The organism is Alkalilimnicola ehrlichii, assembly GCF_003399765.1.
Lineage (GTDB): Bacteria > Pseudomonadota > Gammaproteobacteria > Nitrococcales > AK92 > AK92.
The window spans coordinates 55,619-170,101 of the sequence record NZ_NFZV01000006.1 but is presented as its reverse complement, the minus strand read 5'-3'; the positions used below and the strand labels follow the sequence as shown (position 1 = coordinate 170,101).

Below are 114,483 nucleotides of genomic sequence, written 5' to 3'. Positions count from 1 at the left end.
ACGGCGCGCTGGCCCTTGGAGGCGTTGACGGCTGCTTGATGCGTAGGAGGCCGCAGGCGGAGCGCGAAGGCTCCGTCTGCTTTAGGTTTGCAGAAGGTCGGCGGGTGGTTCGGTGTTTTCTTGGCTATTTTTTCTTGCCTATCTTACTTTCCTTACCGGCGATGAGGTTGCGAATGTTTTCCCGGTGTCGCCAATAAACCAGGGCGGTTACGATAGACATAGCGCTGGTTAAGGCCATATCGCCGGTGGTGCCAGCCAAATAAATCGGTGCAAGAAGAAAGGCGGTGAGTGCGGCCAGCGAGGAATAGCGGAAAACGGCCGCCACGATCAACCAGGTTGCAATGGTGAGTAAGCCGCCCAGCCAGGACCAAGCCAAAATAGCGCCCAAGCCGGTCGCCACGCCTTTGCCCCCTTCGAAACGGAAAAATACAGGGTAAAGGTGGCCGATAAATGCAGCCATTCCGACCAACGCCCATACCATTGGCTCGGCGCTAAGCATACGAGCGATTAGGACAGGGACCAGGCCTTTGAGCATGTCGCCGGCCAGCGTGATTATGGCGGCTTTTTTGCCCCCGATGCGGAGTACATTGGTGGTTCCCGGGTTGCGTGAACCCTCGCTGCGCGGGTCGGGTAACCGCATCAAGCGGCAGACGATGATGGCGCTGGAGACTGAGCCAAACAGATAACCTAGGACGGTTAATAGTGCGATGAAAAGCGATGGCGTGGTATCGAAGAGCATGGTTTTAACTGTCGTATGTGTTGCGTTGTCGCTGGTTTGTTACCGAAGCACCGGACCCTTTACGCTACCGTCTCTAGCCCGATTCCTGCCGGGCGAGCCGGGAAACGCGCCTAGGGGCACGGGAGCATCGGCGTTCCTCAGGGGGCGCGTTGAGGTTCTTAAATGGCTTGCGGTCTCTGCAGTGTACTCGAGTCGGGCGCCGCATAATCGACCTCGGTCGGCAGTGTAGCGAGGAAGCGGTGGCGTTGCTACGAAATAAGCCTCGGGAGCGTGACGAAGGTGGAACTTTTTCTGCTTTGGTTGCGTGTTAAGCGGTCTGACCGTGTAAGAATGTTGTCTCCCTTGGCGGTATGTCGGTAGGAGAATTCATGGATACGGTTTCAATCGAGGGTTTGCGTTTAGCTACTGTTATCGGTGTTTTCGAGTGGGAGCGCGAAGTACAGCAAACGCTTGGGCTGGATCTGGTTTTGCAGGTAGATATTGCCGCTGCCGCGTCCTCCGACCGGCTGGAGGATACGGTCGATTACGGGGCGCTAGCGGCCGACCTGGCTGGTTTTTACCAGGAAAGTCGCTATCAACTGGTAGAAGCATTGGCAGAAGCGACGGCGAAACGGGTACTTTCTCGCTATCCGGTTGTTAGTACGGTGACGGTGCGATTGGCTAAGCCTGTTAAAGTTCCGCCGGCGGGTAATTTCGACGCAGTCGTTACGATCGCGCGGGGGCGTGCTGCAAGCTAAGCCTAGCTTGTAGGGCATGCCAGGCTTATCCGGGGCGGTGTTGCAAGGGCTACACGGCCATTGTTTATCGTCAGTATACTGCGCAACTCTAAAGGGCGGGATCGACCCCATTTAAGGAGCGAAGGTTTATTCGATGCTTATAAAGGACTCCCTTCCTGCCGGTTATTTTTTGGGTGTCGGCAGTAATGCCAATCCGCGGGAGAATATTCCTCGCGCGCTTGCGGCACTTGTTCGCCGTTTCGGTTGTCTACACAGTAGCAGCATCTACTTGACCGAGCCGGTTGCGGTAGATGGCGATGAGTTGTTTCGCAATCTGGTGTTGTTTTTGCCGACCACCTTGGCCGAGGCTGAGTTAAAGGCTTTTTGTAACGACATCGAGACGCAGCTCGGTCGCGATCGCACTCATCCGCAGAGGAAATGGATCGCGCGTCCGGTAGATCTCGATATTCTGCGTTGTTTTGCCGGCGAAACCGAGATCTTGCAACCCGAAGCATTGGCCCAGGAGCCTTATTTTTGGTGGCCATACCGGAGCTGTTGCGATGCCTAGGCTTGGCTCCGGCTACGGTAACCGGCAGCCCTTGCCCGACAGAAGCGGTTGTCTTGGATGGCGTTATGATCGGTAAGCAGCCGTTTAGTTTACATTGCCCGAATGGGCAAGATGTCGAGGTTTGTCAGGGCATTAAGCCTCAAACGCTCAGCGATATTAAGGAACCGTCCAGTGTCTAAAGCTATGCCTTCCAGCCTCGATCAAGTGCCGGCGCCTGGGCCCGATGCGGCTGCGCTTAGTGCGCGTCTGCAGGCTCGTATCAGGGAGGCGATCGGCGAGGCCGGCGGCGTGCTGGAATTTGATCGCTTTATGGCTATGGCGTTATATGAGCCTGGGCTAGGTTACTATAGCGCGGGTTCTACCAAGTTCGGCGCAGCGGGAGATTTTACCACCGCACCTTTGATTTCCTCGCTGTTCTCGCGCACCTTAGCGCGCCAATGCGCGCAGATTATGACGGCAGTGGGTAATGACGCGATCTTGGAACTAGGTGCCGGTTCCGGGCGTATGGCGGTGGATATATTGAAGGAATTGGCGGCGCTGAATGCCTTGCCTGAGCGCTATATGATCCTGGAAGTAAGTGCCTCGTTACGGCAATGGCAGCGCGAATTATTGCAGGCCGAAGTACCGGAGTTATTAAACCGGGTAAGCTGGTTGGATGCACTGCCGGAAGCACCCTTCAAAGGTGTGATTATCGGAAATGAAGTCCTCGATGCCTTGCCGGTTAAGCGTTTCCGTAAAGCTGCCGTCGATGGCGTCGAAGAGCTAGGCGTTACGGTCGAGGGCGACAATTTAGTCGTTCGCGGTATGCCGGCAGCGCCGCAAACCGTTGCGACTGTTGCGGAAATCGAGCAGGCTTGCGGCCAGCCGCTTGACGTTGGCTATAGTTCCGAGTATTGCCCCGCTTTATCGGCCTGGATCGGGTCGTTGGCCGATAGCTTGGAGCAAGGTGCCGTTTTATTGATCGACTATGGTTACCCGCGGGTAGAGTATTACCACCCGCAACGGTCTATGGGGACGTTGGTATGTCATTATCGCCACCGTGCTCACGATGACCCATTGGTTTTAGTAGGATTGCAGGACATTACGGCTTTTGTTGATTTTACGGCGGTCGCCGATGCCGGTCGGAAGGCGGGGCTGGAGTTGCTTGGGTTTACCCCACAGGCGCAATTCTTGTTAGCGGGCGGCATGGCGGAAATTGTTTCCGAGGCGATGGCCGACGCCGACGATGCCGAGCGCTTGCGCTTATCGCAGCAAGTCAAAGCGCTGACGTTGCCGGGCGAGATGGGCGAGCGTTTTAAGGTTATGGGTTTGGGGCGCCACTGCGAAATCGATATGACCGGTTTTGCATTGGCTGACCATGTGGCCCGCCTCTAGCAGGCTGCGGAAAGGCCATTTCCAGCAACCTGCTACTGTCGGCTCGTGCGTTTTCGGAACTCTCGCCTACAGGTAGTGGCGCATGGGTTGGCAAGATGCAGGGATGGCGGGCGTATGTTGTATGTAAACGGGAGTTTGTCGCGAACGGATCGGCTTTTGCCTAGTTGTGGATTTAGCCCAAGGTAGAAAGCTGGAGCCTTAGCGGAAGAGCGGCCATGGAAAACACTCAGTGCCAACGCACCATCATGGTGGTCGATGATCATCGCTTCTCGCGGATGGTGCTGAGTCGCATTTTGCAAGCAGCCGATTACCAGGTGCTGATTGCCGATAGCAGCGAGCGTGCGCTGGAGATGCTTGAGGAGCATATTCCGGACGCCTTCATGATCGATGTCGAGATGCCTGGCATGGGCGGTATCGAGTTGTGCCAAAAGCTGCGTGAGCAGCCACGGTTTAGTATGACGCCGATTCTCATGGTGACCGCGCTGGAGGATCCTGCCGTGTTTCGGCGCGCGTTTGCGGTTGGCTGCGACGATTTCGTCGATAAGCCCCTATCGCCATTAGTGGTTACCGCGCGCCTGGGTGGGCTGCTGAAAAAATACGACTCGTTCCGAGAGCTTGAGCGTGTGCGGGTTAATCTCGCCCGTTATATCTCGCCGCGCGTGCGGCAGATTATAGAGCGCAGTGCGCAGATGGATGAGTTGCCGCCGCCGGAAGAGCGCGAAGTCTGCATCCTCTTCTCGGACATTCGTGGCTTTACCGCCTTATCGCAGAAGTTGCCGCCGAGCGTGTTGTTCTCCAACATCAGTCAGCAGTTGGGGGCGCAGGTCGATGCGGTGTACCGCAACCGGGGTTATGTCGATAAGTTCGGCGGCGACGGTATTATGGCCGTGTTCGACGGCGACTCGATGGCTTGGGATGCCTGCCGCTGCGCGCTTGAAATCATGCAAGTCGCCGCCGAAATGGCCAACGAGGACGTGCCCATGCCCTTGGGTATCGGTATTCACCAAGGGCGGGTTGTGGCTGGTAACATCGGTAGCGGTAAGCATCTGGACTATTCCGTTATCGGTAATAGCGTGAACTTGGCCGCCCGTCTATGCGGTTATGCTCATTCGCAGGATATCGTGGTTTCCGATATTGTTTGCCAAGCGGTGGGCGAAGACCGCCGCTTCCGCTTCGTCGACCCTTGCTATGCACGCATCCGCGGTTTGCCGGAGCGCATCAAGATTTACCGCCTGGAGCCGAACGAGGAAGCCTCTGCTGCCTTGCCTAGTTGATTGCGCTTGTCGTTCGGGTTTCCTTAATCGTTGCGATTTCTTTCACCCGCGCTTGCCGTACCGCTTCGCCAATCTGCGCTCCTCGTAGCCCTTGTTCGACGAAACGGCGCGCGTCGACGGTCGCGGCGGCGGCGTAAGCGGCTTCAAAGAAAGCCCGTTGCGGATAAGGCTGGCTCTCCAGGCCGGTTCGGCCTCGTGCATCGCACTCGCAGGCAAGGGTGAATTGCGCCACTCGCTCCGGCCGCCGAAAGGCATCTAACCCTTCGAGTACTTTCAATACCGTGCTGGGTTTTAGCTCGAACGCGCGGTGGCAATGCAAGTGGAACTTGGCGACTAAACGCCCTAAATCGCTCGGTGCACGCGGCACCCTTAGCCGCTCGCAGACCGCATCGACCAAAGGTACGCCACGGCCTTCGTGGCCGCGGTGACTAGGCAGTTCGGCAGTGGGCGTGACGCCCTTGCCGAGATCATGCACTAATACTGCAAAGCGTACGCTCAACTCAGCCCGTAGGTGAGCGCTCATGTCCAGGGCAAGCAGAGTATGAAGGCCGGTATCGATTTCCGGGTGATGCGCTTCAGGCTGTGGCACGCCGAATAAACAGTCGATTTCGGGTAACAGTCGAGCTAACGCGCCGCAATCGCGCAGTGTGCGTATAAACGCCGACGGGCGCGGCTCCATTAGCGCACGCGAAAGCTCTTGCCAGACGCGTTCGGGAACGAGCGCATCGACTTCGCCGGCGGCCACCATTTGGCGCGCAAGCGCGAGCGTTTCCTCTGCGACCTGGAACCCTAAAGGGGAGAAGCGCGCAGCAAATCGGGCGAGGCGGAGGATGCGTACCGGATCTTCGGCGAAAGCCGGCGAGACATGGCGCAATATCCTGGCATGTAGGTCGGCGACGCCGTTAAACGGGTCGATCAAGGAGCCGTCGGGTTTTCGCGCGATGGCGTTGATGGTCAGGTCGCGCCGGCGTAAGTCTTCATCTAACGTAACCTCGGGACTCGCGTGGAACTGAAAGCCTTGGTAGCCAGGCGCCGTCTTGCGCTCTGTGCGGGCCAAGGCGTACTCCTCTTTGGTTTCTGGGTGTAGAAAAACCGGAAAATCCTTGCCTACCGGCTGAAAACCTTGTGCTTCCAACGTTTGCGGAGTGGCTCCGACGACAACCCAATCGCGCTCCCGCGCCGGTAAACCGAGCAGCCGGTCGCGTACCGCACCGCCAACCAAATAAACATTCATACGTTTCACCGTTGATCCATCGTGGGATCGGCATCGGATTTGTTGCCGGTCGCACCGGCGCTGGTGCGACCGCGACGCATGCGCTCGGCACGTGTCAGGCGTAGGTATTGGGGGACGACGGTGTCGATGCCCGTCGGTTCGATACCTAACTCCGGCAGCGCGTTGTGCGTGCAGACATTGTCGACCGTCGCAGATAAATAATTATCGTAGCTATACGGCTGTCCGGGCAGGCGCCCGAGAATGCGCCCTTGCAGTCGCGATAAACCATCACCCAACCCCCAGATCCGGCGTGGGTGGCCGCTAACCTCGCCCGCATACTCTACCAGTTCTCGCAAGCGATAGGTTTTGGGGCCGCAGAGTTCGTACCGACGACCATAGCTGCGGGGCTCGAGCATGCAGCGGATAAAGGCGTCGCGACGTCGCCGACGTAAACCGGGCTGAAGCGCGCATCGGGTGTCGGCAACGGAAAGATGCCCGGCGAAATGCGCAATAATCCGGCAAAACGGTTAAAAAAACTGTCTTCGGGGCCGAAAATGACTGAAGGCTGGAAGCTGGTCACAGTGAAGACGTCATTGGCCGCTTCGTGTACGCGCCGCTCGCCTTCCGCTTTGCTGCGTTGGTAGGCGCTCGGGGCTTCGGCCGAGGCGCCCAGGGCGCTCATGTGCAGTAGCCGTTTAACGCCGGCCCTTTTACAGGCTCGGGCAATGCGTTCCGGTAATTGTGCGTGCACCCGCTCAAAATCGCCTTTGCGGGATTCGTTGAGAATGCCGATCAGGTTGATGACGATCTCGCAGCCTTTAAAGTAATACGCCAGCGAGTCTTCGTCTAAATGGTCGACTTCGTACAAATAAAGGTTCGGAATGACGAGTAGGTGCTTATTGCGCTCGCGGTGACGGGTTAGAACGCGCGTATGGCGTTTTTCTTGCGCCGTCGACAGGCGGTTGGCTAGGTGGCGACCGACAAACCCCGTGCCGCCGAGTATGCAGATGTTCCGTATACGCATAAGGCACTGCCTCCTGTCTGCTGCCGCGTGCTGTAGGCCGCCAGTATACCGTTACCGCGGCCCGGTCCGGTTCTCGGTAAAAAGGCTCTGAACAAAACGTTGCTTCCATCTCTGCGGACGAGTCGCATAAAGACGGGTGTCGCTTCCTTGATATCCGACGATTGTGGAAGCTAGGGATTCTAGGTTTCTCTATAATAGCCATTTCCCGGACCGCCTGTTGAGGGGCGGCCACGCGTCTATTAGAGGTAAGTACTAAGGAGGGCTTCTGGAAGGGGTGCTGCTTTATCTTGTCGCCGGTACCGCAGCCGGGCTTATTTCCGGCTTGTTCGGCGTCGGCGGCGGGACGGTGATCGTGCCGGTTTTGCTATTCGTCTTTGCGCTGAGCGGATTTCCCGACGCCAACCTTATGCATCTGGCGGTGGGGACATCGTTAGCGGCTATCGTATTAACGTCGATCAGCTCGGTGCGTGCGCATATGCGACTGGGCGGTGTCCTTTGGCCGATATTCTGGCGTTTATTGCCGGGTATTATCGTCGGCTCCTTGTTGGGGGCCGTTATTGCCGACCTTTTGTCGAGCGAGGCGCTGCGAAACATTTTCGGCGTGTTTTTAATACTGGTGGGCGCGCAAATGTTGCTGGCCGGCATGCCTTCGGCCCATAGGCAATTGCCTGGGACGGTAGGTTTGGTCGTTGGTGGCACCGGCATTGGAACCCTATCCGCTATGTTGGGGATCGGCGGCGGTAGCCTAACGGTTCCTTGGTTAGCGTGGTGCGGCACTCAGATGCGTAAAGCCGTGGGTACCTCCGCTGCTTGCGGTTTACCGATAGCGGTGTTCGGCGCGCTTGGGTTTGTGCTAACAGGTTGGGGAAACCCTGCGCTGCCAAGCGGTGCCACCGGGTATGTGTATTGGCCGGCAGTGGCTGGTTTGGTTTTACCGAGTTTGTTGCTGGCTCCGGTAGGCGCGAGGTTGGCGCATCGTCTGCCGCCGCTTCTTCTTAAGCGTATTTTCGGTGCCTTCCTGATTTTGGTTGGCCTTAGGTTATTGTTCGGCTAACGAGCGTTGGCCGCCTTCGTCATCTGATGGTGGATCTTCTACGGCGCGTTGCGCGCTTGTTGTTTGCGGTAACGCGCATAGGCACGAGCGGCGTCGCGTTCGTGGGCTTGATAATGGGTTTCTAGTAACCGAGTCAGTTGCTCTTCTTGGTCGGTTTCGCTTAGTCCGGCGTTAAGGATAGCCGCTTTTTCTTGCGCAAAGGCTCGATAGCGCTCTTCCCAGGTGTCCTCGGTGCTGCGAGGCGGTTGGTTCTCTGTCCCCTGTTGTGCTGTATCCGCTTCGAGTCGCATGCGTTCCAGTTGATAACGGGCACGTGCTTGTTCCTCGGCAAAAAAGCATCGGCTACTCGCTCGCCCAGGTGGGTGCGCCGCAGCTGCGCTTGGCGGTCTATCAATTGTTCAAGGGCGCCAAGACTGTCTACGTTATCGATTTCCGCCATTAGCGCGTCGTTGGCCTGTTGATAACGATAGTAGTCGCCTAAGAGTGCGGCGAGTTGTTCGGCGACCGGGTCGGATAGTCGCTCGTTGTCGAGCACCATCTGCTGTAACCGTGTAAGGCCGGCCTCGTCGCCTTGACTCGGCAGTTGGGACAGTAATCTTTCGATGGCAAAGCGCGTTGTGGTCTCCAGCGCTAAATCGCCCATCGGGTCGAGTTTAAATTGTCGCCACAATGCATCGTCTTTCGCAAACAGTTCGCCAGGCGCGGGGGCTTCGGCGGGTTTTTCCCGCAGGCTTTGACCGGATGTGGCGGCAGCTGTCGCGGACAGCGAGGCAGCGTCCTTTGGTGGCTGTACCTCGCGGGTGGCGGTTGTTACCTCGGTAGATGGCCGATCCGCTTGCGAATCCCCTCCCTGGCGTAGCAGGACAAGCAGGACAGCGGTAATGGCAATGGCCAGCAGTACGCCGCAGGTGACGAGTAAACGCGCTTTTCCATGGCGGGCGAGAGTGCTCACGCAGTTTGGCTCCTTCTCCCTAATGCTACGACTTTCTCCGTAACGGCCGAGTAGGTCTTTGCGTCACCTCATAGTTATAGACAGTGACCTTCAATGCTGCAATTTACCGGTTCTTGGCTCTTGCGCCTTTGATATTGCGGGGGGGGAGTGGGCGGGGTATGTCTTGCGGCGGCATAGCGAGCCGGGTGCATGCGGCATAGTCTGTGGCGGCAATTAAAGCGCCGGCCGAAGCCGGCGCTTGAGTGCGGTGGCGATTAGCTGTTGCTCAGCTTCTTCTCAAGGTAATGAATGTTGGTTCCGCCTGCTTGGAAAGCGGCATCGTTCATGATGTCCTGATGCAGCGGAATGTTTGTTTTAATTCCGCCGACGACCACCTCGGATAAGGCTGTGCGCATCCGCGCGATCGACGACTCTCGGGTATCGCCATAAGCAATCAGCTTGCCGATCATGGAGTCGTAGTTCGGCGGTACGAAGTAGCCGTTATAGATATGCGAGTCGACCCGAATGCCCGGCCCGCCTGGGGCATGGTATTGGGTGATCGTGCCGGGCGAGGGGATGAAGCTCTTCGGATCCTCGGCATTGATGCGGCATTCGATGGCGTGCCCGATAATCCGGATATCTTCCTGGCGATAGCCAAGCTTCTCTCCGGCAGCAATCCGTAATTGTTCACGCACGATATCGACGCCCGTGACCATCTCGGTAACTGGGTGCTCGACCTGGACCCGAGTGTTCATTTCGATGAAATAGAAACTGCCGTCCTGGTAGAGAAATTCGAAGGTGCCGGCGCCGCGATAGCCAAGACGGCGGCAGGCTTCCGCACAGCGTTCGCCGATCTCTTCCCGCTGTTCCGGCGTAAGGCCGGGAGCCGGGCTTTCTTCGACCACTTTCTGGTGGCGACGCTGCATCGAGCAGTCGCGTTCGCCCAAGTGGATGGCGTTGCCGTGTTCGTCTGCCAGTACCTGGATCTCGATATGGCGCGGGTCGTCCAGGAATTTCTCCATGTAGACCGTGCTGTTGCCAAAGGCCGCACCCGCTTCGGCTTTGGTCAGCGAGATGGCATTTAGCAACGCTGCTTCGCTGTGCACAACTCGCATACCGCGCCCGCCGCCGCCGCCGGCAGCCTTGATAATGACCGGATAGCCGATCTCGCGCGCAAGACGCAGATTTTCCTCCGCGTCCTCGCCCAGTGGGCCATCGGAGCCGGGCACGCAGGGGATGCCGGCTTCCTTCATTGCCTTAATGGCCGAGACCTTATCGCCCATCAGGCGAATGGTTTCGGCTCTTGGGCCGATGAAGACGAAGCCGGAGCTTTCGACGCGTTCGGCGAAATCGGCGTTCTCGGAGAGAAATCCGTAACCGGGATGGATGCCGACTGCGTCGGTCACTTCCGCCGCGCTAATGATGGCAGGTGTGTTGAGGTAACTTTCGCTCGACGGAGCGCCGCCAATACATACCGACTCGTCCGCGAGTCGTACGTGCTTAAGGTCGCGATCCGCTGTGGAATGGACTGCGACCGTTTTGATGCCGAGTTCCCGGCAGGCGCGCAAGATCCGCAGCGCAATTTCGCCGCGGTTTGCTATGACTACTTTATCCAGCATCGGCCAATCTACCCAAGTAGGTGGTGAATAGCACGTTCCCGTGCCTTAGTCGATGATAAACAGCGGTTGGTCGAATTCGACCGGCTGACCGTTCTCCACCAGGATGGCCTTCACTTCCCCATCCTTGTCTGCTTCGATCTGGTTGAGCATTTTCATCGCTTCAATGATGCAAAGCGTATCGCCGACTTTGACCCGTTGCCCCTCTTCGACGAAGGCTTTCGCTCCCGGCGAGGGCGAGCGATAGAACGTGCCTACCATCGGCGAGCGAACCGGGTGACCTTCTGGGACGGCGGGGCCGCTATCGCTGCTTGCTGCCGCCGGAGCGCTTTCCGCCACGGGTGCCGGCGCTTGCGAAGGAGCCGGGCCGGTTACGTAAGTATGCTGTATCGGCGGGGCGATGCTACTGCCGCCGCGGCTAATGCGTACCGACTCTTCGCCTTCTTTGATCTCGATTTCGTTAACCCCGGACTCTTCCAGGAGCTCGATAAGACGTTTGATTTTGCGGATATCCATGAAGCCTTCCTTAGGTTGCCGTCAGGCGCCTTAAGGCAGCCTGTAGTGCGAGTTCGTAACTTTGCGGGCCGAGCCCGCTTATGACGCCCACGGCGACGTCCGACAGGTAAGACCGCTGTCGGAACTCCTCGCGGGCATGCGTATTCGAGAGGTGAACTTCGATGAACGGAATCCGCACACCCAATAATGCATCGCGCAAAGCGATGCTTGTATGAGTAAATGCGGCCGGATTGATGATGATGAAATCAACGCCTTCCGTACCGGCGGCATGAATCCGTTCAATCAGGGCATGTTCGGCGTTGCTTTGAAAGCTGTCGAACCTGACACCCGCCTCCCTGCACTTGGCTGCTAGCCGTGCATCGATGTCCGCAAGCGTGTCGCTGCCGTAGATTTCCGGTTCCCGGCTTCCCAATAAATTGAGATTAGGGCCGTTAAGAACCAGTATCGTTGGCATTTTTCCCCCTCGTATTGCGTAATTCTACCCGTTAATGGGTATGATCGAGGTCGATTCTGAACCATTAAAGCGTTGTTGTCTAGATCCCGGCTGTTTCTCAGGGGATCGCAGCAGATCATGGCTAAGTTTAGGGCGGGTGGGATAGGTGGGGTCGCTGAGCCGAGAAATGAGCTGCCCGCCGGATGGCGGGCAGCAATAGTAATTTATAATAATTTAAGCACAGCGTTTTCCATTGTTTCGTGATCTACTTCATATGGAAACACATCGGTAATTGTACCGTCGCGATCAATGACAACTGTGTAGGGTAATGTGCCGCTCATATTGCCGTAGGCTTCGCTAATTTCCATTGCTGCCTGAACGCCGTACAACATAGGATAGTTCACGCCGAGTTCCTCGGCGAACTCTTGCGCGGCCTCGCGTCGATCGATCGCAACGCCCACAAACTGCACGCCTTGCTCGCCGTATTTGTCTTGTAGCGCGACGAAATGCGGAATCTCGCGAACGCATGGCGGGCACCAGCTGGCCCAGAAGTTTAGGACTACGATGTCGCCGTCCCATTGGGCGATCGATTGTAGTTCGCCGTCGAAATCCGGCAGCTCGAATTCGGGGCGGAGATCGGCGGCGGTGCGTTCGCTGTAGTGTGTGTAGCCGAGAAAGCCGCCGACGCCGGCGCCGCGCCGAGAATGGCTGCGAGTACTATAAAAACCAGCGTTCTAATCGATTGTGCCGTCATTAAATCGCCTCTGCGAATAGCGCCTGTCGTGCATGGGGGGTAAAGCTTGCCGGAGGCATGAAGCCTGAGATGCGGAAGCCTTTCCGTTCGCTGCCATCGGCGCCATAGAAAATTACCGCCGGTGGCAGAAAGACGTTTAGGTGGGAGAGCAGAGCTCTGTCGTCGTCGTCCATGGCGGTGACATCGGCTTTGAGCAGTACAGCATCGGCTAGAGTGCGCTGTACTTCGGGGTCGGTGAATGTGCGCTGCTCAAGTTGTACGCAATACACGCACCAGTCAGCGTAAACGTCCAACATCACCGGTCGCCCGCTTTGCTGCGCAGCGCTTATTGCACGCCCTAAATCGTTCACGGTTTTAACCGGCTGAAAGCGTAGCTCCTGCTGCGCGCCTGCCGGCGCAAAGCCGACCCCGTGTAGCGCTGCCAGAAATCGCGATTGCCCGCGGCTGCTCCAATTAGGACCAAACTGCCCCACAGGAAGAGCAGTAGGCCGCCGAATTTCCGCAACCGTTGGGTGCCGTCGGCTTCGGCCGTCAACGAGTCGAAAGCGCCAAGATAAACCGCGCAGCCGAGTAGGAGAGCGCCCCAGAGCGCTAAACCGACTGATCCTGGAAGTATGCGTTCTATCATCCACAGGGCGACGGCGAGAAAGCCGACCCCGAAGATTTTCTTGACGGTGACCATCCATGGGCCGGAGCGGGGGAGCCATTTGCCGGCCGCCGTGCCGATAATTAATAAAGGGATGCCCATCCCGTTGGCCATGACGTAGAGCGCCAGCCCGCCGAGCCAAGCATCTCCGGTATTACTGATAAAGACCAACGCCGCAATTAAGGCCGGGCCGGAACAGGCGCCGACGATCAGGGCCGAGAGCATGCCCATGATGGCTACGCCTATCAGGTTGCCGCCGCGCTGCTTGTTGGACAATTGGTTGAGTCGGGTCTGCCAGCTCGCGGGAAGCTGGAGGTCGTAGAGCCCGAACATAGACAGTGCGAGCAGCACGAATACGGCGGCAAAGCTGCCCAAAATCCAGGGGCTTTGCATATCGGCTTGAATGGCCTGGCCGGACAGGCCCGCCAGGGCGCCGGCTATCGCGTAGGTGACGGCCGTTGCTTGTACGTAAACGAAAGACAATAAGAAGGCGCGTTTGCTTGATTTCTCGCCTCGATCGCCGGCTATAAGCCCCGACAGGATCGGGATCATAGGATAGAGGCAGGCGGTGAAGGCTAGTAATAGGCCGGCAACGAAAAACGCCCCCAGGATAAGGGCGAGATTGCCGCCTTCCAGCAAGCCGGCGAGTCGGTCTGTGTCATTTGGGGGCGGTATCGCGCCAGCGTCCGTCGGCGCCGGGTTCACGGTCGGTGTTGGCGCTTCAGGGGGAGCCGAGCCGAACGGGTAGTCAATGGATAGCGGCGGGTAGCATAGCCCGGCCTGTGCGCAGCCTTGATAATAGGCTGTCAATGTGAAATCGCCGCTTACCGGCTCGCTTAGTGTCAGCCGGGCTTCCGCGGTGCCGAACAGGACTTTCTGTTCGCCGAAGTAGGGGTCGTCCTTGAGTTCGCCGGGTGAGAGTTCGATCTCTACGATTTCGGCGTCGGTGCCTTTTAGGCTGAAGTCGAGCTTGTCCCGGTAAAGGTAATAGCCGTCTTTGGTGTCCCAGCGGGCAACGATCGTTTGCGCTCCGGCGCGCTCGGCGCTAAACGGAAACGCCTGTTCGGCGGGTAAGGGTTCGTTGCTATTCCCGCCGCTAAAGAAGCCGAAGATGCCGCCCGAGTTGGCCTGCGCTGGTGCGCTGACGAACGCGATGGCGAGCGCTAGCAAAAGCCCGGGCAGCCAGGCCCGCTGAAGAAAATTAATCATGAGCTTGCCGGTGTTTGCTCGTTTGAATGCTTATCCAGGTCAGATAGTCGTTGAGCCCCTTAACTAAAGGGACCGCGACGATCTCCGGAAGTTCATAAGGATGTAGTCGTTGGATAGTCTCTTCCACTTTGCGGTAGGCCTGTTTCGTCGTCTTCGCTAGCAGTTGTAGTTCCTCGCCGTGCTCGACTTGGCCTTGCCATTCGTAGACGGACACGATGCCGGGGATAATGTTAACGCAAGCGGCATGGCCGTATTCCACCAACGTGTTGGCAATTTCCTCGGCCGTCGCGCGATCGGGGCATGTGCAGAGTACGATTAAATGCTCGGAATCCATGGAACCCTCCTCTAAGCGCGTAGGTGGATGCGATTGGCCCTGGTTGCGCAGTTAAACCCTCCCTGCGCCTCGCCAATACTGTGTCGGTAATGTTTCGGCTCGGCGACAGGGGCGAAAAGACTAGTGATCGCCCGGGGCGGTTGAATTGTACCACTTGCGGCCACACCGAACTCACTCGGCTTCCGGATTGTCTTGCGCTTGATGCTTGACTCTGTCAACGTCATGACTATCATTAGCACTCACATGGGGCGAGTGCTAACAACAACCTTGTTGGCGAGACCCACAACAACCACTGCAACCTAATTCGTAGGGAGAACAGGTCTGATGAACATTCGTCCATTGCATGATCGCGTGATCATCAAGCGCATGGAAGAAGAGCGTACGACTCCCGGCGGTATCGTAATCCCCGATACCGCTACCGAAAAGCCGATCCGGGGTGAAGTGAAGGCTGTCGGTAACGGCAAGCTCCTGGACAACGGCGAGGTTCGGGCCCTGGATCTCAAAGTGGGCGACAAGGTGCTGTTCGGCAAATATGCCGGCACCGAAGTCAAGGTTGACGGTGAAGAACTCCTCGTTATGCGCGAGGACGACATCATGGCCGTCATCGAAGGTTAAGGCCTCGACCTGTCGTCAAGCTCAACGGATCCAAAACAGTTTGAGAGGAAAGAATAATGGCTGCTAAAGACGTACGTTTTAGCGATGACGCCCGGAGCCGCATGATTGCCGGCGTTAACACGCTCGCCAATGCCGTTAAAGTGACCCTTGGCCCGCGCGGCCGCAATGTGGTGCTGGAGAAGAGCTTCGGTTCCCCGACCGTGACTAAAGACGGCGTTTCCGTTGCTAAGGAAATCGAACTGTCCGATAAGTTCGAGAACATGGGCGCGCAGATGCTGAAGGAAGTCGCTTCCCAGACTTCCGATACCGCCGGCGACGGCACCACCACCGCAACCGTACTGGCGCAAGCGATCCTGCGCGAAGGCATGAAGGCCGTGGCTGCGGGTATGAACCCGATGGACCTCAAGCGCGGTATCGACAAAGCGGTTATTGCCTGCACCAACGCGCTGCGCGACTTGTCCAAGCCCTGCGATAACGACAAGGCAATCGCTCAGGTCGGCACCATCTCCGCTAACTCCGACAGCTCGGTTGGCGAAATCATCGCCGAAGCGATGAAGAAAGTCGGTAAAGAAGGCGTTATCACGGTTGAAGAAGGCTCGGGTCTGGAGAACGAGCTGGACGTAGTCGAAGGTATGCAGTTCGATCGCGGCTATCTCTCCCCGTACTTCATCAACAACCAGCAGAGCATGAGTGCCGAGCTGGAAGACCCGTACATCCTGCTGTTCGACAAAAAGATCTCCAACATTCGCGAGCTGCTGCCGCTGTTGGAAGCCGTTGCCAAGTCCAACCGTCCGCTGCTGATCGTGGCCGAGGACGTGGAAGGCGAAGCGCTGGCTACCTTGGTTGTTAACAGCATTCGCGGCATCGTGAAGGTTGCTGCCGTTAAGGCACCGGGCTTTGGCGACCGTCGCAAGGCTATGCTGCAGGACATCGCGGTCCTGACCGGCGGCACCGTTATTGCCGAGGAAGTGGGTCTGTCCTTGGAAAAAGCTACCCTGGACGATCTTGGTCAGGCCAAGAAAGTGCAGGTTACCAAGGAAAACACCACCATCGTCGATGGTTCCGGTCGCAAGGAAGACATCATGGGTCGGGTCGACCAGATCCGTGCGCAGATCGAAGAAGCGACCTCCGACTACGATAAAGAGAAACTGCAGGAACGGGTTGCCAAGCTGCCGGCGGTGTGGCTCTGATCAAAGTCGGTGCGGCCACCGAAATCGAGATGAAAGAGAAGAAAGCTCGCGTCGAAGACGCGCTGCATGCTACTCGCGCTGCCGTAGAAGAAGGCATCGTTCCGGGTGGTGGCACCGCGCTGCTGCGTTCGCAAGGTGCGCTCGATGGCCTCAAAGGCGACAACCACGATCAGGATATGGGTATCGCCCTGATTCGTCGCGCAATCGAAGAGCCGCTGCGCCAGATCGTCGCTAACGCGGGTGGCGAGCCCTCGGTGGTTGTTAATGCCGTGCGCGACGGCAAGGGCAACTACGGCTATAACGCGCAGACCGGCGAGTACGGCGACATGGTCGAAATGGGTATCCTGGACCCGACCAAAGTCACCCGCTCCGCTCTGCAGAACGCTGCTTCCGTCTCTGCGCTGATGATCACCACCGAGGCGATGGTGGCTGAGCAGCCGAAGGACGAGAAGGAAGGCATGCCGGATATGGGCGGCATGGGCGGTATGGGTGGCATGGGCGGTATGATGTAATCGCCGGCTAGCCGTATCGAACAAAAACCCCGCTTCGGCGGGGTTTTTTATGTCATTTTGACTGTGCTCTTAGCTTTCCCAGGCCTGTAGCCGTTGGGCAGCGTAGCGAGCCTGCTCGGTGTCGCCGGCGAGTTGTACGTAGCGTCGATAATGCTCGCTCGCTGCGCGGCGGTTTTGCATGTTCTCGTTGGCGACGCCCTTGAGAAACAGGGTGTTCGGATTGCCGGGCAGGTTTCGTTCGTAAGCCTCGAAGTCTGCTAACGCTGCCTCCGGCCGGTTCAGCGCTAAATGATTAACACCGCTTAAATGCAGAGCTTTTGCCTCGCCTGGATAGGCGGCTTTTGCCTCGGCAAGATACTTGTCGGCTTCTCTGTGCTTGCCTTGAGCGGTTTGGCATTGTGCCATCAACAGTAGGCCGCAATAGTCATCAGGAACCTGCTTTAACGCTTGGGCGAACTTGGTTTCGGCATCGCTATAGCGTTCGCGTGCCATGTCCGCTTCGCCGGCTTGCAAAGTTTTGATGGTGGGACGGATGCGCCGTAAGTTGGCGGTGTTGTCCATATAGCGCTCCCGCCCTTGGGTGCGGTCGTAGGACGGATGGTTGCGCGCCTGCCGCTTTGCCGTATTGAAACGCTCGCTGCTCATGGGGTGAGTCGAGAACATCAATTCCAACGCGTTTGGGTCGCGGCTCGATAGGTTTTGCAGCATGGCCATTAGGTCGACCATACCCTCCGGATCGTGGCCGGCTTCGACCATATAATCTAAGCCTAGCGCGTCGGCTTCACGCTCGTTCGAACGGCTGTAGCTAGCAAGTAAGGCACCGGCGCTCAATGCGCCGACGGCGTAAATGGCGCCGCTGTAGCCGGATAGCCGATCGGATTGGCCGGCGGCAATGGTCACGCCGCCGATGGCAATGGCGGTTAAGAGTTGCTGCGTCTGTCGGCGCGCCGTATGGCGGGCCGTTACATGCCCGGTTTCATGGCCGAGCAGAGCGGCAAGCTCCGCTTCGTCGTCCATGTCGACCAAAATGCCCCGCGTGCAGGCCATGGTGCCGCCGGGAAAGGTATAGGCATTCACATAGTTCGCGTTGACCGCTTGATAGGAATACGGCATGTGGGGTCGGTGGGAGACCGCCGCGATGCTTTGGCCGACCTCGGTCAAATAGGCGTTAAGCCGCGCGTCCTGAACAACTCCGTAGTCATTGGAGAACTGGTGGGGAGCGTGTTCGCGGTCGATTGCGACCTCTTCCTCCTCGGACATCAGCATCAGTCGCGGTTGTCCGGTGACAGGGTCCGTCGCGCAGCCAACCAGAGAGCCGCTAGCTGCAAGGCCGGCGGAACTCATGCCGGCTAACCAGAGAAAGTCGCGGCGTGTCATTCGCCGTTGCCAAATTCGATCCTTGGGACGGTGCACGATCGTATCCTCGTTATGGCATATGGCCCTTAGCCTTTTAGGATTAGGAAATCTGGAGCAACGCCTTAACCCTTCGTTAATCGGGTGAGAGGGGCGCTGCCAATGGCGATTTACTCCAGCAAGCGTTCGCGCTCGCTGTGGAGTGAGGCGATCGCTCTGTTTCCTTAGATGGTTTTACCAAAACAAGTTCAGCTTGTAACGGCTTTAGCTCGTTTTTCAAGTGCTTCAGGTTGTACCCGCTCCCGTAGCCTCTTAATCTGTTTCCTCCTAACTCAGGGGATTGTTATGCACGAATTCGACGCCGCCCTTACACGCCTTCCGGAACCGTTGCGCGAACAGACTCGGGGATGGTTGGGTCAGTATCTGGATAACAATGAGTTTCCTGCTTTGCCGGCAGTGCTGAACAGCGTGGTGCGCGTGTGGGCGTGCAGCGAGTTCATTGCGCGCAGTTGTTTGCGCGATAAGGGGGTGTTGACTGACCTGGCGGACAGCGGCGATCTAGCCGCCGCCTATACCCAGAGCGGTATGCGGGAGCGCTTACGGTTGCGTTTGGACGGCGTTGTCGACGCCGACGATCTTGGTGCACGCTTGCGGCGTTTTCGGCGGCGCGAAATGGTGCGTATCGGGTGGCGAGACATTGCCGGCTGGGCAGAGTTGAACGAAACCCTGCGGGATTTATCCGAGTTGGCCGAAGTTTGCATTGACGAGGCGCTGCGCTGTCTTTACCAATGGCAGTGCGATTTATGGGGCACGCCGCGCGATGCCGAGGGTGGCGCTCAGCACATGGCCGTGATCGGCATGGGCAAGCTGGGCGGTTGCGAGCTGAATTATTCTTCCGACATCGACTTAATCTTCGCCTACCCGGAGATCGGCGAGACTGACGGCGCCCGCAGCCGTAGCACCGATGAGTTTTTCACCGCACTTGGCCGTAAATTAATTAATGCTTTGGATGCGCATACGGCGGAAGGGCAAGTGTTTCGTGTCGATATGCGTTTGCGGCCGTATGGCGATAGCGGCCCCTTGGTGATGAGCTTCGATGCGTTCGAGAATTATTACCAAAATCAAGGGCGTGAGTGGGAGCGCTACGCAATGATCAAAGCCCGCATAGTCGGCGGCGACTATGACCGAGGGCGCGAGCTATTAGCACGCTTGCGCCCTTTCGTCTTTCGCCGTTACCTCGATTACGGGGCGCTTGACTCACTACGCGAGTTAAAAACGATGATCATGCGGGAAGTCAGCCGCCGTGGCATGGAGAACAACATCAAGCTTGGGCGTGGCGGGATCCGCGAGATCGAATTTATCGGACAGGCCTTTCAGTTAATTCGGGGCGGGCGCGATACCCGTTTACAGGAGCGACAAATTTTGCCGGTCCTGGCGCATCTACGCGAAGAGGGGCAGCTGCCCGATTACGCCGCGGATGAGTTGACCGAGGCTTATGTCTTTTTACGGCATGCGAGAACCGGCTGCAAGCCGCCCATGACCGTCAGACACACTCCCTGCCTGAAGAACAGGTGGAGCAGGAGCGCCTTGCACTGGCCATGAACTATCCGTGTTGGGATAGCTTTAGAGAAGGTCTGGAAGTCCATCGGCACCGTGTGCAGGGGCATTTCGATCAGGTGTTTGTGGCACCGCAAGCAGAGGCTGGCGATAGCGAGCCAGCGGAAGACGAGTTGGCGGCGGTTTGGGTGTCCGAACTGAGCGCTCCGGAGGCGGAAGAGCTCCTGACGGAGGCAGGCTTTAACGATACGGCCGGTGTTTATCGACGGATCGCCGCCTTGCGCGACGGTGTCAGCACTCGCAGCTTGAGCGCGACCGGCCGCCGCCGTTTGGACCGCTTGATGCCGTTACTCATCGCGGCAGCTGCCGGAACCGACGACCCTGACGAAACAATCAACCGCCTGTTGCTAGTGATTGACGCTATCGGCCGGCGGACCGCTTATCTTTCCCTCCTGGTCGAGCACCCAATGGCGTTGTCGCAGCTGGTGCGCTTGTGTGGCAGCAGTCCGTGGATTGCCCGCTATTTAGCAAAACACCCTTTGTTGCTCGATGAGCTATTGGACCCGCGTACCTTGTATGCCCCGTTGCGGCGCGAAGAGCTGGTGGCCGATGCGGAATCCCGGCTGGAGGGGCTTAGCGACGAAGACCTTGAACAGCAGATGGAAGTCTTGCGCCAGTTTAAGCAGACCAACTATCTGCGTGTCGCGGCGGCCGATATCAGTGGCGCCGTGCCGCTGATGGTGGTTAGCGATTACTTAACCGAAATCGCGGAAGTGACGCTGGAGGCGGTGCTTATTACCGCTTATCGCCAGATTACGGCGCGTTACGGCAAGCCCTGGTGCATTGAGAATGGCATCGGTCGCGAGCCCGGCTTTGCCGTTGTTGCCTACGGCAAGCTCGGCGGGATCGAACTCGGCTATGGGTCCGATCTTGACCTGGTGTTTTGCATGATAGCGCCGGCGAAGAGCAGGCGACTGACGGCGAGCGGCCGGTCGATAATCAAGTGTTCTTTGCTCGCCTGGCACAGCGCGTCATCCATATTCTCAACACGCCGACACCCGGCGGCGTGCTCTATGAAGTCGATACGCGCTTACGGCCCAGCGGTAAATCCGGTTTGTTAACGACATCGGTCGATGCGTTCGCCGATTATCAGCGTAACCAAGCTTGGACGTGGGAGCATCAGGCATTAACCCGAGCCCGTGTGGTGGCAGGGGACGTGAAGCTAAGAGATGCGTTTGATCGCGTGCGGCGGGAAATACTGACCCGAAGCCGGGACGAAGAGGCGCTTCGAGAAGACGTCCGACACATGCGAGAACGCATGCGAGAGCAATTGGGAGCCAAAAAATCCGATCAGTTTGACGTCAAGCAGGATAGAGGCGGTATCGCTGATATAGAATTTATGGTGCAATATGGCGTCCTGGCGAAGGCCGGACGTCATTCCGGTCTGCTCCAGTATACCGACAACATTCGTCTACTGGACGAATTGAGCCAGACCGGCTGGTTGAGTGCCGAAGAGGCCGAGTTGTTGGCGGATGCCTACCGAGCTTATCGCAGCTACGTGCATAAACTCACGTTGCAGGAGCAACGGGCGATGGCGGATACTTCCGCTTTTGCCGAGCTGCGGCAATCGGTCGCGGCTTTATGGCAGCGCCTGATGGAAGCCTAGCGGTAAGCGGTCTTTGCGAAACGACACGGCTACCGTGATTGTACGGTCGGTGCAGTAGAAATAGCGTCAATTTGATCGAGGAGAGCCCTCCATGAGTATGGCTGATCGCGACGGCGTCATTTGGATTGACGGCAAGTTCGTGCCCTGGCGCGAGGCCCAGGTTCATGTGCTCACGCACACATTGCATTATGGTATGGGCGTATTCGAGGGCATCCGCGCGTATCCGACCGCTAATGGACTGGCCGTGTTCCGTCTGCGTGAACACTCCAAGCGTTTGCTCGGGTCTGCAAAGATCCTCGATATGGACGCTCCCTACACCGCAGAGGAAATCGACCAAGCCATTCTCGATACCATCCGCGAGAATAAGTTGGAAAGCGCTTATATTCGGCCGATGTTCTTCTACGGCTCCGAAGGCATGGGTTTGCACGCGGATAACCTCAATGTGCACACCATGATTGCTGCGTGGCACTGGGGCGCTTATTTGGGCGCCGAGAGCATCGAACGCGGTATTCGGGTGAAAACCTCGTCGTTCGTACGGCACCACATTAACATCACCATGTGTCGCGCCAAAGCCAACGGCAATTACATGAATTCCATGATGGCTCTGAAAGAAGTCACCAAAGCCGGCTACGACGAAGCGTTACTGCTTGACGTGGACGGATTCGTCGCAGAGGGGTCGGGCGAGAACTTCTTTATGGTCCGGAATGGCGTATTGTACACGCCGGAGCTGACCTCCGCGCTGGAGGGCATTACCCGCGATACCGTAATTGAGCTGGCGCGGGAGATCGGTCTGGAAGTCCGGGAGAAACGCATCACGCGTGACGAAGTCTATGTCTGTGACGAGGCCTTCTTTACCGGCACTGCCGCAGAAGTTACGCCGATTCGCGAACTGGACGATCGCGCGATCGGCAGCGGTACCCGTGGCCCGATTACCGAGCGCTTGCAAAAGATGTACTTCGATCAAGTCGAAGGCCGTCGTGAAACGCATCCCGAATGGCTGACCTACGTCTAACCGTTAGAGGAAAGAGCCGTGCCCGATCCACAAACTCACGATCGTAACGACCTTATCCAGCCCAACGCCGAGAACCGCTATGAGGTAACGGCGGCCGACCTGCCGCTGTCCTGCCCCATGCCGGGTATGTACCAGTGGAATTCGCACCCTAAGGTGTACCTACCTATCCACGAAACGGGCGAAGAAAAATGCCCGTATTGTGGTGCGGTCTATGTGCTTAAAGACGCCAAGCCGGGCGATCTGGAAGTTGCCCGCCGTGGGCGGCGGCAGTCGGTGCGGTAAGGAAGAGATAATGACTTTTGCTATCTGTCACGTGATATCTAGCGTATGAAATATCATGAAGATACTCTGTCTTGAGCCGGAGGAAGGCCGTTCCTACCCGCACTGATATGGGTTCTACGTACGTAGAAGCTAAAATGGTGCCTCCCATCGCTGAGTTTCGTTTATGTATTTTGGCGATGGGAGGTGTGCGGTGCTTTTGTCTACCTCAGGTTTTCTCCGCAGCGCATACTGCGCGCCGTAGTTTTTCATAGGAATGGTAGTCGAGTGCCTTGGATATTCTTCGTTGCTCCCTTTTCGAGAACAATTCAGTAAACTGCGACGGAGCGATTTTTATGTCTCGGGTCACACCATCTTTCCACTGCTCATTGCTAGTTCGTATACCGGAAGTTTTTTCGTTGACACTCAACATAGCTGGTTCATATTCCACGCCGATCCAATGGCACAAGTTTTGTAATGCCTGCTTTGGTTCAGTGGCAAACTCCTCATAGAAAACCGCAATATCAGTTTGCATGCCTACTCGCTTGAGTGCGACCTGTACTGCGCGGTTCCATAATTTAACGGCGTAGCGCGGATTGCTCTGGTGGCCAAACTCGTCGGAAAATTTTCTAGCACGAGACTGTATCGACGCGACTACGGCTTTACCATCGCGGACTACATGGATGAAGGAAGAGCTCGGTATATATTTTTCTATTTGCTCAATATAGCGATAGTGTTTCGGGGTCTTCTCCAACCAAATCCGTTTTTCAGTTGTACTCGTTGCTTGTTCAAGCGTCTCTATAAAAGCCGCAACACATTCTTTAGTAGCAACAAAATGACGGTCCGTGCCGATATGCTGCGGGGTTCCGCCAGCGACGGTGCCAAGCTTTTCTAATGCGCGAGTTGCAGATCTACGACGTACCCACCCATGCGTTGCAACCCATCGCCACATAGCATTCCCCATCAAACGACCGAAAAAATCTGTTTCAGGGAGTGAGTAGATCAACGAGTGATTAGCTAAACGATGCTGAATCAGCGACGTGCCAGACCGAGAGCAGCCTAGCAGAAATAATCTCTGTCGCTGGTTATGCTCGTTTCTTACTTTAACTTTGCTAGCGATGTGCATGCCTTACTCGTCCTACCTCATGTGTCGATGGAGTAACGCGCTATAAGCAACGCGTTTGCTTCCATGGAATAGTCCTTTGCCGCCGATCGTAGCTCATCCGGGCTTGGCGGGCTGTCCAGAGTTTGGCCGATTGCATCGGCGAGTGCTTCGGCATCGTCAACGGGAACGAGAGGTGCTATTTTACCATCCTGCAGTATTTCGCTAGGACCGCTGCGGCAGTTTGTGGAGACTACTGGCGTGCCGAGCGCTAGTGCTTCTGTCAGTACGTTTGGAGATCCTTCCCAGCGTGAGGAAAGTACAAATACTCGTGCGTGGCGCATATACGGGTATGGGTTACTGGTAAAGCCGGGTAATGCGAAATCGTTGTCGATACCTAGCGCGCGTGCCTGCTCACTTAGCCTTCGTCTCTGATGGCCTTCTCCCAGAATCATAAGGCGGCACTCGCGCTTACTCTTCACAATGCCAAACGCTTGTATTAAAGTGTCAAAGCCCTTCTGCTGCCTTAGTCCGCCTGCCCCCAGTATGACGGGAGGTTGACCGTCAGCAAACCATGGATGAGGTTCAGGCTCGTCCGCGAGTTTATAAAACTCCGGAACTAAGACGGGATTCCTGACAAGCTCAAGAGCCCTCACAGGCAAATTAGTCGCCCTCGCTATATCCTGTCGCACACCTTCAGAGTTCGCGACGATCAGGTCGGCCTGTCCGTAAATCTTCCGGAGCTGCCTAAGCTTTCGCCACTTCTTCCACCACACGCGTCCCGCTAGCCGTTCTGTCACAGCCGTACCCGGCCGAAGTAATACCCGCGGCCAACCTCCAAGTAAGCGTTTTGTCTCCATTGCTACTCGCGCGTCATCGAGCTTAGCTGCAAGCAACCAATCTACCGGCGCACTCTGTAGAATATCCCGCAAACGATGTACCTGAGCTAGACGGCTAACTTTCGGGAAATGAATGGTTTTAACGTTTTTCGGCAACATATTGAGATGCGGGCCATCAAGCCTTCCTGTGAGGAATACAACCTCGACCTCCCGCGCCGCAAGTCCCCTCGCCATATTAACGAGCATCCGCTCGACGCCACCATCTCCATAACTTGGTATAAAAATAGCGAGCCGCATTTCGCCCCTTCTGTAAAATTGATTTTGCAGTAAAGCCAGTTCTCTGTCTGGCACGTCGCAAGGTAGTGACTTTGCTATACTAGGTATTTACGGAATGGTGTTCTATCCCGCTTCTTGATTGCTTACGTGTAAAAGTTATATCGCTTGAGGTGCGGATAAAGCTGTATCCTGTCTTCAATTTCTTGAGTCAGGATAGAAGGCCACTTGACTTTTTTTCGGCTAAGCCGGGCTTGTGGAAAGACTTTTTTAGCGCAGGCGTCTAGATACTCTTGCGTCACAGATACGCCGAGAGCTGAGATTAACCTACGCAACTCTGTTTGGGGGGACCCGATAAAGTCTTCATGGTAGCTGTTAATGACTTCGGCCGTACTCTGCTCTTGAATAGTTCCTGTAGCCCAGTTGACAAACCGGAAATAGCGTTCCGCCGCAACTTCTAATGAGACCCGACCTTTTCGAGCGATAGTAGAAATGTTGTCAAAAGGGTTGCGGATATGATGAATCACAGTAACGGGTAAGGCGACTCGTTTCTTAAGAACGCCAAGTAGCGCAGGATTCTCGCCAAGTAGTTTAGTAGAGGCGCGACCTCTTTTGTCACCTATCACTCGTAATCGGGTCCATTTTCCTTGGCTCTGTCCCTCAACGGTATAGCTATAACCACTCCATTCTCGGCCGAGCGCACCGAACTCTTGATCTCGTCTTATGAGTAGGCCAAATATCTGCTCCCTTGAAAAGCCATACCGTATATAGCGCAAGGCATTAAGTTCATGCGCTATGACAACTTCCGGGTGGGCATTCAGCAAGGAGCCGACTAAACTGTGGCCGCTTCTTGGGTACCCTACGAACATACAATACCGCTCAATATCATAAAAATATTTTCGGTACCTTAATGCTTCTTTCCATCCCAACAACCATGATCTAGGTATTTCAATCGCCTGCTTCTCTCTAACCCGGAATGCTCGTCTTTCCATCTCTCAATCCTGATCAGGTTCTGGTCGTGATGAATTTCTCCCCAAAAATTGGAAGGAAATTAAGTAGCCTATAAGCAGAATAAAGAACGTTCTTCCTGGGGTTTGGCCAACACGAAGCTCAAAAACATAACTAGTAGCGATAGTGCTAGAGTGGCGGAAAGTAATGCTGGAGTGAAATCTTCATAATTGGTTTTTTCTTTTTTCATAAAAGTGACTATCGTTTTACCGTATACCAAGATAAAAAGAATAAACCCTGGCAACCCGAGCCCGACAGCAATCTCTATGTATAAGTTATGAAAGTGTGGGTGGTTCTTAAGATTGCTTCCGTCCTGTTCAGCTACGAGGTGCTTGCCCCCTAGCCCCCAGCCTCTCAGAGGCCTATCAGCAATGGCTTTTATCCCTTCTTGCCACATCATGATTCGAGCGCCTGAAGAAGGATCGGCGGCGTTGATATCCTTTACATCAAACTCTGAAACACCCTTAGCAATTTTCCATGTGCTGTCTAAACGGTTTTCGAGAGAGCTACTGCTCGCATAGAGAATTGGGACTAATGCTGTCATCAGGAACACAGTTACTAAAGCGTAGCGCTTTGTGTGCCTGGGGTGGTGCTTATTGAGCCGAATAAAGAGAAGCGCTATATAACTCACTAGAACGATCGTTGCCGCAAGCCATGCGCCGCGAGTTCCGGAACCCAACAGTACAGTAAAAAAGAATAAAGTAGCAGTTAGCCCGATAATGAGTGCGAGCGTGCTTAGCCTTTTGCTGCCGAAGAGAATAACTTGGGTGATGCCGATAAAGCAGCCGACAAAGCCAACGGCGCTAAGGTAACCTACCTCGTTGGTAGGGGTGCCCCATGTGCCTCGATGTACCGCACTCCCGTTTAATAACGCAGATAAGTCGATACCTGCGAAAAGTCCAATGGCTAAACCTGCGAGGAGTGTCATCAATAAGTATGGGACATGCCGGCGGTGGTATGCTATCCACCACCCAATAAACAAACTAAGAATACCCGTTACCCGTGCGATGTGACTCCAGTGAGGATTGCTGCTCTCTGCAAGAGAAGGGTGATAATAAACTGAGATCAAAGAATGAGTAATGGTATACAGGGTTAATGCCAATGTTAGCCAAAAAAGGCTATTTCTCCTGAAATCGTACCACATCGATGGCCACGCCAAAACTGCAGAAAATACTATAGTAAATAATGCAATATTTACAGCTGCCGTTGAAAGAACAACCGTCAAGCTGAGTAAGTATAGAGAGAACAAAGATAAGCTAGATGCGATCCCTTTTGTCATGGTCTAAGCCTCGATATTATACGGCGAGCTATCGAGGTTGATTCCGGCCAATGAGTCGACCTTCTTGTAGCCTAAATTGTCGAAATCAGCGTCGTAAATCGTGTTTACGAGGTTGAGGCTGGAGTGACAGTACAAGTCCAGTAGCCTATCGTTAGCTCCTGTGCGGTGTTCTGCTCGGAGGATGAGATCCGGCTTTCGCTTGTTATTAATGGCCATTAAGACTGATTCTAGATCTTCGTTGATATTTTCCACTCGACCCAAAAAAGATAGGGTCTTCGTGCCGCAGGGTATGAACGTTGTCTGAGGGTACCAGTGGGCGTTATCATATAGTCCTCCTGCTGTCAAATATTGGAAAAAGGTCAAAAAACTAACTGGCTCTTCGCCGGGCAGTTTTAAGCGCTGCCTTATTAAATTTTGTGTTTTGGTGTTTCTCTTCACCTTGTCCAGGTAGGCAGATGCAGTTCTTGTATAAGGGTTTCTGACGAAAGAGAATAGGAAGAATCGACTGGCTAGGTGCTTTATCTCATCGGCTGTTAATGAGCGGCCACGCGCAAAATATCTTTTGGCAGTTCTCTTGTCTACGGAATTGCGGTTTGATTTCGGGTATAGGGTGGCGCATATGGTAGAGTTGGCGGCCTTTGGAATTCGAAAATATATAAAGCCTTGTTGTCTATCCACTGCAATTCGTTTGTCAACTTCATGTGCGACATTTGCTGAGGGAGATGGATACCGCCGGTGAAACGGAGTGCGCATAGTCAGGAAGGTTCTTATTGTATGCATTTGTTAATACCGAAATAGAATTGGCGATCAGGTTTGTGCTCGATTGCTTGCGGGCAGAAGAACCGCTGGCCTAGGGGAGGTGAACGCTTACTCCAGGCCTAACACCCGAAGATAGTGTTCGGCGCTATGTTCGGCGCTATAGCGGCTTGCTGCGGTATATAAAATTTCCGGATCAATAGGTTTGTCTAGAGCCGTGGTGAGACTTGTGGCTATACCCCCGACATCTGCTACGGGTGCCAGAAAGCCGGCTCGGCCATTTTGAAGAACTTCTCGTGGTCCACTCGGGCTGTCGGTCGAGACAACCTGAACGCCGAGTGCAAGGGCTTCCGCGAGGACTATTCCCATGCCCTCATGCTTAGACGTTAGCGCTAGCACATTGGCCTTCTTGATGAAGGGGTAGGGATTCGCCACAAAACCAGTAAACGCTACATCGTCGTTTACGCGTAGCTCAACTGCCAAACTCTTTAAGTAGGCGTGTTCTTCACCATCGCCCACGAGCAATAATCGGCAAGGGCGTTGCTGTCTAAGGAGAGCAAAGGATCGCATTAAGGTGGCAAAATCCTTGCGTGGTGATTGATCTCCGACGCCAATAATTACAGGGATCGTTTTATCGTCGTTATCCCAGGGCCAATGTATTGATTCCTGCGCCCGTTGAAAAAAGTCCGCCGTCAGAACAGGATTATGAATCACATGAATATTGTCTGGAGAAAGGGAGAAGTGCTCCACGAGGTCATGTTTAACGCCATGAGACGGGACAATAATGGCCTTCGCCCGCTTGTAAAAACGGCGTAAAGAGAAAGTCTGCATTCGTTGTTCCCATCGGCTTTTACGCGCAAGGTTTATAGACATCGTGGTGCCAAAACGGACCACGTGATGGGTGTTAACCTTAGCCAGACGACAGGCCCATAGGGCAGTTCGGTTGACTCGTTCTTTATCCGAAAGTAATGCGTTGGGGCGATGTTTGCGCAAGTACTTTATTAAAGGAATAAGGCTCGTGCCGGAGTGACGAGATCCAAGTTCAACAAGTCGTGCGCCATCGGGTAATTGGTCAAAGTGTGGCCCGTGCCCTTCCACTTTGAGTATATCTGTCAGAACGCCTCGTTTCGTAAATTCGGGCACAAGATTGCGAAGTATCCTATCGACGCCGCTGTGGCCAGATGTGGCTGCAAAGATTGCAAGTTTAGGAGATGCTTTTTCATGGGCCGGCTGAAGTAGGTCCAGTTGATGCGTCGGAAAAACCGCCGATGCTTTAGAAGGAATAGTTCAAGAGTTCGATGTCGCGCTGATAGTGTTCAGCCACCATGGCTGCCGTTGCTTCGGTGTAGTAATCACGGTATACCGAACGGTCCTTAGCTTTGCGCTCATGTGGCAGCGTCGGTGTTGGAATCCCTATCCGATCGCAGATGGTAGCGAAATCATCTTGCAGCCGCTCATAACGGCCAATGAAGTCAACAATGATATTGCCGTTTAGGTCGGCGAGATATTCCCACTGGCGTTCCGCCGAAATGTCGAGCATATAGTTGTAATCACGTTCTGGATCGAATTTCAGGCGCAGAAATTCTTCGAAGCTCTTAACTCCCTCGAGCACTTCCGGTTTTTCACGGCGGATGTGGTGATAGGAGCTAACCTGAAGATCCCAGGGGTTACGGACTATCGCGAACTTGAACATCTCGTTGAAGATTGGCGCAGGTAGCATTTCCTTCGCCGCAATTGCCTTAGCGTGCCGTGGAAACTTGACGCCAAGCTTGTGTCGTGGCCGCGTCATCTGGCTAAACATGCTAGTCAGGAACAAGGGGACGGCATAGCGTGGCGCGCCACGATATTTGCGGAGCGCTGCGCGAACGCTTGTCCCGCCCGTCTTTGCGATATGAATGAACAAGAAATTATGTGAGTAAGAGACCAGCATCTTTGAAATACTTCCAGGGAAAAGGTAGTTAGCCTGGCAGGCGCGACGGTAGTAGCAGGTTTAGGTACGCGTCGCTACTAGCCTTCATTGTATAGTCTGAAACCGCTGTAGGTAGAATGGATCGATCTATCGGATTCGAAAGACAGTCCTGTATGGCGGTTGCTAACGCTTGAGGGTCATTAATTGGAACCAGCGGGCCGAAGTGGCCGTTTTGAAGAATCTCTCTTGGCCCGCTAGGGCAATCGGTTGCCACGCAGGGGGTTCCAAGTGCTAAGGCTTCTTTTAGAACATTAGGGGAGCCTTCGAAGCGAGAGGCTAGTACGAATAAATCTGCGCGCGCCATGTACGCATAGGGATTCTTCGAGAATCCACCTAAACGAACCGAGTCCGTTAGGTTGAGGTCGTTGATCTGCTTTTCCAGCTGTGGGCGCGCCGGACCTTCGCCAAGAATAAGTAGCCGACAAGGCTTTGTGCTCCGCACTAATGCAAATGCTTCTAACAGTGTGTCGAAGCCTTTTTGCCTTGTTAGTCTTCCGACCGCGAGCAGTTTGTGGTGGTTAGCATTATTGAACCAGTTGTCTTCTACTGATTCTTTTGCGAGCGCGAGCATTTCAGGAGTAATGGTCGGGTTCGGGAGTACATGTACTCGTTCGCTGGGTAAGTGGGCAACTGTTTTTATGTCTTCCGCAACTCCTTGGGAGACGGCTATGATCGCTTCCGCCCTGGGGTATAGCTTACGGATAGGCCAGTAGCGCAATATTTTTTGCAGCCGACTTTTACCGACCATGGAGCCTGAAAGATCCATACCGAGTCGGATCGCTACGGGTGTATCGGTTCTCGCAATACGCTTTGCCAAGAGAGCTACCCGGCCCGCCCGGTCCTTGGCGGCTAACAATGCAGTCGGTCGTTCTTTCCTAAAGTAGCGAATGATACTGGGCAAGCTGGCCAACGATGTGGCAGCGTTAAGACGAATAACCCGCGCACCTGGTGGTATAGCGTCAACATGTGAGCCCTTAGCTTTAATTAATAGCATGTCGACCGCCACTCCCGCCTCGAGGAATCCCCTGGCAAGACTGCAGATCATTTTTTCAACTCCTCCATCGCCGGAGAAGGAAATGAGGATCGCAATCTTTGGGCGAGCAGTATCCATGATGGGCAGCCTATCGTTGGAGCTCAGGAGCGCTTTCCGCTGTTATAACCGGCGAGGAAAGCGTCTATATCGTTAGAGGAAAAATTCAGATACGAGAAGCTTGCAATCTTACGTAGTGACCTTTGTAGCCGTTTAACGTTTTTCCAGCGCCAAGCAGACGGAGACGAACGAAGGCGCCCGCGGTCCCAGTCAATGAGGTAAATTCGGTTGTAGTCATCGACGAGTATGTTGCGTGCGTTCAGATCTGCATGATATGCGCCAGCCAAATGAAATTTGCCGATTGTAGTCCCGATGCGCTGCCAGATCTCCGGTGCTAGGGGAGCCTGTATTAGGCGATCGGCGAGTGTTTCAGTGTTCGGTAACTCCAAGGTGATGATATTGGCGCGATAGGTCATGCCGAAACGGCGGATGTTAACAGCTGCCGGTTGAGGTACTGGAAAGCCTTCAGAGTGCAATTGGTTCAAGAGCGCCCATTCTTGCATGGGACGCGACTTGTTAATCCCTACCCAGAAGTAGCTGTCTCGAATGAGGCGCCCAATAGTGCCCCCCGCCAATAATGGCGTAATACAAAGCGTTTACCTGCGTAGCGGAAAACATGTGCGCTCCGTCGGCCGCTGGTTGCCCGAATCAGTAATTCGCGTTCTCTGAGCTCAACGGGGTCGAACAACCACTCACCGGCCTGCGGTAAAAGAGCGGAGTCGTATACAATGTAGTTTCGACCTTGTTGGATTGTCTTATGAGTCTGCATCGCAAATTATCGTTGGCGACGCTTCCAAAACGTCTCTGTATCCTACGTTTGTCCGCTATTGGGGACACTTGCCACGTTGTTCCGTTGGTTCGAACTCTGCAGGCACATTGGCCTGAGACGGCCATTACCTGGGTCATCGGCCGTGTTGAGGCGTCACTACTTAGTGATATACCAGGAGTAGAGTTTATCACTTTCGACAAGCGGAACGGATGGAAAGGGTACACAGAACTACGATCCAGACTTGCGGGCCGTCGCTTTGATGTTTTGCTTAACCTGCAAGCAGCGCTGCGCGCTAGTGTTCTCTCTCGCCTTATCTCGGCAGACATTCGTTTGGGCTACGATAAATCGCGTGCCAAGGATTTTCAGTGGTTGTTTACCAATGCTCGCATTGTATCAAACCCACGGGTCCATCAGCAGGAGACAATGTTTGCTTTCTTGGAAGCGTTAGGTTTACACGAGCGGGTGCTGAGTTGGAATATCCCCATACCGTCCGACGCCGAAGCCTTCGTGCGTGAGCGAATTGGCGGAGGGAGGGTGTTAGTGATCAGCCCCTGCAGCAGTGAAAGACGAAACAACTTCCGTAACTGGCCTGCCGAGTCTTATGCAACCATAGCCGACGAAGCTGCACGTCGTTATGGCATGCAGACGGTTTTGACTGGTGGGGGGAGCGAACTTGAGCAGTGGTACGGGGAAGAAATAAGCCGCTTGATGACCGCCAAGCCATTAAATTTGATTGGGGGCACTTCTTTAAAGCAGCTGCTTGCCGTGTTGCAGCGTGCTGACGTGTTGATCTCGCCTGATTCAGGGCCTGCTCATATGGCTAATACAGTCGGCACCCCCGTTATTGGCTTGTACGCGAGTTCGAACCCGTTCCGAACAGGGCCTTACCTAAGCTTGAAATGGACTGTTAATCGGTATCCTGATGCAGTGAGAGAGGCGTTCGGAAAAACGGTAGAGGAGATTGCATGGGGGAAGAGAGTGAGAGATCCGTCAGTTATGGAGCGCATAAAGGTTAACGACGTAATGCAAAACTTGGATGCGTTAGCAGAAGCCGGTTTTCCCAGATTACTGATTGGAAGGTGAAGTGCGTTTTATTTACAGTCTGCTAGCTTATATTAGCTTGCCGATAGTGCTGGCGTGGCTAGCTTACCGTGGATTGCGTGAGCCAGCTTACAGAACAGGGTGGGGCCAGCGTCTGGCGCTTGATTTCAGAACGGTACCTTCCGGTTGTATATGGTTGCATGCCGCCTCAGTTGGTGAGGTTCAGGCGGCGATTCCTCTAATTCATGCGTTACGGGAAGAGTATCCGGATAAACCTTTACATGTCACCACGATCACACCCACCGGTCGTGAAAGGTTAGGCCAACTATGTGGTGAGGAGGTTTCTCACAGCTACTTGCCGTTGGATGTTCCTGGTGCCGTGCGCCGCTTCCTAAACCGGATGCGGCCGGAGGTCGGGGTCATTTTGGAAGTCGAGTTATGGCCGAATCTTCTCTATCAGTTGCGTAGGCGACGGGTTCCTCTTTTTTGGTCAATGGACGCTTATCTGAACGTTCGCTGAAGCGTTATCAGCGCGTCCTCGGCTTTGCAAAGACGATGTTGGAGGCATTCACAGCGATTGCCGCGCAATCAGAGGGCGACGCGATGCGTTTGCGTCAGCTTGGAGGGGGCAAGGTGCGGGTCGATGCCGTTGGGAATCTAAAACACGACCAGCCCTATCCCGATGAGCAAGTTTTAGCAGGCCGTGCGCTTAGGCGCGTTATGGGAAATAGGCCCATTTGGATTGCTGCCAGTACGCGCGAAGGTGAGGAGGAGCCTATTTTTGAGGCTTTTGATCGGGTTCGAGAGCGGTTCCCGAATCTGCTTCTGCTCCTTGTTCCTCGTCATCCTGAGCGCTTTAATCAAGTCGCGAAATTATGCGCTGACCGCGGCTACCGCCTAGTGCGTCGAACTGAGGCTGTGTCAGAAGTTGCTGCCGACGTTGATGTTTTTCTTGGAGACACCTTAGGTGAGCTTTCCACTTTCTATGCTGCGGCAGATCTCGCTTTCATAGGCGGAAGCTTAGCGCCTTTAGGGGGGCATAATGCACTGGAAGCAGCGGTGTTGTCAGTTCCGGTAGTGATTGGGCCAAACTATTTTAATGCTACGGAAGTAACAGAGGCACTGATCGCGGCCAACGCTGCTTATTGCGTAGATAACGCGGAGAGTCTGGCGGAACGTGTCAACGCACTGCTCGATGACGCGTCCTTACGCGAGAAGATGGGTGCGAGCGGACGTGCCTTTGTGAAGGAGGGTAGGGGTGCCTTAGGTAGGGTTCTAGAACTGATTCGTTCCTCATTACGATGATGCTTTAGAACGACCGCTCAATAGTTATGTTTCGTAGTTCGGGGGGCAGACCGCGAAGCTGTAGGTTTCTGGATTGCTCTACTTCAGTATATTATTGAGGGCTTGCTCGCCCGCTTAGGTATTGATACTCAATGAAAATTTATTGGCACGAGAAAGCCGGGGATGCATTCAAAGAAGTAATCTCTAAAAATGCTGATGATCCGTTCCGCTTGGCTTCTGAGTTCTTTAAAACTCATGCACGATCAACCGTTGCCAAGGCAGAGGTCGCAGGCGAGCCGGTGATTATTAAACGTTTTAACGTTGTTGACTGGTCTTCGAGGCTCAAGAGGGTACTAGGGCCCAGCTTAGCTCTCCGTAGCTGGCGGAATGCAGAACTGATCCTCAATCTCGGCATTAAAACACCGTATCCTTTGGCGCGCATTGAGGCAAAAGAAGGTTGGTTAACACCATGCCCGATTCTTGTGTTTGAGTATGCAGAAGGGATCGCTGCTGATGAGTACTTTGCAGACCCAAGCATTGGTCGTGCTGCGAAAGAGAGGGTAGCTCTTCGCTTGGCCCAAAGTATCTCTTATTTACATTCGGCAGGATACGCTCACCGTGATCTCAAAGGCAAAAATGTACTTATATATAATGAAGAGCCTTGGATCATAGATCTGGACACATTACGCAGGCCTTTACTGAAAGCACAACTTATACGTGGTATACACCGAGATCATGCCATGCTTAAAAATATCTTCGAGGCTTATACGATTCGGTAGCGCCTTTATTAGTACCGGGCGCTAGTCGCCAGCAGGAAGAACAACGTACCTAGTGCTTTCGATTCTCGGCTTAGGTGATGTTGCGCCGTCAAAGCTGTATCCAAATAGCTCGATATCCCGGGCAAAGTGCTGCGCAACTAGCTCTGCAGTGGCATCGCTATAGTAACGACGATAATCGTTCTGCCTGTCTTTGGCTTGGCGTTTATGTGGTAGCGGTTCATCGTTAGCCAAGCCTATGCGCTGGCAGATCCATTGATAGTCCTCATTAAGGCTTTCGTACCGGCCGATGAAATCAACGATTACATTGCCATCAAGATCGACAATGTAATCAGATTGTCGTTCTATCGAGGTGTCGATGTGGTACTGATACGGTCGCTCGGGGTCCAGTTTCCAACGCAAAAAGCCTTCGAAGTCATCATGATAAGGCCCCATCAGCTGCGGCCGTTCACGACGGATATGGTGGAAAGAACTAACTTGAAGGTCCCACGGATTTCTAACAAAGACGAACTTGAATAGCTGTTCGTACACCTCGCGCGGCAGCATTTCTTTGGCGGCAATAGCTTTCGCGTGGCGCGGGAACTTCGCGCCAATGCGGTGACCGCTAAGCTGATCGAGTTTGTCGGCGGCGAACGCTAACATCCCATAGCGCCCGTTGTAGCGGTACCGGCTGAGTGCGGTTCGAACGCTAGTGCCGCCGGTTTTAGCAATATGTACGAAGAGAAATCGGTATCTCAGCGATAATAGCATTACAGCATCCCTGGTTCGTCTTACCCGTCTTAATACCACCCACCGGTAGTCACTCGCAAGCGCTCTCCTGACGGCATTAGACCTGCAATTTTTTACCAACTACTGGTAATGTGGATCTTTCTTGGGGGAGCCTCGACTTTGGGGCTGCGATGTTAAAGACGATTGAACAGGTAGATTATGAATAACACGACAGAACAAACAGTGGCGCGCGATGTCATCGAGCCGATTTACCGGGCGAAGTTTTGGATGCAACTGATTGGGGTCATGATGATCCTTTCGGGCGTGCTGACCGCGATCACTATTGTCGGCTTATTGGTTGCGTGGGTGCCGATCTGGGCGGGGGTTATGTTGATGCAGGCTGCCGGCGCGGTGGATCGGGCCTATAACCGAGACGATGCCCGCGAAGCGATGTTCGCTATGACGCGGTTGAAAACCTATTTCACCATTTTTGGCGTCTTGTTGCTGATTTACCTGGTTTTTTCGCGTTTATGATGCTTTTGGGCATTGGCGGTGGAATGATGGCGGCCGGATTTTAAATGAGCTTCCCGCAGGGCTTCGCTTGCGGAGCGAAGTCCTGCACCATTCCTGACCAACAATACTTGGCGCCTCCTCTTGAGGCGTTTACCGCAACGGCCCCTTTGATCTTTGCGAGATAGCTGGCGCCGATAGATAAGGCGGCTATTCGTCCCCACCTTCTTAGTCTCTTCTACCGCTTCATACGGAGCTGACAGCTTGCTGCCTAGCCGTGTGAGAGCAGCGGTAGCGAGTAACGGTAAGGAGGCCTGTGATGCGGACGAATGATTCCAAAGGAAAACGCGTACGCTTTGCCGATGAGGAAGTCGTTCGCGGCCAAGGTGGCGAGACTCATCAGGCGGCAAGCGGTAAAACCCCCACCCTCACGACGCAACAAGGCATTCCGGTTAGCGACGACCAAAACTCTCTTAAGGTCGGCGCCCGCGGTCCAACGGTATTGGAAGACTTCCACTTTCGAGAAAAGCTTTTTCACTTCGATCATGAGCGGATCCCCGAGCGAGTCGTTCATGCGCGCGGTTTCGGGGCTCATGGTTACTTCGAAAACTATGCCTCCTTAGCCGAATTCACCAAGGCGGACTTGTTTCAGCGCCCAGGCGAGAAAACGCCGGCATTCGTGCGTTTCTCAACGGTCGCAGGGAATAAAGGCTCCGCCGATTTGGCGCGAGACGTTCGCGGCTTTGCCGTCAAGCTGTACACCAAACAGGGCAATTGGGATCTGGTCGGCAATAACATCCCCGTCTTTTTCATTCAGGACGCTATCAAATTTCCCGATCTCATCCACGCTGCGAAGCAGGAACCGGACCGCGGTTTTCCTCAGGCGCAGACGGCGCACGACAATTTCTGGGACTTCATCTCTCTGATGCCGGAGAGCATCAACATGGCGTTGTGGATCATGTCGGATCGGACTATTCCGCGTTCTTTCCGGTTCATGGAAGGCTTTGCCGTCCACACCTTCCGCCTTGTTAATGCCGAAGGTAAGTCCACGTTCGTTAAGTTTCATTGGAAGCCCAAGTTAGGCATGCAGTCGGTGGTGTGGAACGAGGCGTTGAAAATCAACGGCGCCGATCCTGATTTCCACCGACGGGATTTGTGGGATGCCATTCAAGCAGGAGACTACCCCGAATGGGAGCTTGGTTTGCAGCTGTTTGATGAGGACTTTGCCGACACGTTCGATTTCGATGTTTTGGATGCCACGAAAATCATTCCCGAAGAGTTAGTCCCCATCCGGCGCGTCGGCCGGTTGGTGCTCGATCGTACGGTGGACAACTTCTTTGCCGAAACCGAGCAAGTCGCTTTTTGTACGCAAAACATCGTCCCCGGTGTGGATTTCACCGACGACCCTTTATTGCAGGGGCGCAATTTCTCCTATCTCGACACGCAACTGAAGCGATTGGGCAGCCCAAACTTTACCCATTTACCGATCAACGCGCCGAAATGCCCTTTCCATACCTTGCAGCAGGATGGCCATATGGCTTTCGTCAATCCTAAGGGGCGGGCGAACTACGAGCCGAACTCCTGGGGCGAAGGGCCGCGGGAGTCGCCGGATAAAGGCTTTTCCACCTATCCAAGCGACGTTCAGGGGCAAAAGCTACGCGTGCGATCGGAAACCTTTGCCGATCACTACAGCCAAGCGCGACAGTTCTACAAGAGCCAAACCGACATTGAGCAGCGCCATATTATCGCGGCCTTTACCTTCGAGCTGAGTAAGGTAGAGCGGGAGGCGATCCGCGCTCGTGTCGTCTCTCACCTGCTGAACGTCGACCAGGACTTAGCTAAAGCGGTGGCAAAGGGATTGCGCCTAACGCAGCTGCCGCCGCCAGCCGAGGCCGCCAAACCGACCCGCATGGATCTACCCGAGTCGCCTGCGCTTAGTATCATCAAAACGGGCCCGGCAGCTTTAAAGGGCGAAAAGTAGGCGTCTTGGTTACCGACGGCGCCGATGCCGACGTGTTGGCCGCCCTACAGCAACAACTTCAACGTGAAGGCGCCCAGATGATTTTAGTCGCCCCCCAGGTCGGCGGTGTGACGGCCAGCGATGGGGTATGGGTGGAGGCTGACGAGAAGCTTGACGGTGGGCCCTCCGTTGTCTTCGACGCCGTCGTCTTACTGCCATCAAGCGACGGCGCCAAGCTGCTTGCCAGCGAGGCTACTGCTCGCGACTTTGTGGCCGATGCCTTCGCCCATCTGAAGTTTATCGCCTACGACGAGGCGGCCCAGCCTTTGCTGGACAAGGCGGGAATAGCGAATGATCTGGATGAGGGCTGCGTTACGCTGAAAACTGCCGCAGATGTCGCCGGTTTCGTTCAAAAATGTCGCCAGCTACGTTGGTGGGAGCGTGAGCCCAAAGTGAAGCGGATATGATTTAGGAATACGCCCACTAATCGGTGGGCTTCTAAGTTTTAACGCCCTTATCATCGCGTTGGCAAACCATTGGCATTGTTGCATAGTGCCCGTTTCTAAATATCCCACAATATACAGGTGTTAAATAATTATAAATTATTGATAATAGTGCTTATGTCTTATTGTTTTTCTGCTCCCTCACGCTAAAAATAAATCAAAAGATTGAGGGGTTGGGATGCGCTTAGTCTCGTTGTCAGTTGCCTTGTCGATAGTGTTTTTGTCGGCGGCGGCCCATGCGGCCACTTGGCCGGCGGGGGCGGCGTTTCTTGGCTATGCTGAGGAGCGCTGGTCCTTATGGATAGTGCGTCCTGGCGAGCAGAAGCCGACCTTAATTAGCGACGTTTCAGAAGAGCCCACAGATTTCGCGTATTCTCAGGCGCAAGCAGAAGTTGTTTATCTCGATATACAGGGCCGTTTATGGCGGCTTTCGCTTGATTCGGGTACCAGCCAACTCCTTCTGGAATCGCAAGACGATGCCTTCGCTCAGCCGGCGTACAGCGAACAGGACAACCGTATTTTCCTCGTTAGGCTTAAAGGAGGCGCTAGCGAGGAAACATCTATCGTTGCTTTGAATTCCCACGGCAATCCTGGTTTTGCACCGGTAATTTCTCAGCGATCTAGCCAATTCGATCCAGCGCATCAGGGTGATCTGCTGTACTACGCTCAAGTCGCTTGCGTAAAGGACTGCGGCCGAATAATTCAGGATATCTGGAGGCGAAATCTCGCCTCTGGCCGATCGGAGCAGGTCACGCGGGTTAACGCGATAGCAAAAGAGCCGACACCGTCTCCAGACGGGCGGTGGATTTACTTTAGCTCCAACAAGGCAGGCCAGTACCACCTTTGGCGCGTTTCCGCTGATGGCGCGGAATACCAACAATTGACTGAGGGGAATGTCGCCGACACGAATCCCGCTGTCGATAAAGAGGGGAATGTTTACTTTATTCGTCGCTCGCCGCTAGGCACGGAGGTGAGACGCTGGTCGCCGAACGGCATAGATCAACAAATCGCATTGCCGCCGGGTGTGTCCGATATACGTTCGCTCAAGGTGGCGCGATGAAAAATAAAGGCGGGGTACTCGGCTGTGGGCGAATTATCTGTTTCGCACTGCTCTACGCTTTGATGCCGGCGTCCTACGCGGGTGCTTTAGGCTTTGGGCAACTTGAAAACCGCGAATTCTCGCCAGTTCGGGGTGAGTTATTGGCGATACCCTTTAAAGTAGCCGACGCTGCTAAGGTCGAGGTAGGTATTTACACTCCGGACGGCGAGCGTATTCGTACCTTGATCACGGAGGAGACAGTCGGCGCCGGTGAACACGCTCTGCACTGGGACGGCAAGGATAAGAACGGCGTCTTGGTGCCGGACGAGGCCTATGTGCTTACTTTGCAAGCCGAGTTTACCAACGGTGAACGCCAGCGAATTGACTCCCGAGAAACGAGTGGCGGCGTTGTATTGCGAAACCTTCAGAGCAACGTGACGCCTAGCGGCGATATCGAATACGTTCTGCCCACCCATGCCCGCGTGCTGATCCGTGCGGGTATTCGTGGTGGCGCAATGGTCGTCTCGCTGGCCGACTGGGAGCCTAAGCTCGCGGGAAGGAGTATTCAACGGTGGAGTGGCTTTGACAAAGATGGCGTTGCCCGTGTTCTAGACGACCCGCGCTTACACATTGTTGTCGGCGCTTTCTCCTTGCCTCGCGACGTCGTGATTACTTCCGGCAACGAGGAGCTCGATTACTTAACCTACCGCCGGAAAATGGAATGGCCCGAGCGGGATGTCGATTTTACCGAGCTAGAACTTGTGCGGGATGGCGAGGCTTTATCCCCGAATTATTTCATTCCAAGAGCTTATGACCGAAACCCGCATGTGGAGGCGTGGTTTATAGGCGATTTCGAACATGACGAATCAGGTGTCCCCGTGTTGACGGGGCCGACAGTAGTTCGTGTCGATGTGCCGAAGGAGGATCGCTGGCTCTTACAGCGAACCCTATTCGAAGTGGCTTTTTTCGTTAATTACGAGTTTGTGTCGGAAGAAGAAAACGGCTATGTGCCACTTAGCTGGCGCTTTCATCCAAGCGGCTTAGAGCCGGGGCACCATGTGATGACCGTTAACGTAGCCGGTTTTATGGGGCAAGCAGGGGTGAAAAACCTGCCATTTATCGTGCCTGAATAATCGCTATGGGGCGTAGCCGTTCCTGCAAAGCGCTGCACCTTCCGCGGCCCGTAGAAGCAGCCCCAGGCACATAATGCAAGGATAAAGCAAACAAGGGAGATGTTAGCATGGGTGACCGACACCGACACCGATGCGGGGCGGCGGGGCGGAGCGATAAACCTACGGCCAAGAAGGGCAGGTATCGTTACTTGCTATTGGTTCTAATAACGCTGTCCGTCAGCGCCGAAGCGACATTTGATCGAACCCCTCCCGAGATCTCTTTAATCGAGCCAGAAGCAAATAGTTTCGTTAGCGATCAGCGCGCTGAGGTGCGTTTTGCCGTTGAAGAAGTGGGCCGCACAGGGCTTAGTCGCAGCGGAATTGACCGCTCGTCGCGGCGACTGTTGGTGAATGGCGAAGATTACACCAGCGACACCTATTTCGTTTATACCAACCTCCGTCGCCCCTGGAATCATTTAGATGAGCTGCTGGTTGGTAGCGATCTCTATGAAGTTTTGCGCAATTTCCTGCCCTGGTTACGCAGGCCGGACAGCGGCCTTATTGTCCTGCGTCCCAGTCAAGATCGGCCGTTGCCTGAAGGTGAGCTCGAGTTGCGCGTGCAAGTCGCGGACCTTGCGGGTAACGTGGGCGCCCTCGACGTTGCCTTCTCAGTCGACACGCTGCCGCCTGTGATTCAAGCGGTTTCCCCTGCAGAGGGAACGACTCTCTCTGACCTTCGGGCTCCGTTGCGGTATTCCATTGTTGATGCCGGCATTGGTGTGAATCCTGAGCAAGTACAGGTTTATGTCAATGGTGTGGAGCGCGCTAACTGGATGAGCTATACGGAGGGCGATTTGCTCCTCCAGCCTCCGGAAGGCGACCAATGGCCGGAGGGAGAACTCACGTCAGCAATCGTTGCCGCGGACCTGCTCGGTAATCGTGCGCAAGCCGAGTTTCACTATGCCGTAGCATTAACGCCGCTACGAGCTCGCCCACGCGCGGTGCCGGAAGTGGGATACGCACCGCTACAAGTGCGTTTCTTCCCGGATGTCGACACGGATACCGCTATTGAGGAGTACGCCTGGGACTTCGAAGGCGATGGCACCTTCGACCGGACGGAAGTCATAGGACGGCATCAAGACTTCACCTATACAACACCTGGAACGTATCGGGCCGCCTTACGCGCTGAGGATAGCCGTGGCGACATGCACATCGGCTACGTAACCGTGGAGGTGAAGAATGCCCCGCCGGTCGTATCGGCTATCGCCCAGCCGTCTAACGGCGAAATCCCGCTTACCGTTCATTTCCGCGTCGAGGCAACCGACAACGAAGGCATCGCGCTATACGAGTGGGATTACACCGGCGATGGTGTTTACGACTACAGCGGGCCGTACACCGACTTTAGTTATGTTTATGATCAAGTGGGAAGTTATAGCCCGCGTTTGCGGGTAACCGACGTTTTGGGAGCCAGCACCGAGTATGGCGCGCCTATTATCGACGTTAGAGCGGCACCGGTGGGAGCGCCCAATGTCGTAGCTACGGCAACTCCCTCCGCCGGTGATGGCCCGCTTACGGTTAATTTCTCGGGCACCGCTTCGCATCCCGCCGATGAGCCGGTGACGGAGTGGGCCTGGGATTTCAACGGGGACGGCTCGTTCGAGGCAGTTGGCGAGTTAGCAACCGTTGAATACACCTACGAATCGCCCGGCATATTCTATCCCCGGCTACGTATTACAACAGCGGACGGGCAACAAGCGGAAGACGTATTGGCCATCACCGTCCGCATGGAAACCGCCCTCTCGGTTTCCGACGACACCATTGATCTGGCTCTGGAGGAAACCGCCACGGTTAGCACTACCCTTGGAGCGGCGGCGCGTGCCAGTTTGGTCATTGAAAATAGCCAAGGCCAAGTCGTACGTACCCTCGTGCCCTGGTCGCATCGAGCTGCCGGCGCGTACCAAGATGCTTGGGACGGCCGTGACGACCAAGGAGCGGCGGTGCCCGAAGGGCCCTACTATGCCATCTTGCTCTATGAAACCGGCGATCAAGTCCACCGTCATGACCTCGGCCAAACAACCGGCAACAGGGAGTTTAACCCGCCGCGCAGCTCGGTCCCGAGCAGCTTTCAGCCGTTTGGCGATAATCCGCTGGAGATTACGTTCACTCTCAACGAAGCCGCAGAAGTAACGGCCTTCATGGGCCGCTTCCGAGTCAATACCCGGCTCGTGACCTTCATGCAACGCCAGCCGCTAGGCAGAGGCTCCCACACGATTACTTGGTACGGCACGGACAGCGACGGCCGACTCATCCGCCCCCGGGAGGCGATCGATTCTTGTTCGGTATTTTCGCATTCACCTTGCCGGACAACGCGATTTACGTACGCAGCGGTGCGCATGTCAGCGGTTTGCGTACGGCTCAGCCTGTTTTCAGCCCTGGTGCAGAGCCGGAACTGCTCGTGGATTTCGATTTAACACAAGCGGCTAGCGTCGAGCTTACGGTAAGCGACGCGACTACGGGGGAAGTCGTTGCCCAGCGTATTTACGGTGGGTTCTCGGAGGGAACGAATACCCTGTACTGGAACTTGCAGGGAGAGGCGGGTGAGTTCGTGGCGCCAGGGGTCTATCGCATCGGTCTGACCGCAGTGGATGCCAACGGCTCGCGGTCTCTAACCGAGTATACCCTCCAACGGATTTACTACTGAGGGCTCCGGCAATGACTACAACAAAACGGATACTCCTTACGCTATTACTGCTGCTGTCTCCAGTACTGGGCTGGGGCAGCCTGACGCCGGAGACCTTCCTGCAGCTGGAGGTAGAGGTGCGCGAGCTCACCCTGGCCGGCATGGAGAGGCGGATAGAATTGCTGGCGAATCAGGCCACACGCGTTGAAGACACGAGCCTAGACAACCGGACCCGACGCACAATCGACGCCGTTTACGCAGAGTACGGGACCAGCGCCGGCGAGCACGCAGCTTATGGACGGCAGAACAGTCAAGCAATCGAAGCTTGGCTAGATGACAACCCAAGTTGGAAGTTTCGTCTGCTCTATCTCGATAACCAGTTCGAGACTCTGTCAGAGCGGATGCAGGCGATAAGGGGGGAGTAAATGATGACAAGGAAGTGGTCATATAATCCTAAGCAGTACAGCTTAGTTTATCTGTGGGTGCTATTAATTATCGCGGCACTCTCTCTACCTGCCCATGCTTACCATTTCCCCTGGGACCAAGCTCACGATCCGACGGATTGGCAAGAACCGGGGCCAGATAGCGACCCCGGCTCTTGCGAAGGCGGATACTGCGAAACAGGGCCGAGCGATTGTTCCAAACAAGGCTCTCCCGTTTACGTAGCGACTGGCCACTTCACTTGGCGCGAAACCGATGTTGTGCTCCCTGGCCGACCTCACATGGAGCTGACCCGTACCTATCAATCTCACGATCCCCGCAGCGGGCTGTTTGGAAATGGCTGGAGTGTGAGCTGCGATAAGGCGCTTTATGTCGTGCGTGAGTCCGGTGATAACGGCGACGCCGAAGCGCTTTTTTACATCCTGCGCCAAGCCAACGGCGAACGGCGTCGTTTCGAAACCAGCCGACCCATCGGCGAGGTAAGTTTTCAACATCAAGGGCAGGAATGGCGCATCGTTCCGCAGGACGGCGGCGCGCTGCGGCTTATATATCCCGACGGCGCCTACGAAACCTATAGCCTAGGGCGACTCATCGAAGAGGTGGACGCCTACGGCAACCGACTCGCCTACGATTACGCCGACGACGGCCGTTTGCTTACCATTAGCGATGAACATGGCCGCGCGTTGGAGCTTACCTATACAAGTCGTGGCCACGTTCGCACGGTTGAAGACCACACCGGCCGTACCTGGCAGTACGATTACGACCTTGACGGCAACTTAGTCGCTGTCACCAACCCCGAAGGCGGCACCCGCCGTTACAGCTACAGCCCGTTTAGTCCGCAGCACGACAGCATGGTGTATTACCAGCTTACGCGGGTAACGGACGAGGCAGGCGTAGTGCTGACATCCGTTAACTATAACAACAGTCGTGTTAGCGATTACACGGAAGGCGAAAACCGGTGGGATTACCGTTATGCCCCCAATGATCGCACCACCCGCAAAACCGATCGTCGAGGCGCCGAGTACGTTTTTCATTATAACGAGCATGGCGACATCATCGAGCGTATAGATCCTGCCGGTCGACGCCACCGCAGTGCGCGGGATGCAAACGGCAATGTTATTGCGGAAACCGACCCAAGCGGCGCAACTTGGGAGATGGTGCGCGATGCTTTAGGGCGTATCACCGAGATTGCGGACCCTCTAGACGCAGTTACGCGCTACGTTTATGACACGGAGTTACCCGACCCCAACCTCATCGTTAGCCCAACGGGCCGAGAGACCAAAGTTGACTACAATGCCGCCGGCAGCCCCATTCGGGTAGAGGACCCACAGGGTGCTGTGACACGTTTTGAATGGAGCGAGCAGGGCGATTTAATCCGCATCGTCGACGCAGACGGTGAGCAAACCGAATTTACGTATAACCCTATCGGCCTTCCCCTAACGGTCACGGACCCCTTAGGCCGTACGACCCAGCTCAGCTATGACGCCATTGGCAACCTGGTTGCAGTCGAAAACGCTGCCGGGGAAACCACGCGGTTTGAGTACGATGCCTTGGGTCGCGTAGTGCGAACCCGCGACCCGCTCGGGTCTACCACGCGCTATGCGTATGACCCGGCCGGTCGTTGGCTGGCGTTAACCGATGCCGGCGGCAATACAACCCGCTTCGTTTACGACGACTACGGGCGGCGTATAGCCCGCGTATGGCCCGATGAGAATCAAGAAACGTATGCCTACCGGAACGACAACCGCCTCGTTACCGTTACCCGGCTTAACGGAATTGCGGTCACCTATAGCTACGATGTGGCCGGGCGCTTAATACGAGAAGATGCCGGCGACGAATGGACCGACTATGCCTACGATGATCGCGGCCTGCTTATTCGAGCGGAGAATCCCACGGGTATCGTCAACCGCAGCTATGACGCCGCCGGCCGTTTGAGCGAAGAGCTCGTTAACGGCGAAACCGTCTCCATCGCCCGAAACGCCGAAGGCGAGCGGGTTCGGCTCAGCGCGCTCGATCAAACGGTCGAATATGCGCGCGACGCCCGGGGGCTGGTTACCCGCATCACCGACGCCTTGGGCGACTACCAGGTTAGCTACGATGCCCTCGGCCGGCGTACGCGACTAACCCAGCCCAACGGCGCGACGACCCACTACGACTACGATGCTGCCGGTCAGCTCACCCAACTGGCCCATAACGGCCCATTCACCGCCGATTATCGTTACAGCCACGACGCCGCCGGGCGACTGACCCGCTGGCGAGGCGATGACGCTCACGACTGGCAGTACGCCTACGATGCCGCCGGCCGGTTGGTTGAAGCGTTATACGGCGACACCGCCTACACATACGACTACGACGCGCTCGGTAATCGCCTAGAGCACGGCGGCGTGTACGACGCCAATAACCGCCTTCTGGAAGATGGCGAGTACAGCTATAGCTACGACGCCAACGGCAACCTAACCGAGCAACGGCATAAGGGGAGCGGCGTCGTCACCCGCTACACCTGGAATGCGCACGACCAGCTTATCGCGGTTGCGCGCGATGCGGACCCGGCCCCCGAAGGAGCGCCTTCAGCCACCCTAAGCTATACCTACGGCCCACTCGGCCGCCGCTGGAGCCGTACCGTCGACGGCGCCACCGAGCGCTTCGTCTACGACGGGCTCGACCGCGTCGGGGTGCTGGATGGCAACGGCAGCGTGCAGAGTCGCACCACCTTCGGCCCGCTTATCGACGAGCCATTGGCAACCGAGGATTTCCTGCGGGGTCCGCGCTACTACCACGCCAACCACCAGCGCTCGGTGATGGCGCTGACCGATGCCGGCGGTACGGTCACCGCGCGGTATGGTTACAGCCCCTACGGCGTGACTGAAGCCCGCGCCCCTGATCCAAGCGATGATCCGTTCCGTTACACCGGCCGCGAGTACGAGCTCGAGGGGCTGTACTACTATCGGGCGCGGTACTATCTGCCGAACCTGGGGCGCTTCGCGGCGGAGGATCCGATAGGGTTTAGCGGTGGGGATGTGAACCTGTATGGGTATGTTGAAGGTGATCCGGTCAACTACGTCGATCCCCACGGCCTCGCCGCTCAAGGTGTTGTGATAGGTGTAGGTATCCGTATCATCGGTGGTCGAGCTGCCGTCAATGGCATTGCTTCAGCGGCGCGGCGGCATGGTCCCGGTGCAATGGTTGCTGCATGCCTTCTTGCGGGCGTCTGTAGCTTCAACGAAGCCGATACGAACGGACAGGAAGGGGGTAGTTGTCCGTCAGGCGGTAGTGATACGCAATCCGACAGCCAGCGCGGCAACCCTTTTCATGGTCCGCCTGGTGGGTGGGTTGAACATCCCCATGGCAAGCAAGATCGATTGTATGGGCCGGACGGAACCCCTGCTGTCGATATTGACTATGGCCATGACCATGGGCAAGGCTCGCCCCACGCTCATAATTGGGATCGGGGGGTTAGAGGTCCCGGCGTGCCGGTATCACCCATTCCGAGGTAGTGACTGCGTAAGAGAGCAAGAAATGGATAAAAGTCAGTCCGTCATATTTCCCGATCTGCATGATTGGGAAATCGTTAGCGTCGAGGTGGACCGCGACGGAGGGGTTGTCTCGATAGATCTCTGCTCCGAGGGGAGGGTCGAAGAGGGAGTTTTGCGTTTTCAAGGAGTTAAGGAATTTTATTTGTCTGGCATGAGGATGCAGAACGTAATCTTGGACTTCGTGCTGTTCGATACGGATGTTATTAGCGAAGACTTTTCGCGATGCTGTCGGCTGCTCGGGCTAGATCGTCTTCCCGTCGCCGTGCTTCACGGGGACGTAATGGTTTACATCGAGCCGTCTGTCGGAGCGGAACTCGCGTGTAGGGCCTCAAGCGTGTCGTTTTTCGGTAGTGACGGCACAAGTAGGAGTTTTCCGGTTTCGACGACTCCGGGGCCAGAGCAGAAAATCCCCTAATATAGATATCTGAGAAGACCTAAGCCAAACCCGCTCGGTGAGCGGGTTTAAATCTATATGCCTATGTTGAAGGAGGCACAATTAACTTTATCGCTCCATTGGGGTTGGCACCCAATGGTGTGATAGGTGGTCCTATCAATCGCCCAGGTCCGATAGACCAATCGGGGCGGATCCCTCGGACCGGTAATCCGATATCTGTCCCGCCGGGAGGAGTTCGCGCCCCAAGATCCCCTGCGGAGCAGCTTGCAAACCGAGTTCTCAGTAAAGGTGTAGAGAAAGCAACTGGTAAGGTTGCGAGGATAGATCCGAGGACTGGACGAATTATTGCAAACCCAATTGGCTTCTTCTTGTATGGTTTATTAAAACCTACCAACACCGCGTTTTGTCAAACGCTATATTGTGATTACGATGGGGACGGCTGGTCAGATGCGGAGTTCGAGCAAGGGTACTGCGTGCCCGGTTATAACTAGGCCGAGTGTGCTTCATAAGCCATGGGTGGCAGGCTTGGTACTTTCGCCCACTTATGTAGTCACTATACTGGCGCTTTCTGCGTTTCCTTTGTGGTTATCACTGTCAGGCTTCGCACTGGTTTGCGTTACCGCTGGCCTTGCATACAAGGGTGTCGTGATTGATCAGGTTATTGGACGTCGGAAAATTCTGGGTGTTATTTTTTAATTTTAGGACAGTTGGGGATTATAGTAGCGTTGTTTGCGCCCATTACAGGCTTGGTTTAATGAAGGCGAAGCCACGAGGACATATACCGGTGTCATTGATGGCGCCTCTCTCGTATCCCGTTGTCTTGATTAGATTCGTCCCTAGCCGTCTACATACCCACACACTGTTTGACAGTGACTCATTTTGGCGGAGCAATGGCATGCCGGCATGGATGCCTTGGATGCCGAAATTGCTGCGTTGGAGGGTCAGCTGGAGTGGAAGTTATTGGTTGGGGAGTGCAAGGGTCGAGATGACCGGTCAGTATCGGGAGATGCCCGGGTTTTTGCAGTTCTTGGTAGTGGTAGGCCTTTTTTCGCCGATCATCGTAGTTGGGTCAGTTCTATTGGGCCAGGGTTCCGGCTCCATCTATGGTTATGCGAATAGCCTATTAGAGCTTGTCGGCGTTGCTGGATGCTCTGCCGTCTATTTTTCTCCTCGCTTATGCTTGTAAAAAGAGTACGTAGCGCTCGGCTTTTGTATGTCCTTGGTTGGCTTCTGGTATCGGCATCGCCTTTGCTTCTGCCGTCTACTTTTGACCAGTTTGAGCGATTTTTGATGGGGTTGTGGATTAATGGGCTTGTCGGAGTGCTTATTCTATTTTATTTGTACAAGAGTAAAGCGGTAGAGCGATATTTTTCGTCGGAGGCATAGCGCGTGTAGGTCGGGGAGTCTGCGAATCTCAACACCTACGGCTATGTGTTGAATGATTCGGTGAACAATATCGACCCTTCTGGGCTTATCTCGGGTTATTCCCCTGCTGATCAGGATTACCCCCTGAGTCAGCAGTAAGCGGCAAACTGGTCTACGGGAAGTCGTTACGAGAACCCACTGTTCATGAACTTTGAACGTGCGGGACGTGATCTGAAAGAATTAAATAAAGATCCGGTTGTTTGTATTTCTATTTGCTAAGTTGTTGGGCTAGTAACCAAGCACGCCGCGCAGGGTGCTGCGGAGGCTTTGTTGGGGCAACTGGGTAAAGCTTGTGTGCGGCATGCAGCTAAGCCCCTGTTTGTTTATGATGACGTTAAATGCATGTCAGAATGTTTGTGATGTGAGGGCCCGAAACCGGCGTCAGCGAACAGTTTCTTCTAATACTTCCTCTCACTCTTGCGCCGGGGCTGACGCGGGCTAGGCTTGAGGGCGAATGGCTCACGGAGGAGGCGCATGGCGAGGAAGCTCTGGATTGATCTGCCGGGCCTGCCGCAGCAAGTCGCCCAGCGCGGCAACGACCGGTTGGCCTGCTTTTTCTGTCCCGACGACTATGATGTCTATTGGTCGGTTGTCGATGGGTCGGCGCAGCCTAGCGACATTATCGCGATAGCTCGTCAGGGTCCCGACTATACAGGGCATACAGGGATTATTGGTAGGTAAGCTGGGAGGTGGGGTGGAGACCGTCTCAGCGAGCAGTATTACCGGGCGTGTAGAAGCTAACCCATGGGGCTTGGGAGTGGGAATGATACAACTTTTAGGTGGTGCGCTTGCCCATAATTCCGCCCATGTTTGTCGGTGGTAGAAATTATGAAGCTAGCGGCAGTGTGTTTTGTTTTGGCTCTTTTTTTTGTGGCGTTTGTCGTGGTCATGTTTGTCGACGATGAGCACGTTGTTGATGTTGATCCGTGCTCCTTGTTTGTAGAAAGGTCGGCGCCGCTCCCTGCTTCTCCGCGTATTGAGACGGGCCGAGGCGGAGGGGGCTTGGTTGTTGTATCTCTTACGCCGCAAGAGAATTCTGCCGCAAAAACTTTGTATTCGCTACGCGGTTGGCGGGGGTGGCGTCGGAACGCGATTCGGCTAAGGGATGGTTATGAGATTAGTGTGTACAGAGTTGATAGGAATGGCGACGTCTACTTTCAGGTTTCTTCCCAGGAGGAAGGGCAAAATTTATTGAAAAGGCTTTGTTATGTCGGCGCCAGGGGCTAGGGAAAGGCCGTGAAGGCTGGTGGGCGCTCCAAGCGGCTGATTGGGTTCACGTTGGTCAGGACTAGCGCATAAACTGGGTTTGAGGCGCGCTGGCGCTAATCTTCACTTGGGATCCGTATCGCATGTTGGCGATTAGCATGCCATCAGTCAGGGTATCGAGAGGACCGTGATGTCGCTATAGGCTACTACCAGAAATTGCCCCCTTCAGACCGCCAACAGTCTATCCGTTCTATCATATACATCTTGGGGCGAGGCGACCACGGAGCTCCCGATGAGGAGGAGGCTCGGTATTGGGAGGCACTACTCCAGTCGCAACGCGATTAATGAGAACCTTTAAAAATATCCAGTCAATTTTATATTTTCTACATATAACAATTTATAAATTAATTGATTTTATCTTTCTCTATACAAGCTATATTCTGCTAGATAAAAGTTGATAAACCGATCAATAATTTGTCCTATGATGTTTTTTGTCTAGGGAAACAAACTCTGCTTGCCAAGTGGATGGTGTGCCTTACAGGAGTTGGGGTGGATGAAGCGCTTTTCCGTATGTCTTCTTATTTTCACGATGATCGTGGTGGGGTGTGGCTCTCCTAGCAATCCGGAGTCCAAGGTCTTTGCTACCGAGTACGGCCTAGGGCCTGATAAATGGGCGGCGGCTTGGTTGTTGAGTCATGTTGTTGACCCGGAGGCGGAGCTGAAGATCGTTCAGCCAGGTGCCTCTTTTCCGGAGGGGGCAACGGTATTCGATGTCGAAACCGCGGAGCTTCGGCGGAAGGATGGTCTTTCTGCGTTCGAGGTTGTACGCAGGCAGTTTGCGCTTGACGATCCGGTTTTGACCTACATGGGCGAGATTGTGCAAGAAGTGGAGGTCGAGTTTTGGAAGCCCGCGGAGTTGCCGGAGTCGCCCTTGATGGAGCAAGGGTTTCGGTCCTTGCAACGAACCTATGGCCGAGAAGGTGTAAGCGCGGATTGCTATGTCGCCTTCTTTGATCGAGTTTATCGGTTGCTGCAGCGCCAGGAGCAAAGCGGCGAAAGCTTTTCCGCCCGCGACTTGGCTATTGACTGCGGAGCGGTAGATTTTGCCGTGGCTAATAGAAACCGCCTCATTCCGGAAGTGCCTATAGATTTGTTACTACGGGAAATGGGTAAGGGTAAACGGGTCGTCTTTGTCGATGTACGCGAGCCGAACGAGTTTAAAGAGGGACATATCCCCGGAGCGTTAAACGTTGCATTGCGAGATGTTTCTCCAGCCATCGCAGAGAAAATCGGTGAAGCCGACTACGTTGTTAGTTACTGCGTTAAGGATTTTCGTGGTTTCGAGCTCGCAAAAGCCCTGCATGACGCCGGAGTGGCTAACTCCGTGATTCTTGATCCGTTTGGAATACAGGGGTGGGTGGAGTTTGGCCTGCCGATCGTCGGGACGCGAGGCTTAACGCGTGGCGACGCGATGCTCCAGCTTGAGGAGTGCCTGCAAGATGCTTCCGCGTGCTTGGCGGCTGTCAAGGAGTGAGGGCGATGACGATTTCTCGAGGTGCGATTCCTGGGCTTGCTGTGTTGCTGGTGGTGGTGCCGGCGCTCGTTGCGTGGTTGGCGTTGGTTGGTAATCCATCCGTTTATCTGCGTTACGAGATGCCGCCTGGGCAAAGCATCTATATTTTCTCGCGCTTTTTCGGACTGTTAGCTTTCGGTTTGTTATGGTTGCAGGCGATGCTGGCTGTCGCAAAGGCTTTGCCTACCGTTGCAAAAGCTTTAGGTGCAACCCAGAAGGTGCATCGGACCTTGGGGCTCATCACCGTAGGGGCACTGGTGGCTCATGCGGCCCTATTCATAATGGCGACATCCCTTCGAGCCGGGCATTCGACCTTGCATTGGTTAGTGCCGGAGTTCAGTGGGGGCTTTTATGTGCTACAAGTCAGCCTTGGCACTATCGCCTTGTGGATTTTCATTGTCGTGGCGCTTGCGGGTTGGCTGCGGCGGCGTTTCGTCAGCTTGAAGTGGCTGCACCTGTTGTGGTTGCCGGGCTTCGTGCTGGTCTATGTGCACGCTACTTCGATTGGCAGCGAAACCCGCTTAGGCTTTCTGGAAGCCGTATATCTGTTCTACTTAATTAGCCTTGCGCTTATGGTTGCGTACTACTTCTGGTGGAAAGCGAAGCTGCGATAGCAGGCTTTATCGCTTCTTCCCTGCGAAGAGGCGATAGGCCACAGCTGAGTAGCAAGGCGTAAGAGAAGAGGATTGCAAGACTATGTTCATCGCTATGAATCGATTCCGGATCGCGCTTGGGAAGGAAGAGGCGTTTGTCGAAACCTGGCGACAGCGGGAAACGTTCCTCGACGAGGTGCCGGGCTTTAAGCGCTTTAACTTGCTGCGTGGGCCAAGCCACGACGACCACACTTTATTCGTATCCCACTCCGTTTGGGAATCTCGCCAAGCCTTTGAGGATTGGACGCGCTCCGAGGCCTTCCGCAAGGCTCATGCCCAAGCAGGTGCGGCAAAAGATATCTATTTGGGGCCGCCGCAGTTCGAAGGTTTCGAATCTGTGCTGTCATCATAGGGTGCCGAGAACGCGCCTGTTGGGCTTCGTTGCCCGTTGCCCGGCAATGCATCGCCGGGCTGAGCCCTATGCCCAGGCGGTGGCGTTGTTGCGAGTGCCTCGCGCGACTTGAGGCGCTTTCCAGTTGATTCGCTCCGGCATTTCGGTGTTTTTCCAGTGGCCAATAGTATTGTTTTTCGATGCCGTCCTGTTGAGTATTGTTTTTTTGTTTTAGGCCTGAGCTCTGGGGAAATACGAAAGTTAGTGATATATAATAATCTCCTAGCTAAAGGCAGTTCTGAGCATTAGTTCGGGTTAAGGGCTGGGTGCCTGCTGTAAGCTGTTGTTAGTATTAAAAATAATAAATCGTTCTTTTGGTTTGCTTGCTTGAGTATTTAGCCATCGGCTAGTATTCCCAAGTACTGACTGTGCGTATGCGGCTTGATTCCCCCTGGAGCCGTGTTTTTGGTTGGGTTGTGCACAGTTGGTGGTAACCAATAAGAAGTATTTTTAGGGGCCCCGCCGTGGTCGAGTACTTTTCATTAATCACGTCGTTTCCAACGGCGCCGTTCACGCTGCTTTTGGCATTGTGCGTCCTGTATTGGCTATGCGTCATGCTCGGGGCACTGGATGTCGAGTTGATTCCGGTCGATGCCATCGACGGGATCGAGGAAAGTCTCTCCAGTGGCCTTGCAGGGTTGTTGTCAGCCATTGCCGTGCGCGGCGTGCCGATGACCATCGTGCTGTCATTTGCCGTGCTCTGGGCTTGGATGCTCAGTGCGTTGGTGCACGGAAACATCCTGTTGCACCTGCCAGATTGGTTGCAGTTCGGTTTGGGTGTCGTGACGTTTTTCGCCGCGCTCGTCGGCGGCTTGATTCTGGGTAAGCTGAGTTCGCGGCCGATGAAAAAGCTGTTCGTGCAGGGCGGTGCGGCGCGTACTAACCGCGAATTGGTAGGCCAGGTGTGCGAAATCCAGAGCGGTCAGGCCGATGAGCAGTGGGGGGAGGCGCGCTTCGCCGAGGACGGTTCTGTGCTGATTCTTCCTGTGCGCACCGTAGACGGCCAAGTACTGACGCGCGGCCAACGTGCGTTAATCATTGATTATTGCCCCGAACAGAAAATTTACCTGATTACCGCGGGCGAATGACCGTGACCCGAGTCGCGGCGTTATTCGTTGATTCTTCGAGTCCAGCAATGAGGAAGCGTTAATGACAGCAGAGACCTTGATCGTGGGCGGCACGATAATGCTATTTATCGTGTTTGGTGCCCTGATCATGGCCATGAAGTTCTTCCAGAAGGTAGAGCAAGGCAAGGCCATGATCGTCAACACCATGCGGGACCGGCCGCATGTCACGTTTACCGGGCGTATCGTGCTGCCGGTGATCCACAAAGCGGAGACCATGGATATCTCCGTCAAGCGGATCGTGATTACCCGTAAGGCGCACGAAGGCTTGATCTGTAAGGATAATATTCGCGCCGATATTTCCGTTAATTTCTTTATCCGGGTTAATCCCACGGAAGACGATGTGCTTCATGTGGCGAGCCATATCGGCTGCGCGCGTGCCTCGGACGAACTTACCTTGGATGAGCTGTTCAACGCGAAATTCGCCGAGGCGTTGAAGACGGTCGGTAAACAGCTCGATTTCGAATCGCTATACCAGGAGCGCGAGCAGTTCCGCGATGCGATTAAACGTATGGTGGCGAACGATCTGAACGGTTATCGCCTGGAAGACGTAGCCATCGACTACTTGGAACAGACCCCGATTTCCGAGCTGGATGACAACAACATCCTCGACTCGCAGGGTATCCGTAAGATTACCGAGTTGACGGCTGGTCAGCGGGTTGCTGCCAACGACGCGCGCCGCAACGAGCAGAAATCGATCAAGAAACAGGACGTCGAAGCACAAGAGACGATTCTGGAGCTGGAGCGTCAGCAGGCCGATGCTGAAGCCAAACAGCGGCGCGAGATCGATACCACGGTGGCACGCGAGCAAGCGGCTACCGCGGCGGTGCAGGAAGAAGAGCGTCTGCGGGCTGAGCAGGCACGGATTCGCACCGATCAGCAGATCGCGATCGAAGAGGAAAACCAGCACCGCGAGCTGGAAGTCGCTGCCCAAGAGCGCTTACGCGTCGTGGCGATCAAGGAAGAGGAAGTCAAGAGAGCGCGCGACCTCGAAGCGGTGGCACGGATCGAAGAAGTGTCGCTGCGTGAAGTCGCACGCGACCGTGCGGTGGAAGAACAACGCCGGGCTGTGGTCGCGCAGCAGCGCGAAGTAGCGGAAGAAGAAGAGCGCATCAAAGAGGTGCGTGAGATCAGCGCCGCCGAGCGTGAGCGGCGCACTCGCGTTATCGAGGCGGAAGCGGCGGCCGAAGAGTCCTTGGTCAAACAGCTTAAACAAGCCGAAGCCGACGAGAAAGCCGCTCGCCACGAGGCTCAGCGTTCGATCGCCTTGGCGGAAGCCGAGCTGGAAACCTCTGCCAAGCAGTCCGAAGCGATGAAAGTACTCGCCGAGGGCGAGATGGCAGAGAAGGCTGCGGAAGGCTTGGCTGAAGCGCGGGTGCGCGATGCGAAGGCAGCGGCCGATGAGAAATACGGTCGGGCACAGGCAGAGGTTACCCGCGAGCAGCTGCTGGCCGAAGCTCGTGGTGAAGAGGAGAAAGGCCTGGCCGCAGCCCGCGTCGAGCGCGAACGTCGTGGCGCCGAAGCCGAAGGCGTCGAGCGCATGGGGCAGGCGGAAGCGGTCGCCATTCGCGAGCGTTACGAAGCGGAAGCCGCCGGCCTTATGGAGAAGTTCAAAGCGCTCGCTCAGCTCGACGAAAGCGGCCGTCTGCACGAAGAGTTCCGGATGGAGCTGGAGAAGACCCGCGACATTCAATCGCAGGCGATCACCGCCAACCAGGAATTGGGTCGACACCAGGCGCAGGTTCTTGCCGAAGCCTTCAAGTCCGCCAACATCAATATTGTCGGCGGCGACGGTGCTTTCTTCGATCGCATGGTCGGGGCGATTTCCGGCGGCAAGGCGATCGATGCTGCACTGACCAACAGCAATGTGCTGCAAAGTGTCGCCGGTGGCTACCTGAACGGCGAAAAAGACTTGGCGACCGATCTCAAAGAGTTGATCACCAACGCCGGCATCGACACCAACGACATCAAAAACCTGTCCGTCTCCGCGGCGCTCACCAAGCTCATGTCTAAGGGCAACGCCGAGCAGCAGAGCAAGATTCAAGAGCTGCTCAAACAGGCGCAATCCTTAGGGCTGAACTGATAGGAGCGCGGTAGCAACTGCCGGGGTCACTTTGCGGCCCCGGCAGGCGCGAAGGGGAGATGGCTAGGTGACAGACGCGGAACAGCAGCAAGACGAAAACACGCTGGAAGAAGGCGGTACTTATACCGTGATTCGCCGCCGCCTGGAGCAGCAGGCTCAGGCCGTGGCGGCGAAGGCGGAGCGGCTTAACAACAGCCGGGAAGAGACCTTCGGCAGCACCGACATGGCCGTTATCGGCGGTGCCCGGGTGCGGACGGAGAATAATTGCGTCGCGCGGGATATCGCCTGCGTTGGCGAGTATCTGCTTTTCGGTTATCAGGTCCATCTGGGCTTAAAGCAGCAGACCCGAATCGAGGACGTATTCGGGCTCCACCGTTTGCATGTCGATGCCGACGGCTCCGAACTGGAATCGGTGCCCGTAGCCGGCACCTTCCTCGACGATCCTAGCTTTCGACGCGATTTCGACGACTTATTCAAGTATTACAAAGAATCGCGGCTCATACAGTTACGGGTACTAACCGGCAAGTTGCTGGCTATCTTCCAGACGGGTAGCACCTTCGAGGATCAGAAGGTCTTTCGCTGGAGCATTCACCCCGACGGCCGTGCAGAGTACATCGACGATCGGGGCGATCGCGATAATACCGTCCCTCCGCGTTACGATTTCGAGTGGGTAGAGACGACCCGCGAGCATCATGTCCATGGCCGTCACCCGCACGTCAATATTCTCGATGAGGTGTTTGTCGAGACCTTGAACGGTACGCTAACCATCAAGGTCGAAAATAACACCGAAGACGGCGAAGGGATCTACAGCGAAGCCGTTGAGGATCGCAACCAAAGCTTGCAGGATGCCGACATCCATTACGCGAAGGTCGGTACGCTGATTCTGCTGCGGATTCTCCCCTACCGCGAGACGCAAGAGCGTCACTTTGTCTTCAATACCCGCACCCGTGATGTGCGCCGGATCGACGAACTTTCGGGCGCCTGCCGGCAATTACCCGAAGATCACGGCATCATCTTCCCCGGTGGGTTCTATTTGCAGAACGCGCAATACCGCTTGTTCGACGCCGATGTCGCCGACATGCGCTTCCTGCGCGAAGTCCGCTCGCCTAATGGCGAAGACGTGTTGTACGTTTTCTACCACCGACTCGACGGCCGTTTCGTTCTCTTATCGTACAACGTGATTCGTCAGGACGTGGCAACGCCTATCTACTGCCACGGCCACGCCACGCAGAGCGACGGCACTATGGTGCTGTTCCGTACCGAGGATAAGCCTGGTCGTGTCCACAGCTTACAGCTGTGGCATACCCCCTATTGCGACGAAGAGCATGCGCGGCGCAGCCGCAAGATACGTCGTTCCTGGCCCGCATCGGTAACCCCGAACTCGTGCGCGCGATTTCCGATATTTACGCCATCGAGCGACAGATTCGGCGGCAGAAACCGACCCGGCCGGGCTATGAAGATCTCATCGCGGCGATTCAGCGTACCCGCGATATGTACCACTGGCTCGGCAGCCAGGAAGTCGACGACCTCGATCAGGAACTGCGGCGCTTGCAGGAGACTGCCGAGCAAGTTCTGGATGAATTCGATCGCTACGACGCGATACGTCAGCGCGCCCGTAATGCACTGCAGGACGCCGAGCGGGAGCAGAGTACGCTGCTCAGCAGTATCGGCCGCGCCGAGTGGAGCGAAATTCAGCGTTATGTCGACGCGCTGCAACAGCTGCGTCGTCAGCGCGGCCGGTTGATCACCCTGCGCGAACTGCGCCATATGGACGGCGAGCGCCTGGGCGAGTTGGAGCAGGCGGTTAGCGAAGCATTCGATCACGTCAGCCAGCGCACCGTCGAGTTCCTGCTGGGCGAGCGGGCGTTAGCGCCGTATCGGGAAACGATCGGCGAATGCGACGAAGCCTTGGCCGAGATCCAGCGCGGCGTCGATCTAGAGCCGGTGTTGGATAAGCTCACGACAGTGGCCGATGGGCTGAACCTGCTCTCCGAGGTCGTGAACGAACTGGAAGTCGACGACCCCAGCGCGCGTACCGACATTCTCGAAGCCGTCTCGGCGGTGTTTGGCGACCTTAATCAGGTTCGTGCCCGTGCCGATCAGCACCGACGCACGTTGGGCGAGCGCGAGTCGCGGGCCGAATTCGGTGCTCAGTTCCGGTTGTTATCGCAAAGTGTTGTGCGCGCCTTGGCGGCGGTCGACACCCCCGATCGCGCCGACCAGGAATTGTCCCGCTTGTTGCTCCAGCTTGAAGAGTTGGAGGGACGCTTCGGTGAGCATGACGCGTTCATCGGCGATCTGACGGAAAAACGCGAAGAAATCCACGAAGCTTTCGAAACCCGCAAGCAGCAACTGCTGGAAGAGCGCCAACGCCGCTCGCGCAGTTTGCAACAGGCGGCCGAGCGTATTCTGCAAGGCCTGGTGCGGCGTGCGACGGCGATGGATAACGTCGACGACGTTAACGCCTGTTTTGCCTCCGACGCCATGGCCTTGCGCCTGCGCGGTCTGGTAAAAGAGCTGCGCGAACTGGGCGAGTCCGTGCCCGCCGACGAGATCGAAGGCAGTCTCAAGACCGCCCGCGATCAAGCGGTGCGTGGGTTGCGCGACCGGCAGGACATCTTCGAGGACGATGGCAATATCATTCGCCTGGGCCGACATCGGTTCACCGTTAACACCCAGGATTTGGACCTCACCCTGATTCCCGGCGACGATGCCCTGTATTTGCACCTGACCGGCACCGATTTCCACGAGCCGATCCACGACGCCGATCTGGAAGCCGTGCGGGAGTATTGGGATCAGCGGCTGATCTCGGAAACCGATACCGTCTACCGTAGCGAATACCTGGCTGCAACCTTGCTGGATGCCGCCGAGACAGGGGCCGACGACGGCCTAAGCCTGGATGCGCTGCGAGCCGCCACGGCCAGCGACGGCGAGTTAGGCCGCATCGTCCGCGAAGCGGCTGCCAGTCGCTACGACGAAGGCTACGAGCGTGGCGTTCACGATCACGACGCCGCCCGTATTCTGGAGAAGCTTGTTCACCTGCGGGATACCGCCGGCCTATTACGCTACAGCCCGAGCGCTCGCGCACAGGCGCTGCTTTGGTGGGGGCTGGTCGCGAGCGAGGAACAGCATCGGCATTGGTCGGCGCATTGCTCGGCACAAGGTTTGCTGAGTGCCGCTTTTGGTGCCGCGGGCGATACTCGCCAGTTGCACCGGGAGCTGACCCAGCGCCTCAGCGAGGATCTGGAACAGGCCGGTTTCGGTCAGTTACCCGGCTCGCGCGAACTTGCCGCACGCTATCTTATGGAAGAGCTACGCGACGCGCAGCCTCATTTCCTCGTTAGCGGCACGGCGCGCGGGTTGGTGGAGAGTCTCCTGCTGCATTTAGGCGGCCGCCAACAGCGCGAATCCCTGACTGAGGGCTTGGAACGGCTCCAGCATGACCCGCCGGGCCGTTACCGGATGGCCTTGGCTTGGCTGAAGGGCTTTGTCGATCAGCGCGACGAGTCGCGGCAAGCGCTGGAACGCCCAGTGCTGGAAGAAGCCGCTATGTACCTACTGCTGCAGGATAGCCTGGATTTCACCCCCAGCGAGAGCGTGTACCGGATTGACGTGACCGACTTGCTGGGTCGGCATCCGCGCATCAAAGACCGCACCTTGCATTTAAATCTGCCAGAGTTCATGGAGCGCCTGGCCTACCACCGGGAGGTGCGTGTCCCCGGCTTCCGCCAAGCCCGGCAACGCCGCCATCAGGTGTTGGAGCAAGAGCGGCGACGCTTGCGGGTGCAGCAGTTCCAGGCCGGTAACATGGCCTCCTTCGTCCGCAACCAAATGGTCAACGAAGTTTATCTGCCCATGTTGGGCGATAGTCTGGCGCGCCAAATCGGGACGGCCGGCGACGAGCGGCGCGGCGATTTAAGCGGCATGCTGTTGGTTATCTCGCCGCCCGGTTACGGCAAAACGATGTTGATGGAGTACGCGGCGAACCGCCTAGGTTTGGTGTTCGTTAAGGTTAACGGCCCGGCCATCGGTCACGACGTTCATTCGATCGACCCGGCCGAAGCGGGTAATGCCGCCGCGCGTCAGGAGCTTGAGAAAATTAACCTGGCCTTGGAAATGGGCAATAACGTCATGCTGTATCTGGACGATATTCAGCACTGCCATTCCGAGTTCCTGCAGAAGTTTATCCCCTTATGCGACGGCCAGCGGCGCATCGAAGGCGTGTGGCGCGGCGAGCCGCGTACCTACAACCTGCGGGGCAAGAAGTTCTGCGTGGTGATGGCCGGTAACCCCTATACCGAGTCGGGCGATGCCTTCAGCATTCCCGACATGCTGGCCAACCGGGCCGATGTCTACAACCTGGGCGATGTGATCGGCGGTCATTACGATGCGTTCAAGATGAGCTACATCGAGAACTCGCTGACCGCCAATTCGGTATTGGCGCCGCTGGCCTCCCGCGGCATGGACGATTTCTATCGCCTGGTGCGGATCGCGCGCGGCGACGCCGATGCCCGTAACGAACTTGAATACGACTATAACGAAGCCGAACTCAACGAAATCGTTGCGGTGCTCCAGCGCTTATTCGTCGTGCAGGATGTCGTGTTGCGGGTGAACCAGGAATATATCCGCTCCGCCGGTCAGGAAGATGCCTACCGAACCGAGCCGCCGTTTCGTCTCCAGGGTTCTTACCGCAACATGAACCGCCTTGCCGCCAAGGTATTGCCGGTGATGAACGATAAGGAACTTGAGGAGATGATCACCGACGACTACACCGCCGAGGCGCAGACGCTGACGACCGGGGCGGAAGAAAACCTGCTCAAGTTAGCCGAGATGCGGGGGCTGTTGACCGCGGCGCAGCAGGAGCGCTGGGAGGCGATCAAACGCACCTTCGTACAGCGTCGTCGCGGGGGTGGCGGCGACGATCCGACCAGTCGGATCGTCGGCCAGCTAGAGTATCTGGGCGAGCGAATGGATGTGATCGGCGAAGCGCTCTCGCAAGGCAGTCGCGACCAGCAATCGGCCGCTTTGGAAGGGCTGGTGGAGCAGATGCGGGCGTTTACCGACGCCTTGCGGACCAGCGAGTCGCGGGTCGAGGTGGTGAATCAGCCGGTGCCCGGTTTACAGCATTTACTGGAAGGGCTTACCAAGACCATTGAGGGCTCCTTGGTGCCGGTGGTGCGGACTATGCATCACAAGCTGAGGCTGGATCACGATATCTGGGACACGCTGAACGAAACCTTGGAGGTGCTGCGTCAGTTCGATCCGGAGGCCTTCCGCGAGGTGCGTTTGGATAAAACGATTCGCCGGGTTTATAGCCCCGAAGAGGTCGAGCCTCTGGAGGACGGAGGCGCACCGGAGAAGTAAGGTTGGAGCCGAGCGCGGTTTCGCGCTCCGGCGGAGAAGCGTAATTTCCCGTTTCGATATAAGCAACGGGGTAAGCTTAGCAAGACAGGTCGGGCTAATGCTGACCCTTCGCTGCAACGGTGCCTTACGGGGTTTTAGGTTTATAGCGGTTAGCGCGGGATTTAATCGCGTTCGTAGCAGGGTATTCCCGCCTCCCAGAGTTCGTCCTCGTCATACGTCTGGCTGACGCCCGCCATGGTTATCGTGGCCCCGCCATTGTTGAAAACGACGTGAATATCCTCGTTAATGGTCGCCTCGCCGGAAATTATCCGGCTCTCGTGGAAGGCCTCGCCCGCTGCGTCGGTTTCCGGCTTATCCTCGATGCGCAAGGTCTGCGTCGTTGCCCAATGGGCCGAGCCGAGTTCGCAGACACTGGAGTTCAATCCGACCACGCCTTCGACGTCGTAATCGAACACGTACGTATCGTCATCGTGCTGCCGGTAGTGGATGACGGTTTCGGTCGCCGTCAGCGGTGCCGCCCGACTTTCGCCGAACTGAAACCGGTAGCCATACTGGCCGTCGCTGACCCAGGTTTCGCTGTACTGGCTTATCTCGTAGGTGTCCGCCCCCTGGCATTCGCGGCATTCGAAATGCTCCAACAACAGCTCCGTCCGGTAGAAGGTGTCGGCGCTATCGTGTTCGGCGCGGTGAGGGGTTCCGCTATCCAGGTCGCCTTGGGCGTGGTAGAGCACCGTATGGTTATCGACCCCAACCGTTGCGGCGTATCCCGTCTCCGTGAAGCCATCGCTAAGGGAGCGCATTCCCCCGCCTTGATGGCGACAGGCCTCGTTGTGCATCGTTTGATACGCAAACTCCCCTTCCCCGAAGGGCGTTTGCACGGTTTTCTCGCCGTGGGTCAGCGTCAGCGTTCCCCCGCCGGGGCAGTCCTGCTCCATATCCGGCCCGGAAAGGTCCGGTGGGTCTTCATTAGGGGCATAGTCCCCGCCCCCGAATAAGCCGCTGGTTACCGCCACATAAAGCGCGGCATCCTCGATGCTGTTAAGTTGCGCTTCGCTAATGGGCGGCACGGATACGCCACCACCACCACCACCGCTGGAACTGCTGCTGTCGCTACCGCAGCCAGCTAGCATTCCGCTTACTAGTGCCACGGGCAAGGCCGCTTTCGCGAATCTGTGGTGCCTTGTCTGCATGCGTGATCCCCCATGTTGTATGCGCCTTCCCGGCTTGTTTACATTACTCTCGATGGCGCCCCTATCCTGAGTTAATCCTTGCGTGAGGGCCATGCCCTAAACGGGTTAACCCAGCCAGGCGGGTAACGGAAAAAGAGAACGGTGTCTTTTTGCCGAAGGGGGTAACAACGTTAATTCCGCAGCGAAGGCTAACGCAGCTGTAGCGTACTGTTGACCGCCATAATCGCTTGCCGTATGGCTAGATGGACGCCCGCGCCCAGGCAAAAGGGCGGGCAGGTTAGAAAGCGGAAGTTTCAATGGCAGCGCCCGCCCGTCAAGGCTTTGACCAATCCCCCAGGAGGCCCATCTTGGCAGCCTGTAGGGCGGCCTCCGCGCGGCCTGACACGTTTAGTTTCCGATAGATGGACTTGATATGGCTGGCGGCTGTGTTCACCGATACGTCCAGCAGGCGAGCGATATCCCCCCGGCCCAGGCCCTTCGCCAACAACAACAACACTTCTTCCTCTCGCTCGGACAAGGGGTTTTCCGTTTCCGCCGGCGGTGTTTGCTGAAAATGTCGCAAGATCCGGCGCGCCACTGCCGGACTTAACGGGGGCTTGCCGCTCATAATTCCTACCAAGCCCTCTACCATTGTCTGCCGGGGTTGATCCTTCAGCAAATAACCGCTTGCGCCCGCTTTTAGGGCGCTGAACAGATGGCGGTCATCATCGAATATGGTAGTTACGACCAAATAGGTCTCGGGGCAGTGCCGCTGCATGTACTGCAACAGCTCGGTTCCGCAGCCATCGGGTAAGCTCAGGTCGATTAACGCCAAGGACGCCGAATGCTCCTTCAGCCAGGCGTATGCCTGGCCCAGCGTGCTGACCTCGCCTACCGTGGGGTTGGGAAAGGCCTCGCGCGCAATGCTTGCCAGCCAACTACGGGTTTCGAGGTGATCTTCTACGATTAATACGCTCTGCATGCTACCCCCAAAAGTGAAACCGCCTATCAAAGGCGAATGTTTCCGGTCTTTATGATCCCCTGTGCTCTTAAGTTGGGTTCGCAAAGCCGCGTTGCTGTGCCGGAATGCGAGCTTCTGGCGCGGCGTTTCGATCTTATTAATAAAATCAGATAATTCTTCTTATTGCTATTCCTTGTTCGCCAAGATCGCTTGCTTTAGTAGACCATAAAATGCGCGAGCAGGGCCGGGGAGCGCCCGCCGGTTTCCTCGAAACGGGGGATGCGGCTCCCCCAAATGGGGGATGCGCGAGCGCGGAGGCCTTGCACGAAGGCGGGTGCGGTTAGCAAAGTATCGCGCTGCGGTATAAAGGCCGCCGGGGGGGAAGGCTGTTTCATCCAGGTTTTCGCGTTTAAGCGTGTTCTGCACGGTATTTCAATAAGCATCGGGTGAGAAGGTAATATAGCGCTCTTAATACGAGGGACCTTCTCCCATAGCGATCAGAAGTCTCATCTATAATAACGGAGTAATGTATGAAATTAATTTCCGCGCTTGTTCTTTCCGGCTCCTTGGCTTTGGCCGCTACGGCCCAGGCCGCGCAGCCGAAAGAGGGGGATTTTTCGTTAGCATTCAACCCTTTTGATTCGGCGGCGGGTGCCGGCTTTGGCCTTTCGGTGCCCTCGGCGGCAGCGCCCAGCTATGCGGCCGGATACTTCGTATCCGACACCCTGATGCCCTACGGGTTTTTTAGCCTCGCGGACGACGATGTCGGCGACGATACCGTGCTTGCTATCGGGGGCGGTGTGCGTGTTTACAGCGATGAGCTGTCTTCCCGCATTCGTCCGTTTCTGGGTGGCGGGTTCGGTATCATCAACGCGGATGATACTGGCTTCACTATGGGGGCATTTTTTGGTGCCGAGGCCATGATTGCCAATGGCTTTTCCGTTAGCGGCCAGGTCGGTGCCGATCTCTATGACCTGGGCTGCGAATTTTGCGATACCAACATCAGCCTCGGTACTGCAAACGTTATGGTCAATTTCTACTTCTGATCTTGGCCAATTAAGGGCTCCGGTGGGCGAGAGGCCGCATGGAAGGTTTCTCCGGCTGCTCATCGGGGCCTTGGGTAAAGCCGCTGTCGGCTACGGACATAGAATAAAAGGCCCAAGCCTGCTTGTCGCCATGGCTCAGCAGGCGGGTACTGGCGCCGACAGTGTCAGGGTCTGACGAAGGGTGCCCTTTCTTTTCGCCGCGGCGGCTTAGCGCTCCGACGAATCGTCGCGATGGCGCTGATAAAAGCGTAATAGCTCGTCTTGAATGCGCTCGCGAATACTGCTTGGGTCGACTTCCGCGAGCCCATAGCGCGCGGCGAGTTTTTCCATATCCTCGGGGCTTGCGCTGAAGGTCAATCGCGGTCGTTGGGGCGGCTTAACGGGTAAGCCGACCAGGTCGCGAAGGAAATCCGAAGTTGCCATGCCGCGTTGGGCCGAAACGCGGCGGAAGAACTCGATCGCGTCGCTGGATAAATTAAAAGCCAGTTGGTTGGCGCGGATTTGTCGCTTCGAACCCGCCCACGCCTTGGGAATGGGGCGCTCAGTCATGGCGAATGTTCCATCGGGTCGAGCATGAGATAAGGATCGATTTTGGGGCCGTAATCGTCCGCCGTTAGGCCGCTCGCGGATGAGAGACAGCGCCTACCCGGCGCGGGAGGCGCTATCGCTCACAACAGCGTTAGGCGTTGTTCAGCTTCCCGGATTCTCTTGTCTTAGCCGAGCGAGGATGTCCTGCGCCGAATCCCCGCGGCCGGTCACCCCGGCTTCTTTCAGCTTTTGATCCAGGCTCTGACTGCCGCCTTCGGCGGCCAGTTCGCGGGCGGCCGTTAAGCGATCGCGTCGGTGCGCCTGCCGTTGCCGAATCCGTTCCAGCGACTCCATCGCGCGGCTACCTTTGCTGTCGATACCGGCCAGGTGGCTGGAGGCGTCGGCCGTGGCTTTTTGTACGGCTTCCGTCGTTTTCACGATGTTCAGCTCGCGTTGCATGCTCTCGACGTTTTGCCGCCCTTCGTTGATCTGCGTTTGCAGTTCCCGCACCTGTTCGGTGAGGTAGGCAAGCGCATCCGCTTCCGCCGCTAGGCTATCTTGTAAGCGAACCATCTCGTCAGCGACTTCGGCGGCTAAGGTTTCGTTGCCTTGTGTTAATAGCGTTCTTGCCTGCCCTTCCCGCAACGTAAGCTGCTCGCGCAGTTGTTCGACCTTGCGCTTCTGGCCGAGCTCGTCGGCTTTGGCGGCAGTGAGGCTGCGCTCGGCGCGGCGCATGGCATCGCGGGCCTCGCGCAATTCTTGTTCGAAGCGGGTAATGGCCGTGGCGTCGGCGACGGACTCGCCGGCTTCGTTGATGGAGCCCTTGAACGCAGTAAAAATCTGACGCATCCAGTTCATGATTTATCTCCTCGCCTTACGCTTGCAGGTATTCCTGTAGCGCCTCCACGGCCGTTAAGGTGTTGTCGCTCAGCGTTTCGATTTCTCGAATCAAGGCTTCGGTGGTCGGTTCCGGCGTTAAGGCGCCGAACACCACGTATTGCCCGCCGATTTTGGAAAACGAACTCAGCGGCATCGGCAGGTTGAGTTCGAGCAGATGTTCAAGCAACTCGCTGCGAGACTCCGGCTTAACTTCCGATTCCGTCCAAAGGTACGTAATGCACAACAGCTGTTGCTCGTCGCGCGAGATGTAAACCGGAAACTCGTCCCGCCCTTCGACCGTGACTTGTAATACGTCGAAATCGTCATCGGGTTGCAGGACACTCACGCTCAGGGAAAATCCTTCGCGGGTCGTTTGCCCCTCAAGTTGTTCTAGCAGTTGATACATATCCCTTTCTCCTTTTTATGGGACGAGCTTAACGGCATCGACATAATATGTCCAGACATATTATGTCGATGCCGTTTGCCTGGGCAAATGTCGAGCAAGTGTAGCGCTTTAGCTGGGCGAACACATCGAAGGGCCCGTACGCTTAGGGAGGTACACGGCTCACTGCCGTGCTTGAGCGTGCCCAGGAGCCGCGTTGTGGCCCCTGAGCACGTGTCTTAAGGGGGGAATCGCTAGAAGTCGAAGTCGTCTTCTTCATCCTCGTCGGCATCGTCGTCAAATCGCGCGCTGATGTCATCCGAGGCTTCGTCAAAAGATTCGCCGGCACTTTCGAAAGTTTCGTCGACCTGCTCGCCGGCCTGTTCTGCCGGACCTTGGGTGTCGCAGGCTACCAGTACCGTTAACGGCAGTGCGAATAACAAGGTCATTAGATAAAGACGAATGCGGTCCATGGTTGCTCCTTCTTTCCCAGCCTTGGGTAGGTAGAGCAATGCAGAAGGCGTGCCAGTCGTAGACGGTCATAGTCTGCGACCGTTCGAAAGCCGGTCGAGCCGATGCTCTTGTGTCTGAGCGAATGCTTTCAGCAGCCTTGCCTCCCTGTTGCGCGGATAAGTTAATAGATCTACGGGCCGTTCATTTTAGGGGGCGGGTTGTATACTCAGGCCATGCAGGCCTTGTAGCAAGATGACACATGTTCGGGTATGACACGGCGCGAGCCGTGCCATCAACGAATAAGCATGACACTGCTACAACGCCCGATGGGGAGGAGTAGCCTAGGCAAGCTTCATGGCTTCCAAATAACGGCGGCTGCTGAAATCCATGCGGTAGGCTTTAACGGCATCTTGTAGCGCTTCCGCAGCAGGAGGGTGCTCCAAGGTATGCGCGATCGCTTGTGCCAGCCTTTGCGCGTCGCCGACCGGGACCAAGGGGCCATATCGGCCGCCATCCAGTAGTTCGTGCGGTCCGCTGGGGCAATCGGTTGCTACGACCGGTACGCCGAGCGCCATCGCCTCGGTGAGTACATTAGGCGACCCCTCCCAGCGGGAGGAGAGGACAAACACACTCGCTTTCGCCATGTAGCTGTAGGGATTAGCGACGTGGCCAGGCAGGCTGACATCCTCTTCCAGCGCCAGCGCTGCGATCAGGCTTTCCAGTTCGCGCCGTAATTTACCGTGGCCGAGAATGATTAATCGATACGGCCGCTGCTCCCGCTGCCGCAATAGCGCGAACGCGTTAATTAGGGTGGTAAAGTCCTTCTGTTCCGTAAGCCGTCCGGCGCCAAGAATAACGGGGATATCCGCCGTTTCCACTAACCAAGGGTGGCTTACCGACTCTGTGCTTGTTTGCCGCATAGACGGGGTAATTACCGGGTTACGTATTACGGAGATCCGTTCCGGCGGCAAGCCGGTGAGGGTTAGGGTATCCGTCGCGACGCCATCGGAGACGGCGACAACATGATCGACCTGCCGATAAAACCAGCGCATAGGTAAAAGTCGTAGCGAGCGAGTAAGCCGCGAGCGCCCTTGCAGTGCCGCAGACAGGTTGGTGCCCAAACGGCCGGCGAGATAAACCGGATTACCACTTAAGCGGCGGGCTAAAGCCGCCATGCGTATCGCTCGGTCCTTCGCAGCCAGCATGGCGCGCGGCTTGTTGCGCTTGAGATAGCGAATTAATGGGATCAGCGCTAAAGCGGTGTGATTGACCCCAAGCTCGATTACCCGGACGTTGTCCGGTAACACGGTCCCCGCCGGTAACTTCTTGATAACAAGCAGGTCGACGGCGTGTCCTTCTGCGGCAATCCCTTCGAGAAGGTTGAGCATCATCCGCTCGACGCCGCCTAAGCCGGAAAATGAAATCAAAACGGCAAGGTCTGGTTTTGTTGAGTTCAACATAAGACAGCGGGTGTTTTCCGAGATTGTAACCCTAACAGCTGCAGATAGCGGTGAGCGCTGTTATCCACCGTATACGCCTGGACAGCTGCTCTCAACCGGTGTGCCGGCAGCGGGGACGTCAGGCAATGGTCGAGAGCTGCGGCCATGGCCTGCGGGTCGGCTGGCGGTACTAAGGGGCCGTACCGCCCATTATCCAGTAGCTCGCGCGGCCCGCTGGGGCAATCGGTTGCTACGACCGGTACCCCGAGTGCCATGGCCTCGGTCAGGGCGTTAGGCGATCCCTCCCAAAGCGACGACAAGGCGAAGACGGTGGCACGAGAAAGATCGGCGTAGGGGCGCTCCACAAACCCCGGCAGATCGACGTCTTCCGCTACGCCAAGCTCATATGCCAGTGCTTGCAGACGGCCTTGCTGCCGCCCTTGGCCGATGATCAAGAGGCGGCAGGGCTTGTGTGCCCTAAGTTGCGCGAAGGCGCGTATCAGTGTGGCGAAATCCTTTTGTTTCCGAAGCCCGCCCATACCGACGATGACAGGGCTGTCTCCTTCTTGCAGCCAGCGGTGGCTGGGTGCCTTGCTCGCCTGAGCGTACAGGTCGGGGCTAATTACTGGATTCGGTGCGACGGCAATCCGTGTTGCCGGAATGCCGCTGATGGCACTGATGCTGTCGGCGACGCCCGCCGATACGGCGATAAGGCCGTCGGCTTGCCGGCAAAGTTGGCGCAAGCGGCGGTTTTCCCAAGCTTTAGCCAAGGCGCTGCGTCGGCGGCCGATTTGGCGGCCGGCGCGTCGGTCACGATCCGCAGGAAGATGCGCGTATCCGCGCCAGAGGAGCGTTTGGCAGCGAGGGCGGTCGCGTCGTTCTCGGCTTTCGCGGACAGTAGTGCCGCGGGCTGTTCCTGTTGGAGGTACGTTGTCAGCAGACGATAGGCGTGGCGGGTCGAGCGGTCGCCGGTGGGTATTACGCGTACCTGAGGCGGCAATTTATCCAAATAAGGCGCATTCCGCTCACGGACGATGAAATCGACCTGTATGCCACGCTCGGCGCAGCCCAGCGCCAAATGGCTAAACATGCGTTCGACGCCGCCGTCCCCATAATCAGGTAGAAAAAGGCACAAATGCGGCCGAGAGGGAACAGTCTCCATATCAGCATCCTTGCTAAATCGGCTTGTAGGGAGGTTGCGAGTGCCAGATCCCGTTGATCGTCCGATAAAATGGCCATTCTTGGCCTGATTAGCGCCCACCCTGGCACTAATCGTGGCGGTACCGCGGTTAGTATCGTGCGGTTGGCCAACTATTTTGCCGCTCAAGGCATTCTCGTCGAGGTGCTGACACGGCGCAAGGACCTTCGCGACACCTCGCCCGAACCAGTCGATCCGACAGTTAACATTCATGTTTTACGATCTCGTAAAAACTAGCTTTAAGCTGGGAGCTATTGCTTTATCTTCGCCGTCGGCGACCACAGGTTTTACTAGCGCTGGACACTCGGGCCAATCGAATAGCGGTCCGGGCGAAGCGATGGTTTGGCGAGCGTTTGGATGTTTGGCCAAGTCTACGAAATGCGTTACCTAAGCCTGACAACGACCGCCACGCAACAAGACAGCTCCGTACGCTACGCAGTATTGCCGAAGGATGTGACGGGATAATTGCGATTTCTCAGGGATTAGCGGATGAGTTTCGATCCCTTACCGGGGCGGACTCGGCGCATGTGCATGTTATTCACAACCCGGTTGTTAACGATGTGCTGCGTGCCAAGCTCGAAGCATCCGTTTCCCACCCGTGGCTAACGGCCAATCGCCAGGTGCCGGTTGTTCTGACGGTTGCCAGGCTTGAGCCACAGAAAGACCTAAAGACGCTGTTACGGGCCATAGCCGTACTCAATGAACGATGCCCCTGTCGGCTACTGGTGATCGGCGAAGGGAAGGAAGCCGCAGCCCTGGCCTCTTTAGCAGCGGACTTAGGGGTAGCCGATCAGGTCGACTGGTTAGGCTTTCAGATCAACCCATACGCCTACATGAAGCAGGCGGATCTTTTTGTGCTGAGTTCGCGCTCGGAAGGGTTCGGTAACGTGCTGGTTGAGGCGCTGGCGGCAGGGGTTCCTGTCGTCAGTACCCGGTGCCCGCACGGGCCGTTGGAGATTTTAGCGGATGGCCGTTACGGCGCCTTAGTGCCGGTTGGCGATTGGCGAGCATTAGCGGCAGCTATGGCTACGACATTGGCGAAACCACCTTCGGTCGAGATCCTGCGCCAACGGGCGGAAGTCTTCACCATGGAGCGTTGTGGAGCCCGGTATATGCAGGTTCTAGGTTTACAAGAGGCTGCCGATGGTAGGGAGCGATAAGCTTACTTGGCAACAGGTCGCCTGGGTGTTGGGGGTGGTGGGTTTGTACCTGTTTGCCTTCGCAACGTTCTACGGCGTAGGCGCCGGCAACGCAGCTTTGGCGGCGATGCTGCTGGCATTGTTTCTCCAGGGCCGGTGGATCTGGGGGCTTATCGGGCGCGATCCCTTATTTTGGTTGTCGGTCGTTTTTTTACTGTTGCTGGCCTGGAGAACCCAGGTGGCGCTGGCGACGTTTCCGGAGCAGGCCGAGCATATCGAACTGGCCGCCCGGCGCTGGGCGCGTTTCGGCTTCCTGCCCTTGCTCTTGGTAGCCTTGTGGATTGCCTTAAGCGGAGCGCGGGCGTTGAGCTTGCTCGCTCTCGTGCTGCTGGGGTTCTTGGCTAAAGTCGCCGTTGAGTTCGAGCCGGACGTTCTGCCGCGGCTGTGGGAGGGTAGGGCGCGTGCCGCCTACATCAATTCCGCCGTGGCGTTTGGCTTGTGGTCCGCCATTGGCCTGTTGGGTGTGCTGTTGGCAGCGCCGCAATGGATCGGCCAACCGCGTTGGCACCGGCTCTGGCGAGGCACGCTTTGGTTGGTCGCCGTGATCGTGTTGGCCTTGTTGTTACTCGCTTCCCAGACGCGCGGCGCTTGGTTGGCGTTTACGTTCGGTTTTGGTGCTTGTGGCTTGATCTTATTGTTTTGTCGGCGTGATTACTGGCGCCAAACGCTTATTGTTGCCCTGATCCCTTGTTTGGCGTTGGCCCTCGTGGCTTGGGTAGGCAGCGATATCTTCGAAAAACGTTGGGCACAAGCGAATCAGGAACTCGCCGAACTGCTCGATCAGGCTCAAGCGCCGCGTCCGGAGAGCTCGATCGGTGCGCGCTGGGCAATGGCTCGGTTGGGTTGGCACCATAGTTGGGAGCGGCCTTGGCTAGGGTGGGGGCCGGGAGTGTCCAAAGCTTTGTTGGAGCAGGAAGAGCTGTTCGACGAAGCGGGATATCGCGATTTTCATAATGGGTTTCTTGAAATTGTGCTCGCCTTCGGGGTGATCGGCGGTTTATTGTGCTTGGCGATGGTCGGATTGTTAGTGCGGGGCGGGCTGCTGTTGTACCGTCGCGGCGACGTGCCGTTAAATGTCGTCGTGCTTTTGGCCGGGGTTTTTCTATTGCTAACGGCAGGCTCTTTAAATGGCCATGTCTTCTTTAATACCCAAGGCTTGTTTTTATTCGCCGTTTGCGGCGGTATCGCCTACAGCGGTTTGCTTAGAAACCGTCTAGAACATCTCGATAAACGGCCAGATTACCGGCTACCATCGCTTGGATCGAAAACCGTTCCTTAGCAATTTCCCGCCCTTGCCGGCCATAGGCTTTGGCAAGCGCCGGCTGAGTCAACAGGGCATCCACTGCCTCGACGAGTTCCTCGACGGCACCGGGTGCGATCAACCGGCCGTTGATTCCGTCGTGTACGATTTCGGGGATGCCGCCGGCACGTGCGGCAACGATAGGAACGCCGCAGGCCGCGGCTTGTAGGAGTGCGACGCCCAGCCCCTCCCGATAAGCCGGGTGGACGACAAGATCCAGGCAAGGAAGAATCCGCTCCAGGTCATTACGAAAGCCAGTTAGTTGTACGTGCTCCCGTAAGCCTTGCTTGTCCAATGCTGCATGCAGGGCTGCCGCCAGCGGCCCCTGGCCGAACAGCAAGAAGCGCGTTTGCGGATGCCGAGCGATAATAGGCGGGATCGCCGAGAGCAGGGTATCGTGCCCTTTGCGGGGGATGAGCTGAGCGACCATCCCAATGACCGTCGCCTCGCGCGCCAGGCCGAACTCCTCTCGCAACCAGGCGCGTTCGTTACGTGGCGTATAGACGTCGGTATCGACGGCGCTGTGCACCAACGCCAGTTTGTCTTCGGCGACACCGGCACGACGGAGTACCTCCCCAATGCCCGCCGAGATGGTGATAACGCGTTGGTAGAGGCGATACTTGAGCCCCCCAGGCGCGTTTCCGGGTTATCGACTCGGCGACTGAGTATGGCGGGTACCCCTGCTAAGCGCCCTGCCAGGCCGCCCCAAACGTCCGCGCCTCGGCGGCTGTGGACATGAATAAGGTCGCTGCCGTAGTGTCGCGCAAGGCGCGCCAGCCTCGGCGCCAAGCGAGCATCGAGTTCCCCCCGCAGCGGCACCTCATGCACGGGTAAGTCTTCTTGTTTCGCTGCTTGCGCGATGGCGCTGCCTTGTGGGCAGACGAGAATATGCCGGCCTGGTTCATTTTGTAGCCCGCGCAGGAGAAAGAGCACTTGTAACGCGCCGCCGTAGAGATGGCGGCCGGTTTCTACATGTAAGACCCTCATGCCGCAACCTCAAGTAAGCGCTGAGCATGGGAGGCAACCTCCGCTACGCTGTGTTCGCGCATACAGGTAAACGCGCCGTTGCAGGTAGGGCGGCGGCGGCAAGGCGAGCAGCTAAGCTCGCGATACAACACGCAAGCATTGCGGCGGCCGGTATCCAAATAAGGGCGAGTAGATCCGAACAGGGCGAGGGTCGGGACATCGGCGGCAACCCCCATATGCGTCAGCCCGGTATCGACGCCGATGACCAAGCGTGCCCCGGCGATGACGGCGGCGCTTTCGGGGAGGGTTAAACGGCCCGTCAAATCAACGCCGGGGGCGGCAAAACGAGCGGCGGCTTCGCGGTCGTCGGGGCCGCCGAGCCAGACGGGCGTTAACGCCAGGCGTTGCTGAAGCGTCTCCGCCAGCGCATGCCAGCGTTCTTCCAGCCAGTGCTTCTGTGGGCGGGTGGTAAACGGGCAGAGCGCGACATAGTCGCCCGCCTGTTCGCCAACCGCTTCGGCTGCCGCCGAGCGGGCCGCAGGCGGAACGGCGAGTTGAAGGCGAAAATCCGCCTCGTTCGCACCGAAATGCGTGGCTAAGTCGCGATATTCCGAGCTGATTCGGCGATCGTCGGTGGGTGAGCGGACATTGTCCGTTACAAGCCATTGGCCACCTTCCCGGCAGTTGACGCCGACGCGGGTCGGGGCGCCGCTCATGCGAGCGAACGCGGCGCTTTTCAAAAGCCCTTGAGCGTCTATGGCCAAATCGAATCGCCTGGCTCGCAGGTCCGTTGCGAAACGTCGTATCGCCAAGCCTAAAGCCAGGTAACGGCGGCGCTTTGCCAACGCCCGCCAGTCGGCACGAGGCCAGGGGATGACTTCATCGACGTCGGGGTGCGCTTCTAAAAGCCCGACGGTGGCGGGTTCGGTCAGCCAGCTGATGTGCGCTTGCGGCCAGCGCGCTTTTAATGCGCCGGGCAGACCGGAGGCGAATACAATATCGCCAATCGCGCTTAGCCGAATAAGCAGAATCCGTTCCACGAGGCAGATCACCCTGTGTGTTTCGTCGGTGTGTTGGGATCTTAGCCCGTCTGCTCGATGGATTCTAATCGGCCGATGTTACGGATCGCCGTATCGACGTTGCCACTGTGTGCGACAAGGCAGCCATTACTTTTCCCGAATCGTGTGAATAATGCCGGTGGTGGAGTGTGCCTCCAGATAAGGAAGAATCTTAACCTCGCCCCCGCGCGCTAAGACCCCTTTGTGGCCGGCAATCTCTTCGATCCGATAATCGCCGCCTTTGACCAATACATCCGGGGCAAGAGCGTCGATAAGCCGCTCCGGGGTATCTTCGCTAAAGGGCACCACCCAGTCTACGGATGCCAGGCCGGCCAATACCGCCATGCGATGATCGAGCGTATTGATCGGGCGCTCCGGCCCTTTAAGCCGTGCGACCGAGGCGTCGTCGTTGACGGCAACGATCAAACGATCGCCGAGCCGGCGTGCCTCTTCCAAATAGGCGACATGGCCGGGATGTAAGAGGTCGAAGCAGCCGTTGGTCATCACAATGCGTTCGCCGCGTCGCCGAGAGGTCTGCAATTGTTGCACCAGCGCATGTTCGGTGACTACGCCCTGGGTGCTGCTGTGCGGGCGAGGCAGGCTGGCGGCCTGCTCCAATTCGGCCAGGCTGACGGTCGCGGTGCCCAGCTTGCCCACCACCACGCCGGCAGCCAGGTTGGCCAGGGCGGCAGCCTCCCGCATTCCGCAGCGAGCGGCAATGGAGGCGGCGAGCACGGCGATGACGGTATCGCCCGCACCCGTTACATCAAAGACTTCATGGGCTTGGGCAGGGATATGCAAAGGCTCTGCGTTTTGTTGCAGCAAGGTCATGCCCTCCTCGCCGCGGGTCAGCAGGAGTGCCTCCCATTCCATGCTCTGTAGTAGCTGCCGCCCTTTTTCCACCAATTCCTCTTGGCTATGGCAGAGACCTACCGCGCGCTCGAACTCATGCCGGTTTGGGGTGATGAGCGTCGCGCCGCGGTAGACGCTGAAGTCTTGTTGCTTCGGATCGATCAGCACCGGCTTACCGGCAGCGCGTGCTGCGGCGATAAGCTCGGGGATATTCTGTAGCGCGCCTTTGGCGTAGTCGGACAGTATGACGGCGTCGACGTCTGCTAGCAGCGTTTGAAAACGATCGAGCGAGAGTGCAGCCTCCGCTGCAACCTCGGCCTCGAAATCGAGCCGAATCATTTGCTGTTGATGGCTGATAACGCGCAGCTTGGTAATGGTCGGTCGTTGTGCGCTCCGCTCCAGCGTGCAGCGAATCCCGCTGCTTTCCAGTAGGCGTTCGAGCACTTCGCCGGCTTCGTCCTGGCCGGCTTTGCCGAGCAAGTGGGTTTGCGCGCCCAGCGCGGCCAGACCGAGGGCAACATTGGCGGCTCCGCCCGGTCGGTTATCGGTGGAACGGATCGCAACGACCGGCACGGGCGCTTCCGGAGATATACGCCCGGTGTTGCCGTACCAGTAACGGTCGAGCATGACATCGCCGGCGACCAGAAGACGAACGTTGGAAAAGTCGGGGATGGTCAGCACGGTGTTACTTCTTCCTCCGGTCGTTATAAGGGTTGGGGTCGCTCTTATTCGGGCGTGTCTTAAAGCGCCGGTGCGTCCACAGGTATTGGTCGGGATAGCGCCGTACGGCCTCTTCGATGATCGCATTGATGCGGGCTGCATCGGCTTTAGGGTCGTCGGTCGGGAAGTTCTCCAGCGCCGGTAAAAACACCGCCTCGTAACCGCGTTGGTCCGCGCGGCTATGAAAGAAGAACGGCACAACGGGGGAGTTGTTCATCTTCGCCAGCCGGGAAAGGCCGGTGATGGTGGCCGTTTCTACCCCGAAGAAAGGTACGAATACGCTATGCTTGCGCCCGTAATCTTGGTCGGCCGCATACCAGACGGGGCGGTTCTCTTTTAGCGCCCGCATAATTCCGCGAATATCGTCGCGCGGAATCGCGCCTAACAAACTACGATCCCGCGCCGAGCGCATGCAGTACTCCACGACGGGGTTGCGCTGCTTTTTATAGATGGCATAAGCCGGAATCGTCGGTGCAATCAACGGCGGCATGATTTCCAGCGAAGTAAAGTGACAGGATAAAAGAATGACGCCCCGTCCTTTAGCTTGCGCGGCCTCAAGGTGTTCGGTGCCGCTTAGCTCGATCAGATGCTGTAGACGCCGCCGCGGGGCCCACCAAGACAGTGCAATTTCCGCAAAGGCTTTACCGGTATAGACGAAATTTCTCTTTACCAGGTCATTGCGGCCATTGAGGTCCAGTTCCGGGAAACATAACTCTATATTTCGTTCTGCCACTTGCCGCCGATGGCGTGCAATAGGATAGAGCAGACGGCCCGCACCGCGGCCGATTGCCGTTGCCCAGCGGTAGGGGAGTTGGGCCAGGCACCATAACAGCCCCATGCCGATCCAGTTCGGCCAATAGCGCGGGCGTAATGCTCGTTTGGGCAATGATTCCATGTGGGTGTTGTTACCGTGCGTTCCCGTGTAGTCTTCCGTTGCGCCTCGGTGGACGTACAGTTGCAACACGGAGCAGTTACAAATAACCGTGCCGCAGTGGCAACGGGCGAGTATAGCAGACGCTACCAAGCGAGGAGCGGATATTGTTCCGCTTTTACAGTACGGCGTCCCGCACCTAGTGGAGCATTGAGCAATGTCTTTGCCTTTTTGGCGAAACGGACGAGTTGTCCGTTTTGGGTATGAGCGTCAAGGTTAATGACGAATCTGGAAGGGCCATGAAAGGACTCTATACCACGGTTCTATTTCTACTGACGCCGTTCGTGTTACTGCGGTTGGCGATACGGGGTTTGCGAGCCCCCGGCTATTGGCATCGCTGGTACGAACGCTTCGGTTTTTTGCATGGCGAGAGCAGGCGAGACCGATATGGGTGCATGCCGTATCCGTGGGCGAAGTCGAGGCAGTGGCACCCCTGGTGCGTCGTCTGCAAGCTGATCATCCGGATATTCCGATTTTGCTGACGACGACGACGCCAACCGGCTTCGATCGCGTGCGGAGCCTGTTTGGCGACCGCGTACGGCATACCTACCTGCCGTACGATCTTCCCCCGGTTGTGGGTCGTTTTTTCCGCCGTACCCAGCCTCGTCTTGGCATCATTATGGAAACCGAGCTATGGCCTAATCTGCTGGCTGGAGCCGCGCGCCGTAATGTTCCGATGTGTTTGGTTAACGCGCGCTTGTCCGAGCGATCGGTGCGGCGTTATCGCCGTTATCTCGCTCGGCTTATGAGCCCTGCGGTGCGGAGTTTGTGTTTGGTGGCTGCGCAGTCCGCTGAGGATGCGGCGCACCTGCAAACGCTTGGCGCCAGGCCGGAGGTTGTGCACGTCGTGGGGAATTTAAAGTTCGATTTGCAGTTACCGGCTGAGATAAGCGCTGATGCGGCCGCGCTGCGTTCGCAATTGGCAGGCTCGCGGCCGGTGTGGATAGCGGCGAGTACGCATCAAGGCGAGGAGGAAGTCTTGCTCTCTATCTTTGCCCGGTTACGGCGTATTCATCCTCGTTTGTTGCTGGTGCTGGTGCCGCGCCACCCGGAGCGGTTTCGCCGAGTCGAACGGCTGTGCGAGAGCAACGGGTTAGCAACGGTTTGCCTTAGCCAGGGCCTACACTCGACTACGGACGCGGATGTTTTTTGGTCGATGCAATGGGTGAATTGAAGCGGTTTTATGCCATTGCCGATGTCGCCTTTATCGGCGGTACGTTGGTGCCGGTGGGGGGCATAATCAAGTGGAGCCGGCCGCTTTGGGTGTGCCGATTGTAACCGGGCCGGATGTATCTAAAACCCGCGAAATGAGTCATCGTTTGGTCGAAGCCGGCGCCAGTATTCGGGCCGCCGACGCTGACGAGTTGACACGCGAGCTGTCGGTTTTGCTGAGTGATCCGGAGCGACGTCGAGCCATGAGCGAGAGCGGTAAACGCTTGGTGGCCAGGAGCCGGGGCTGTGTAGCGCGGGTTAGCGGTTTGTTGGCCGGGCTATTGGCCGAAGAGTCGCCGCCGACAGGTGCGTCGGGAGAAGCGACGCGGCCGGCGGCTGAGGCCCAGCGGCCGCCGGAAGTCGTATCGACTAGGGCGCCTTAACGGAATGTTGAGAAAGCACCTCGCGGACGCCGATCCGTCTACGCCCGCGAGCTTATGCCGATCGAGTCGCCGCGAACGTTCTTTAACTTTCTGTCGGCGTTTCGAGCAACTGGTTGATTTGCGAAAGCAAACCGGGTTCAAGCGCACCAACGGTCTGAGCTAAACGAAGCGTGTTTAGCAAGTAATCGTAGCGCGCTTGGCGATAATTGCGTTCGGCCGAGAAGCGTTCCCGTTGAGCGTCTAAGACCTCTACCGACGTTCGAGTGCCGGCCATGAAACCGGCCTCAACGGCTTCCAATGCGCGTTGTGTCGAGGTGCGTGCGCGGTCAAGTGCCTGTACCCGTTGGATACTACTCTCCACCCCGCGATAGGCATCGGAGGTGGCCCGGTGCAGCTCCCGTTGCAAGGCTTGTAAGCGCTCCAAGGCTTCCGTGTGCTGGTACTGCGCTTGCCGAACCTGAGAATTCAGCTGGCCGCCGCGAAATAGCGGGGCGGTTAATTGGATGCCGACGCGAAGCTCGTCGCTGGTTTGCGACTGCTGCAAGCCCGTCCCCCCGGAAATATCGTTCCGACCTGCACTCGCGGTGAGATCTAGCGTCGGATAGCGTTCCGCGCGTTGAATGCCGACATTTTCCATACTGGACTGCACCGCATAGCGGGCTGCTGATAGCTGCAGGTTGTCTTCCAGTGCACGTTGTTGCCAATAGCCGAGGTTTGCCGGTTCCGGCGAGTGTAGCGGGACGTGGTCGGTTAATGAGAGTAGCGCGTAGTGATCGCGCCCCGTGAGCTCGCGCAAACCGTCACGTTGGCTGTCGAGGAAATTGCGCGCCTGAATACGCTCGCTAACCGCTAAATCGCGCCGAGCCCGCGCCTCTTCCAGATCGGTCGCCGGCGCTAGCCCGACTTGATAACGCTCTTCCGCCTGCTCGAGCTGGCGCTCGATGGCGCGCGCTTCCGCGTCGGCCAGCTCTAGCGCGTCCGCTGCCGATAAAACGGCAAATAGTGTTCCGTTACCCGGAGCATCAACGCTTGTTCGGCAGCGACATATTCGGTTTCGGCTTGGTTGATCAGAGCCGTCGCCTGCCGCTGTAGAATGAAACTGCCGTAGCGGAATATCGGTTGACTAAGCTGGAGGGCAATTCGGCTGCTGGTGAAATCGCTCTCGTCCTGATCAACGTGCTCGGCACTGCCGGTTAAACTCAAGCTGGGCAACAGCGCCGCTCTCGCTTGCGGACCCAATTCGCGACTTGCGCCCAGGGAAGCCTGCGCCTGCCTTAGAACCGGGTCGGCTTCCTGGGCTTCGCGGTAAACGTCGAGCAGGCTGTCGGCGGCGTAGGCCGGCGCGAAGAAAAGGCCGGCCAGCAGGCTGGTAAGGATCAATCCGGTTCGCATAGTTCTTTTGCCTGTGTTGCTCGTCGCTCAATATAGCCCGGCTGCACTGTTTCGCCTCGGGTCTTACCGCAACGCTCCAATGGCGGCATTGAGACCTGTTGATTATGCAAATCAAGTGCTTAGTAAGTCGGTACCGTCGGGTCAACGGTGTGTGACCAAGCATCGATGCCGCCGACTAGGTTATAGACCGTATCGAAACCTTGATGTTCCAGGTAATGCGCAACTTGCGCGCTACGCACGCCGTGGTGGCATAGGACAACGAGCGGCACGTCAGGCGAAAGCTCGGTAAACCGGCTGGGGATTTCCCCCATCGGGATGTGCGTTGAGCCAGGAAGGTGCGCGACATCGTATTCCCAGTGTTCACGCACATCCAGCACTACCGGTTTCCGTTCCTCCTCGGCTAGCCATTGTTGGAGTTCGATGGCGAGCAGCTCTTTCATCTTATAAAGCAAACGTTGCTTTCTTCTGCGCGTTTACCAGAGGGGGGACGCTGGTTTCCAAAAGGCTTTCGCAAGACCACTCGTCCTCGGTAACCCGGGTGATCAACAGCCCTTCCATGACGGGATCTTCCCCAGCGATCATGAACAGTCTGCCGCCAACGGTTAGGCTATTGTGGAAGCCACGGTGAAACTCCGGTAGAGAACCGGTCACTGCGATGACATCGTAGCGGCGGCCTTGGACCCAGCCTTGGGCGGCGTCCCCCGTTGCCAATGTGACGTTGCCGACCTTTGCTTGTTCGAGATTACGGGCGGCGATGTCGCGGAACTCGGGATAGATATCGACACTGGTTACATGGGCGCATAAAGCAGCCAGGCAGGCGGCAAAGTAACCGGTACCGGTGCCGATTTCCAAGGCCTGTTCGGACGTTTGCGGGTTCAGCGCTTGGAGAATACGCGCTTCCAGCTTGGGTTCCAGCATGACTTGGCCGTTATCGAGTGGAATCTGTAAATCGGCGAAAGCCAGGTTGCGATAGCGGGCGGGTGCGAACTCCTCGCGCTGGACCGTCATGACAGTGTCCAGCACCCGTTGATCGAGAACATCCCAGGTGCGAATTTGCTGCTCGACCATGTTAAAGCGTGCTTTCTCTATATTAAGCTGGGTCATGGTGGTGTCCGCTCGTCGGCTGGAGTTGTGAATAACGGCGTGGCCGCTTTCGCCTATGATAGGCCCGTTGCGTTGCAAAGATATGGCGGCCTGCGGCCGCTTAGCGTAAGAGGTTTTGCCAACGCAGGCAAGCGCTAACGGGCTGGCAGTAGCGATACGAGGGAAGCCCTGTATACCGTTCGTTTGGGCTGAGGTTGTCTCCGTGCCTATCCGAGCCGCCCGTTACACTGGTTGAAAACGAACAGGCGCGTGTATACCTTGATCAACACGTTCGTGCCGGCCGCCCGGCGGACCATTACCCGAGGAGTTAGAATAAAGATGAATGCGCGTCCCGACGCTCTCCGGAGCAAGACAGGAAGTCTCGACGAGGCCGTTATGCGGCCGTTTAATAACTCCCGCAAGATCTACGTGACCGGGAGTCGTCCAGACCTTCGTGTCCCAATGCGGGAGATCAGCCAAGCGGACACGCCGATTACCTTTGGCGCCGAGAAAAACCCTTCCGTTTATGTCTACGATACCTCCGGTCCATACAGCGACCCGGGAGTCGAGATCGATTTGCAACGGGGCTTGGCCCCGATTCGGGAAGCTTGGATTCTGGAGCGTAACGACACCGAACAGTTGGATGGGCCGACCTCGCGGTTCGGTGTAGAGCGGCAAAACGACCCGGAATTAGCGCATTTGCGGTTTGATCATATCCGCGCGCCGCGCCGCGCCAAGCCGGGCGCCAATGTTACCCAAATGCACTATGCTCGGCGCGGTATCGTGACGCCCGAGATGGAATATATCGCCATCCGAGAAAATCAGCGGCTGGATTTGGCGCGCGAGCAGGGATTGTTGAATCGACACCCGGGGCAGAGCTTCGGTGCCGGCATTCCGGAGGAAATTACTCCGGAATTTGTACGCGACGAGGTGGCGCGCGGCAGGGCCATTATCCCGGCGAATATCAACCATCCGGAGTCGGAGCCGATGATCATCGGCCGTAATTTCCTTGTGAAGGTTAATGCCAACATGGGGAACTCGGCCGTAACCTCCTCCATTGCCGAAGAAGTCGAGAAGATGGTGTGGGCGACGCGCTGGGGCGCGGATACCATCATGGACTTGTCCACCGGTAAACACATCCACGAAACCCGCGAGTGGATCTTGCGCAACTCGCCGGTGCCGGTTGGTACTGTGCCGATTTATCAGGCCTTGGAAAAAGTCGACGGGCGTGCCGAGGATCTGACCTGGGAAATCTTCCGCGACACGCTCATTGAGCAGGCCGAGCAGGGTGTCGATTACTTCACTATTCATGCCGGCGTTCGCCTACCGTTTGTGCCGATGACGGCGAAGCGGGTAACGGGCATCGTTTCTCGCGGCGGTTCGATTATGGCCAAGTGGTGTCTGGCGCACCATAAAGAGAGCTTTATTTACGAGCGCTTCGAGGAAATCTGCGAAATTATGAAGGCGTACGATGTGGCCTTCTCCCTGGGCGACGGCCTCCGGCCCGGTTCGATCGCAGATGCCAACGACGAAGCGCAGTTTGCCGAGCTGAAAACGTTAGGCGAACTCTCCGAAGTTGCGTGGCAGCACGATTGCCAGGTTATGGTGGAAGGCCCCGGTCATGTGCCGATGCACATGATCAAGGAAAATATGGATAAGCAATTGGAGGCCTGCAAAGAAGCGCCTTTCTACACCCTAGGGCCGTTGACGACCGATATCGCACCCGGCTACGACCACATTACCTCGGCGATCGGGGCGGCGATGATCGGTTGGTTCGGTACCGCGATGCTGTGCTATGTCACGCCGAAAGAGCATCTTGGTTTGCCGAATAAGCATGACGTGCGCGAAGGTATTGTGACCTATAAGCTGGCTGCCCATGCCGCGGATCTGGCAAAAGGCCACCCCGCTGCCCAGCTGCGCGACAATGCACTGTCCAAAGCGCGTTTCGAGTTCCGTTGGGACGACCAATTCAATCTCAGCCTCGACCCGGAGAAAGCCCAGGAGTTTCACGACGAAACGTTGCCGAAGGATGCGCATAAAGTAGCGCACTTCTGCTCCATGTGCGGCCCGCAATTCTGTTCCATGAAAATTACCCAGGAAGTGCGGGATTTCGCTAAGAGCCGAGGCTTGAACAGCGCGGAGGATGCCGTCGAGGCAGGCATGCAAGAAAAGGCCGAAGAGTTTCGAGCCGAAGGCGCCGATGTCTATCGACGCGTATAACGGGCGGTCGCTTTATTCGTCGTAAGCCGTCATGGCACGTTGGAAGAGGGCCATGATTATCGGTGGCCCCAGATGGCGTATCAGCCATTGCAGGGATTTCTGCGTACCGTAATCCTTCGGGACGACATGCCGGCGCCGTTCGCGGCGTCGGCAACGCAGCAAAGCGATAGCAACGCCGGTGACAAAACTGCCTACCACCAAATTTGGCGACGTGACCGCCGAACGTGTAGCACTGGCCAAGCCCGTACGTCGGAGCTGGACGTCTTGCTTAGTGCGGATGACCTCCAGCTGTTTCTGAGCGATCCGTTGTTGCAAGCTGCTCATCGATCTTGGCTGCCTCCTTTTTCAACGCCCGCCGGGTTGCAGGAAAACTCAGTGCTTTGCTGCTTTGGTATATCCACCATGCCAGCCCAGCAGTGCCGGCGAGGTTAATTAGCGCAAATAGCAGGCTGGCTAGGCCCAGGTTCAGCCCGAGTTGATGCAGCCAGTAGACAAGAGCGCCCTGCAGGAACAGCCAGCCGCTAATTAGCGTGAAGCCGGCCGCTATTGCCAAGCCCAGCATTTTGGCGGCGTTTAAGCCTGCCAGCCGGGTCTCCAGCCCAAACAGTTCGAATAGCTCCGCCAGGAAGTTTCGTGTTGAGCGCAAAGTCTCTTCGAGACGATCCTTCAGCGATGGCGATTGCGCTGTTTCCGCGGCCCGTAATTCCTTCTCCGGTGTTGTGGCCGCCATTGCCGGTTAGCCGCGCAAGATCGAGCCGAGCACGAAGCCGGCGGCTAACGCGATGCCGACTGCCGTTAAAGGATGCTCGTGGATGTAGTCGGTCAGTTGCTCAGTGAGTTCTTGGGCGCGGTCGGAAGCGTCGAATCCGCGTTCGCGGAGAATGTCCTCGGCCTGTTCGCCATGCGCGCCAAGCTGGTCGATGGCTTCGTGAGCTGCTTGCTTCGCCCGAGAGGAAACCGAGCCGTTGCCTTCCTTGGTCGCCATATTCGCCTCCTGGAACTTCCGGTGCCCAAACGTCTTGAAGGAGCGGCGGCCGACAAAGCCGCCGCTACCTGAACTAAGGGTGTTGCGGGCCCTTTCCAAGCATACGATTATCAGCGTAGAAGCAGGAATAAAGCACCGCCGCCCCGGCGGATATGGAGGAGCAGTTGTTCGGGGTCGTCTCGCACAACGCGCTCGAAATCCGTGAGGCTTTCTACCGTGCGCCGATTAACCGATAGCACGATATCGCCTTGGCGTAGCCCGGCCCGAGCCGCAGGGCTGCCGCGCTCGACCTTGCGAACCACGACATAAGTGCGCTCCGTGTCTTGCGATTCGCCAAACTCGGCACCTTCCAAGCGGGGCGATAGCGCGCCGCTGGTGGAACCGGCCTCGCGTCGTTCGCTAATAGTCGCGGTGAGGTTTTGCGTTCGGCCGTTGCGCAGGATTTGCAACTCGACTTCTTCGCCGACTCTGATCATGCCGATACGGTTACGAATCGCAGCCGCCCGAGTAACGGGTTGGCCGTTGACCCTGAGCACCACGTCGCCGGCTTTCAGGCCGGCTTGTTCGGCGCCGGAGCCGCCTATCACCTCGGTGATCAGTACCCCGCGTACATCGTCATCGATATCGAAGGCTTGGGCCAGCGACGGTGTCAGATCTTGGACCGAAACGCCGAGCTGGCCGCGATGGACTTCGCCATGGCTGATTAGCTGTTGCATGACGTTCTCGGCCATCCGGGCGGGGATTGCAAAGCCGATACCGATGTTGCCGCCGGCGGGCTTAAAATCGCGGTATTGATGCCTACCAGCTCCCCGCGAAGATTAACCAGTGCGCCTCCGGAGTTGCCCGGGTTAATAGATGCGTCGGTTTGAATGAAGTCCTCGTAACCTTCGAGAATCAGGCCGGTGCGTCCCAAGGCGCTGACGATCCCCGAGGTGACGGTTTGACCTAAGCCGAACGGGTTGCCGATCGCGACGACAAAGTCGCCGACGCGGAGACTGTCCGAGTTGGCGAGCGGCAGTTCGACCAGGCGGTTGGCTTCCACTTGAATGATGGCCACGTCGGTTTCCGGATCGCTCCCGACAACCTCTGCGGTAAGTTCGCGGCCGTCGGTCAAGGTGACGGTAATCTCGTCGGCGCGATGAATCACATGGTGATTGGTAATAATGTAGCCTTTCTCGGCGTCGACAATGACCCCGGAGCCAAGGCTATTGGAGCGCGCTCGCGCGGGTGGTCCGGCATATCGAAAAAACGGCGGAAGAAAGGGTCTTGAAAAAGCGGGTTTTCTTGCGTGCGGACCCGGCCGGTAGTCGCAATATTGACCACGGCGGGCTGCACGCGCTCAAGCATGGGAGCCAATGACGGGAGCTCTTCCCCGTCGACTGAGGCGGGCAGCGAGGCGCTCGCCTTGCTCGCCCCGAGCACTAACAAGAATGAGAAGAAAATCAATTTCTGTATCAATATCTTCATCGTTGTGACCTTATTGTTCCCCAATATTCACTGAAGGAAACGCTGAGCTATTCCCCTGCGCCTCTGGTCCGTCCGCCGCCTCGCGCTTGCTGTCAAAAGTAGCGGTCATTATCTGCAAGCCCCCTGGCAGCGAACATGCCGCACAGCCAGAAACCTTAGGGAATACGTTAGTGATTCCTTATGGCGCGATCACAGACGGCGGTGCTTGTATAGACCCGTACCGCGGGCGGTTGTTCCAATGAAGATGCTACCTATAACGCATTCGTAGCATAGGGGGCGGGAAACGTCGACTGCCGATGGTTTCCGCCGGCAGCGACGTTTCGCGATGCGCGCCGTTCTTCATAGTCCGGCGCGGGGGTCGAAGTCGAGTTCGTCTCGCATGCGTTCGTATAATCGACGGGCGCGATCGGAGTTAGCCGGTGGAGTGACGATTTTTAATACTAAATACTGATCGCCCGGCGGATCGCCCGGTAAACCGAGGCCTTTCAGCCGCAGCTTACGGCCGGTTTGCGAACTGGGTGGAATGGTGACATCGACTTGGCCGGCCAAGGTTGGCGCCTTCAGTTTCGTCCCTAAGGCCGCTTCCCAAGGTGCGAGAGGAAGCTCGACCAGGATATTTTTTCGATCGGCCTTAAATAGTGCGTGCGGCTCAAACTTCACCTTGAGGTATAAGTCGCCGGCCGGGCCCCCGGCAAGCCCCGGATAGCCTTGGCCGCTTAATCGGATCTGCTGCCCTTCTTGGATGCCGGCTGGCACTTTGACCTTCAGTTTACGAGGTTGTCGTTGAATGCTGCCGTCGGCACTGCGCACCGGCGATTGTAAGGTCACTTCCCGCTCGGTGCCGGTAAACGCCTCGGGAATGGATACGTTTACCGTTGCTCGTTCGTCTTCGCCGCGTACGCCCTCGCCATGACTGTCGAATATGTCGTCGAAGCCGCTGTTACGTCCGCGGAAAGGGTTCTCGCCGAACAGGCTTTCGAAAAACTCGCTAAAGCTATCGGTGCCGTCGGAGCGACGTCCTCCCCAGCCGGGCGGTGGGCGAAAATCCTGCCCGGCCCGCCAGTTGCTGCCGAGTTGGTCGTAGGCGCGCCGCTTATCGGCGTCCTTCAGTACTTCGTAAGCCTCAGCGACTTCCTTGAATCGTTGTTCTGCGTCCGGCTCTTTACTGACGTCGGGATGATACTTCCGTGCGAGGCGACGGTAGGCCGTTTTAATTTGTTCCGGTGTTGCGGAGCGGGAGACGTCCAGCACCTTGTAATAATCTTTATATTGCATGAGGTATAGCTCGCTTTTGTCAGCGACTTGGCGTACTGCTGTCGGAGGCGTCGTATAGGCTGTTGTATTAAGATCCTGATTGTTCTCGTCCTTCTTTTGCAGCCTATGTCTTTTAAGAAAGCGCGGGACGATGCCTACGTCACTCTTCGGCCACGCGGAGCGCGTTTGCTAAAGGCGAGAAAGGTATCGTTCCGCATTTCTTTAAGACACGCTCAGTGTTTCTCATAGTCTAATTAGCTGTACAGCTTTATCTATAGTCGGGGCAGTATCCCTTGATCCCGACGCGACAAGCTGGTATAAAGTCTGCCCTTTACTCGACTTCGAGACACGCAAGCACATTTTGCTTGGCTTAGGAGCTGGTTCCCCATGTCCAAGGTTTGCCAGGTAACGGGTAAGCGCCCGACCACGGGAAATAACGTATCGCACGCGAACAACAAGACGCGTCGTCGGTTTTTGCCGAATCTTCAGTATCACCGCTTCTGGGTGGAGAACGAGCAGCGCTGGGTGCGTCTGCGTGTCTCTACCAAGGGCATGCGCATCATCGATAAGCGCGGCATCGAGCCGGTCCTTGCCGATCTGCGTAGCCGCGGTGAAAAGGTCTAAGGGAGCGTAACTGATGCGCGACAAGATCAAACTGGTGTCTTCTGCCGGAACCGGTCACTTCTACACCACGAACAAGAACAAGCGGAATACTCCGCATAAGCTCGAGTTCAAGAAGTACGACCCGGTTGTTCGCAAGCACGTGATGTACAAAGAGGCTAAGATCAAGTAATTCGTTACTTGGTCGTTGTGGCCATGAAAAACCCGCCATTGGCGGTTTTTATTGCCTGTATGCAGGGGAGGAAGGAGCCTTCCTCCCCTGCAGGTTTAACGGGCGGTGCCGGCTAAGGTGTAGCCGCGAAGGCGTTCGGAGAACTCTTGCAGCGCGCGGATGCCGCTAGCCTCAGCCTGGGCGCACCATTCCTGTAAGCTTTTAACTAAGGCCTCTTGATTGGCGCTGGAGCGCTTCCAGACCTGCTGCAAGCGGCGGCGGTACTCGTACACCGTTTGCAGGCGCTCGTTGAGCGAGAACACATCGTTCAGTCGCTGTTTGCCGTGCGAGTCGAGAAGGTTCTCGTCGCGAATCAGCGAGCGCCGGGCCCGCTTATACAGGCGGCGGCAGGAGTCGTCCGCGCGCTGTAGCTCTTCTCGTAACGTCGGCATGATGACTTCGCGGCCGTAATTGGCCATGACGTGCAAGCGGTTCACAACGACTGCGGTAACCGTATCGCTATCTAGCTCCGCTTTTGCCGTTTGAATACGCGGTGCCGGCGCTACCCGCTTGACCTTAGCCAGCCGCAGTCGCTCTAAATTCTTAATGTAGAACCAACCCAGGTCGAACTCCCAGGGGCGGAGAGAAAATTTGGCCGAGCTGGGGAAGGCGTGGTGGTTGTTATGCAACTCTTCGCCACCGACCAGAAGGCCCAGCGGCGAAATGTTGGTGGAGGCGTCTGCAGGCTCGAAATTGCGATACCCCCAATAGTGCCCGACGCCATTGATGACGCCGGCCGCCCACAGTGGAATCCACAGCATTTGTACCGCCCAGATCGTTAAACCGATTGGCCCGAACAGGACAATGTTGGCAAGCGCCATCAGAGTGATGCCGAGCCAACTGAAACGCTTATAGAGTTTGCGCTCAAGCCAGTCGTTGGGCGTACCGTGGCCATAACGGGCGACGATCTCAGGATCGCGTGCCGCTTCCCGGTACAATTCCGCGCCGCGCCAAAATACCGTGCGCAGGCCTTTAACCTTCGGGCTATGCGGATCATCGTCGGTTTCGCATTTGGCGTGGTGTTTGCGGTGAATAGCAACCCATTCGCTGGTTACCATGCCGGTAGTGAGCCATAGCCAGAAGCGGAAAAATGGGCGATTGCCGGGTGTAGGTCCAGGCCGCGATGAGCTTGATGGCGATGAAGATAAACTGTAACGGCGACGATCGTTACATGCGTCAGTGCCAGAGCGACTAGCACGTACCCCCACCAGGGCAATTGAAGAAGGCCGTTCCACATAAGTAAAGCGTTCTCGCTGAGTTCGGTTAGCTCAGGTGTTGACTCGTTGTGCGCTGTAATGTTCCGCAGGGTAAGTGCGATACCGTTTTTCCTGTTGCAGCGCAAAACGTACCAAAAGGGTGTATTGGTGTTTTATCATGAACTAGTGACGTATTGCGTTGTTCCCTTAGCTAATCCTTGTTAATAATCGCAACATATTCAAGGGCCATGACCGCTTAGCGGCTACTGAGTCTCATATGCAGGATATTTTTGTCGCGCGCCAGCCCATTTTCGACCGCGAACAGCAAGTGTACGCGTACGAGCTGTTATTTCGAGGAGAAAATACCGACAGCGCGAATGTAATCGACGGCGATAGCGCGACCTCGCAAGTCGTGCTGAACGCATTTACGGTGATCGGGCTAGATGATCTGGTGGGGCCAAAGCCGGCTTTCATCAACTTTACTCGACGTTTCATTGTCGACGAAGCGCGCCTGCCGTTTCCCGTTGATCGGGTCGTGGTCGAAGTGTTGGAAGGTACCGAGCCGGACCCCTTACTGATGCGTAGCCTTGCTGAGATGAAGGCGCAGGGTTATCAAATCGCCTTGGACGATTTCGGTTATGACGTGCGTTTGGCGCCTTTGTTGAAGTTGGCCGATATCGTCAAGATCGAAGTCTCGGCTTATGACGAGGCCGGTTTGCGGGAGCAAGTAGTTTTGTTAGCGCCTTACAAAGTGCGCTTACTTGCCGAAAAAGTAGAAACCCAAGAGCAATTCGAACTTTGCCGCAGTTTAGGTTTCGACCTGTTTCAGGGGTATTTCCTCTGTCGGCCGAAGACGGTGCGCGGCAGTTCGGTGGCGGTGCACCGGTTGCCGGCTTTTCGCCTCTTAGCAGCGCTATATGAGCCAGAGGTTGACCTTGATGAGTTAGAAACTCTAATAGGTCAAGACGTTACGATAAGCTATAAGTTACTGCGCTATCTGAACTCGGCGTTTTTCTCGACAACCCAGCCTATCGACTCTATACGGCAAGCACTGATTTACCTTGGTGTCGATAAGCTACGAGCTTGGGCTTCTGTGTTGGCGTTGGCGGCGGTGCCCGATAAGCCGGAGGAGTTGATTGCAACGCTAACCACGCGCGCCAAAATGTGCGAGGGGCTTGCAGAGCGGTTAGAGCTGTCTCCCAAAGCTCGCTATTTCTCTGCCGGTTTGTTTGCGGGTCTCGATGCATTACTGGATGTGTCGCTGGAAGAGGCCGTGGACGCGCTCCATCTCAGCGAGGAAATCAAAGCGGCATTGCTCCGGTACGAGGGGGCTGCCGGCCAATTGTTGGAATGCGTGTTGGCTTACGAGCGTGGCGATTGGGCTCGTATCGAAGCCTTGGGCATCGATCGGCAGTTGGTGATCGATGCCTATTTGCAGGCTATTCGTTGGACCGATGAGGTTCGCGATAGTTGGTGAATCATCGCTCCAGCAGCAAATTGCCTATGGCATCGACACGACAGTGCCAGCCCGGTGCCAAATAAGTTGTCGATACGGTTTCGGTGATCAGCGCCGGTCCTGCGAACGTTTGTCCATGGCCTAGCGCAGTGCGCTCCCAAACTGGAACCGGGGTGTCAAAGCCATGCAGTCGGACTTCCCCGCGCGGGCTCCCCGCACTCTTGGTAATCGCGGCAAGCGTGCGTTTCGGCGTCGGGCCGGTAACGGCAACTCGCACATTCACCAGTTCCACGACCTCCTCCAGGCGGTGGCCGTAGCGGTCGGCATGAGCCCGGTGAAAGGCCTCCGTTGTCGGCGCGATCCCTTCCCACGGCACAGTTAGCGTGTAGGCTTGGCCGACATAGCGTAAATCCACCGCCGCTCGCGCGGTGATCTCGGCATCGGCAACGCCTTCGCGTCGCAGTGCCGCTCGACCCTCTGTCGCTAACTGCGCAAGCGTGGATTCGATGCTGGCCGGATCGATCTCGGTAAGTGTTCCGGTTAAGGTATGCGACAGTTGCCGGCCGTGAGGAGCGGCCAACATGCCCAGCGCGGATAGCACTCCGGCATGCACCGGTACCAAAGCGTGATGCATATCTAGCGCCTCGGCCAAGGCACAGACATGAAGCCCGCCGGCGCCGCCGAAAGAGGCGAGGGTAAACCCGCGCGGGTCGATGCCGCGCGCTACCGAAATAACTCGCAGGGCCCGCGCCATGTGCTCGTTGGCCAAGCGGACGATGCCGGCTGCGGTTTCCTCTAACGACAAGCCGAGGGCGGCGCCGAGCTCGCCGACGGCCCGTTGCGCGGCAGCCATATCCAGTTGCATATCCCCGCCAAGAAAAGCATCGGGACGTAAACGGCCGAGGATCAGATTCGCGTCGGTGACGGTAGGGCGTCTACCCCCTTGACCGTAGCACGCCGGCCCCGGGTCGGCCCCGGCCGATTCAGGCCCTACTTGAAGCATGCCGCCGGCATCGCGATAGGCAATCGATCCGCCACCGGCGCCGATGGTGTGCATGTCGACCATCGGCACGCCAACCGGATAACGGCCGATATGACCTTCGCTGGTTAATTGCAGTTCGCCGTCGATCAAGGCGACGTCCGTGGATGTGCCGCCCATGTCAAAGGTAAGCAGTTGCGGACGCTGCGCTAACTCGCCGATGCGTTTGGCGCCCATCAGGCCGCCAGCAGGGCCGGATAACAACATATGCACCGCTTGCTCCCCGGCCCGATCGGCATCGGCAGTATCGCCCGAGCTTTGCATAATGCTGATGTGTGCGTCGGGCAATCCGTCCGCCAGCCGTTGCAAATAACCTTCGACCAAGGGGCCGACATAAGCATTTAGCCAGGTTGTGATGCCGCGTTCGTACTCGCGGTACTCCGGCAATACAGCCGACGAGCGCGAGATAAAATCCCGTCGGGAACTATTGCCTCGATAGCTTGTTCAAAGCGGTGATCGAGGAAGGAAAACAGCAGGTTGATCGCAACCGAGGCGGGTTTGAGTTTAGCTAGCGCGGCTTTCAGCGCGGCGAGATCGGCCTCGGTGAGCGGGTCGACGACCTTCCCGTTAGCATCCAGCCGACCGCCTGTTTCAAGGCACAGTTCCGGCGGCACCGGAGGCGGTTCGCTCTTCGGTTGTAGGCTGTAGAGTTCGGCGCGGTTTTGCCGCCCCAGCGTGAGCAGATCGCCCAAGCCGCGGTTGGCGATAAAAACCGTACGTACCCCTTTACCTTCCAGCACGGCATTGGTGGCCACGGTCGAGCCGTGGATGACGGTAATCGGCATCTCCGCCAAGCCCAGCTCGCGGACGCCCCGAATAATGGCCTGTTCGGGGGCGCTTGGGGTAGAAAGCACCTTGTGCGTTCTAATGCTCTGGCCGTCGAAATGGACTAAATCGGTGAAGGTGCCGCCGGTGTCGACGCCGACCACATGGGTGCTAGAGTTGGCTGGGGTTTTTGTCATACGTCAGGCTCGGTATATTGGGGCGAACTGATGCGCGCTGTGCGTCCTCTATCCTATATAAGAACTAAGTTTACTCATGTGCTTAAGCCTTATCCCCAAGATCTTCGACCACACGCCGCAGGCCCGGCGGAGATCCAAGGGGTGAATCAGTGTTTCCTTAATGCGGCGGGTCGAAGGTCGACCGTTTGCCAACTTTTCCGGTAGGGATACTAAAACATATGACGGGCGAAATCCTGTTAAAAGCCCAAGGGCTAGAGCGAGACTATGGCGACCGTAAGGCGTTGCGCGGCGTCAGTCTAGAGCTTGCCCGCGGCGAAGTGCTCGGTTTGCTAGGGCCGAACGGCGCGGGTAAAACCACGACGTTAAGTATTCTAAGCGGCACCTTGCCGCCGACAGCGGGTAGCGTACGGCTTAACGGCGCTGACTTATTGGACGGCGGCCGGGCCGCTAAGCGCGATCTCGGCTATTTGCCCGAGCTACCGCCGGTGTACCCCGAAATGCGCGTTAGCGCCTATTTGCGCTACTGTGCGCGTTTACGCGGCATGGAGCGAGCGCTGATTCCCGCAGCGGTCGACGAGGCAATGCGGCGTTGCGGCCTGACGGAGGTCGGTTCCCGCCTGATCGGCAAGCTGTCGAAGGGTTTTCAGCAGCGGGTCGGTATCGCTCAGGCCATTGTCCATCGGCCGGCGCTGGTGATTCTCGATGAGCCGACAGTGGGTCTCGACCCCTTGCAGATCCGCGCCGTGCGCGCGTTGATCGCCGAGCTCCGCCAAGAGCATGGCGTTATCATTTCCAGCCACATTCTCCCCGAAATCCAAAGCCTTTGCGATCGGGTGATTATTCTTTATCAGGGTAACGCTGTGTATTCCGGCTACTTAAACGAGCTGAATGCCGTGGCCGACGTCCAAGAGTTCATGGTGAGTTTTGCCCAGCCGCCGGCCATCGAGCGCTTGCAAACGCTCGCTGGCGTCGAGCAAGCGGAGGCACTGGACAGCCGGCGCTTACGCTTATTGCTGAGCGATCAAGCCGCCGCCGAACGGGTGCTGCAACTTGCGGTGCGCGAAGGCTGGGGGTTGCGAGAATGGGTGCCTGTACAGCAGAGTCTTGAGCAGCTATTTGTCGCCTTAACGCATGGGGAGGCCGCATGAGATTCGACGGCATGTTTGCGATTGCAGGCCGCGAATTTCGTAGCTTGTTCGCCTCGCCTTTGGCGTGGGCTTTGTTGGCGGTCACTCAGTTTCTGTTGGCCTGGCGTTTTCTGCAGCTGGTGGACGAGTTCCAGCTTTATCTGGAGCCTCTACTGGTACAAGTCAACAGCCCGCTAGGTGTGACCGATCTGGTCGTTGCGCGGTTTCTTGGCGATCCGACCCTTCTTATGCTGCTGTTGCTGGTTTTGGGCGTGTTAGCCATGCGCTTGATCACCGAGGAGCGACGTAGCGGTACCTTGCAGTTGCTATTCTCCTCGCCAATCACGGCAACCGAAATCGTGCTTGGCAAGTACCTCGGCGCGCTCGGTTTCGTGGCCGTTCTGCTATCGCTTTGGGTTCTGATGCCGTTGTCGCTGATGTTGGGAACCAGCCTCGATCTGGCACGCTTGGCGGCGGCAGCGGTGGGGCTTGGTCTGATGGCTGCCGCATTGTTGGCCGCCGCGACGTATATTTCCTGCCTTACGGTACAACCGGGGGTGGCGGCGGTCGGCACCTTCGGTATTGGGCTGTTGTTCATGCTGTTTCACTATGGCGCCGGAGCAACCGCGGATAATAGCGCCGTTTTCGAGTATCTGAGCAGCTTAAGCCACTACGATAACTTGCTGACCGGGTCGGTGCAGAGCAGTAGCCTCGCCTACTTCGCCTTGCTCATTATCGGCTTTCTCGCGTTTGCGGTGCGCCGCCTGGATGCTCTGAGGGTGCAATCATGAACCGACGGTTGTGGCTGCGAATCAACGGTTTTTTATTTGCCGTGCTGTTTCTGAGCTGTTTGGCGGCGATAGCCTGGTTGAGTCAGCGTCATGACGTGAGCTGGCAATGGGCCGGTGCGGCGCAGACTCAGGTTACCGAACCGAGCCGACGTTTGGTTGCGCAGATGGAGCAACCGGTCATGGTTTATGCGTTCGTGCCCGAGGGGCATTTTCTAGAGCGTCACCTTGAAGGTTTGTTTTCGCGTTATCAGCGGCATAAGGCCGACTTTAGTTGGCAATTCATTAATCCCGAAGCGCGCCCCGACTTGGTGCGGCGAATGGGCGTCGGCAGTGCGGGTGAAGTCGTCATCGAGTACGGCGAGCGGCGCGAGCACGTCGAGGTGCCTAACGAAGCGCATATCAGTGCGGCGTTGGAGCGGCTGCAACGGGGCTCCGGTCAGCGCATCGGCTTTTTAACGGGGCACGGCGAGCGGAGTTTGCACGGCCAGGCAAACTACGACCTTGGCTCGTTCGGGCGGGCCTTGGAAGGCAAGGGTTACTACCTGCAGGCGCTGCGTTTGGCCGCTAGCGGCCAGGTGCCTGCCGAGATCGATCTATTGCTGATTAACGGGCCGCAAACGGATTTGCTGCCCGGTGCGGTGCGAGCCGTGCGTCAATATGTCGAGCGAGGCGGCAATCTGCTTTGGCTGTACGAGCCGGGCGATGCAGAGCGGTTTCCGGAGCTGATCCAGCACCTCGGCGTGTTGCCCGTCGATGGCGTGGTCACCGATCCGAAATCGCGCGAAATGTTAGCCATCGACGACCCACGGCTTATTCTGTTGGAAGACTATCCGGCGCATGCTATTACCCAACGGCTCAGCGGTCTGACCTTGTTTCCGCAGATTCGCCCTTTAGGTCTGCTTGAGGACAGTGTTTGGCTGGCCGAGCCACTGCTTATTACGGCTGCCCGGCATCAGTTAGCACCCGACTTCGACAAGGCGCCGGAGGAGCGAATTGAACTTGCAGAGGACGAACGCTTGATGCTGGCGGTTAGTTTGACGCGCGACGTGCTCGGTTCGGAGGGCGAGTTACGTCAACAGCGCGCGGCTATGATCGGCGATGGCGACTTTCTTTCCAACACCTATATCGGGAACGGCGCTAATCTACAACTAGGGCTGAACATCGTCGATTGGCTGACCGAGTCGGAAGTCTTTCTCGATCTCTATACACAGGCTGCACCCGATCAGCGCTTGAATCTGCGCGGTTGGCAGACCTTGGCGATCGGCTTTGGGTTTCTGTTGGTGCTGCCGCTGGCATTCCTCGCTGTCGGAGGTTGGCATTGGTGGCGTCGCCGTTCGGGGTAAGCGTAGTGGTCGATTTGCTTTTTCTCCGCCCGCCAGCTGTGTCTATAGCCCCTTTCCGAGGGCAAAAAGGCGCTCTGCCCCCGTCAATGGAAAGGGGGCAATCGTTAGTATGAGTAAACGCATACTGCTGAATGTGGGCCTACTTGCCCTGCTCTTGGGGCTGGCGCTACTGGTTTGGCGGGAGTTGACACCGGAGCCAAATCACGGGCGGCTGACTCGGCTCAGCGCCGATGCGGTCGACCGTATCGTAATCGAGCCGGCTAACGGTCAAATGGTGCGTTTAACGCGGGATCGAGACAGTTGGCAGATAGTACAGCCGCGTACCTTGCCGGCCAGTCGGTTTCACGTAGAGCAGGTGCTGGAATTGCTCACGGCGCGGAGTGCCGCTCGTTATCCGGCAGCGAGCATGGATCTTGCCGCGGTAGGCCTGGACAAACCGCGATTACGGGTTAGTTTAGGTGATAAGAGTTTTGTTTTCGGCGCCGCCGAGCCGCTGACACAGCGTCGTTATGTTCTGCTCGACGACGAAGTGTTCTTGATTTTGGATTCGGTTTCGCCGTTTCTGCTAGGACCGTGGTGGAACTTCATCGACCGAAAGCTGTTGGATATCGGCCACGATATTGTGGCGATCGAGTTGAACGGCGAAGACCTGCTGGTAGGCGATGCTGCCGACCAACTCGTCGAGCGTTGGCGTAACGTTAGCGCCCGTATCGTCAGGCCGCTCGATGAGGGCGAGGCACAACCCCATGGGCAGACGGTGGAGCTGCGCTTAGCCAATGGCGAGACGGTGCAGTGGCTTTTGCTAGCGGGGGGCGAACCGCGCTTATTGCGGCCTGATTTAGGGCTCGTCTACCATGTCGATAAGTCGACCTTGTCCGCTTTAACGGGGGAGACCGAAGAGGAGGTGTACTGATGCCCGAACTACCTGAAGTCGAAACGACTCTCCGTGGTATCGCACCCTATGTCGAAGGTCATCGGGTTAGTCAGGTCATGGTGCGCGAGCGTCGTTTGCGCTGGCCGATACCCTTTGAATTGGCCGTGACCTTATGCGGAGAAACCGTGACTCGCTTACGCAGGCGGGGCAAGTATCTGCTCTTTGATACCCGCGCCGGCACGATGCTGATGCACTTAGGCATGTCGGGCAGCTTACGCATCTTGCGAGAGCCGGAACCCCCGAAGCGGCACGAACATGTCGACATCGTTTTCGACGATGGCGCCTGCTTACGTTTTACCGACCCGCGCCGCTTCGGCAGCATGCACTGGGTCGACGGCGACCCGCAGGCGCATCCTCTACTGGCTCATCTAGGCCCCGAGCCTCTAAGCGACGAGTTTACCGGTACTTATCTTTATCGGCGCTCGCGCAACCGACGTAGCCCGATAAAAACCTTTCTAATGGACAGCGAAGTGGTGGTAGGCGTTGGTAATATCTATGCCAACGAAGCCTTGTTCCAGGCTGGCATCCGGCCGACTCGCCCTGCCGGGAAAGTTGGCTTGGTACGCTATCAGCGTTTGGCGGAGGCTGTAAAAGAGGTGTTGGCTGCCGCTATTCAGGCAGGCGGTACCACCTTGCGCGATTTCACCAGCGGCGAAGGCAAACCGGGCTATTTTAAACAGGAGCTGGCCGTCTACGGCCGGGCGGGCGAAGCTTGTTTACGCTGTGAGGGCACTGTCGAAGTTGCGCGTTTGGGGCAGAGGGCGACGTATTATTGCCCTGATTGCCAGCGGTGACGGGTAGCGTCCGATTTCGCCCTCCTGGGCGAGAACCCGCAGGAGGCCTGTCCGCCAAGAAGTCGTTACTGCCTACTCAAACGGCGCATACCGGATATCGGTAACGACATAAACAGCCTCACCCTTGGGTAGGCTAACCCGCACCTCGTCGTCCAGGCCTTTGCGCATAACGGCGCGGCCCAGCGGCGAGTCCATGCTGATCCAGCCGCGATCGAGATCCAGCTCGTCCGGTCCGACCACGCGATAACGATACAATTCGCCGTCTTCGTCTTCGAGTTCGAACCAGGCACCGAAATAAATCCGGCTTTGATCGTCCGGCGCACGGTCCACAACCGTGATGCCATCCAGGCGCTTCGTCAAAAACGAATCCTGCGGTCGATCTCGCGCAACTGCTTTTTGCCATAAATATACTCCGCGTTTTCCGAGCGATCGCCCATAGCGGCGGCTTCCGATACCGCTTGGGTGACCTGCGGACGCTTCACTTTCCACAAGTAGTTGAGTTCTTCCCGCAGGCGTTCGGCCCCTTCGGGGGTGATGTACTTCGAACTCGGCGGCCGAGGTGGACGGTAGCGGCTCATAAGTCGTTTCCTGCGTGAGTACCTGTTCTCATTCGTAAAACGTTAAGGTTATCGCTTGATCGACTACTAGGGTATATTGATGAACCGGGAGATGCCGTCCATCGCAGTAAGGAATACGAAGCACATGATGTCCTCCTCTCTACGTTCCGTCGCCGCCGTGCTGATGTTATTGGTGGCTTTAGCCGCAGCAGGTTGCGCCAGTCATCGTACCAGTGTCGAGAGCAACCTTGGCATACGCGGAGCGCCGGACTGGGTCAATCAAGGCAGCCAAGCGCTCAACGATCGTGACGGCCGCTATATTCACGGGGTCGGTAGCGCGCCGACGATGGCGGACCGTTCCCTTCAGGAATCTACCGCAGACAACCGTGCCCGCGCCGAAGTCGCTCGCGTATTATCGTCTTATATGGACGTCGTGATGCGCGATTATACCGCCCAGGCTGGCGGTAGCGACGGTGTGAATGAACAAGCCGTCAGCCGTCAAATCGACAACCTTACCCGCGTGAACATGAGCGGCGTGCGAATCATCGCCCGCTGGCGCGATCCGCGTACGGACATCGTGTACAGTTTGGCCGAACTCGACATGGAGCGAGTCCAGGCGACGGTCGCGGCAACAGAAGAAATGAATCGCAGCCTGCGCGAGCACATCGGGCAGCGCGGTAATAATCTATTCGACAACATGGCTCAGGGTGATTAAGGATGCAGGTGCGGCAAGTTGGTGCTTTGACGTGGGTCATCATGCTGCTGGTGGTGCTGGCCTTAAGCGGCTGCTCGACGCGGGTCGACCGTGTCGGTGCGGAGGAAACGCATGACTTAAGCGGCCGTTGGAACGATACCGACTCTCGTATGGTGTCGGAAGAAATGGTTGCCGATTTGCTCTCGCGCGCTTGGCTCACCGAGCATGCCGAACGGCGCGGAGGACGGCCCACGGTGATCGTCGGCGAAGTCCGCAACCTCAGCCACGAGCATATCAACGTTAATACCTTCATCCGCGATATCGAGCGGGAGTTGATTAATGCGGGTCGGGTTACCTTTGTGGCCGGCGGTCGCGAGCGGGAGGCGATTCGCGAAGAGCGTGCCGACCAGGATCTGCACGCAACCGATGCGACTCGCAGCGCCATGGGGCGGGAGATCGGCGCCGATTACATGCTTACCGGTACGATCAATACGATCATGGATGTCGAAGGGCGCACCCAGGTCGCTTACTACCAGGTCGATCTTGCGCTAACCAGCATGGCCGACAACCGGCGAGTCTGGGTTGGGCAGAAGAAGATTAAGAAAGTCATCCAGCGTGGCCGGTTTCGTTCGTAACGCTTGAGGTCGCCGCCGATGAATCCGCTGGCGACCTGGCGGTTGCTGCCTTTGCTTTTGGTCTTAGTGCTGAGCGGCTGTGCTACGCACGGCCAAGCATTGAACCGGATGGAAGGCCATCTGCTATCGCAGCAACCTGAGCAGGCATTGCAGGCGTTACAGCCGTTGCAGGGGGCGAATCGCAACCGCGCGCTGTATGAGCTTAACCGAGGCATGTTGCTGCGGATGCAGGGCGAGCTGGAGGCCAGTGTCGAGGCCTTCGAGAAGGCGAAAACACTTGGCTTGAGTCTCGATGCGATTAGCATCAGCGAGTCGTTAGGGGCGCTGACAGTCGCGGAGAACGTTCGCAGCTATACGCCCGATGTGCATGAACGCATCCTGCTTCATGTTTATCAGGCTTTGAACTTTCTGGAGCTCGGCGAGTTCGACGCCGCGCGCGTGGAAGCGCTCCAGCTCGATTTGGCACTGCGACGACTCGATCCCGCGACGGGGCGGGCACCGTACGGCGGCGATGCCTTCGCGCGTTATCTCACCGGCGTCATTTATGAGGCTGCGGGCGAGTGGAGCGATGCGATGATTGCCTACCGGCTGGCGTTGCGCACCTATGACGAGCAAACTCAGCCAGCGCCGGTCAGTCTTGCCGCGCGCCTACTAGCGCTGAGCGACTATCTCGACTTGGTCGACGAACATGCCGAGTACCGACATCGCTTTAACGGCATCGATTGGGCGCCGATCGATCTGCCGGTTACCGGTGGGGAAGTGGTGGTCATCCTGCACAACGGATTAGCGCCACGTAAATACGAGAGATCCGTCACAACGCAGAGCTACGATACCGGGCAACTTTATCGGGTGGCCCTGCCGGCCTTGCGGCGACGCCCGCCGACGGTCGCTTCGTTCAGCGTTCATGCCGGCGAACTGCAATCGCAGGGCGAAGCCGCCGAGTGGGTGTATCAGTTAGCCGATAGCGCATTGGAGCGACAGCTGCCTGGTTTGACTGCGCGTGCGCTGACGCGCAATGTTGCCCGGCATAATGCGGCTAAGCGAGCCCGCGAGGAAAACCCATTCCTCGGGTTTTTGGTTAATTTAGGCGGTGCGCTTAGCGAGCAGGCGGATGTCCGCAGTTGGCGTACGTTGCCTGATAATATACAAATCGCCCGCCTGCGCCTGGCTCCAGGGAGCCATACGCTGACGGTCAAATTATGGGACAGCGCGGGGCGGCTTGTGGAAGAGCGAGAGATCGCTTCGCTAAATCTGGACGAGGGCGATCTGCGCGTCGTGTCCTTACATTGGATGTAAACCGCCACCGAAGGCTGGCATTCAGGAAGCGCTCAAACAATACGCTTGCGCCGCGTTTGGTCTAAGGTGTGAGCAATGTTCGGGGGTTTTCTTTAGGGGGATATGTGAAAAAATAAACCTGATCTCGTTGGTCATTATCGTTATTGTTATTCAATACGGCTGTGCCCGTCATGCTGGGCCGGCGGCGCCGGGTTGGGTTTACGGTACGGCCGAGGATTATCCGGCCGAGCGCTACCTGACCGGGCGCGGCGAAGCCGATACCGCTGCCCAAGCGCGGGATCGCGCGCGCGCGGATTTGGCCAAAACCTTCGAAGTGCGTATCGAAGAGCAAAGTCTTGATCGCAGTAGCCGCCAAGAAACCGGCGATGGGCTGGTTATTCAAAGCCAAGAGGTCGCGCGCGAGCTGCAAACGCGGATCGATCGGGTTGTGCGAGGCGTTGAAATTGCAGCCCAATGGCGCGACCCGCAAAGCGGGCGCCACCACGCACTCGCGGTCTTGTCGCGCGCCCGCGCCGTACATGGCCTGCGAGATGAGATCGCAGCGCTCGATGAAGCTACCGAGGCTTATATCTCCCAGGCACAAGCGCAAACGGATTTATTCGCCCAACTACGGGCGGCGGCACATTCGATTGCCGCCCAGCGTCAACGCGAAGAGTTGCAGCGCAATTTGCGCGTTCTCGATGCAACCGGTCAAGGCGTCCCGCCCCGGTGGTCCTTAGCGCGTTTAGAGGCCGACTACGACGAGTTGCTGCTGCGCGTCTCGGTTCGCCCGGAAAGCAGTGGCGATTACGCGCGCGATATGCGGGAAGGGTTGTCGGCAGCCTTGGCGCATGCTGGTTTTACCGTAACTTCCGCCGCACAGTACACTGTTTTTGCCCGCCTCGATATCGAGGATCTCAGCCCGCGGGACGGTTGGCATTGGCGCAATGGCGTACTTGAAGTGTCGTTACGCGACGAGTATGGCCATAGTGTGGGCAGCCGTCGCTGGGTGCTAAAAGAGGCCGCTACCGATCCGGCACTTGCCGACCGGCGGATTATCGAAGCCGCCGTTGCAACGCTCGTCGACGAGCTTGGTGCCGCAATCTTTAGCTTTACCGAATAGCGTTTGTTCGGTTGTGCCGTTGCTAGTTTGGGATCGCGAGCAGAGGCCTCTGCCCTGGGTCAGAGGCCGTTCCTCGACGATAATCGCTTTTGTTAATGATTTGGGAAGGTTGGGGTATGGGTACCTTACGTATATCTCGGGACAGCGGTTACGCCGATCGAGCACGAAAGTACAAAATCATTTGTAACGGCGAGTGCCTTGGCAAGATAGGGAACGGAGAAACGCAAGAATACGAGGTTTCACCGGGGGCAAGGAGGTCTACCTGAAGATCGACTGGTGCCGTTCCAATAAGGTGCGCGTCGAGGTACCAGAGAATGGCCTCGTTTCCGTTAAAGGCGGTTCCAACCTGCGCGGACTCAAGCTCCTGCTGGCCATTTTCTACGTACTGCTCGCGCCGCATAACTACCTCTGGCTTTCAAGTAATTCCGATTAGCCGGTGCGTCGAACCGTGCAGCGGCAGGCGGTCGTGGCAGAAATAAAAAGCCGGCATCCTGCCGGCACCTCGCATCCGTTTTGTTCGATTTAGCGCAATGAGTTAAGTAGGCGCACTCACGCTGCCGTTGCTAAGGCGGCATCTATGAGCACTTTAGCCGCTTCCTTGGCCTGGTCGGCATGCGTCAGGTCGCCTGTGATTTGCGTCATCACCGTCGCCCCTTCGATAAGCAGAACGAGTTGCTCGCCTAAGGTTTCCGGGTTGGGTACGCCGGCGTCGGCAGCCAGGCCGGAAATGTACTTGATACGCAGCCGCTTATGATCGGCTGCCGCCTGATGAATAGGATGATCCAAATCGGGATATTGTACGGCTAGGTTGGCCGAAGGGCAGCCGCGAAAGCCTTCCCCTTCCATCCACTCCCGCAGGACGTCAAAGATCGCGATTAAACGCTCTTTCGGCGTGTAGTTCTTATCGTTGACCGCTTCTTCGAATTCCTCTCGCGCTCGGTCGTGGAATCGCTGCGCAGCGGCTAGCACCAAGTCTTCCTTGGATTTGAAGTGCTTGTAGAGCGTCATTTTAGCCACGCCAGCTTCGGCCAGAATCTTGTCGATGCCGGTGGTGTGGCAACCATTACGGTAAAATAACTCGATTGCTGTATCGAGCAAGTGATCTCGTCTGTTAGAGCTCATGGCAAATCCGTAGGAAATCTCGCAAACTCCTATAATAGCTCCGAGCATGGGTGCCTAGCAAAGTGGGCATGTGTCTCGTCTCCGAGCGAAGTTGAACAATTTCTTACTGCTGTCCGTTTAATGAGCGACCGATAAGGGATTAATCGGTCTCCTGTCGTTGAAAACGGCGTCCCCAAGCAACGCTCAATTGGCGCCTACGGCGTCGTAGCCGTCGGCCGCTATTGACGCCGATCATGAGCAGGCAGGGAGTTAGTAAGAGCGTTAGAACGGTGGCGAAGCTGAGACCGCCGGCAATGGTGCTCGATAATTGCGTCCACCACTGTGTCGACGGTGCACCGAAGGACACCTCGCGGCCAATCAGGTCGATGTTCATGCCGATGACCATCGGCAGTAGACCGAGCACTGTCGTGAAGGCAGTGAGGAGAACCGGTCGTAGACGCTGAGCGCCGGTGCGCAGAATCGCCTCGCGCGCGCGTAAGCCGCGGCCGCGCAACTCGTTATAGGTATCGATCAGAATAATATTGTTGTTTACGACGATACCGGCCAAGGCAATGATCCCCATGCCGCTCATAACAACGCCGAAGGGTTGCGCGCTGACTAATAGCCCAAGGAGCACGCCGGCCGTCGACAGGACGATAGCGCTAAGCACCAGCAGTGCTTGATAAATGCTATTGAACTGGGTTACTAGCAATAGTGTCATTAAGCCGATGGCAATCAAGAATGCGATGCTTAAGAAACGCCCGGCTTCCTCCTGATCCTCCAGCTCGCCGCGAAAGCGGTACTCGACGCCTGGTAAGTCGACTTCGGCCAGTGCGGCTTGTAGCCGCTGTACTTGATTATCGGGCAGTAGGCCTTCCTCGACATCGGCGAGGATGTTCAGTACCCGCTGGCCGCCGCTGCGCTCGATAACGCCCGTTTGCGGCTGCGGCTCGAAACGGACGAAGTTGCCGATCGGCACCTGGCCGCGCTCGGTCGGTACGCGCAGGTTGGCGAGCTGCTCTAGACTGCGGCTATCGGCGGGGAAACGAACGCGAATTTCGACTTCATCGTCGGCATCGTCGGGTCGGTACTCGGAGATCAAGATACCGCCGGTCATTAGCTGTACCGCATTGCCGAGCAAGGCGACGTCGGCGCCGTAACGCGCGGCCGCTTGGCGATCGACTTGCAGCCCCCATTCGATGCCCGGTAGCGGGCGGCTGTCTTCCACATCGGTAAAGCCGCCGACGTCCGCCATGACTTCCCGGATGCGTTCGATGGCCGGCGCTAAGCGACTCGGGTCGCGGCTGGTTACTTCGATATCGATCGGTTTGCCGGAAGGCGGCCCCTGCTGTTGTTCGCGCGCTTCTATGACGATACCCGGAATATCCGCGGTCCGTTCGCGGACTTCGGCCAGGATTTGCGCAGCCGGTCGTCGCTGCTGCCAATCGATAAATTCGACCTGGATCACGCCGATGACATCTTCCGCCATATCTTGAAACATTATGTTTGTGGTGCCGGTGCGGACGTACAAGGTTTCGAATTCCGGCATGCCAAGCAGGCGTTCTTCAACTTGGCGGACGATGGCATCCTCTTCCCAGGCGGATAAGTCGCCGCGGGCGTGAATTTGGATTTGCGCCGCCTCCGGTTCGATGGTGGGGAAAAACTCCACGCCTTTGCCGAGGGCGCCGTAGGCGAAGTAGGTCGCCACGATAAAGCCAAGCATGCCGAGCAGGAACTTGCCGGGATGCTTGAGCAATTTATCGAGCAGCCGGATGTAGCGCCCGGTGAAACCTCCGATCTGCCCCAGGTCGCCGTGCTCGGCGATCCTGAATAGACGGCCGCGTTCTTCGTCCGGCTCCGCCGTGCCCGCGCGACTATGCCCCCAAGTACGGGGATGAAGATCAATGCCATGGCTAAGGACGCTGCTAGCGTCACCAATACTGTGATGGGCAGGAATTTCATGAACTCGCCGACGATGCCCGGCCAGAACAGTAGGGGGAGGAATACGGCTAGCGTGGTAGCGGTCGAGGCGATAATCGGCCAAGCCATGCGCGTTGCGGCATAGGCGTAGGAGGCTCGCGGCGGGTCGCCTTCGGTGAGTCGGCGTTCGGCTAGCTCGACAACGACGATGGCGCCGTCCACCAGCAAGCCGACGACCATGATCAAGCTGAACAGTACGACGATATTCAGCGTGTAGCCCATCGAGAAAATGGCCAGGATACCTGTGAGAAAGGCGCCGGGTATCGCAATGCCGACTAGGATGCCCGGTCGCAGTCCGAGCGTGGCAATGATGACGATCATCACCAGCAAGACGGCAAAGACGACGTTGTTCTGTAGATCGCGCAGCACTGTCCGAACTTCTTCGGAACGATCCTGCATGTAGATGACTTGCACCGACTCCGGCCACTCGCTGCTCATGGACTCGGTAACGGTGCGCACCTGCTCGATCGTATCGATGATATTGGCGCCCAGGCGCTTGGAAACTTCTAGAATGACGGCCGGCTCGCCTTCGACGCGGGCAAAACCTTCCGGATCCTTATAGGTGCGTCGGATGTCGGCCACATCGGCGAAAGTGACCACGGTATCGCCGACGACTTTTACCGGCATAGTCATCACGTCGTCGATGTCTTCGACGACGCCGGGGACGGTGACGGGAAGTCGGCCGGTGCCGGTGTCGATCGTGCCGGCGGGGATGAGCAGATTATTACGCTCGACCAAGCTTATCAATTGCTCGAAGCTGAGGTCGTAGGTTTCCATGACGGTCGGCTCGACGATGATCTCGAGCAGCTCCTCGCGATCGCCGCCGATATCGACCTCCAGAACCCCGGGTAAGGCCTCCAGGCGGTCGGAGAGTTCGCGCGCGAGCGTGACCAAGGTGCGTTCGGGTACGGGTCCGGACAGCGCGATACTGATGACCGGAAACAGGGCGATGTTGATTTCGTTAACGCTCGGCTCGTCGGTGCCCGGCGGCAGGTCGGCGCGAGCCGTATCGACGCGGTCGCGAACGTCCTGCAAAGCGGTATCGGCGTCGAAGCCGGCATCGAACTCAAGCAGAATAGAAGCGTGACCTTCGCTACCTGTGGCGCGCAGGTCTTGCAAGCCTTCCAAGGCTTGCAACTCGCGTTCCATGGGTCGGATTAGGAGACGCTCGGCATCTTCGGGCGAGATACCTTCGTAATTGATAGACACGTAGATGAACGGTACCGGTACATCCGGCTCGGATTCCTTTGGAATTGCGATATAAGCGCCGGCGCCAAGGAGCATGAGGAGAAATAGGCAGAACAAAACTGCCCTTGAGCGGTTGAAGGCGGCATCGATGAGCCGCTTCATTCATCCTCTCCCGCAAGGCTGACGCGCACTTCTTGCCCGGCGTCGACGAACCCTTGGCCGACGGTGATGATCAACGCTTCCTCCGGTAGTCCGGCCACCCATACGCCATCGGGCTGGGAGCGAATCAATTCGATGGGATGGAATTCCACCCGGCTGTCCTCATCCACCGTCTTGACGCCCAGAATGCCCGCAGCATTGAGGCTTAATTGGGCGGGAGACAGAAAATGTCCGGGCACCCTGCCGAGAACGATCTGCGTTTCGGCGCTAATGCCGGCCGGAATGCTGCCACCCGGATTTTCGATATGAATCTCGACCGGAAAAGTGCGGGTTCCCGTATCGGCACTGGCGGAAATGTAGCGGATCTGCCCTTCGACGGCATCGTGGCCGAACAGCCTGATGCGTACTGGACTGTCGGTATTGATTTGGCCAATGGCTTGTTGCGGAACGTCAACGCGCACTTGCAGCGGGTCATTGTTAACGATAACGCCGATTTCGGTGCCGGGGCTTACGTAATCGCCCTCTTCGACAAAGCGCTGGTTAAAGATGCCGCTAAACGGTGCGCGAACCTCGATCTGGCGGACGGATTCCTCGGCGGCTCGTACTTCCGCCTGCGCTTGTTGAAGGGCGGCGAACGCTTGTCGTGTTTCGATATCGGCTTGATAGCCCTCGTCGGCCAAGCCGCGAGCGGCATCGTAGGCCACTTGAGCCTGTTCCAGCTGAGCGCGGGCTTGCTCTAGTCGGCTGAGGCGCTCCGCTTCCGATAAGCGGAGAATGGTTTGCCCTCGTTCCACCCGAGCGCCTTGCCTTACCAACAACTCGGCGACGGGGCCGGAGGTTTCCGAGCGTAAGGTGACGTAGCGGTTAGGCTCGGTTTGTCCTTGTAAGGTTAATGTGCGGTCGACGGGAGTGGCTTCGTGCCACTCCGCTCTGACGAGAAAAGGCGTCGGTGCAGGGCGCGCCGCGTCTGCCGGGGGTGTACCGGCGACTTCTCGGGTTAGGTGGCCGCTGGCTAACCAGAGTACGAGAGCGAGCGCCAAGCCCGCGGCAATCAGCAGTGATTTCCGTCTCACGTTACGCCTCTTGCGAGATTATTCATTCGCCCTTTTTCTTGGGCAGGACACGGGGAGGCGTGTACAGCCGAAAATTGCGACAACCATGCTCAGTCGTCCATTTCTATGACGATGGCCTCGCCGCCTCCGCGGGGATCGGAGGCTGCCTCCACGAGATTCTGCGCTTTATCCCAGAAGATGGCCTGCATATCGCCGTACTGACGACGCACGTTGTTTAGCTCGTGGCCAAGCTGCTTGAGCTGGCGACGTTCTTCGGCGTTGAAGGCGCCCGGTTCGTACTGTATTTCGTCGGGTAGATACTGGTGATGAAAGCGGGGGCTTTCGACCCAGCGGGTGACCGGCTCCCCAGCCGCAAAATCCAAAATACCTAATAAAACCATAGTAACGATACGGCTGCCGCCGGGCGTACCGAGCAAGGCGACGGCCTCGTCGGTTTCCAGAAAGGTCGGCGACATGCTCGACAAGGGGCGCTTGCCGGGCTCAATGGCATTCGCTTCGCTGCCTACTAGGCCATACACATTCGGTACGCCGGGTTGAGCCGAGAAATCGTCCATCTCGTTATTAAGCAATAGGCCGGTGCCTTCGGCAACGAACGCCGAGCCGAAGGGGTAGTTGATCGTTAGCGTTGCGGCAACCCGGTTGCCTTCCTTGTCGATAATCGAAAAATGAGTAGTGCTCTCGCCGCTGGGGCTGCGGGCTTCGACGCCGCGTAATTGCTCGCTAGGCGTGGCCCGATCAAGCCGCAGGTTATGCCGCAGTCCGTCCGCGTAATCGGGGCTGATCAGCCGAGCGACCGGAATATCGACAAAATCGGAGTCGCCTAAGTACTCTGCTCGGTCGCGATAAGCACGGCGCATGGCTTCGACGAGCAGATGCGTCCGCTCCACGGCGTCGAAATCTTCGAGCGGATAATGCTCCAGCATATTTAGCATAGCGATAATGCTAATGCCGCCGGCAGACGGTGGCGGTGCGGACACTACGCGGATGCCGCGGTATTCGCCCACTATGGGTTCGCGTTCGACCACCCGGTAGTTTTCCAGGTCTGCAAGCTGCCAGATACCGCCCGCCTGGCGGACGCTATCGACCAGACGCTCGGCGAATTCGCCCCGGTAGAAAGCCTCGGCACCCTTTTCCGCGATCAGCTCCAAAGTGTCGGCCAAGTCCGGTTGACGAATGCGGTGGCCGATGGGGGGACGACGCCGTCGTGCAGAAAGATCTCCGCTGCCGCCGGGAACTCGTTCAAGTCGCGTAGGCGAAACATTGCCATGCGGCGGTAGTGTTCGTCGACTTCGAAGCCTTCCCGGGCGTAACGGATTGCCGGTGCCAGACTCTTGGCGAGCGGCAGTCGGCCGTACTCTTCCGCCAAATGAGCGAGTGCCGCCGGTGTGCCGGGGATACCGGCGGCTAACGGTCCGACCAAGGCGGCTTGTTGGTCGAATTCGCCGTCCTCATCGAGATACATGTCCGCATGGGCTTCGCCGGGTGCGGTTTCTCGGCCGTCGAGAAAGATATCGCGTTGGTCTTCGGCGCGGTGTAATAACCAAAACCCGCCGCCGCCGATACCCGAGCCGTAGGGCTCGACAACCGCCAAGGCGGCGCTGACGGCGACGGCGGCATCGAAGGCGTTACCGCCGGCGGTTAGAATTTCCTCGCCGGCCGCGGAGGCAAGCGGGTGGGCGCTGGCAATAGCTGCGGCGGGTGGGGTTTCGCTGGCGGCTTTTGTAGCCGGCACCGCTATGATGAAAACGACGCTCAGTAAGGTAAAGAAAACACGTTTGCCGGTGCGGTCGATCATACTAACCTTCTCATGCAGAGACTGGGTGCGAAGCGGCTCCCTGCTTCCGGATGATTGGGATGATGTAGAAGATATTCCACTGTCCGGGTAAGGCGTTTACTTACGCCTTACCCGGGCCTGTAGCGCCTCGTTCACGGCCGGGTGAACGAACTTGGAGACGTCGCCGCCCAGAGCGGCTACTTCGCGCACCAAACTCGAGGAAATATAGGAATATTGTTCGGCTGGGGTCAGAAACATGGTTTCCGCGTCCACCAGTTGCCGATTCATGCTGGCCAATTGAAATTCGTACTCGAAGTCGGAAACGGCGCGCAGGCCGCGGAGGATGACTTGTGCGCCTTCTTCGCGGACAAACTCGGCAAGCAGCGTATCGAAGGTTTGGATACGGACATTAGGGATATGGCCCAACACGGTCGATGCCAGTTCTAGCCGCTCGTCGAGCGTAAATGCCGGCCGCTTGCTCGGGCTGGGATAGGCCGCAACGGCAAGCACCAGCGTATCGAACAGCTTCGCCGCGCGCTCCACCAGATCGCTGTGCCCGTTGGTGATCGGATCGAACGTGCCCGGGTAGATGGCTTTGATGCTCATAGTTTATTCATCCCCCTGTTTGGGAGCTTGCCGTATAGCGAGGCGGAACGCGACGCGTCCTGCTTGGCGTTCTCGCACCAGCTCCCAGTTTGCCGGTAGCTCAGGCATGGGCTGAGACTTATCCAGCTCCAGATAAATTCGTGCCTCCGGTGCCAGCCAACCGTTTGCTTCGAGTAGCTGACAGCAGGGTTCGATGATAGCGGAGTCGAACGGCGGATCAAGCAGTACGACATCGAAGGGTTCGTCCGTTCCGCGTTTTAAGAACGCCAAACCGTCTTGGCAAACGATGTCGATCATGCCCGCATCGAGCAGCTCCCGGTTTGCCTTTAGGCTGGCGTAGACCTTTGGCGAACGGTCCACCAACTGCACGTATTTGGCGCCGCGAGAGGCGGCTTCAAAGCCCATTGCACCGCTGCCGGCGAATAAATCCAGGCAGCGGGCGCCGGGGATTTGGACTTGGAGCCAGTTAAATACGGTCTCCCGCACCCGGTCCGCGGTAGGGCGAAGGCCCTTCACGTTGGGAAACGGCAAGCGGCGACCACGCCACTCGCCGCCTATGATGCGTAAGGTTTGTCCGCCTTTCATTCGTCCTCGTCCGCCAGTATGCCTTCCGGCCCGACCAGGATTCTAACCCGATGCTCGGGGTCGAGCCGGTTTTGGAAACTGCTGACGATCGCCGCTTGCGTGACCGCCTCCACTTGGCCGATAAAGGTGTCCAGGTGGTCGAGCGGCAGCCCGTAGAAACCGATCATCGACACGTAGCCGACGATTTTCCGGTTGCTGTCGATATTTAGCGGGAAGCTGCCGGTGATATTTTCTTGAGCGGCTTGCAGGCGGTCGGCGCTAGGGCCTTCGGCGCGGAATTCGACGAATAGGTTTTCTAGTACCTCTAAGGCCTCGCCGGTGCGATCGGCGCGTACCTGGGTGCCGAGGATAAACGGCCCACGCTCGGCACTGGGTACAAAGTAGCTATAACTGCTGTACGACAAGCCGCGCCGTTCGCGCATTTCGTGCACCAGCATGGATACCAATCCGCTGCCGCCGAGAATGTGATTGCCGACGTAGAGCGGGAAGTAGTCCTCGTCGCCACGAGCAATGCCTAGCTGGCCGATCAAAACGTGGGTTTGCGCCGACGGATAGGGGATATGTACGGTTTGCGGTTCCGGCGGCTCAGGCTCCGGTAGCTGCGGCGCGCGATCGCCTGCCGGTAAATCGGCTAGCAGCCGCTCGCTAAGCTCGCGCGCCTCGTTCGCGCTTAGGTCGCCGACGATGGCGAGCACGGCATTACCTGCCGTGTAGTACTGCTCGTGAAACTCAACGACGGCCTCGCGGCTCAAGGCGCGCACGCTATCTTCGGTACCTTGCGGGGCACTGGCATAAGGATGGTCGCCATAGAGCGCTTCGTATAAGGCGCGCTCGGCAATCGTCGGCGGCGATTGCCGCTCGGCTTGCAGGGCGACTAGCATTTGCCGCCGCTGCCGCTCCAGATCCGCCTCCGGAAATTCCGGTGCGGCAAGAATCATGGCTAGCGTATCGGTAGCGGCAGTCAGCGCTTCCGGCCGGGTTAGGCTGCGTAGTTGCAACCATGCCATGTCGCGTTCGCTGCCGCTGGAGTAGCGTGCACCGACCGACTCGAAAGCTAATGCCAATTCATCTGCATTAAGGCCGGCCGCGCCTTGGCTGAGCAGGCTGTTGGTAAGCCGTGCGAGGCCGGCCTGCTCGCCGTCGCGAGCCGCGCCGGCATCGAAGGTAACGCGCAGATCGACGATCGGTAGCGTTTCGGTCTGGACAAAATAGACGCGAGCGCCGTTGTCCAATTGCCAGTGCCGTATTTCCGGGCTATTGGCCTGTGCAAGCGGTAGCCATAGCACGAGCCACAGGATCGACAGCGTACGTAGGAAAGGCCTCATTCTTGTTCACCTCCCTGGCGGATCGGCTCAAGCAGGCCGACCGTCAAACGATCGGGAATCAAATAGCGTTGTGCCACTTGCTGAACTTGCTCCGGCGTCACCGAACGGATGCCGGCTTCGAATCGCTCCAGTTCGCGCCAACCGATGTCGGCGGTTTCCAGCATCCCGATCTGCATGGCTTGATAAAACATCGAATCCAGTTCGAACAGGTGATCGGCCATAATCTGATTTTGCGCTCGTTCAAGCTCTGCCTCGCTAATCGGTTCCTCCCGCGCCCGTTCGATTTCGGCGTTCAAGGCCTGTTCCAGCGTATCGAGGCCGGTATCGCCTGCTGGATTGGCGCTGAATAAGAATAAAGTGTCGAGCCGCGCGATCGGCGAGTAACTGGCGCCGGCGGAGGCGGCGATCTCCTGACCTCTGACCAACTGACTCGGTAAACGGGCCGCCGAGCCGCCGCTGAGGACGGTGGCCAATACCGTCAGCGCGTAGGTTTCCCACTCCTCATCGGCCGTAGCGCCGGAGGGGACTTGATAGCCCATCACGATCACCGGTACTTCTGCCGGAATACGCACGGCGATGCGGCGTTCTCCCGGGGCGGGAATGTCGTGGGACGGTTTCGGCGGCGCTATATCTCGTGCCGGTACGTCGCCGAAGTATTCCGCCGCCAGGTCGCGAACCGCTTCCGGCTCGACATCGCCTACCACGATCAGAATGGCATTGTCCGGGCCGTACCAGCGGTCGTACCAGGCCTGGACGTCGTCCAGCGTCATGTTGTCCAGGTCTTCTTGCCAACCGATTATCGGTTGGTGGTAGGTGCTAGAGGTGTATGCGGTGGCAAAGAAACGCTCCATCATTACCGCAGTGGGGATATCGTCGACGCGTTGCCGCCGCTCTTCTTTGACCACTTCCATTTCGTTGACGAATTCCTCTTCCGTCAACTGCAACCGGTGCATACGATCGGCCTCCAACTCAAAGGCGATAGCCAGGCGGTCGGCGGCAAGTTGCTGGTGATAAGCGGTAAAATCGCGTCCCGTCATCGCGTTATCGCGACCGCCGTGGCGCGCGATAATGTGCGAGAATTCGCCTGGAGCGAGCCGTTCGGTGCCCTTGAACATCATATGCTCGAGCATGTGCGATATGCCGGTGACGCCCCGATATTCATAGCTCGATCCAACCCGGTACCAGAGTTGCGAGACGGCTACCGGCGCTCGGTGATCCGGGCGTACTAGCACAGTAAGGCCATTGTCGAGTTCGTACTCGTAGATGCCTAAATCATCCGCTTGGGCCATCCAGGCGACGGCTAATAAGCAAATGGTGACGATGATCCTTTTCATATCGCTCCCAATCTGTCAGAAAGATGCGGTAGCAGGAAGAGCCGGTTGTACTACTTGACCGGCCGGCACCGGAATTGTTCAGCATTTATTGCCAATGGCCGTATATGAAGGTGCCGGGGTGTGCTTTTAGCACGAGCGATTAGCCGCGTACTTTCGTTGGTCTAACCCTAATGCCCAGCGGCGTTCCTTGCGAGCTTTACGGCCCTGCCCGAAGGGGTAAGGGAATTGTTCAGTGTTTCCCCAACAGTGGTAGGATAGCCAACACTGTTTTTCTACTGCCAGCGTAAAGGATCATAACAGCCCATGTGGGGTTTCCGGAAAAAGGACAAGTCGAAGCAAAAGCCCGAAGCAAGCGGCGCCTCCGAGCGTTCGATCGAAGAGCGGGCGTTTGAGCGGCCCGAGGTCGGGGCGGAGTCGGCATTGATCGCGCGTGGCGGTCCGGAGCCGGAATTCGCCGCGTCGCTAGCCGAGCAGGGCGAAGCGGAAAGTTTCGTTGCCAGGCTGCGGGCCAAGCGGCCGCCGGCCGAGCAGGCGCCGGTGACGAAAACGCCGGAGCAGCCTCCACAGGCTGCGGTCGAGCCGCCGCCGGCACCGAAAACGCAAATGCCGGCAGCCGAACCCGAGCTGCCGCCGGAGGAGCCCGCGGCGGAGCCGGAGATTCCTGCGCCAGCAGAGCCTGAGCCGATAGCAGAGCCTAAACCTGAGCCGGCACCGGAGCCGAAAACCAAGCAAAGCTTGTTCGCCCGTTTACGAGCGGGCTTGAACAAGACCGGCAGCGGCTTGACCGAAGGCTTGGCCAGCTTATTTCTGGGCAAGAAAACCATTGACGACGAGCTGCTCGAAGAGCTGGAAACGCGTTTATTGTTAGCCGATGTCGGGGTGGACGCGACGCAGCGAATTCTCGACGGCGTTACCGAAACGCTCAAGCGCAAGGATTTAAACGACGCCGATGCGTTGATGCTGGCCTTGCACGAGAACATGGTCGCTATTCTCGAACCTTGTAGCGAACCGCTACGCGTCGACGAGAGCAAGCAGCCGTTCGTTTTGCTCGCCGTCGGTGTAAACGGTGTGGGCAAAACGACCACCATCGGTAAGCTGGCGCGACGGTTCCAGAGCGAAGGACGCTCGGTATTGCTGGCTGCGGGCGATACTTTCCGTGCGGCTGCCGTCGAACAGCTCAAAGTCTGGGGCGAGCGTAGCGGGATTCCGGTGGTTGCCCAGCATACCGGGGCAGATTCGGCGTCGGTGATTTTCGACGGTTTACAAGCCGCGAAATCGCGCGGGCAGCAAGTTATGATCGCCGACACGGCCGGCCGTTTGCATACCCAGGAAAATCTTATGGAGGAACTCAAGAAAGTCAAACGGGTGCTCGGCAAGCTCGACCCCGAGGCGCCGCACGAGACCTTACTTGTGCTGGATGCCAGCAACGGCCAGAACGCCTTATCGCAGGCGAAACATTTTCACAATGCCGTGGGGGTGGACGGCATTGTGTTGACCAAGCTTGACGGAACGGCAAAAGGCGGGGTGATCTTCGCTATCGCCGACCAGTTGAAATTGCCGATCCGCTTTATCGGTATCGGCGAACAATTAGAAGATCTGCGCCCATTCGATGCGCAGGAGTTTGTATCCGCGCTCCTCAACGAGGAATTGCGGGATTGAGGTGAGTGGTCGATGATCCGCTTCGTGGGGGTAAGCAAACGCTACCCTGGGGGCTTCGAAGCCCTTCGACACATTAATCTGGAGATCGAGCAAGGGGAAATGGTGTTTATTACCGGCCACTCCGGGGCTGGTAAGAGTACCTTACTGAAACTTATTCCCTTGCTCGAACGGCCGTCTCGTGGCCAAGTCCTGGTCAACGGCGTTAATCTGGCGCGTTTGCGTAAGGGGCGGATTCCGCACTTACGACGGCGGGTCGGGGTAATTTTTCAGGATCACCAGCTCCTGTACGACCGCCCAGTGTACGATAATGTCGCGTTGCCGCTAGTCATTGCCGGAGTCCCCCATCGCGAGGTCGGCCGCCGTGTGCGGGCAGCGCTGGATAAAGTCGGCTTGCTCAATAAAGAGCGCTCCTACC

The 114,483-nt window shown here is 57.1% G+C and carries 104 protein-coding genes and 13 pseudogenes (2 of these 117 only partly in view); 56 read left to right on the top strand and 61 right to left on the bottom strand.

What is annotated here, in order from left to right:
- A protein-coding gene (gene tsaD / locus CAI21_RS08090; protein WP_116301820.1) for a tRNA (adenosine(37)-N6)-threonylcarbamoyltransferase complex transferase subunit TsaD crosses the window boundary here: on the top strand, positions 1–39 show its final stretch. 975 nt of this gene lie to the left of the window's left edge; only the last 39 of its 1,014 coding nucleotides appear in the window; the start codon falls outside the window, past its left edge; it ends in the stop codon at positions 37–39.
- Between the two features lie 85 nt (positions 40–124).
- On the opposite strand, the gene plsY is transcribed toward tsaD, so the two are convergent.
- Positions 125–739, bottom strand: a complete 615-nt coding sequence (gene plsY, locus CAI21_RS08085; protein WP_116301819.1) for a glycerol-3-phosphate 1-O-acyltransferase PlsY — start codon at positions 737–739, stop codon at positions 125–127.
- 368 nt (positions 740–1,107) lie between these two features.
- Between plsY and folB the strand changes: the two genes are divergently transcribed.
- The 4 genes from folB to CAI21_RS08065 all read left to right on the top strand — a co-directional run bounded on the left by folB (position 1,108) and on the right by CAI21_RS08065 (position 4,671).
- A complete protein-coding gene (gene folB / locus CAI21_RS08080) occupies positions 1,108–1,476 on the top strand; it encodes a dihydroneopterin aldolase (protein ID WP_181919318.1) in 369 nt (122 codons plus the stop codon).
- 133 nt (positions 1,477–1,609) lie between these two features.
- Entirely contained in the window at positions 1,610–2,023 is a 414-nt protein-coding gene (locus CAI21_RS08075) for a 2-amino-4-hydroxy-6-hydroxymethyldihydropteridine diphosphokinase (protein WP_116301817.1), read from the top strand.
- Between the two features lie 171 nt (positions 2,024–2,194).
- Positions 2,195–3,397: a class I SAM-dependent methyltransferase gene (locus CAI21_RS08070; protein WP_258868048.1), complete on the top strand. Its 1,203-nt coding sequence runs from the start codon at positions 2,195–2,197 to the stop codon at positions 3,395–3,397.
- 215 nt (positions 3,398–3,612) lie between these two features.
- Complete coding sequence (locus CAI21_RS08065) at positions 3,613–4,671, top strand: adenylate/guanylate cyclase domain-containing protein (RefSeq protein WP_116301815.1); 1,059 nt, start codon at positions 3,613–3,615, stop codon at positions 4,669–4,671.
- On the opposite strand, the gene CAI21_RS08060 is transcribed toward CAI21_RS08065, so the two are convergent.
- Genes CAI21_RS08060 through CAI21_RS08055 form a run of 3 tightly spaced genes read right to left on the bottom strand, consistent with a single transcriptional unit; the run spans position 4,664 to position 6,908 of the window.
- Positions 4,664–5,905, bottom strand: coding sequence for a multifunctional CCA addition/repair protein (locus CAI21_RS08060; protein WP_116301858.1), 1,242 nt, complete (start codon positions 5,903–5,905; stop codon positions 4,664–4,666). The two genes, CAI21_RS08065 and CAI21_RS08060, sit on opposite strands and share 8 nt — an antisense overlap.
- Before the next feature lie 5 nt (positions 5,906–5,910).
- Positions 5,911–6,240: a hypothetical protein gene (locus CAI21_RS25535; protein ID WP_309544673.1), complete on the bottom strand. Its 330-nt coding sequence runs from the start codon at positions 6,238–6,240 to the stop codon at positions 5,911–5,913.
- Positions 6,225–6,908 (bottom strand): complex I NDUFA9 subunit family protein, encoded by a 684-nt coding sequence (locus tag CAI21_RS08055; RefSeq protein WP_309544672.1) that lies wholly within the window; start codon positions 6,906–6,908, stop codon positions 6,225–6,227. The genes CAI21_RS25535 and CAI21_RS08055 overlap by 16 nt, the downstream gene beginning before the upstream one ends.
- Before the next feature lie 274 nt (positions 6,909–7,182).
- On the opposite strand from CAI21_RS08055, the gene CAI21_RS08050 reads away from it, so the two are divergent.
- The gene (locus CAI21_RS08050) at positions 7,183–7,962 is read left to right on the top strand and encodes a sulfite exporter TauE/SafE family protein (protein ID WP_309544671.1); all 780 of its coding nucleotides are present in this window, start codon (positions 7,183–7,185) and stop codon (positions 7,960–7,962) included.
- A gap of 38 nt (positions 7,963–8,000) precedes the next feature.
- On the opposite strand, the gene CAI21_RS25870 is transcribed toward CAI21_RS08050, so the two are convergent.
- From CAI21_RS25870 to cutA, 9 genes are all read right to left on the bottom strand, one after another.
- On the bottom strand, positions 8,001–8,141 hold the full coding sequence (locus CAI21_RS25870; RefSeq protein ID WP_404840865.1) for a hypothetical protein: 141 nt from the start codon (positions 8,139–8,141) through the stop codon (positions 8,001–8,003).
- Positions 8,123–8,914 carry a hypothetical protein gene (locus CAI21_RS24740; protein WP_258868913.1) on the bottom strand — a complete coding sequence of 264 codons (792 nt, stop codon included), beginning with the start codon at positions 8,912–8,914 and terminating at the stop codon, positions 8,123–8,125. The genes CAI21_RS25870 and CAI21_RS24740 overlap by 19 nt, the downstream gene beginning before the upstream one ends.
- Before the next feature lie 254 nt (positions 8,915–9,168).
- On the bottom strand, positions 9,169–10,512 hold the full coding sequence (gene accC, locus CAI21_RS08040) for an acetyl-CoA carboxylase biotin carboxylase subunit (RefSeq protein WP_116301812.1): 1,344 nt from the start codon (positions 10,510–10,512) through the stop codon (positions 9,169–9,171).
- Between the two features lie 45 nt (positions 10,513–10,557).
- A complete protein-coding gene (accB, locus tag CAI21_RS08035; RefSeq protein ID WP_116301811.1) occupies positions 10,558–11,025 on the bottom strand; it encodes an acetyl-CoA carboxylase biotin carboxyl carrier protein in 468 nt (155 codons plus the stop codon).
- A gap of 10 nt (positions 11,026–11,035) precedes the next feature.
- Positions 11,036–11,479 carry a type II 3-dehydroquinate dehydratase gene (gene aroQ / locus CAI21_RS08030; RefSeq protein ID WP_116301810.1) on the bottom strand — a complete coding sequence of 148 codons (444 nt, stop codon included), beginning with the start codon at positions 11,477–11,479 and terminating at the stop codon, positions 11,036–11,038.
- A 203-nt stretch (positions 11,480–11,682) separates the two neighbouring features.
- On the bottom strand, positions 11,683–12,045 hold the full coding sequence (locus CAI21_RS08025; RefSeq protein ID WP_258868056.1) for a TlpA family protein disulfide reductase: 363 nt from the start codon (positions 12,043–12,045) through the stop codon (positions 11,683–11,685).
- 166 nt (positions 12,046–12,211) lie between these two features.
- A complete protein-coding gene (locus CAI21_RS23115; RefSeq protein WP_181919317.1) occupies positions 12,212–12,508 on the bottom strand; it encodes a thioredoxin family protein in 297 nt (98 codons plus the stop codon).
- A 50-nt stretch (positions 12,509–12,558) separates the two neighbouring features.
- Positions 12,559–14,067, bottom strand: coding sequence for a protein-disulfide reductase DsbD (gene dsbD, locus CAI21_RS08015; protein WP_116301808.1), 1,509 nt, complete (start codon positions 14,065–14,067; stop codon positions 12,559–12,561).
- The gene (gene cutA / locus CAI21_RS08010; protein ID WP_116301807.1) at positions 14,060–14,401 is read right to left on the bottom strand and encodes a divalent-cation tolerance protein CutA; all 342 of its coding nucleotides are present in this window, start codon (positions 14,399–14,401) and stop codon (positions 14,060–14,062) included. The genes dsbD and cutA overlap by 8 nt, the downstream gene beginning before the upstream one ends.
- 324 nt (positions 14,402–14,725) lie before the next feature.
- On the opposite strand from cutA, the gene groES reads away from it, so the two are divergent.
- Positions 14,726–15,016, top strand: coding sequence for a co-chaperone GroES (gene groES / locus CAI21_RS08005; RefSeq protein WP_116301806.1), 291 nt, complete (start codon positions 14,726–14,728; stop codon positions 15,014–15,016).
- A 56-nt stretch (positions 15,017–15,072) separates the two neighbouring features.
- A pseudogene (gene groL, locus CAI21_RS08000) lies at positions 15,073–16,718 on the top strand (chaperonin GroEL).
- A gap of 69 nt (positions 16,719–16,787) precedes the next feature.
- Here groL and CAI21_RS07995 read toward each other — a convergent pair.
- Positions 16,788–18,131, bottom strand: coding sequence for a M48 family metalloprotease (locus CAI21_RS07995; protein ID WP_258868047.1), 1,344 nt, complete (start codon positions 18,129–18,131; stop codon positions 16,788–16,790).
- A 168-nt stretch (positions 18,132–18,299) separates the two neighbouring features.
- Here CAI21_RS07995 and glnE point away from each other — a divergent pair.
- The 5 genes and pseudogenes from glnE to CAI21_RS07980 form a co-directional block, all read left to right on the top strand.
- Positions 18,300–19,693, top strand: a pseudogene (gene glnE / locus CAI21_RS24735) (bifunctional [glutamate--ammonia ligase]-adenylyl-L-tyrosine phosphorylase/[glutamate--ammonia-ligase] adenylyltransferase); the annotation flags it as partial.
- Positions 19,670–20,811: pseudogene (locus CAI21_RS24730) on the top strand (bifunctional [glutamate--ammonia ligase]-adenylyl-L-tyrosine phosphorylase/[glutamate--ammonia-ligase] adenylyltransferase); the annotation flags it as partial. The pseudogenes glnE and CAI21_RS24730, both read left to right, overlap by 24 nt.
- A gap of 123 nt (positions 20,812–20,934) precedes the next feature.
- Positions 20,935–21,294 (top strand): [protein-PII] uridylyltransferase family protein, encoded by a 360-nt coding sequence (locus tag CAI21_RS25865; protein WP_404840864.1) that lies wholly within the window; start codon positions 20,935–20,937, stop codon positions 21,292–21,294.
- 91 nt (positions 21,295–21,385) lie between these two features.
- Positions 21,386–22,306, top strand: a complete 921-nt coding sequence (locus tag CAI21_RS07985) for a branched-chain amino acid transaminase (RefSeq protein ID WP_116301804.1) — start codon at positions 21,386–21,388, stop codon at positions 22,304–22,306.
- A gap of 18 nt (positions 22,307–22,324) precedes the next feature.
- Positions 22,325–22,588: a zinc-finger domain-containing protein gene (locus CAI21_RS07980; RefSeq protein WP_116301803.1), complete on the top strand. Its 264-nt coding sequence runs from the start codon at positions 22,325–22,327 to the stop codon at positions 22,586–22,588.
- A gap of 205 nt (positions 22,589–22,793) precedes the next feature.
- Here CAI21_RS07980 and CAI21_RS07975 read toward each other — a convergent pair whose 3' ends face one another.
- The 9 genes from CAI21_RS07975 to CAI21_RS07935 form a co-directional block, all read right to left on the bottom strand.
- A complete protein-coding gene (locus tag CAI21_RS07975; protein WP_116301802.1) occupies positions 22,794–23,690 on the bottom strand; it encodes a sulfotransferase family protein in 897 nt (298 codons plus the stop codon).
- 17 nt (positions 23,691–23,707) lie between these two features.
- Positions 23,708–24,856 (bottom strand): glycosyltransferase, encoded by a 1,149-nt coding sequence (locus CAI21_RS07970; protein WP_258868910.1) that lies wholly within the window; start codon positions 24,854–24,856, stop codon positions 23,708–23,710.
- A 68-nt stretch (positions 24,857–24,924) separates the two neighbouring features.
- A complete protein-coding gene (locus CAI21_RS07965) occupies positions 24,925–25,770 on the bottom strand; it encodes a sulfotransferase (RefSeq protein WP_116301800.1) in 846 nt (281 codons plus the stop codon).
- Between the two features lie 68 nt (positions 25,771–25,838).
- Positions 25,839–27,065, bottom strand: coding sequence for an O-antigen ligase family protein (locus tag CAI21_RS07960; protein WP_116301799.1), 1,227 nt, complete (start codon positions 27,063–27,065; stop codon positions 25,839–25,841).
- A gap of 3 nt (positions 27,066–27,068) precedes the next feature.
- Positions 27,069–27,743, bottom strand: coding sequence for a sulfotransferase family 2 domain-containing protein (locus CAI21_RS07955; RefSeq protein ID WP_181919316.1), 675 nt, complete (start codon positions 27,741–27,743; stop codon positions 27,069–27,071).
- A gap of 189 nt (positions 27,744–27,932) precedes the next feature.
- Positions 27,933–29,018 (bottom strand): glycosyltransferase, encoded by a 1,086-nt coding sequence (locus CAI21_RS07950; protein WP_404840863.1) that lies wholly within the window; start codon positions 29,016–29,018, stop codon positions 27,933–27,935.
- Between the two features lie 76 nt (positions 29,019–29,094).
- Positions 29,095–29,751, bottom strand: a complete 657-nt coding sequence (locus tag CAI21_RS07945) for a sulfotransferase family 2 domain-containing protein (RefSeq protein WP_116301796.1) — start codon at positions 29,749–29,751, stop codon at positions 29,095–29,097.
- Positions 29,752–29,779: 28 nt separating this feature from the next.
- Positions 29,780–30,901 (bottom strand): glycosyltransferase, encoded by a 1,122-nt coding sequence (locus CAI21_RS07940; RefSeq protein ID WP_116301795.1) that lies wholly within the window; start codon positions 30,899–30,901, stop codon positions 29,780–29,782.
- 23 nt (positions 30,902–30,924) lie between these two features.
- Positions 30,925–31,455, bottom strand: a complete 531-nt coding sequence (locus CAI21_RS07935) for a 3-deoxy-D-manno-octulosonic acid kinase (protein WP_181919315.1) — start codon at positions 31,453–31,455, stop codon at positions 30,925–30,927.
- Between the two features lie 182 nt (positions 31,456–31,637).
- Between CAI21_RS07935 and CAI21_RS07930 the strand changes: the two genes are divergently transcribed.
- From CAI21_RS07930 to CAI21_RS07915, 4 genes and pseudogenes are all read left to right on the top strand, one after another.
- Positions 31,638–32,732 carry a glycosyltransferase family 9 protein gene (locus tag CAI21_RS07930; RefSeq protein ID WP_116301793.1) on the top strand — a complete coding sequence of 365 codons (1,095 nt, stop codon included), beginning with the start codon at positions 31,638–31,640 and terminating at the stop codon, positions 32,730–32,732.
- Between the two features lies 1 nt (position 32,733).
- Positions 32,734–33,299: pseudogene (locus CAI21_RS07925) on the top strand (3-deoxy-D-manno-octulosonic acid transferase); the annotation flags it as partial.
- A complete protein-coding gene (locus CAI21_RS07920) occupies positions 33,294–33,995 on the top strand; it encodes a 3-deoxy-D-manno-octulosonic acid transferase (RefSeq protein WP_404840862.1) in 702 nt (233 codons plus the stop codon). The pseudogene CAI21_RS07925 and the gene CAI21_RS07920, both read left to right, overlap by 6 nt.
- A gap of 131 nt (positions 33,996–34,126) precedes the next feature.
- A complete protein-coding gene (locus CAI21_RS07915; RefSeq protein ID WP_116301790.1) occupies positions 34,127–34,753 on the top strand; it encodes a protein kinase domain-containing protein in 627 nt (208 codons plus the stop codon).
- A 21-nt stretch (positions 34,754–34,774) separates the two neighbouring features.
- On the opposite strand, the gene CAI21_RS07910 is transcribed toward CAI21_RS07915, so the two are convergent.
- Complete coding sequence (locus CAI21_RS07910; protein WP_116301789.1) at positions 34,775–35,500, bottom strand: sulfotransferase family 2 domain-containing protein; 726 nt, start codon at positions 35,498–35,500, stop codon at positions 34,775–34,777.
- 177 nt (positions 35,501–35,677) lie between these two features.
- Here CAI21_RS07910 and CAI21_RS07905 point away from each other — a divergent pair.
- The 18 genes and pseudogenes from CAI21_RS07905 (at position 35,678) to CAI21_RS25525 (ending at position 61,449) form a co-directional block, all read left to right on the top strand.
- Positions 35,678–36,036, top strand: a pseudogene (locus CAI21_RS07905) (DUF5362 family protein).
- Between the two features lie 251 nt (positions 36,037–36,287).
- A complete protein-coding gene (locus tag CAI21_RS07900) occupies positions 36,288–37,949 on the top strand; it encodes a catalase (protein ID WP_309544943.1) in 1,662 nt (553 codons plus the stop codon).
- A gap of 5 nt (positions 37,950–37,954) precedes the next feature.
- On the top strand, positions 37,955–38,395 hold the full coding sequence (locus CAI21_RS25530) for a type 1 glutamine amidotransferase family protein (protein WP_309544942.1): 441 nt from the start codon (positions 37,955–37,957) through the stop codon (positions 38,393–38,395).
- Positions 38,396–38,609: 214 nt separating this feature from the next.
- The gene (locus tag CAI21_RS07895) at positions 38,610–39,491 is read left to right on the top strand and encodes a TolB family protein (protein ID WP_116301788.1); all 882 of its coding nucleotides are present in this window, start codon (positions 38,610–38,612) and stop codon (positions 39,489–39,491) included.
- On the top strand, positions 39,488–40,603 hold the full coding sequence (locus CAI21_RS07890) for a FlgD immunoglobulin-like domain containing protein (RefSeq protein ID WP_116301787.1): 1,116 nt from the start codon (positions 39,488–39,490) through the stop codon (positions 40,601–40,603). Before CAI21_RS07895 ends, CAI21_RS07890 begins: the two co-directional genes overlap by 4 nt.
- Before the next feature lie 107 nt (positions 40,604–40,710).
- Positions 40,711–43,053, top strand: coding sequence for a PKD domain-containing protein (locus tag CAI21_RS07885; protein WP_116301786.1), 2,343 nt, complete (start codon positions 40,711–40,713; stop codon positions 43,051–43,053).
- Positions 43,038–43,283 (top strand): FlgD immunoglobulin-like domain containing protein, encoded by a 246-nt coding sequence (locus CAI21_RS23110; RefSeq protein WP_181919314.1) that lies wholly within the window; start codon positions 43,038–43,040, stop codon positions 43,281–43,283. Before CAI21_RS07885 ends, CAI21_RS23110 begins: the two co-directional genes overlap by 16 nt.
- Before the next feature lie 11 nt (positions 43,284–43,294).
- Positions 43,295–43,687, top strand: a complete 393-nt coding sequence (locus CAI21_RS07875) for a hypothetical protein (RefSeq protein ID WP_116301784.1) — start codon at positions 43,295–43,297, stop codon at positions 43,685–43,687.
- Complete coding sequence (locus CAI21_RS07870; RefSeq protein WP_116301783.1) at positions 43,688–47,197, top strand: RHS repeat-associated core domain-containing protein; 3,510 nt, start codon at positions 43,688–43,690, stop codon at positions 47,195–47,197.
- A 22-nt stretch (positions 47,198–47,219) separates the two neighbouring features.
- Positions 47,220–47,651, top strand: a complete 432-nt coding sequence (locus CAI21_RS07865) for a hypothetical protein (RefSeq protein ID WP_116301782.1) — start codon at positions 47,220–47,222, stop codon at positions 47,649–47,651.
- Between the two features lie 1,878 nt (positions 47,652–49,529).
- Positions 49,530–49,736, top strand: coding sequence for a hypothetical protein (locus CAI21_RS23105; protein WP_181919313.1), 207 nt, complete (start codon positions 49,530–49,532; stop codon positions 49,734–49,736).
- Between the two features lie 1,078 nt (positions 49,737–50,814).
- Positions 50,815–51,795 (top strand): chromate resistance protein ChrB domain-containing protein, encoded by a 981-nt coding sequence (locus CAI21_RS07855; RefSeq protein ID WP_116301781.1) that lies wholly within the window; start codon positions 50,815–50,817, stop codon positions 51,793–51,795.
- 5 nt (positions 51,796–51,800) lie between these two features.
- Positions 51,801–52,448 (top strand): ferric reductase-like transmembrane domain-containing protein, encoded by a 648-nt coding sequence (locus tag CAI21_RS07850; protein WP_116301780.1) that lies wholly within the window; start codon positions 51,801–51,803, stop codon positions 52,446–52,448.
- An 82-nt stretch (positions 52,449–52,530) separates the two neighbouring features.
- Positions 52,531–52,839: a heme-degrading protein HmuQ gene (gene hmuQ / locus CAI21_RS07845; protein WP_116301779.1), complete on the top strand. Its 309-nt coding sequence runs from the start codon at positions 52,531–52,533 to the stop codon at positions 52,837–52,839.
- A 503-nt stretch (positions 52,840–53,342) separates the two neighbouring features.
- Positions 53,343–53,966 carry an OB-fold-containig protein gene (locus CAI21_RS07840; protein WP_116301778.1) on the top strand — a complete coding sequence of 208 codons (624 nt, stop codon included), beginning with the start codon at positions 53,343–53,345 and terminating at the stop codon, positions 53,964–53,966.
- Between the two features lie 61 nt (positions 53,967–54,027).
- Positions 54,028–56,085 (top strand): flotillin family protein, encoded by a 2,058-nt coding sequence (locus CAI21_RS07835; protein WP_116301777.1) that lies wholly within the window; start codon positions 54,028–54,030, stop codon positions 56,083–56,085.
- 223 nt (positions 56,086–56,308) lie between these two features.
- Positions 56,309–57,525: pseudogene (locus tag CAI21_RS24720) on the top strand (DNA repair ATPase); the annotation flags it as partial.
- A 51-nt stretch (positions 57,526–57,576) separates the two neighbouring features.
- Entirely contained in the window at positions 57,577–61,449 is a 3,873-nt protein-coding gene (locus CAI21_RS25525) for a DUF7902 domain-containing protein (RefSeq protein WP_404840861.1), read from the top strand.
- Between the two features lie 161 nt (positions 61,450–61,610).
- On the opposite strand, the gene CAI21_RS07825 is transcribed toward CAI21_RS25525, so the two are convergent.
- Positions 61,611–62,597, bottom strand: coding sequence for a hypothetical protein (locus CAI21_RS07825; protein ID WP_147305502.1), 987 nt, complete (start codon positions 62,595–62,597; stop codon positions 61,611–61,613).
- A 355-nt stretch (positions 62,598–62,952) separates the two neighbouring features.
- Positions 62,953–63,600, bottom strand: a complete 648-nt coding sequence (locus CAI21_RS07820) for a response regulator transcription factor (RefSeq protein WP_116301775.1) — start codon at positions 63,598–63,600, stop codon at positions 62,953–62,955.
- Positions 63,601–64,109: 509 nt separating this feature from the next.
- Between CAI21_RS07820 and CAI21_RS07810 the strand changes: the two genes are divergently transcribed.
- Entirely contained in the window at positions 64,110–64,625 is a 516-nt protein-coding gene (locus tag CAI21_RS07810) for a hypothetical protein (RefSeq protein ID WP_116301773.1), read from the top strand.
- 207 nt (positions 64,626–64,832) lie between these two features.
- On the opposite strand, the gene CAI21_RS07805 is transcribed toward CAI21_RS07810, so the two are convergent.
- From CAI21_RS07805 to CAI21_RS24710, 6 genes are all read right to left on the bottom strand, one after another.
- On the bottom strand, positions 64,833–65,174 hold the full coding sequence (locus CAI21_RS07805; protein ID WP_116301772.1) for a hypothetical protein: 342 nt from the start codon (positions 65,172–65,174) through the stop codon (positions 64,833–64,835).
- Between the two features lie 141 nt (positions 65,175–65,315).
- Complete coding sequence (locus tag CAI21_RS07800; protein ID WP_116301771.1) at positions 65,316–66,011, bottom strand: PspA/IM30 family protein; 696 nt, start codon at positions 66,009–66,011, stop codon at positions 65,316–65,318.
- 16 nt (positions 66,012–66,027) lie between these two features.
- Complete coding sequence (locus CAI21_RS07795) at positions 66,028–66,438, bottom strand: DUF2170 family protein (RefSeq protein ID WP_116301770.1); 411 nt, start codon at positions 66,436–66,438, stop codon at positions 66,028–66,030.
- Between the two features lie 230 nt (positions 66,439–66,668).
- Positions 66,669–66,887 carry a hypothetical protein gene (locus CAI21_RS07790; protein WP_116301769.1) on the bottom strand — a complete coding sequence of 73 codons (219 nt, stop codon included), beginning with the start codon at positions 66,885–66,887 and terminating at the stop codon, positions 66,669–66,671.
- A 321-nt stretch (positions 66,888–67,208) separates the two neighbouring features.
- A complete protein-coding gene (locus CAI21_RS07785) occupies positions 67,209–68,327 on the bottom strand; it encodes a glycosyltransferase (protein ID WP_116301768.1) in 1,119 nt (372 codons plus the stop codon).
- The gene (locus CAI21_RS24710) at positions 68,321–69,049 is read right to left on the bottom strand and encodes a glycosyltransferase (RefSeq protein WP_258868042.1); all 729 of its coding nucleotides are present in this window, start codon (positions 69,047–69,049) and stop codon (positions 68,321–68,323) included. The genes CAI21_RS07785 and CAI21_RS24710 overlap by 7 nt, the downstream gene beginning before the upstream one ends.
- Before the next feature lie 488 nt (positions 69,050–69,537).
- Between CAI21_RS24710 and CAI21_RS07775 the strand changes: the two genes are divergently transcribed.
- From CAI21_RS07775 to CAI21_RS07765, 3 genes and pseudogenes are all read left to right on the top strand, one after another.
- Positions 69,538–69,741 carry a hypothetical protein gene (locus CAI21_RS07775; protein ID WP_116301767.1) on the top strand — a complete coding sequence of 68 codons (204 nt, stop codon included), beginning with the start codon at positions 69,538–69,540 and terminating at the stop codon, positions 69,739–69,741.
- Between the two features lie 11 nt (positions 69,742–69,752).
- A pseudogene (locus tag CAI21_RS07770) lies at positions 69,753–70,664 on the top strand (glycosyltransferase); the annotation flags it as partial.
- A complete protein-coding gene (locus CAI21_RS07765; protein WP_116301765.1) occupies positions 70,648–71,982 on the top strand; it encodes an O-antigen ligase family protein in 1,335 nt (444 codons plus the stop codon). The pseudogene CAI21_RS07770 and the gene CAI21_RS07765, both read left to right, overlap by 17 nt.
- Here CAI21_RS07765 and CAI21_RS25520 read toward each other — a convergent pair.
- The 5 genes and pseudogenes from CAI21_RS25520 to lpxL all read right to left on the bottom strand — a co-directional run bounded on the left by CAI21_RS25520 (position 71,906) and on the right by lpxL (position 76,563).
- The gene (locus CAI21_RS25520) at positions 71,906–72,532 is read right to left on the bottom strand and encodes a glycosyltransferase (RefSeq protein ID WP_309544944.1); all 627 of its coding nucleotides are present in this window, start codon (positions 72,530–72,532) and stop codon (positions 71,906–71,908) included. The genes CAI21_RS07765 and CAI21_RS25520 overlap by 77 nt on opposite strands.
- Positions 72,533–72,633: 101 nt before the next feature.
- Positions 72,634–72,990, bottom strand: a pseudogene (locus CAI21_RS25860) (glycosyltransferase); the annotation flags it as partial.
- Positions 72,987–74,009, bottom strand: coding sequence for a glycosyltransferase family 9 protein (locus CAI21_RS07755; protein ID WP_116301857.1), 1,023 nt, complete (start codon positions 74,007–74,009; stop codon positions 72,987–72,989). The pseudogene CAI21_RS25860 and the gene CAI21_RS07755, both read right to left, overlap by 4 nt.
- A 126-nt stretch (positions 74,010–74,135) precedes the next feature.
- A complete protein-coding gene (hldE, locus tag CAI21_RS07750) occupies positions 74,136–75,557 on the bottom strand; it encodes a bifunctional D-glycero-beta-D-manno-heptose-7-phosphate kinase/D-glycero-beta-D-manno-heptose 1-phosphate adenylyltransferase HldE (RefSeq protein ID WP_258868053.1) in 1,422 nt (473 codons plus the stop codon).
- Between the two features lie 7 nt (positions 75,558–75,564).
- Positions 75,565–76,563 (bottom strand): LpxL/LpxP family Kdo(2)-lipid IV(A) lauroyl/palmitoleoyl acyltransferase, encoded by a 999-nt coding sequence (gene lpxL / locus CAI21_RS24705; protein WP_147305058.1) that lies wholly within the window; start codon positions 76,561–76,563, stop codon positions 75,565–75,567.
- Between the two features lie 358 nt (positions 76,564–76,921).
- On the opposite strand from lpxL, the gene CAI21_RS23700 reads away from it, so the two are divergent.
- Together CAI21_RS23700 and CAI21_RS23695 are read left to right on the top strand one after the other, a co-directional pair.
- A complete protein-coding gene (locus CAI21_RS23700; RefSeq protein WP_220347790.1) occupies positions 76,922–77,704 on the top strand; it encodes a 3-deoxy-D-manno-octulosonic acid transferase in 783 nt (260 codons plus the stop codon).
- Between the two features lie 70 nt (positions 77,705–77,774).
- Positions 77,775–78,125 (top strand): glycosyltransferase family protein, encoded by a 351-nt coding sequence (locus CAI21_RS23695; protein ID WP_220347789.1) that lies wholly within the window; start codon positions 77,775–77,777, stop codon positions 78,123–78,125.
- 82 nt (positions 78,126–78,207) lie between these two features.
- Here CAI21_RS23695 and CAI21_RS07735 read toward each other — a convergent pair whose 3' ends face one another.
- The 5 genes and pseudogenes from CAI21_RS07735 to CAI21_RS07720 form a co-directional block, all read right to left on the bottom strand.
- Complete coding sequence (locus tag CAI21_RS07735) at positions 78,208–78,921, bottom strand: TolC family protein (RefSeq protein WP_116301762.1); 714 nt, start codon at positions 78,919–78,921, stop codon at positions 78,208–78,210.
- 39 nt (positions 78,922–78,960) lie between these two features.
- Positions 78,961–79,092, bottom strand: a pseudogene (locus CAI21_RS25855) (hypothetical protein); the annotation flags it as partial.
- Positions 79,093–79,094: 2 nt separating this feature from the next.
- A complete protein-coding gene (locus CAI21_RS07730) occupies positions 79,095–79,517 on the bottom strand; it encodes a TolC family protein (protein ID WP_116301761.1) in 423 nt (140 codons plus the stop codon).
- 119 nt (positions 79,518–79,636) lie between these two features.
- Positions 79,637–79,957, bottom strand: a complete 321-nt coding sequence (locus tag CAI21_RS07725; RefSeq protein ID WP_116301760.1) for a rhodanese-like domain-containing protein — start codon at positions 79,955–79,957, stop codon at positions 79,637–79,639.
- A gap of 1 nt (position 79,958) precedes the next feature.
- Positions 79,959–80,621, bottom strand: a complete 663-nt coding sequence (locus tag CAI21_RS07720; protein ID WP_116301759.1) for a protein-L-isoaspartate O-methyltransferase family protein — start codon at positions 80,619–80,621, stop codon at positions 79,959–79,961.
- 375 nt (positions 80,622–80,996) lie between these two features.
- Between CAI21_RS07720 and thiC the strand changes: the two genes are divergently transcribed.
- Complete coding sequence (gene thiC, locus CAI21_RS07715) at positions 80,997–82,820, top strand: phosphomethylpyrimidine synthase ThiC (RefSeq protein WP_404840860.1); 1,824 nt, start codon at positions 80,997–80,999, stop codon at positions 82,818–82,820.
- 12 nt (positions 82,821–82,832) lie between these two features.
- Here thiC and CAI21_RS07710 read toward each other — a convergent pair whose 3' ends face one another.
- From CAI21_RS07710 to CAI21_RS07690, 5 genes and pseudogenes are all read right to left on the bottom strand, one after another.
- A complete protein-coding gene (locus CAI21_RS07710; protein ID WP_116301757.1) occupies positions 82,833–83,144 on the bottom strand; it encodes a hypothetical protein in 312 nt (103 codons plus the stop codon).
- Positions 83,089–83,550, bottom strand: a complete 462-nt coding sequence (locus CAI21_RS07705) for a phage holin family protein (protein WP_116301756.1) — start codon at positions 83,548–83,550, stop codon at positions 83,089–83,091. Before CAI21_RS07705 ends, CAI21_RS07710 begins: the two co-directional genes overlap by 56 nt.
- Positions 83,551–83,556: 6 nt before the next feature.
- Positions 83,557–83,805 (bottom strand): ElaB/YgaM/YqjD family protein, encoded by a 249-nt coding sequence (locus CAI21_RS07700; RefSeq protein WP_116301755.1) that lies wholly within the window; start codon positions 83,803–83,805, stop codon positions 83,557–83,559.
- A gap of 110 nt (positions 83,806–83,915) precedes the next feature.
- A pseudogene (locus tag CAI21_RS07695) lies at positions 83,916–85,272 on the bottom strand (DegQ family serine endoprotease).
- Positions 85,273–85,611: 339 nt separating this feature from the next.
- On the bottom strand, positions 85,612–86,547 hold the full coding sequence (locus CAI21_RS07690; RefSeq protein ID WP_116301754.1) for a DnaJ C-terminal domain-containing protein: 936 nt from the start codon (positions 86,545–86,547) through the stop codon (positions 85,612–85,614).
- Between the two features lie 366 nt (positions 86,548–86,913).
- Here CAI21_RS07690 and rpmB point away from each other — a divergent pair, with 366 nt between their 5' ends.
- Both rpmB and rpmG read left to right on the top strand, forming a co-directional pair.
- On the top strand, positions 86,914–87,150 hold the full coding sequence (gene rpmB / locus CAI21_RS07685) for a 50S ribosomal protein L28 (RefSeq protein WP_116301753.1): 237 nt from the start codon (positions 86,914–86,916) through the stop codon (positions 87,148–87,150).
- Between the two features lie 13 nt (positions 87,151–87,163).
- Positions 87,164–87,319 carry a 50S ribosomal protein L33 gene (gene rpmG / locus CAI21_RS07680; RefSeq protein WP_116301752.1) on the top strand — a complete coding sequence of 52 codons (156 nt, stop codon included), beginning with the start codon at positions 87,164–87,166 and terminating at the stop codon, positions 87,317–87,319.
- Between the two features lie 95 nt (positions 87,320–87,414).
- Here the strand turns inward: rpmG and CAI21_RS07675 are convergent.
- Positions 87,415–88,595 (bottom strand): annotated as a pseudogene (locus tag CAI21_RS07675) (DesA family fatty acid desaturase).
- Between the two features lie 236 nt (positions 88,596–88,831).
- On the opposite strand from CAI21_RS07675, the gene CAI21_RS07670 reads away from it, so the two are divergent.
- Entirely contained in the window at positions 88,832–90,031 is a 1,200-nt protein-coding gene (locus CAI21_RS07670) for an EAL and HDOD domain-containing protein (protein ID WP_116301751.1), read from the top strand.
- A gap of 1 nt (position 90,032) precedes the next feature.
- On the opposite strand, the gene CAI21_RS07665 is transcribed toward CAI21_RS07670, so the two are convergent.
- Complete coding sequence (locus tag CAI21_RS07665) at positions 90,033–91,436, bottom strand: hydantoinase/oxoprolinase family protein (RefSeq protein WP_309544941.1); 1,404 nt, start codon at positions 91,434–91,436, stop codon at positions 90,033–90,035.
- A complete protein-coding gene (locus CAI21_RS25515) occupies positions 91,391–92,011 on the bottom strand; it encodes a hydantoinase/oxoprolinase N-terminal domain-containing protein (protein ID WP_309544668.1) in 621 nt (206 codons plus the stop codon). The genes CAI21_RS07665 and CAI21_RS25515 overlap by 46 nt, the downstream gene beginning before the upstream one ends.
- A gap of 218 nt (positions 92,012–92,229) precedes the next feature.
- On the opposite strand from CAI21_RS25515, the gene CAI21_RS07660 reads away from it, so the two are divergent.
- The 5 genes from CAI21_RS07660 to mutM all read left to right on the top strand — a co-directional run bounded on the left by CAI21_RS07660 (position 92,230) and on the right by mutM (position 97,000).
- The gene (locus CAI21_RS07660; RefSeq protein WP_116301750.1) at positions 92,230–93,159 is read left to right on the top strand and encodes an ABC transporter ATP-binding protein; all 930 of its coding nucleotides are present in this window, start codon (positions 92,230–92,232) and stop codon (positions 93,157–93,159) included.
- Complete coding sequence (locus tag CAI21_RS07655) at positions 93,156–93,929, top strand: ABC transporter permease (protein WP_116301749.1); 774 nt, start codon at positions 93,156–93,158, stop codon at positions 93,927–93,929. Before CAI21_RS07660 ends, CAI21_RS07655 begins: the two co-directional genes overlap by 4 nt.
- Complete coding sequence (locus tag CAI21_RS07650; protein ID WP_116301748.1) at positions 93,926–95,272, top strand: GldG family protein; 1,347 nt, start codon at positions 93,926–93,928, stop codon at positions 95,270–95,272. Before CAI21_RS07655 ends, CAI21_RS07650 begins: the two co-directional genes overlap by 4 nt.
- 109 nt (positions 95,273–95,381) lie before the next feature.
- On the top strand, positions 95,382–96,185 hold the full coding sequence (locus tag CAI21_RS07645) for a DUF4340 domain-containing protein (RefSeq protein WP_116301747.1): 804 nt from the start codon (positions 95,382–95,384) through the stop codon (positions 96,183–96,185).
- On the top strand, positions 96,185–97,000 hold the full coding sequence (mutM, locus tag CAI21_RS07640; protein WP_116301746.1) for a bifunctional DNA-formamidopyrimidine glycosylase/DNA-(apurinic or apyrimidinic site) lyase: 816 nt from the start codon (positions 96,185–96,187) through the stop codon (positions 96,998–97,000). Before CAI21_RS07645 ends, mutM begins: the two co-directional genes overlap by 1 nt.
- 72 nt (positions 97,001–97,072) lie before the next feature.
- Here the strand turns inward: mutM and CAI21_RS24700 are convergent, their stop codons facing one another.
- The gene (locus tag CAI21_RS24700; RefSeq protein WP_258868040.1) at positions 97,073–97,360 is read right to left on the bottom strand and encodes a GreA/GreB family elongation factor; all 288 of its coding nucleotides are present in this window, start codon (positions 97,358–97,360) and stop codon (positions 97,073–97,075) included.
- The gene (locus tag CAI21_RS24695) at positions 97,357–97,578 is read right to left on the bottom strand and encodes a hypothetical protein (RefSeq protein WP_258868039.1); all 222 of its coding nucleotides are present in this window, start codon (positions 97,576–97,578) and stop codon (positions 97,357–97,359) included. The genes CAI21_RS24700 and CAI21_RS24695 overlap by 4 nt, the downstream gene beginning before the upstream one ends.
- Positions 97,579–97,702: 124 nt before the next feature.
- Between CAI21_RS24695 and CAI21_RS07630 the strand changes: the two genes are divergently transcribed.
- The 4 genes from CAI21_RS07630 (at position 97,703) to CAI21_RS07615 (ending at position 101,284) form a co-directional block, all read left to right on the top strand.
- The gene (locus CAI21_RS07630) at positions 97,703–98,272 is read left to right on the top strand and encodes an LPP20 family lipoprotein (protein ID WP_116301745.1); all 570 of its coding nucleotides are present in this window, start codon (positions 97,703–97,705) and stop codon (positions 98,270–98,272) included.
- A 2-nt stretch (positions 98,273–98,274) separates the two neighbouring features.
- Positions 98,275–98,886 carry a penicillin-binding protein activator LpoB gene (locus CAI21_RS07625; protein WP_116301744.1) on the top strand — a complete coding sequence of 204 codons (612 nt, stop codon included), beginning with the start codon at positions 98,275–98,277 and terminating at the stop codon, positions 98,884–98,886.
- An 18-nt stretch (positions 98,887–98,904) separates the two neighbouring features.
- Positions 98,905–100,182: a COG3014 family protein gene (locus CAI21_RS07620; RefSeq protein WP_116301743.1), complete on the top strand. Its 1,278-nt coding sequence runs from the start codon at positions 98,905–98,907 to the stop codon at positions 100,180–100,182.
- 127 nt (positions 100,183–100,309) lie between these two features.
- Positions 100,310–101,284, top strand: coding sequence for an LPP20 family lipoprotein (locus CAI21_RS07615; RefSeq protein WP_181919311.1), 975 nt, complete (start codon positions 100,310–100,312; stop codon positions 101,282–101,284).
- A 549-nt stretch (positions 101,285–101,833) separates the two neighbouring features.
- Here CAI21_RS07615 and CAI21_RS07605 read toward each other — a convergent pair.
- From CAI21_RS07605 to CAI21_RS07570, 9 genes and pseudogenes are all read right to left on the bottom strand, one after another.
- Positions 101,834–102,406 carry a TetR/AcrR family transcriptional regulator gene (locus CAI21_RS07605; RefSeq protein ID WP_220347788.1) on the bottom strand — a complete coding sequence of 191 codons (573 nt, stop codon included), beginning with the start codon at positions 102,404–102,406 and terminating at the stop codon, positions 101,834–101,836.
- A gap of 139 nt (positions 102,407–102,545) precedes the next feature.
- Entirely contained in the window at positions 102,546–104,141 is a 1,596-nt protein-coding gene (locus CAI21_RS24690; RefSeq protein WP_258868038.1) for an efflux RND transporter permease subunit, read from the bottom strand.
- A gap of 140 nt (positions 104,142–104,281) precedes the next feature.
- Positions 104,282–105,649: pseudogene (locus tag CAI21_RS24685) on the bottom strand (efflux RND transporter permease subunit); the annotation flags it as partial.
- 62 nt (positions 105,650–105,711) lie between these two features.
- The gene (locus CAI21_RS07595) at positions 105,712–106,785 is read right to left on the bottom strand and encodes an efflux RND transporter periplasmic adaptor subunit (protein ID WP_116301740.1); all 1,074 of its coding nucleotides are present in this window, start codon (positions 106,783–106,785) and stop codon (positions 105,712–105,714) included.
- A gap of 89 nt (positions 106,786–106,874) precedes the next feature.
- Positions 106,875–108,580: pseudogene (gene ggt / locus CAI21_RS07590) on the bottom strand (gamma-glutamyltransferase).
- Positions 108,581–108,676: 96 nt separating this feature from the next.
- The gene (coaD, locus tag CAI21_RS07585) at positions 108,677–109,165 is read right to left on the bottom strand and encodes a pantetheine-phosphate adenylyltransferase (protein ID WP_116301739.1); all 489 of its coding nucleotides are present in this window, start codon (positions 109,163–109,165) and stop codon (positions 108,677–108,679) included.
- A 3-nt stretch (positions 109,166–109,168) separates the two neighbouring features.
- Positions 109,169–109,750, bottom strand: a complete 582-nt coding sequence (rsmD, locus tag CAI21_RS07580) for a 16S rRNA (guanine(966)-N(2))-methyltransferase RsmD (protein WP_116301738.1) — start codon at positions 109,748–109,750, stop codon at positions 109,169–109,171.
- Complete coding sequence (locus CAI21_RS07575) at positions 109,747–111,075, bottom strand: M16 family metallopeptidase (RefSeq protein ID WP_116301737.1); 1,329 nt, start codon at positions 111,073–111,075, stop codon at positions 109,747–109,749. The genes rsmD and CAI21_RS07575 overlap by 4 nt, the downstream gene beginning before the upstream one ends.
- Positions 111,072–112,409: a M16 family metallopeptidase gene (locus tag CAI21_RS07570; protein ID WP_220347787.1), complete on the bottom strand. Its 1,338-nt coding sequence runs from the start codon at positions 112,407–112,409 to the stop codon at positions 111,072–111,074. The genes CAI21_RS07575 and CAI21_RS07570 overlap by 4 nt, the downstream gene beginning before the upstream one ends.
- Positions 112,410–113,012: 603 nt before the next feature.
- Here CAI21_RS07570 and ftsY point away from each other — a divergent pair.
- Together ftsY and ftsE are read left to right on the top strand one after the other, a co-directional pair.
- Entirely contained in the window at positions 113,013–114,068 is a 1,056-nt protein-coding gene (ftsY, locus tag CAI21_RS07565; RefSeq protein ID WP_404840859.1) for a signal recognition particle-docking protein FtsY, read from the top strand.
- Positions 114,069–114,080: 12 nt separating this feature from the next.
- Positions 114,081–114,483, top strand: the 5' portion of a protein-coding gene (gene ftsE, locus CAI21_RS07560; RefSeq protein ID WP_116301735.1) for a cell division ATP-binding protein FtsE. It continues 272 nt past the right edge of the window; the window shows 403 of its 675 coding nt (coding positions 1–403); its start codon is at positions 114,081–114,083; its stop codon lies beyond the right edge, outside the window.

Excerpts from the sequence above, each read along its gene's own strand:
- plsY (WP_116301819.1), bottom strand. The coding sequence starts at position 739 with ATGCTCTTCGATACCACGCCATCGCTTTTCATCGCACTATTAACCGTC.
- folB (WP_181919318.1), top strand. The coding sequence starts at position 1,108 with ATGGATACGGTTTCAATCGAGGGTTTGCGTTTAGCTACTGTTATCGGT.
- CAI21_RS08075 (WP_116301817.1), top strand. The coding sequence starts at position 1,610 with ATGCTTATAAAGGACTCCCTTCCTGCCGGTTATTTTTTGGGTGTCGGC.
- CAI21_RS08065 (WP_116301815.1), top strand. The coding sequence starts at position 3,613 with ATGGAAAACACTCAGTGCCAACGCACCATCATGGTGGTCGATGATCAT.
- CAI21_RS08060 (WP_116301858.1), bottom strand. The coding sequence starts at position 5,905 with ATGAATGTTTATTTGGTTGGCGGTGCGGTACGCGACCGGCTGCTCGGT.
- CAI21_RS08055 (WP_309544672.1), bottom strand. The coding sequence starts at position 6,908 with ATGCGTATACGGAACATCTGCATACTCGGCGGCACGGGGTTTGTCGGT.
- accC (WP_116301812.1), bottom strand. The coding sequence starts at position 10,512 with ATGCTGGATAAAGTAGTCATAGCAAACCGCGGCGAAATTGCGCTGCGG.
- accB (WP_116301811.1), bottom strand. The coding sequence starts at position 11,025 with ATGGATATCCGCAAAATCAAACGTCTTATCGAGCTCCTGGAAGAGTCC.
- aroQ (WP_116301810.1), bottom strand. The coding sequence starts at position 11,479 with ATGCCAACGATACTGGTTCTTAACGGCCCTAATCTCAATTTATTGGGA.
- CAI21_RS23115 (WP_181919317.1), bottom strand. The coding sequence starts at position 12,508 with ATGTTGGACGTTTACGCTGACTGGTGCGTGTATTGCGTACAACTTGAG.
- dsbD (WP_116301808.1), bottom strand. The coding sequence starts at position 14,067 with ATGATTAATTTTCTTCAGCGGGCCTGGCTGCCCGGGCTTTTGCTAGCG.
- cutA (WP_116301807.1), bottom strand. The coding sequence starts at position 14,401 with ATGGATTCCGAGCATTTAATCGTACTCTGCACATGCCCCGATCGCGCG.
- groES (WP_116301806.1), top strand. The coding sequence starts at position 14,726 with ATGAACATTCGTCCATTGCATGATCGCGTGATCATCAAGCGCATGGAA.
- CAI21_RS25865 (WP_404840864.1), top strand. The coding sequence starts at position 20,935 with ATGCGAGAACGCATGCGAGAGCAATTGGGAGCCAAAAAATCCGATCAG.
- CAI21_RS07985 (WP_116301804.1), top strand. The coding sequence starts at position 21,386 with ATGAGTATGGCTGATCGCGACGGCGTCATTTGGATTGACGGCAAGTTC.
- CAI21_RS07975 (WP_116301802.1), bottom strand. The coding sequence starts at position 23,690 with ATGCACATCGCTAGCAAAGTTAAAGTAAGAAACGAGCATAACCAGCGA.
- CAI21_RS07965 (WP_116301800.1), bottom strand. The coding sequence starts at position 25,770 with ATGGAAAGACGAGCATTCCGGGTTAGAGAGAAGCAGGCGATTGAAATA.
- CAI21_RS07960 (WP_116301799.1), bottom strand. The coding sequence starts at position 27,065 with ATGACAAAAGGGATCGCATCTAGCTTATCTTTGTTCTCTCTATACTTA.
- CAI21_RS07945 (WP_116301796.1), bottom strand. The coding sequence starts at position 29,751 with ATGCTGGTCTCTTACTCACATAATTTCTTGTTCATTCATATCGCAAAG.
- CAI21_RS07940 (WP_116301795.1), bottom strand. The coding sequence starts at position 30,901 with ATGGATACTGCTCGCCCAAAGATTGCGATCCTCATTTCCTTCTCCGGC.
- CAI21_RS07930 (WP_116301793.1), top strand. The coding sequence starts at position 31,638 with ATGAGTCTGCATCGCAAATTATCGTTGGCGACGCTTCCAAAACGTCTC.
- CAI21_RS07920 (WP_404840862.1), top strand. The coding sequence starts at position 33,294 with ATGCGTTTGCGTCAGCTTGGAGGGGGCAAGGTGCGGGTCGATGCCGTT.
- CAI21_RS07915 (WP_116301790.1), top strand. The coding sequence starts at position 34,127 with ATGAAAATTTATTGGCACGAGAAAGCCGGGGATGCATTCAAAGAAGTA.
- CAI21_RS07910 (WP_116301789.1), bottom strand. The coding sequence starts at position 35,500 with ATGCTATTATCGCTGAGATACCGATTTCTCTTCGTACATATTGCTAAA.
- CAI21_RS07900 (WP_309544943.1), top strand. The coding sequence starts at position 36,288 with ATGCGGACGAATGATTCCAAAGGAAAACGCGTACGCTTTGCCGATGAG.
- CAI21_RS07895 (WP_116301788.1), top strand. The coding sequence starts at position 38,610 with ATGCGCTTAGTCTCGTTGTCAGTTGCCTTGTCGATAGTGTTTTTGTCG.
- CAI21_RS07890 (WP_116301787.1), top strand. The coding sequence starts at position 39,488 with ATGAAAAATAAAGGCGGGGTACTCGGCTGTGGGCGAATTATCTGTTTC.
- CAI21_RS07885 (WP_116301786.1), top strand. The coding sequence starts at position 40,711 with ATGGGTGACCGACACCGACACCGATGCGGGGCGGCGGGGCGGAGCGAT.
- CAI21_RS07875 (WP_116301784.1), top strand. The coding sequence starts at position 43,295 with ATGACTACAACAAAACGGATACTCCTTACGCTATTACTGCTGCTGTCT.
- CAI21_RS07870 (WP_116301783.1), top strand. The coding sequence starts at position 43,688 with ATGATGACAAGGAAGTGGTCATATAATCCTAAGCAGTACAGCTTAGTT.
- CAI21_RS07865 (WP_116301782.1), top strand. The coding sequence starts at position 47,220 with ATGGATAAAAGTCAGTCCGTCATATTTCCCGATCTGCATGATTGGGAA.
- CAI21_RS23105 (WP_181919313.1), top strand. The coding sequence starts at position 49,530 with ATGGCGAGGAAGCTCTGGATTGATCTGCCGGGCCTGCCGCAGCAAGTC.
- CAI21_RS07855 (WP_116301781.1), top strand. The coding sequence starts at position 50,815 with ATGAAGCGCTTTTCCGTATGTCTTCTTATTTTCACGATGATCGTGGTG.
- CAI21_RS07850 (WP_116301780.1), top strand. The coding sequence starts at position 51,801 with ATGACGATTTCTCGAGGTGCGATTCCTGGGCTTGCTGTGTTGCTGGTG.
- hmuQ (WP_116301779.1), top strand. The coding sequence starts at position 52,531 with ATGTTCATCGCTATGAATCGATTCCGGATCGCGCTTGGGAAGGAAGAG.
- CAI21_RS07835 (WP_116301777.1), top strand. The coding sequence starts at position 54,028 with ATGACAGCAGAGACCTTGATCGTGGGCGGCACGATAATGCTATTTATC.
- CAI21_RS25525 (WP_404840861.1), top strand. The coding sequence starts at position 57,577 with ATGTACCACTGGCTCGGCAGCCAGGAAGTCGACGACCTCGATCAGGAA.
- CAI21_RS07820 (WP_116301775.1), bottom strand. The coding sequence starts at position 63,600 with ATGCAGAGCGTATTAATCGTAGAAGATCACCTCGAAACCCGTAGTTGG.
- CAI21_RS07810 (WP_116301773.1), top strand. The coding sequence starts at position 64,110 with ATGAAATTAATTTCCGCGCTTGTTCTTTCCGGCTCCTTGGCTTTGGCC.
- CAI21_RS07805 (WP_116301772.1), bottom strand. The coding sequence starts at position 65,174 with ATGACTGAGCGCCCCATTCCCAAGGCGTGGGCGGGTTCGAAGCGACAA.
- CAI21_RS07800 (WP_116301771.1), bottom strand. The coding sequence starts at position 66,011 with ATGAACTGGATGCGTCAGATTTTTACTGCGTTCAAGGGCTCCATCAAC.
- CAI21_RS07795 (WP_116301770.1), bottom strand. The coding sequence starts at position 66,438 with ATGTATCAACTGCTAGAACAACTTGAGGGGCAAACGACCCGCGAAGGA.
- CAI21_RS07790 (WP_116301769.1), bottom strand. The coding sequence starts at position 66,887 with ATGGACCGCATTCGTCTTTATCTAATGACCTTGTTATTCGCACTGCCG.
- CAI21_RS07785 (WP_116301768.1), bottom strand. The coding sequence starts at position 68,327 with ATGTTGAACTCAACAAAACCAGACCTTGCCGTTTTGATTTCATTTTCC.
- CAI21_RS07775 (WP_116301767.1), top strand. The coding sequence starts at position 69,538 with ATGGCCATTCTTGGCCTGATTAGCGCCCACCCTGGCACTAATCGTGGC.
- CAI21_RS07765 (WP_116301765.1), top strand. The coding sequence starts at position 70,648 with ATGGTAGGGAGCGATAAGCTTACTTGGCAACAGGTCGCCTGGGTGTTG.
- CAI21_RS07730 (WP_116301761.1), bottom strand. The coding sequence starts at position 79,517 with ATGCGAACCGGATTGATCCTTACCAGCCTGCTGGCCGGCCTTTTCTTC.
- CAI21_RS07725 (WP_116301760.1), bottom strand. The coding sequence starts at position 79,957 with ATGAAAGAGCTGCTCGCCATCGAACTCCAACAATGGCTAGCCGAGGAG.
- CAI21_RS07720 (WP_116301759.1), bottom strand. The coding sequence starts at position 80,621 with ATGACCCAGCTTAATATAGAGAAAGCACGCTTTAACATGGTCGAGCAG.
- thiC (WP_404840860.1), top strand. The coding sequence starts at position 80,997 with ATGCGGCCGTTTAATAACTCCCGCAAGATCTACGTGACCGGGAGTCGT.
- CAI21_RS07710 (WP_116301757.1), bottom strand. The coding sequence starts at position 83,144 with ATGAGCAGCTTGCAACAACGGATCGCTCAGAAACAGCTGGAGGTCATC.
- CAI21_RS07705 (WP_116301756.1), bottom strand. The coding sequence starts at position 83,550 with ATGGCGGCCACAACACCGGAGAAGGAATTACGGGCCGCGGAAACAGCG.
- CAI21_RS07700 (WP_116301755.1), bottom strand. The coding sequence starts at position 83,805 with ATGGCGACCAAGGAAGGCAACGGCTCGGTTTCCTCTCGGGCGAAGCAA.
- CAI21_RS07690 (WP_116301754.1), bottom strand. The coding sequence starts at position 86,547 with ATGCAATATAAAGATTATTACAAGGTGCTGGACGTCTCCCGCTCCGCA.
- rpmB (WP_116301753.1), top strand. The coding sequence starts at position 86,914 with ATGTCCAAGGTTTGCCAGGTAACGGGTAAGCGCCCGACCACGGGAAAT.
- rpmG (WP_116301752.1), top strand. The coding sequence starts at position 87,164 with ATGCGCGACAAGATCAAACTGGTGTCTTCTGCCGGAACCGGTCACTTC.
- CAI21_RS07670 (WP_116301751.1), top strand. The coding sequence starts at position 88,832 with ATGCAGGATATTTTTGTCGCGCGCCAGCCCATTTTCGACCGCGAACAG.
- CAI21_RS25515 (WP_309544668.1), bottom strand. The coding sequence starts at position 92,011 with ATGACAAAAACCCCAGCCAACTCTAGCACCCATGTGGTCGGCGTCGAC.
- CAI21_RS07660 (WP_116301750.1), top strand. The coding sequence starts at position 92,230 with ATGACGGGCGAAATCCTGTTAAAAGCCCAAGGGCTAGAGCGAGACTAT.
- CAI21_RS07655 (WP_116301749.1), top strand. The coding sequence starts at position 93,156 with ATGAGATTCGACGGCATGTTTGCGATTGCAGGCCGCGAATTTCGTAGC.
- CAI21_RS07650 (WP_116301748.1), top strand. The coding sequence starts at position 93,926 with ATGAACCGACGGTTGTGGCTGCGAATCAACGGTTTTTTATTTGCCGTG.
- CAI21_RS07645 (WP_116301747.1), top strand. The coding sequence starts at position 95,382 with ATGAGTAAACGCATACTGCTGAATGTGGGCCTACTTGCCCTGCTCTTG.
- mutM (WP_116301746.1), top strand. The coding sequence starts at position 96,185 with ATGCCCGAACTACCTGAAGTCGAAACGACTCTCCGTGGTATCGCACCC.
- CAI21_RS24695 (WP_258868039.1), bottom strand. The coding sequence starts at position 97,578 with ATGAGCCGCTACCGTCCACCTCGGCCGCCGAGTTCGAAGTACATCACC.
- CAI21_RS07630 (WP_116301745.1), top strand. The coding sequence starts at position 97,703 with ATGATGTCCTCCTCTCTACGTTCCGTCGCCGCCGTGCTGATGTTATTG.
- CAI21_RS07625 (WP_116301744.1), top strand. The coding sequence starts at position 98,275 with ATGCAGGTGCGGCAAGTTGGTGCTTTGACGTGGGTCATCATGCTGCTG.
- CAI21_RS07620 (WP_116301743.1), top strand. The coding sequence starts at position 98,905 with ATGAATCCGCTGGCGACCTGGCGGTTGCTGCCTTTGCTTTTGGTCTTA.
- CAI21_RS07605 (WP_220347788.1), bottom strand. The coding sequence starts at position 102,406 with ATGAGCTCTAACAGACGAGATCACTTGCTCGATACAGCAATCGAGTTA.
- coaD (WP_116301739.1), bottom strand. The coding sequence starts at position 109,165 with ATGAGCATCAAAGCCATCTACCCGGGCACGTTCGATCCGATCACCAAC.
- rsmD (WP_116301738.1), bottom strand. The coding sequence starts at position 109,750 with ATGAAAGGCGGACAAACCTTACGCATCATAGGCGGCGAGTGGCGTGGT.
- CAI21_RS07575 (WP_116301737.1), bottom strand. The coding sequence starts at position 111,075 with ATGAGGCCTTTCCTACGTACGCTGTCGATCCTGTGGCTCGTGCTATGG.
- CAI21_RS07570 (WP_220347787.1), bottom strand. The coding sequence starts at position 112,409 with ATGAAAAGGATCATCGTCACCATTTGCTTATTAGCCGTCGCCTGGATG.
- ftsY (WP_404840859.1), top strand. The coding sequence starts at position 113,013 with ATGCCGGCAGCCGAACCCGAGCTGCCGCCGGAGGAGCCCGCGGCGGAG.